Annotated in this window: 93 protein-coding genes, 1 tRNA gene, 1 pseudogene and 1 riboswitch (2 of these 96 cut by a window edge); of the genes and pseudogenes, 49 read left to right on the forward strand and 46 right to left on the reverse strand. The window is 59.4% G+C overall.

Features of this window, described 5'->3' with window-relative positions; genetic code table 11:
- Positions 1–3045 carry the 5' portion of a WD40/YVTN/BNR-like repeat-containing protein gene (locus AC4HNJ_RS12760; RefSeq protein WP_490479962.1) on the reverse strand. The gene continues 78 nt to the left of window position 1, outside the view, so only the first 3045 of its 3123 coding nucleotides appear in the window; the start codon lies at positions 3043–3045; its stop codon lies beyond the left edge, outside the window.
- 184 nt (positions 3046–3229) lie between these two features.
- Between AC4HNJ_RS12760 and AC4HNJ_RS12765 the strand changes: the two genes are divergently transcribed.
- The 9 genes from AC4HNJ_RS12765 (at position 3230) to AC4HNJ_RS12805 (ending at position 18972) form a co-directional block, all read left to right on the forward strand.
- Positions 3230–5437, forward strand: a complete 2208-nt coding sequence (locus tag AC4HNJ_RS12765; protein WP_490479963.1) for a TonB-dependent receptor family protein — start codon at positions 3230–3232, stop codon at positions 5435–5437.
- A gap of 114 nt (positions 5438–5551) precedes the next feature.
- A complete protein-coding gene (locus AC4HNJ_RS12770) occupies positions 5552–8779 on the forward strand; it encodes a WD40/YVTN/BNR-like repeat-containing protein (protein ID WP_490479964.1) in 3228 nt (1075 codons plus the stop codon).
- 269 nt (positions 8780–9048) lie between these two features.
- On the forward strand, positions 9049–10692 hold the full coding sequence (locus tag AC4HNJ_RS12775) for an OFA family MFS transporter (protein ID WP_490479965.1): 1644 nt from the start codon (positions 9049–9051) through the stop codon (positions 10690–10692).
- A gap of 98 nt (positions 10693–10790) precedes the next feature.
- Entirely contained in the window at positions 10791–11291 is a 501-nt protein-coding gene (locus tag AC4HNJ_RS12780) for a formate dehydrogenase subunit gamma (protein WP_490479966.1), read from the forward strand.
- Complete coding sequence (locus AC4HNJ_RS12785) at positions 11288–12862, forward strand: formate dehydrogenase beta subunit (RefSeq protein WP_490479967.1); 1575 nt, start codon at positions 11288–11290, stop codon at positions 12860–12862. Before AC4HNJ_RS12780 ends, AC4HNJ_RS12785 begins: the two co-directional genes overlap by 4 nt.
- 125 nt (positions 12863–12987) lie before the next feature.
- On the forward strand, positions 12988–15867 hold the full coding sequence (gene fdhF / locus AC4HNJ_RS12790) for a formate dehydrogenase subunit alpha (protein ID WP_490479968.1): 2880 nt from the start codon (positions 12988–12990) through the stop codon (positions 15865–15867).
- On the forward strand, positions 15848–16717 hold the full coding sequence (fdhD, locus tag AC4HNJ_RS12795; RefSeq protein ID WP_490479969.1) for a formate dehydrogenase accessory sulfurtransferase FdhD: 870 nt from the start codon (positions 15848–15850) through the stop codon (positions 16715–16717). Before fdhF ends, fdhD begins: the two co-directional genes overlap by 20 nt.
- On the forward strand, positions 16714–16947 hold the full coding sequence (locus AC4HNJ_RS12800; RefSeq protein ID WP_490479970.1) for a formate dehydrogenase subunit delta: 234 nt from the start codon (positions 16714–16716) through the stop codon (positions 16945–16947). The genes fdhD and AC4HNJ_RS12800 overlap by 4 nt, the downstream gene beginning before the upstream one ends.
- Positions 16948–17253: 306 nt before the next feature.
- Positions 17254–18972 (forward strand): serine hydrolase, encoded by a 1719-nt coding sequence (locus AC4HNJ_RS12805; protein ID WP_490479971.1) that lies wholly within the window; start codon positions 17254–17256, stop codon positions 18970–18972.
- Between the two features lie 115 nt (positions 18973–19087).
- Here the strand turns inward: AC4HNJ_RS12805 and AC4HNJ_RS12810 are convergent, their stop codons facing one another.
- From AC4HNJ_RS12810 to yccS, 11 genes are all read right to left on the reverse strand, one after another.
- Positions 19088–20077, reverse strand: coding sequence for an ABC transporter ATP-binding protein (locus AC4HNJ_RS12810; protein WP_490479972.1), 990 nt, complete (start codon positions 20075–20077; stop codon positions 19088–19090).
- Positions 20078–20113: 36 nt separating this feature from the next.
- Positions 20114–20881 carry an ABC transporter permease subunit gene (locus AC4HNJ_RS12815; RefSeq protein ID WP_490479973.1) on the reverse strand — a complete coding sequence of 256 codons (768 nt, stop codon included), beginning with the start codon at positions 20879–20881 and terminating at the stop codon, positions 20114–20116.
- A 49-nt stretch (positions 20882–20930) separates the two neighbouring features.
- Entirely contained in the window at positions 20931–21866 is a 936-nt protein-coding gene (locus AC4HNJ_RS12820; protein WP_490479974.1) for an extracellular solute-binding protein, read from the reverse strand.
- Entirely contained in the window at positions 21863–22219 is a 357-nt protein-coding gene (locus AC4HNJ_RS12825; RefSeq protein WP_490479975.1) for a hypothetical protein, read from the reverse strand. Before AC4HNJ_RS12825 ends, AC4HNJ_RS12820 begins: the two co-directional genes overlap by 4 nt.
- A complete protein-coding gene (gene mobA, locus AC4HNJ_RS12830) occupies positions 22216–22779 on the reverse strand; it encodes a molybdenum cofactor guanylyltransferase (RefSeq protein WP_490479976.1) in 564 nt (187 codons plus the stop codon). Before mobA ends, AC4HNJ_RS12825 begins: the two co-directional genes overlap by 4 nt.
- The gene (locus AC4HNJ_RS12835; protein ID WP_490479977.1) at positions 22769–23281 is read right to left on the reverse strand and encodes a molybdenum cofactor biosynthesis protein MoaE; all 513 of its coding nucleotides are present in this window, start codon (positions 23279–23281) and stop codon (positions 22769–22771) included. Before AC4HNJ_RS12835 ends, mobA begins: the two co-directional genes overlap by 11 nt.
- A gap of 166 nt (positions 23282–23447) precedes the next feature.
- On the reverse strand, positions 23448–23708 hold the full coding sequence (locus AC4HNJ_RS12840; protein ID WP_490479978.1) for a MoaD/ThiS family protein: 261 nt from the start codon (positions 23706–23708) through the stop codon (positions 23448–23450).
- The gene (locus AC4HNJ_RS12845) at positions 23705–24955 is read right to left on the reverse strand and encodes a molybdopterin molybdotransferase MoeA (protein WP_490479979.1); all 1251 of its coding nucleotides are present in this window, start codon (positions 24953–24955) and stop codon (positions 23705–23707) included. Before AC4HNJ_RS12845 ends, AC4HNJ_RS12840 begins: the two co-directional genes overlap by 4 nt.
- On the reverse strand, positions 24952–25953 hold the full coding sequence (gene moaCB, locus AC4HNJ_RS12850; protein ID WP_490479980.1) for a bifunctional molybdenum cofactor biosynthesis protein MoaC/MoaB: 1002 nt from the start codon (positions 25951–25953) through the stop codon (positions 24952–24954). The genes AC4HNJ_RS12845 and moaCB overlap by 4 nt, the downstream gene beginning before the upstream one ends.
- A gap of 3 nt (positions 25954–25956) precedes the next feature.
- A complete protein-coding gene (gene moaA / locus AC4HNJ_RS12855) occupies positions 25957–26940 on the reverse strand; it encodes a GTP 3',8-cyclase MoaA (protein WP_490479981.1) in 984 nt (327 codons plus the stop codon).
- Positions 26932–27071, reverse strand: a riboswitch (molybdenum cofactor riboswitch). Its footprint overlaps the gene before it by 9 nt.
- A 576-nt stretch (positions 27072–27647) precedes the next feature.
- Positions 27648–29813 (reverse strand): YccS family putative transporter, encoded by a 2166-nt coding sequence (gene yccS, locus AC4HNJ_RS12860; RefSeq protein WP_490479982.1) that lies wholly within the window; start codon positions 29811–29813, stop codon positions 27648–27650.
- 122 nt (positions 29814–29935) lie between these two features.
- Here yccS and AC4HNJ_RS12865 point away from each other — a divergent pair, with 122 nt between their 5' ends.
- Both AC4HNJ_RS12865 and AC4HNJ_RS12870 read left to right on the forward strand, forming a co-directional pair.
- Complete coding sequence (locus AC4HNJ_RS12865) at positions 29936–30706, forward strand: ATP-binding cassette domain-containing protein (RefSeq protein WP_490479983.1); 771 nt, start codon at positions 29936–29938, stop codon at positions 30704–30706.
- The gene (locus tag AC4HNJ_RS12870) at positions 30703–32178 is read left to right on the forward strand and encodes an ABC transporter permease/substrate-binding protein (RefSeq protein ID WP_490479984.1); all 1476 of its coding nucleotides are present in this window, start codon (positions 30703–30705) and stop codon (positions 32176–32178) included. Before AC4HNJ_RS12865 ends, AC4HNJ_RS12870 begins: the two co-directional genes overlap by 4 nt.
- A 36-nt stretch (positions 32179–32214) precedes the next feature.
- On the opposite strand, the gene AC4HNJ_RS12875 is transcribed toward AC4HNJ_RS12870, so the two are convergent.
- Positions 32215–32718, reverse strand: a complete 504-nt coding sequence (locus tag AC4HNJ_RS12875; protein WP_490479985.1) for a hypothetical protein — start codon at positions 32716–32718, stop codon at positions 32215–32217.
- Between the two features lie 171 nt (positions 32719–32889).
- Between AC4HNJ_RS12875 and AC4HNJ_RS12880 the strand changes: the two genes are divergently transcribed.
- The 4 genes from AC4HNJ_RS12880 to AC4HNJ_RS12895 all read left to right on the forward strand — a co-directional run bounded on the left by AC4HNJ_RS12880 (position 32890) and on the right by AC4HNJ_RS12895 (position 35214).
- Complete coding sequence (locus AC4HNJ_RS12880) at positions 32890–33426, forward strand: DUF4142 domain-containing protein (RefSeq protein ID WP_490479986.1); 537 nt, start codon at positions 32890–32892, stop codon at positions 33424–33426.
- Between the two features lie 472 nt (positions 33427–33898).
- On the forward strand, positions 33899–34084 hold the full coding sequence (locus AC4HNJ_RS12885; protein WP_490479987.1) for a hypothetical protein: 186 nt from the start codon (positions 33899–33901) through the stop codon (positions 34082–34084).
- 42 nt (positions 34085–34126) lie between these two features.
- On the forward strand, positions 34127–34603 hold the full coding sequence (locus AC4HNJ_RS12890) for a DUF421 domain-containing protein (RefSeq protein ID WP_490479988.1): 477 nt from the start codon (positions 34127–34129) through the stop codon (positions 34601–34603).
- A gap of 71 nt (positions 34604–34674) precedes the next feature.
- Positions 34675–35214 (forward strand): DUF6496 domain-containing protein, encoded by a 540-nt coding sequence (locus AC4HNJ_RS12895; RefSeq protein WP_490479989.1) that lies wholly within the window; start codon positions 34675–34677, stop codon positions 35212–35214.
- 107 nt (positions 35215–35321) lie between these two features.
- Here the strand turns inward: AC4HNJ_RS12895 and AC4HNJ_RS12900 are convergent, their stop codons facing one another.
- The 8 genes from AC4HNJ_RS12900 to AC4HNJ_RS12935 form a co-directional block, all read right to left on the reverse strand.
- Positions 35322–35525, reverse strand: a complete 204-nt coding sequence (locus AC4HNJ_RS12900; protein WP_490479990.1) for a hypothetical protein — start codon at positions 35523–35525, stop codon at positions 35322–35324.
- A 31-nt stretch (positions 35526–35556) separates the two neighbouring features.
- On the reverse strand, positions 35557–38163 hold the full coding sequence (gene ligD / locus AC4HNJ_RS12905; protein ID WP_490479991.1) for a DNA ligase D: 2607 nt from the start codon (positions 38161–38163) through the stop codon (positions 35557–35559).
- Between the two features lie 175 nt (positions 38164–38338).
- On the reverse strand, positions 38339–39217 hold the full coding sequence (locus AC4HNJ_RS12910; RefSeq protein ID WP_490479992.1) for a DUF72 domain-containing protein: 879 nt from the start codon (positions 39215–39217) through the stop codon (positions 38339–38341).
- A gap of 64 nt (positions 39218–39281) precedes the next feature.
- On the reverse strand, positions 39282–40181 hold the full coding sequence (ku, locus tag AC4HNJ_RS12915) for a non-homologous end joining protein Ku (protein ID WP_490479993.1): 900 nt from the start codon (positions 40179–40181) through the stop codon (positions 39282–39284).
- Positions 40182–40260: 79 nt separating this feature from the next.
- On the reverse strand, positions 40261–40668 hold the full coding sequence (locus AC4HNJ_RS12920) for a response regulator (protein WP_490479994.1): 408 nt from the start codon (positions 40666–40668) through the stop codon (positions 40261–40263).
- Between the two features lie 109 nt (positions 40669–40777).
- Complete coding sequence (locus AC4HNJ_RS12925; RefSeq protein ID WP_490479995.1) at positions 40778–42328, reverse strand: DHA2 family efflux MFS transporter permease subunit; 1551 nt, start codon at positions 42326–42328, stop codon at positions 40778–40780.
- Between the two features lie 3 nt (positions 42329–42331).
- Positions 42332–43720, reverse strand: coding sequence for an EmrA/EmrK family multidrug efflux transporter periplasmic adaptor subunit (locus AC4HNJ_RS12930; RefSeq protein WP_490479996.1), 1389 nt, complete (start codon positions 43718–43720; stop codon positions 42332–42334).
- A complete protein-coding gene (locus AC4HNJ_RS12935; protein ID WP_490479997.1) occupies positions 43717–45234 on the reverse strand; it encodes an efflux transporter outer membrane subunit in 1518 nt (505 codons plus the stop codon). The genes AC4HNJ_RS12930 and AC4HNJ_RS12935 overlap by 4 nt, the downstream gene beginning before the upstream one ends.
- Before the next feature lie 498 nt (positions 45235–45732).
- On the opposite strand from AC4HNJ_RS12935, the gene tkt reads away from it, so the two are divergent.
- A complete protein-coding gene (tkt, locus tag AC4HNJ_RS12940; protein WP_490480094.1) occupies positions 45733–47799 on the forward strand; it encodes a transketolase in 2067 nt (688 codons plus the stop codon).
- A gap of 247 nt (positions 47800–48046) precedes the next feature.
- Positions 48047–48286: a hypothetical protein gene (locus AC4HNJ_RS12945; protein WP_490479998.1), complete on the forward strand. Its 240-nt coding sequence runs from the start codon at positions 48047–48049 to the stop codon at positions 48284–48286.
- Here the strand turns inward: AC4HNJ_RS12945 and AC4HNJ_RS12950 are convergent.
- Positions 48280–48465: a hypothetical protein gene (locus tag AC4HNJ_RS12950; protein ID WP_490479999.1), complete on the reverse strand. Its 186-nt coding sequence runs from the start codon at positions 48463–48465 to the stop codon at positions 48280–48282. The genes AC4HNJ_RS12945 and AC4HNJ_RS12950 overlap by 7 nt on opposite strands.
- 518 nt (positions 48466–48983) lie before the next feature.
- Between AC4HNJ_RS12950 and AC4HNJ_RS12955 the strand changes: the two genes are divergently transcribed.
- The 3 genes from AC4HNJ_RS12955 (at position 48984) to AC4HNJ_RS12965 (ending at position 51755) form a co-directional block, all read left to right on the forward strand.
- Positions 48984–49334, forward strand: coding sequence for a response regulator (locus AC4HNJ_RS12955; protein WP_490480000.1), 351 nt, complete (start codon positions 48984–48986; stop codon positions 49332–49334).
- 198 nt (positions 49335–49532) lie between these two features.
- A complete protein-coding gene (locus AC4HNJ_RS12960) occupies positions 49533–51302 on the forward strand; it encodes a CHASE3 domain-containing protein (protein ID WP_490480001.1) in 1770 nt (589 codons plus the stop codon).
- 114 nt (positions 51303–51416) lie between these two features.
- Entirely contained in the window at positions 51417–51755 is a 339-nt protein-coding gene (locus tag AC4HNJ_RS12965; RefSeq protein WP_490480002.1) for a glycine zipper 2TM domain-containing protein, read from the forward strand.
- A 73-nt stretch (positions 51756–51828) separates the two neighbouring features.
- On the opposite strand, the gene AC4HNJ_RS12970 is transcribed toward AC4HNJ_RS12965, so the two are convergent.
- On the reverse strand, positions 51829–52728 hold the full coding sequence (locus tag AC4HNJ_RS12970; protein WP_490480003.1) for an SDR family oxidoreductase: 900 nt from the start codon (positions 52726–52728) through the stop codon (positions 51829–51831).
- Between the two features lie 132 nt (positions 52729–52860).
- On the opposite strand from AC4HNJ_RS12970, the gene AC4HNJ_RS12975 reads away from it, so the two are divergent.
- The 15 genes from AC4HNJ_RS12975 (at position 52861) to AC4HNJ_RS13045 (ending at position 66901) form a co-directional block, all read left to right on the forward strand.
- Positions 52861–53163, forward strand: a complete 303-nt coding sequence (locus tag AC4HNJ_RS12975) for a hypothetical protein (RefSeq protein ID WP_490480004.1) — start codon at positions 52861–52863, stop codon at positions 53161–53163.
- Between the two features lie 215 nt (positions 53164–53378).
- Positions 53379–53873: a hypothetical protein gene (locus tag AC4HNJ_RS12980; RefSeq protein ID WP_490480005.1), complete on the forward strand. Its 495-nt coding sequence runs from the start codon at positions 53379–53381 to the stop codon at positions 53871–53873.
- Positions 53874–54049: 176 nt separating this feature from the next.
- Positions 54050–54697 carry a cytochrome c3 family protein gene (locus AC4HNJ_RS12985; protein WP_490480006.1) on the forward strand — a complete coding sequence of 216 codons (648 nt, stop codon included), beginning with the start codon at positions 54050–54052 and terminating at the stop codon, positions 54695–54697.
- Positions 54685–57636, forward strand: a complete 2952-nt coding sequence (locus tag AC4HNJ_RS12990; RefSeq protein ID WP_490480007.1) for a Fe-S-cluster-containing hydrogenase — start codon at positions 54685–54687, stop codon at positions 57634–57636. Before AC4HNJ_RS12985 ends, AC4HNJ_RS12990 begins: the two co-directional genes overlap by 13 nt.
- Positions 57633–58991: an NrfD/PsrC family molybdoenzyme membrane anchor subunit gene (gene nrfD / locus AC4HNJ_RS12995; RefSeq protein ID WP_490480008.1), complete on the forward strand. Its 1359-nt coding sequence runs from the start codon at positions 57633–57635 to the stop codon at positions 58989–58991. The genes AC4HNJ_RS12990 and nrfD overlap by 4 nt, the downstream gene beginning before the upstream one ends.
- The gene (locus AC4HNJ_RS13000; RefSeq protein WP_490480009.1) at positions 58991–59530 is read left to right on the forward strand and encodes a DUF3341 domain-containing protein; all 540 of its coding nucleotides are present in this window, start codon (positions 58991–58993) and stop codon (positions 59528–59530) included. The genes nrfD and AC4HNJ_RS13000 overlap by 1 nt, the downstream gene beginning before the upstream one ends.
- The gene (locus tag AC4HNJ_RS13005; protein WP_490480010.1) at positions 59527–60195 is read left to right on the forward strand and encodes a c-type cytochrome; all 669 of its coding nucleotides are present in this window, start codon (positions 59527–59529) and stop codon (positions 60193–60195) included. The genes AC4HNJ_RS13000 and AC4HNJ_RS13005 overlap by 4 nt, the downstream gene beginning before the upstream one ends.
- Complete coding sequence (locus AC4HNJ_RS13010; RefSeq protein WP_490480011.1) at positions 60192–61274, forward strand: hypothetical protein; 1083 nt, start codon at positions 60192–60194, stop codon at positions 61272–61274. Before AC4HNJ_RS13005 ends, AC4HNJ_RS13010 begins: the two co-directional genes overlap by 4 nt.
- Positions 61271–61630 carry a hypothetical protein gene (locus AC4HNJ_RS13015; protein WP_490480012.1) on the forward strand — a complete coding sequence of 120 codons (360 nt, stop codon included), beginning with the start codon at positions 61271–61273 and terminating at the stop codon, positions 61628–61630. The genes AC4HNJ_RS13010 and AC4HNJ_RS13015 overlap by 4 nt, the downstream gene beginning before the upstream one ends.
- Positions 61627–62427, forward strand: a complete 801-nt coding sequence (locus tag AC4HNJ_RS13020) for an SCO family protein (protein WP_490480013.1) — start codon at positions 61627–61629, stop codon at positions 62425–62427. The genes AC4HNJ_RS13015 and AC4HNJ_RS13020 overlap by 4 nt, the downstream gene beginning before the upstream one ends.
- A complete protein-coding gene (gene coxB, locus AC4HNJ_RS13025; RefSeq protein ID WP_490480014.1) occupies positions 62424–63380 on the forward strand; it encodes a cytochrome c oxidase subunit II in 957 nt (318 codons plus the stop codon). The genes AC4HNJ_RS13020 and coxB overlap by 4 nt, the downstream gene beginning before the upstream one ends.
- The gene (gene ctaD / locus AC4HNJ_RS13030) at positions 63367–64977 is read left to right on the forward strand and encodes a cytochrome c oxidase subunit I (RefSeq protein WP_490480015.1); all 1611 of its coding nucleotides are present in this window, start codon (positions 63367–63369) and stop codon (positions 64975–64977) included. Before coxB ends, ctaD begins: the two co-directional genes overlap by 14 nt.
- Positions 64977–65630 carry a cytochrome c oxidase subunit 3 gene (locus tag AC4HNJ_RS13035; RefSeq protein ID WP_490480016.1) on the forward strand — a complete coding sequence of 218 codons (654 nt, stop codon included), beginning with the start codon at positions 64977–64979 and terminating at the stop codon, positions 65628–65630. The genes ctaD and AC4HNJ_RS13035 overlap by 1 nt, the downstream gene beginning before the upstream one ends.
- Positions 65630–65926, forward strand: coding sequence for a cytochrome C oxidase subunit IV family protein (locus tag AC4HNJ_RS13040; RefSeq protein ID WP_490480017.1), 297 nt, complete (start codon positions 65630–65632; stop codon positions 65924–65926). The genes AC4HNJ_RS13035 and AC4HNJ_RS13040 overlap by 1 nt, the downstream gene beginning before the upstream one ends.
- Before the next feature lie 213 nt (positions 65927–66139).
- A complete protein-coding gene (locus AC4HNJ_RS13045) occupies positions 66140–66901 on the forward strand; it encodes an SDR family oxidoreductase (protein WP_490480018.1) in 762 nt (253 codons plus the stop codon).
- 120 nt (positions 66902–67021) lie between these two features.
- Here AC4HNJ_RS13045 and AC4HNJ_RS13050 read toward each other — a convergent pair whose 3' ends face one another.
- A complete protein-coding gene (locus AC4HNJ_RS13050; RefSeq protein WP_490480019.1) occupies positions 67022–67273 on the reverse strand; it encodes a hypothetical protein in 252 nt (83 codons plus the stop codon).
- Between the two features lie 220 nt (positions 67274–67493).
- On the opposite strand from AC4HNJ_RS13050, the gene AC4HNJ_RS13055 reads away from it, so the two are divergent.
- Together AC4HNJ_RS13055 and AC4HNJ_RS13060 are read left to right on the forward strand one after the other, a co-directional pair.
- Positions 67494–67649, forward strand: a complete 156-nt coding sequence (locus AC4HNJ_RS13055) for a hypothetical protein (protein WP_490480020.1) — start codon at positions 67494–67496, stop codon at positions 67647–67649.
- 3 nt (positions 67650–67652) lie between these two features.
- Positions 67653–68150: a cupin domain-containing protein gene (locus AC4HNJ_RS13060; protein ID WP_490480021.1), complete on the forward strand. Its 498-nt coding sequence runs from the start codon at positions 67653–67655 to the stop codon at positions 68148–68150.
- 52 nt (positions 68151–68202) lie between these two features.
- On the opposite strand, the gene AC4HNJ_RS13065 is transcribed toward AC4HNJ_RS13060, so the two are convergent.
- The 3 genes from AC4HNJ_RS13065 to AC4HNJ_RS13075 form a co-directional block, all read right to left on the reverse strand.
- Positions 68203–68484, reverse strand: a complete 282-nt coding sequence (locus tag AC4HNJ_RS13065; protein WP_490480022.1) for a hypothetical protein — start codon at positions 68482–68484, stop codon at positions 68203–68205.
- A gap of 383 nt (positions 68485–68867) precedes the next feature.
- A complete protein-coding gene (locus AC4HNJ_RS13070; protein ID WP_490480023.1) occupies positions 68868–69059 on the reverse strand; it encodes a hypothetical protein in 192 nt (63 codons plus the stop codon).
- Positions 69060–69497: 438 nt separating this feature from the next.
- Positions 69498–69824: a hypothetical protein gene (locus AC4HNJ_RS13075; protein WP_490480024.1), complete on the reverse strand. Its 327-nt coding sequence runs from the start codon at positions 69822–69824 to the stop codon at positions 69498–69500.
- Positions 69825–70219: 395 nt separating this feature from the next.
- Here AC4HNJ_RS13075 and AC4HNJ_RS13080 point away from each other — a divergent pair, with 395 nt between their 5' ends.
- Positions 70220–70693 (forward strand): hypothetical protein, encoded by a 474-nt coding sequence (locus AC4HNJ_RS13080; protein ID WP_490480025.1) that lies wholly within the window; start codon positions 70220–70222, stop codon positions 70691–70693.
- 20 nt (positions 70694–70713) lie between these two features.
- On the opposite strand, the gene AC4HNJ_RS13085 is transcribed toward AC4HNJ_RS13080, so the two are convergent.
- Positions 70714–71613, reverse strand: coding sequence for a pepsin/retropepsin-like aspartic protease family protein (locus tag AC4HNJ_RS13085; RefSeq protein ID WP_490480026.1), 900 nt, complete (start codon positions 71611–71613; stop codon positions 70714–70716).
- A gap of 741 nt (positions 71614–72354) precedes the next feature.
- On the opposite strand from AC4HNJ_RS13085, the gene AC4HNJ_RS13090 reads away from it, so the two are divergent.
- The 4 genes from AC4HNJ_RS13090 (at position 72355) to AC4HNJ_RS13105 (ending at position 77035) form a co-directional block, all read left to right on the forward strand.
- The gene (locus AC4HNJ_RS13090) at positions 72355–74307 is read left to right on the forward strand and encodes a M61 family metallopeptidase (RefSeq protein ID WP_490480027.1); all 1953 of its coding nucleotides are present in this window, start codon (positions 72355–72357) and stop codon (positions 74305–74307) included.
- Between the two features lie 297 nt (positions 74308–74604).
- Entirely contained in the window at positions 74605–75699 is a 1095-nt protein-coding gene (gene bla / locus AC4HNJ_RS13095) for a subclass B3 metallo-beta-lactamase (protein ID WP_490480028.1), read from the forward strand.
- Positions 75700–76000: 301 nt separating this feature from the next.
- Positions 76001–76534, forward strand: a complete 534-nt coding sequence (locus AC4HNJ_RS13100) for a dihydrofolate reductase family protein (protein ID WP_490480029.1) — start codon at positions 76001–76003, stop codon at positions 76532–76534.
- A 168-nt stretch (positions 76535–76702) separates the two neighbouring features.
- Entirely contained in the window at positions 76703–77035 is a 333-nt protein-coding gene (locus AC4HNJ_RS13105; RefSeq protein ID WP_490480030.1) for a hypothetical protein, read from the forward strand.
- A gap of 157 nt (positions 77036–77192) precedes the next feature.
- Here the strand turns inward: AC4HNJ_RS13105 and AC4HNJ_RS13110 are convergent, their stop codons facing one another.
- From AC4HNJ_RS13110 to AC4HNJ_RS13125, 4 genes are all read right to left on the reverse strand, one after another.
- The gene (locus AC4HNJ_RS13110; protein WP_490480031.1) at positions 77193–77375 is read right to left on the reverse strand and encodes a hypothetical protein; all 183 of its coding nucleotides are present in this window, start codon (positions 77373–77375) and stop codon (positions 77193–77195) included.
- 190 nt (positions 77376–77565) lie between these two features.
- Positions 77566–78189, reverse strand: a complete 624-nt coding sequence (locus tag AC4HNJ_RS13115) for a DUF416 family protein (protein WP_490480032.1) — start codon at positions 78187–78189, stop codon at positions 77566–77568.
- Complete coding sequence (locus tag AC4HNJ_RS13120) at positions 78168–79157, reverse strand: RHS repeat-associated core domain-containing protein (RefSeq protein WP_490480033.1); 990 nt, start codon at positions 79155–79157, stop codon at positions 78168–78170. Before AC4HNJ_RS13120 ends, AC4HNJ_RS13115 begins: the two co-directional genes overlap by 22 nt.
- 427 nt (positions 79158–79584) lie before the next feature.
- Positions 79585–79659, reverse strand: a tRNA-Val gene (locus tag AC4HNJ_RS13125).
- Between the two features lie 192 nt (positions 79660–79851).
- On the opposite strand from AC4HNJ_RS13125, the gene AC4HNJ_RS13130 reads away from it, so the two are divergent.
- Complete coding sequence (locus AC4HNJ_RS13130; protein ID WP_490480034.1) at positions 79852–80181, forward strand: lipid-A-disaccharide synthase N-terminal domain-containing protein; 330 nt, start codon at positions 79852–79854, stop codon at positions 80179–80181.
- 89 nt (positions 80182–80270) lie between these two features.
- Here the strand turns inward: AC4HNJ_RS13130 and metH are convergent, their stop codons facing one another.
- The 3 genes from metH to AC4HNJ_RS13145 all read right to left on the reverse strand — a co-directional run bounded on the left by metH (position 80271) and on the right by AC4HNJ_RS13145 (position 85105).
- The gene (gene metH / locus AC4HNJ_RS13135) at positions 80271–82970 is read right to left on the reverse strand and encodes a methionine synthase (RefSeq protein WP_490480035.1); all 2700 of its coding nucleotides are present in this window, start codon (positions 82968–82970) and stop codon (positions 80271–80273) included.
- A gap of 109 nt (positions 82971–83079) precedes the next feature.
- A complete protein-coding gene (locus AC4HNJ_RS13140; protein ID WP_490480036.1) occupies positions 83080–84168 on the reverse strand; it encodes a homocysteine S-methyltransferase family protein in 1089 nt (362 codons plus the stop codon).
- A 10-nt stretch (positions 84169–84178) separates the two neighbouring features.
- Positions 84179–85105 carry an ArsR/SmtB family transcription factor gene (locus tag AC4HNJ_RS13145; RefSeq protein WP_490480037.1) on the reverse strand — a complete coding sequence of 309 codons (927 nt, stop codon included), beginning with the start codon at positions 85103–85105 and terminating at the stop codon, positions 84179–84181.
- 275 nt (positions 85106–85380) lie between these two features.
- Here AC4HNJ_RS13145 and AC4HNJ_RS13150 point away from each other — a divergent pair, with 275 nt between their 5' ends.
- On the forward strand, positions 85381–86541 hold the full coding sequence (locus tag AC4HNJ_RS13150) for an acyl-CoA dehydrogenase family protein (protein WP_490480038.1): 1161 nt from the start codon (positions 85381–85383) through the stop codon (positions 86539–86541).
- Between the two features lie 491 nt (positions 86542–87032).
- On the opposite strand, the gene AC4HNJ_RS13155 is transcribed toward AC4HNJ_RS13150, so the two are convergent.
- The 3 genes and pseudogenes from AC4HNJ_RS13155 to AC4HNJ_RS13165 all read right to left on the reverse strand — a co-directional run bounded on the left by AC4HNJ_RS13155 (position 87033) and on the right by AC4HNJ_RS13165 (position 89153).
- Positions 87033–87791: a 4'-phosphopantetheinyl transferase family protein gene (locus AC4HNJ_RS13155; RefSeq protein WP_490480039.1), complete on the reverse strand. Its 759-nt coding sequence runs from the start codon at positions 87789–87791 to the stop codon at positions 87033–87035.
- A gap of 356 nt (positions 87792–88147) precedes the next feature.
- A pseudogene (locus tag AC4HNJ_RS13160) lies at positions 88148–88314 on the reverse strand (IS5/IS1182 family transposase); the annotation flags it as partial.
- A 455-nt stretch (positions 88315–88769) separates the two neighbouring features.
- Positions 88770–89153, reverse strand: a complete 384-nt coding sequence (locus tag AC4HNJ_RS13165) for a hypothetical protein (protein ID WP_490480040.1) — start codon at positions 89151–89153, stop codon at positions 88770–88772.
- A 109-nt stretch (positions 89154–89262) separates the two neighbouring features.
- Here AC4HNJ_RS13165 and AC4HNJ_RS13170 point away from each other — a divergent pair, with 109 nt between their 5' ends.
- Positions 89263–95370, forward strand: a complete 6108-nt coding sequence (locus tag AC4HNJ_RS13170) for a non-ribosomal peptide synthetase (RefSeq protein ID WP_490480041.1) — start codon at positions 89263–89265, stop codon at positions 95368–95370.
- A gap of 268 nt (positions 95371–95638) precedes the next feature.
- Here AC4HNJ_RS13170 and AC4HNJ_RS13175 read toward each other — a convergent pair whose 3' ends face one another.
- The 3 genes from AC4HNJ_RS13175 to AC4HNJ_RS13185 all read right to left on the reverse strand — a co-directional run bounded on the left by AC4HNJ_RS13175 (position 95639) and on the right by AC4HNJ_RS13185 (position 100471).
- On the reverse strand, positions 95639–95947 hold the full coding sequence (locus AC4HNJ_RS13175) for a transposase (protein WP_490480042.1): 309 nt from the start codon (positions 95945–95947) through the stop codon (positions 95639–95641).
- A gap of 88 nt (positions 95948–96035) precedes the next feature.
- Positions 96036–99269 (reverse strand): efflux RND transporter permease subunit, encoded by a 3234-nt coding sequence (locus tag AC4HNJ_RS13180; protein ID WP_490480043.1) that lies wholly within the window; start codon positions 99267–99269, stop codon positions 96036–96038.
- A gap of 11 nt (positions 99270–99280) precedes the next feature.
- Positions 99281–100471, reverse strand: a complete 1191-nt coding sequence (locus tag AC4HNJ_RS13185) for an efflux RND transporter periplasmic adaptor subunit (RefSeq protein ID WP_490480044.1) — start codon at positions 100469–100471, stop codon at positions 99281–99283.
- 470 nt (positions 100472–100941) lie between these two features.
- Here AC4HNJ_RS13185 and AC4HNJ_RS13190 point away from each other — a divergent pair, with 470 nt between their 5' ends.
- From AC4HNJ_RS13190 to AC4HNJ_RS13200, 3 genes are all read left to right on the forward strand, one after another.
- Positions 100942–105861 carry an NAD-glutamate dehydrogenase gene (locus tag AC4HNJ_RS13190; RefSeq protein ID WP_490480045.1) on the forward strand — a complete coding sequence of 1640 codons (4920 nt, stop codon included), beginning with the start codon at positions 100942–100944 and terminating at the stop codon, positions 105859–105861.
- A 219-nt stretch (positions 105862–106080) separates the two neighbouring features.
- Entirely contained in the window at positions 106081–106842 is a 762-nt protein-coding gene (locus tag AC4HNJ_RS13195) for an NAD kinase (protein WP_490480046.1), read from the forward strand.
- 150 nt (positions 106843–106992) lie between these two features.
- Positions 106993–107922 (forward strand): 5'-nucleotidase, encoded by a 930-nt coding sequence (locus AC4HNJ_RS13200; RefSeq protein WP_490480047.1) that lies wholly within the window; start codon positions 106993–106995, stop codon positions 107920–107922.
- 5 nt (positions 107923–107927) lie between these two features.
- Here the strand turns inward: AC4HNJ_RS13200 and AC4HNJ_RS13205 are convergent, their stop codons facing one another.
- The gene (locus AC4HNJ_RS13205; protein ID WP_490480048.1) at positions 107928–108566 is read right to left on the reverse strand and encodes a TetR/AcrR family transcriptional regulator; all 639 of its coding nucleotides are present in this window, start codon (positions 108564–108566) and stop codon (positions 107928–107930) included.
- An 80-nt stretch (positions 108567–108646) separates the two neighbouring features.
- On the opposite strand from AC4HNJ_RS13205, the gene AC4HNJ_RS13210 reads away from it, so the two are divergent.
- Positions 108647–109378: a nitroreductase family protein gene (locus AC4HNJ_RS13210; RefSeq protein WP_490480049.1), complete on the forward strand. Its 732-nt coding sequence runs from the start codon at positions 108647–108649 to the stop codon at positions 109376–109378.
- 56 nt (positions 109379–109434) lie between these two features.
- On the opposite strand, the gene AC4HNJ_RS13215 is transcribed toward AC4HNJ_RS13210, so the two are convergent.
- The 4 genes from AC4HNJ_RS13215 to AC4HNJ_RS13230 all read right to left on the reverse strand — a co-directional run.
- Positions 109435–110322, reverse strand: a complete 888-nt coding sequence (locus tag AC4HNJ_RS13215) for an aldo/keto reductase (RefSeq protein ID WP_490480050.1) — start codon at positions 110320–110322, stop codon at positions 109435–109437.
- An 11-nt stretch (positions 110323–110333) separates the two neighbouring features.
- Positions 110334–111788 carry an efflux transporter outer membrane subunit gene (locus tag AC4HNJ_RS13220; protein WP_490480051.1) on the reverse strand — a complete coding sequence of 485 codons (1455 nt, stop codon included), beginning with the start codon at positions 111786–111788 and terminating at the stop codon, positions 110334–110336.
- On the reverse strand, positions 111785–115093 hold the full coding sequence (locus AC4HNJ_RS13225; protein WP_490480052.1) for an efflux RND transporter permease subunit: 3309 nt from the start codon (positions 115091–115093) through the stop codon (positions 111785–111787). Before AC4HNJ_RS13225 ends, AC4HNJ_RS13220 begins: the two co-directional genes overlap by 4 nt.
- 82 nt (positions 115094–115175) lie before the next feature.
- On the reverse strand, positions 115176–115343 hold the end of the coding sequence (locus AC4HNJ_RS13230) for an efflux RND transporter permease subunit (protein ID WP_490480053.1). The gene runs 2940 nt beyond the window's last position; the window shows 168 of its 3108 coding nt (coding positions 2941–3108); its start codon lies off the right edge, out of view; the stop codon is at positions 115176–115178.

Below are 115343 nucleotides of genomic sequence, written 5' to 3' on the forward strand. Positions count from 1 at the left end.
CCAGCTATTGAGCGTAACGCCCAGGGTCCGCGACAGGGTTGCATAAGACGTTTGCGCATCGACGCTAGGGTCGGCATCCGCGCCGTCCACGGCAGTGAGCAATTTATCGAGGTCCATCGAAAGGGCGGCAAGGCTATCTGTTCGGCGAGGTGGTGCGCCCACGGAGTTGCGTGGATCCGGATGCAAGGGCGCGCCTGAAAGACTGGATACCTGGGTGATCAGCGTACCGATCTGATCATGCAGGTCACCACTTGCATGTGCTTGTTGCTCGTCGAGCGTCTGCAGCAGTTGCTTGGCTTCGCTGCCCGCAGCCGATGCTTGGGCGAGGGCAAACTCTACCTTGCGGGCGAGTTCGAATTCTCGCTGCATGGCTTGGACGGAAACCTTGACGCGTGGATCAGGCTGGATCTCCAGTGGCTGGCGATAGGTTTTGCCGTCGACGGCGAGTTCGACCGTGTACGAGCCCGGGGGTGCCCATACGCCATCTTTCTGGTGACGCCTACCTTCACCTTTGCCCTGTGCGGCATAACGCAGATTCCATACGAAGCGATGCATGCCCGGAGTGGTGTAGAGCGGTGTGGGAATCGGCACCCACTCCGGCGCGTATTCAAGTTTCTTCGGATCCAGCATCGGCGGTGCGTCATTGCTGCTGAAGCCGCGCACGGGATGGTTCTGGCTGTCGAGCACCGTGAGCGTGACCGGACCCTTCACGCCTTGCGGCAGGACGTAATCGATGATGGCGCCGCTGGGCGGATTGGCGGCAGCGGGTTCGTCTTTCGGAAAGGGCGTGCCAGTAAAGGTGGCGCGTCGCACGCGAATGGCAACCGCCGGTTTGAACAGCATGACCGACTGCGTCGTGACGCCAGTCATCTGACGCAAGGCCGTCATGTCATCCATGATCCAGAAGCCGCGGCCATGCGTCGCGATGACCAGATCATCCTGGTGTACGTCGATGTCGCGTATGGACGTGGATGGCAGGTTTTGCTGCAACGGCTGCCATTGCGCACCGTCATCAAACGACACGTACATGCCTTTTTCGGTACCGGCATAGAGCAGGCCCTTGCGTACGGGATCCTCGCGCACGACGTTCACGAAACTGTTGGACGGAATACCGTCATCGATGCGCGTCCAGCTCTTGCCGCCATCCGTGGTGCGGTAGATGTAGGGTGCGTCGTCATCCAACCGGTGGCGGTCGATGGCGAGATAAGCCACATCCGGGCTGAAATGGGACAGTTCGATACCGCCTACTTTCGACCATGGAGTCAGCGCCTTGGGCGTGACGTTTTCCCAGTGCGCGCCTTCGTCGTCCGTGCGCCACACCAGTCCATCATCGGTGCCCACCCACAAGATTTTTGCATTGAGGGGTGACGGAGCGATGGTGTAGATCACACCGCGCCGCTTGTCGACGTGATTGTCGTCGGCAGCGGTCGGTGCATCGAGGTTGGAAGGAACGCCGGCATCCGGGCGCGTGAGGTCAGGACTGATCGGCGTCCAGTGATCGCCACCATCCGAGGTGCGAAACAAGCGCTGGTTCGCGAAATACAACACCTTGGTATTGCGCTTGGAGAAGGCGAGCGGCAGCGTCCATGCCGCACGGTAATGAGCGGCGGGGTAGGCCAGCGTGGGATCAACGTCGCGCACTTGTTCGGTACGCATGTCCAGCTTGTTCACGCGACCGCCGTAGACGATGTCGTGATCGTCCGGATCCGGCGCAATCATGTCGCTTTCGCCGCCCGGCGTGATTTCATGGAACTGCTCCATGGTGATGCCGTCGCCGCTGCCGCTTTGGCTGGGCAGCGCCACCGCGCCGGAGTCTTGCTGCGCGCCATAGACCCAGTAGGGAAAGCGGTTGTCGGTGCTGACGTGATAGATCTGCGCGGTCGGCTGGTTGTACCAACTGCTCCAGGTGGTGCCACCGTTGAGCGTGATCAGTGCGCCTTGGTCCACGCCAAGAATCTGGCGATTGGAGTTGGTGGGGTCAATCCACATCTCGTGGAAGTCGTCGCCGGTGGGGTCGCCCTTCAACGCGATGAATTGTTTGCCGCCATCGTCCGAACGCAACACGATGGTGTTCATCACGTACACGCGATCGGCATTCTTTGGATCGACAGTGAGTCGATTGAAATACCAGCCGCGCTGCCAGATACGCTGGTCACCCGTGACATGGATCCAATGCACGCCACCATCGTCGGAGCGGTAGAGGCCGCCTTCGCCGACCGGTGCGTCAACCAGCGCATAGAGGCGGTTGGGTTGGCTGAGCGCTGCAGCCAGGCCAATACGGCCGGGATGTGCAGGAAAACCATTACCCTGGATCTGGGTCCAGTGCGTGCCGTCATCGTGGGAAACGTAGAGGCCGCTGCCTGGCCCGTTCGAGGGCGGATACACGCTCCATGGTGGACGGCGCGTTTGCCATAGCGCGGCATAGATCGTATGGGGATCACCGGGCTTGAAAGCGAGATCGATCGCACCGGTGTCGTCGTTCTTGAACAGCACCTTGCTCCAGTGCGCGCCGCCATCCATGGAGCGGAATACGCCGCGCTCCGCATTGGGCCCGTAGGCGTGGCCGAGCGCAGCCACGAAGACGACGTCAGGATTGTGCGGATCAACCAGGATGCGCCCGATCTGGCGGCTGTCGTCCAGGCCAATGTGCTGCCAGTGCTTGCCGCCGTCGGTGGATTTGTACATGCCATTGCCATGCGCAATGTCCGAGCGCATGTCGGCTTCGCCGGTGCCGACATAGACCGTGTCGGGCCGTGATGGCGCGACGGCGAGTGCGCCGATCGACCCCACGTGCTCGCTGTCGAAAATAGGTTGCCAGGTGCGGCCAGCGTCATTGGTCTTCCATACGCCACCGTCTACGGCACCGAAATAGAAGTGACGATCATCGCCAGGGATGCCGCTCACCGCCAACACACGGCCGCCGCGGAAGGGACCGATGAGGCGCCAGTGCAAATCCTGGAACAGGGAGGGATTGACAGCTGCGTGCGCAGCCAAAGCAGTGGATAAGCCCAGCAAGAGCAGGGCAAGGCGGTGACGCCATGGCATGTTGGAAACCCCTTGGGGAAGTGGTTCGATGACTGTTTCGCGGCCAGCGCGGATAAAGTCAGACCATATACCGATACGCGGCCGATGGGGGACATCATGTGGCAGGCAACCGGTTGTTGCGGGGTAAACGCATGGCATATGGTCATAAACATGCAATATGCGCGATAACACACGGCTGCCCGCCATGACGGTACGCCGAATGTTGCCAGTACGCCGCGCTGCTCTGCCGCTTGCCCTGATGATATCCCTGGTTTCAATGAGCGCGCTGGCGCAGTCAGCGCCGGCAAGCCAGCAGGACAGTGCCGATCAGTCCCAGCAAAATCCGCATACCACCAATCTGCCCACGGTGAACGTGCACGGCGAGGATTGGCGTAAATATCTCAAGGCCAAGCTGATGTATCAGATGCCTGAGGTGGACGGCCCCAAGATTACCGTCACCAAGAAGACCACCGTGACGCATCTGGAAAACCAGCCCACGGTGATCGGCAATAACCTCAACCAGACACTCGCGCGCACGCCCGGCGTGCTGGTGTCCGAGCAGCCGACGCCCACGCAGTTCAATCTGAGTTATCGCGGCATCGGCAATCCGCAGGAATCGGAATTCGTGCTGGTGATGCAGGATGGTATTCCGATGGAAGGCGACTGGATCGGCTTTCCGACGCTCTACGCATTTCCCATGACGCAAAGCCTTTCGGAAGTGCAGCTCATCCGCGGTGGCTCGAGCCTGTTGTATGGACCGGAGCCTGCACCGGTGATCAATCTTGTGTCGAAGCGTCCCACTCCCGGCACGCCGTTAACGATGACCACTGAAAATGTAGTCGGCGAGCATGGCCTGTTCTCCAGCTACAACTCGATCGAACGCAATCAAGGCGCATGGGCGTTCCGCGCCGATGCGGGTTATGTGCACAGCGATGGCACACGGGCGAACGATGGCTCGCAGGATCGCCAGGCCGATCTGTATCTTGCCTACCGGCCGGACGATCATCAGCAATGGTGGCTGGATTTCCATGCGATCAGCGCGGTGTCCGGCGATCCGGGACGCCTGAGTGATACGCAATGGCAACAGGATCCGCGTACCGTGACCACGCCCTACAACCGTGATTGGGTCAATCGCGATCAGTTGGTGCTAGGGCATAAGCGCGATTTCGGCGATGGATGGTCGCTGGAAGCCAAGCTGTGGTTCACCTACCAGGACCTGGTGAGCCGCGCGGCCAAAGCGCAGTTGCCGGGACAGCCTCCGCCGAGTACCACCACGCTGCAGGACGAAGCCTTCCGCACCATGGGCACCGATATTCGTCTACGCAAGAACTGGGGGCATGGGAATGCCTTCACGATCGGCACGGTGCTGTTCCGCGGCAACGATCCGTTCCGGCAATGGAGCAGCACGGATCTGATGGTGCCGCGCGACGATCACAGCGGCACGCCGGTGCTGAATCAACGCCGGAGTACGCAATACGCCTCGGTGTTCGCGGAAAACGTATTCCGCTTGCCGCATCGCATTCACATCGTGCCATCCGTGCGTCTGGAGCATGAGCGGATTGCGGTGGATGAAACGGTCAAGCCGCCGTTCCTGTCGCGTCCATTTATTCATGAAGCCGATACGCGCCACTTGCCGTTGTTCGGGCTGGGCCTGGGCAATGACTTTGGCCACGGCAACGAAACCTATTTCAACGTGTCGCAGGGCTGGCGTCCGTTGCGTTTCTTCGATATCGCTTCGCCTTTTAGCAATCTGATTCCGGGTCACGCGGCAGCCTTGTCGAAATCCGTGTCGTGGGAGGCGGGTGTGCATGGCGCGCCGGTCACCGGCTTGTATTACGACGTGAGCCTGTTCTGGATCGATTTCCGCAATCGGCTGGAAACCATCTACATCAATCCGATCGACACGATTGAAGTGAATACCGGCAACACGCGCAGTCGTGGCCTGGAAGCTCAGCTCGATTACGACTTTTTTGCGCCGACGCAACTGGCAACGCAAGGCCAGCATCTGGAAACGTTCCTCAATGTCAGTCTCCTCAACGCCAAGTTCACCGGCAGCTCCATCCCCGGGCAGGTTGGCAAAGTGCCTGCGTTTTCGCCGTCCTATTTGCTCAAGACGGGTATCACGTGGCGCAATGAGCGTGTGAAGCTCAGTCTCACCGCTGTATCGTCCGCCGCGCAGTATTGGCAGGATTCGGATGAATCCTACGGCAGTGGCATCACCTACATGCCAGCACGCATTCCGGCTTATACCGTCGTGGACGTGGCTTCGGACTGGCAGATCAACCATTCGCTGCGTTTGCTGGCAGGTATAAGCAATCTCGGCAATCGTCATTATTTCGATCGCGTCTGGCAAAACGGCCTGGAGCCGGCGTTCGGCAGAACCTGGTACACCGGTTTTGCCTTGACCTACTGATGCGCAGAGTTGTTTGCAACGGATCATGATCCAAGACGCGGCCATTGACGGCCGCGTCCCCGCGTCAGGGAGGACAGCTCAAGACTACTTTTCCGACAACAGCGAGAGTCACCCATGCCTTCACGCGCCTTGCTCCGCTCCCTCACCGCTATCGCCGCGGCTTGCCTGCTCGCCAGCGCGACGCCTTTGTATGCGGAGTCATCGCCCACGACCAACCATGTGAGCGATGCTCTCCAATGGCGTCTTGTCGGGCCTTTCCGTGGCGGCTGGGCCACCATCGCCGCCGGCGATCCCACCAGGCCCGATACGTTCTACATCGGTACGGCTGGCGGCGGGGTGTGGAAAACGACAGATGCAGGACGTACCTGGTCGCCGACCTTCGACAAGGTACCCACGGCTTCGATTGGCGCCGTGGCCGTCGCGCCTTCCGATCCCAATGTGATCTATGCGGGCACCGGCCAGGTTGCCGCACGCTACGACGTGGCGGCCGGCAATGGCGTCTATCGTTCGGACGACGGTGGCAAGAGCTGGCAGCACATGGGCCTCACCGAGAGCAAGCATATCGGTGCGATCCTGGTTGATCCGCATGATGCGAATACCTTGCTGGTCGGTGCGTTGGGACATTACTTCGGGCCCAACAAGGAGCGCGGCGTTTATCGCTCGACGGACGGCGGCAAGACCTGGACGCAGACCTTGTTCATCAACGCCGACACCGGCGTCGTGGATCTGGCTGCTGATCCTGTCCATCCGAATATCGTGTACGCGGCTGCATGGCAGGTGCGCAATTACCCGTGGCTGTCGTATTTCGAGCCGAATGCGGGGCCAGGCAGCGGTCTGTATAAATCCATGGATGGCGGCGTCACCTGGAAACGCATCAGCGGGCATGGCTGGCCCACGGGCTCGCTGGCGCGCATAGGCATAGCCACTACCAGCGGTAATCGCGTCTACGCCGTCGTGAACGATGCCAGTTCGCGCAAGGACAGCGGTCTTTATCGTTCCGACGATGGCGGCGCCAGCTGGCAGGCGGTGAGTCATGAGTCGTGGCTGCCGAACGATTATTTCAGCCGGATCACGGTCGACCCGCACGATCGTGACCGTGTCTATTCGGCGGGGCAATCGATTCGCCGTTCGGACGATGGCGGCCGACACTGGACGATATTCAAAGGCGCACCGGGCGGCGACGATTATCACTATCTGTGGATCGATCCGCGCAATACACAACGTATGATCGCGGCCAGTGATCAGGGCGCGGTGGTCACCGTCAACGGCGGACAAACCTGGGGTAGTTGGTATAACCAACCGACGGGACAGTTCTATCACCTCGCTGCCGACAACCAATTTCCGTATTGGATTTATTCCGGCCAGCAGGATTCGGGCACGGTAGGCATCGCCAGTCGCAGCGATTACGGTTCGATTTCCTATCGCGACTGGCGTCCGGTCGGTGGCGACGAGCGTGATTACGACGTTCCGTATCCGGGCGATCCCAATATCGTTTTCGGTTCCGGGCTGGGTGGCCGCGTCTCGCGCTGGAATCGCATCAATGGCGTCGTGCAGAACGTTGCTCCGTGGCCGGTGAGCAGTTATGGACAACGCCCGACGGATTTCAAATATCACTACACCTGGATCACGCCGATCGCATTTTCCGCCAAGCCGCCTTACGCACTGTATCTCGGCGCGCAGGTACTTTTTCGCAGTACGGACCAGGGCCAGCATTGGGACGTGATCAGTCCCGACCTGAGCAGCAAAAAGGCCGGCGCCACAGATTGCAACGGCAATCCCACGGCACAGCAGGCGCATGATTGCGGCTACGGAGTGATCTACAGCATCGCGCCTTCGCCGTTCGGCAACGATGAAATCTGGATCGGCACCGACGATGGTTCGATCCGGCTCACGCGCGATGGCGGCAAGAGCTGGCAGAACGTTACGCCGAAGGGTTTGCCCACCTGGGGTATCGTCAGCTCGCTCGATCTGTCTGCGCTGCATCCCGGCATCGCCTATGCGGCTGTCGATAACCACCGCCAGGACGATTTCCGTCCGCACGTATGGCGCACGAACGATTACGGCAAAACCTGGACGGACATTTCCGCCGGCTTGCCGCAGGACGATTTCGTAAGCGTGGTGCGTGCCGATACACAGCGCGCAGGCTTGCTGTTCGCGGGTACCGATCGGGGTGTGTTCGTGTCGCTGGACGATGGTGCGCATTGGCGATCGCTGCAACGCAATCTGCCGACAGCATGGGTGCGCGACTTGCTCGTGCACGGCAACGATCTGGTTGCCGGTACGCAGGGCCGTGCGATCTGGATTCTCGACGACATCACGCCTTTACGTCAGGCGAACACCGATGCCGCGCGCAAGACCATGCTCTATACGCCAGCCACTGCGATACGCGTACGCGCCAACGAAAATCACGATACGCCGTTGCCGCCCGATGAACCGCTCGGCAAGAATCCGCCGGCTGGCGCGATCATCGATTACCAATTGGCGAGCGCGGCCAAGGGGCCTGTGAGCTTGGATATCGTGGATGGCGAAGGTAAGTTGGTGCGTCATTTCTCAAGTGCCGACAAAGCTGAGGAATGGCCGGCCGAACGTTATTTCCAGAAGGGCTGGCTGGGTTCCCCAGAAACGTTGGGGACTGCTGCAGGCGCGCATCGCTTTGTCTGGGATCTACGTTATCCGCGTCCGCAGGCATTGCTTTATGGCTACAGCATTGCGGCGACCTGGGATACCGATACGCCGCTCACGCCGGAGGGGCCCCTGGTATTGCCCGGCAGGTATCAAGTGGTGTTGACCGTAGATGGCAAGTCGTATCGCGCACCGTTGAATGTCGTGGCGGATCCGCGCGTCAACATTGATCCGAACGCCTTGGCCGAAGGGCTTGCCTTTTCACGTGAGTTGGGCACGGCGCTGCAACAAGTGTGGTTGACAGATGGCCAAGTGGAATCACTTCGTGATCAGCTCGATGAGGCGCAGAAAAAACTCGCTGCCGATACCACCCACACATCGTTGCTGGACGAGTTGAAGGCGATGCGCAAAAAAACCGATCCGCTTGTATCGGGCGACGGCGAGATGTCGACCAATCTTGCCGCGATGAACGATGCATTGACCGCCATCGCAACGGATGTCGAAGGAGCGGATCGCGCGCCTACTGATGGACAACGACAGGCTTTTGCCGAGTACAAGGCGAATCTCGACCGGGCCATGTCACAGTGGCAAACCATTCGTAGCACCGATCTTGTAACGCTCAATCAGCATTTGCAGACAGCGGGCATGAAAACCATCAGCGTACCGACAGCGAATCAGATTCATGTCGATGGCCCCGATGATGCAGACGACGTTCCGTAAAAACATCGCCGACTGACGACGTAACGCGTCAGGGATATTGCACCGCACGACCGCGAAAGCGGTCGTGCGTGTTTTGGGGCGACGCAAATGTCGCCTTCTTACACACGCTTGGAATCACGGTGCCGATGCTGCATTTATCGGCATGTTGCGCAGCAATATAGCTTTCCGATTTGTAATCATTTGTCCCCCGACTTTGCGCTACAGTCGGACGCGTCGCCACACGCGATACGTATGCATGAGTAGTCCCATTGTGACAAAGGGAGACAACGATGACTGTCGTGCCTGATGCTGTAACGGTGTCTGGGGGAGGAACGCCGGGCTGGTTGGCGAGGGAACGTACGATTGCGGGTCCGCGCTTCAATCGCTGGCTAGTGCCGCCAGCAGCGTTGGCCATCCATTTGTGTATTGGCATGGCTTATGGGTTTTCGGTGTTCTGGTTGCCGATGAGCAAGCTGGTACCCGGTGCCGAAAGTTGCCGAAACCTCGGATTTTTTGCCGAGCTTTTTGCAGCATCGTGCAATTGGACCGTACCTTCGGTCACCCACATCTTTGAAACCTTCATTGCCATGCTGGGTATTTCCGCCGCCATTTGGGGCGGATGGCTCGAACATGCCGGTCCGCGCAAGGCGGCTTTCATCGCTGCGCTATGTTGGGGCGGCGGTCTCGTTGTTGGCGGTATCGGTGTTTCCATGCACCAGCTGTGGCTGACTTTCCTGGGCTGCGGCGTGCTCGGTGGTGTCGGACAAGGTCTCGGTTACATCTCGCCGGTATCGACCTTGATCAAATGGTTTCCGGATCGCCGCGGCTTGGCGACCGGCTTCGCCATCATGGGATACGGTGGCGGCGCCATGATCGGCGCTCCTATCGCCGTTGCCTTGATGGCGCATTTCACGCACAACGGCGTCCCTGGCGTGGCCGGTACGCTGATTGTCATGGGCATTCTTTATATCATCGCCATGTCCGCCGGCGCATTCGGATTCCGCGTACCGCCGAACGGTTGGACCCCGCAAGGCTGGACGCCCTCAGCCACGTCGAACAAACTCATTACCACCAAGCACGTGCATCTGAATCGCGCGTGGAAAACGCCGCAGTTCTGGCTGATCTGGTTCGTGCTGTGCCTGAACGTGACAGCCGGCATTGGCGTGATCTCCATGGCCAGCCCGATGTTGCAGGATGTGTTCGGCGGGCGTCTGCTGGGCCTGGATGCGGCAGCTACGCTGACTACCGCACAGAAAGCGGCGATCGCGGCTTCAGCCGCCGGACTCGTCGGGCTGATCAGTTTGTTCAACAGCCTGGGCCGCATCTTCTGGGCTTCCACCTCGGATTTCATTGGCCGTAAAAACACCTATATCGTGTTTTTCGTACTCGGCATCCTCCTGTACTGCAGTCTGCCGACGCTGGGGCACCTGGGGCAGGCCGGCATGTTCGTGATTGCCGTGTGCGTGATCCTGTCGATGTACGGCGGCGGCTTCTCCACCGTTCCGGCTTACCTGGCTGATATTTTCGGTACCCAAATGGTGGGCGCCATCCATGGCCGCCTGCTGACCGCGTGGTCGGCAGCGGGCATCATCGGACCGTTCCTGATCGCCGCCGTGCGTCAGGCGCAGCTTGATGCCGGTGTCGCCAAGAACCTTGTTTATGACCGCACGCTCTACATCCTGGCGGTGCTGTTGTTCATCGGTTTGATCGCCAATTTGCTGGTCAAGCCGGTCAAGGAAGAGCACCATATGAGCGATGAGGAACTGGAGCGAGAACGCTCCCTGCAGCACGAAGCACCTCATGTGGCGGCAAACGCCAGCCAGGCGGCGCGAGGCCGTTTCGGCATCGTAGGTATCGTGGCCTGGGCACTGGTCGGCATCCCGTTCCTGATCGGTGTGTGGATTGCACTCAGCAAGGCTGCTGCACTGTTCTGAGGTTATGGCTTGATGCTCCCGTTCAGCCACCTGCGATTTGCTCCCTTCCCTGCATGCAGCAGGGGAGGGAGCCGTAACCCGGTGAGGATGAAGTTGCTATGAAACCCGCCAAAAGCGTCGCGCCATTGCCGCCGATCGATGACACGATCCGCGACGCCGTGCTCGGCGTGACGCATCGCCTGAAAGACCAGCCTGGCGCCTTGCTTCCTGTTTTGCACGGCATCCAGGCGTCCCTGGGTTATGTGCCCGAGGAAGCCATCGCGCTGATCGCGCGCGAGATGAATATTTCCCGCGCCGAGGTACATGGCGTGGTGTCGTTCTATCACTTCTTCCGCACGCACCCGGTCGGCAAGCGGGTCATTTATCTCTGCCGCGCCGAGTCGTGCCAGGCGATGGGTGCGGCAAAGTTGGAACAGCATGTGAAGCAGCGTCTCGGTGTGGATTTTCATGAAACCACAGCCGACGGCGCATGGACCTTGGAGCCCGTGTATTGCCTTGGCAACTGTGCGTGCTCGCCGGCCATGATGGTCGATGATGAATTGAAGGGTCGGATGACGCCGGCCAGTTTCGATATGTGGTTGCAGTCGGAGTCGACATGAGCGTGACCGTCTATTTACCCGGCGATGCCAGCGCGTTGTCGTTGGGCGCCGATGCTGTCGCCAAGGCGATTGCCGCTGAGGCGAAAACGCGGCAGCTCGACGTGCACATCGTGCGCAACGGTTCACGCGGTCTGTATTGGCTGGAGCCGATGGTCGAGGTCGAAACCGATAAAGGGCGTGTCGCGTACGGGCCGGTGCAGATCACCGACGTTGGCGGCCTGTTCGATGCCGATTTCCTGCACGGTGGCGAGGATGTGCTCGGGCTGGGCGTGACCGAAGAGATTCCCTGGCTGAAGAGCCAGCAGCGACTGACCTTTGCACGCGTGGGTGTGGTTGATCCTCGCAACCTGGACGACTACCTCGCTCATGGCGGCTATCGCGGCCTGGTCAGTGCCTTATCGATGGAACCGGCTGCGATCGTGCAAGCCGTGACCGACTCCGGCCTGCGCGGACGCGGCGGCGCCGCGTTTCCGGCCGGCATCAAATGGAAGACCTGCCTGGATGTTGCGGCAGATCAGAAATACATCGTGTGCAACGCGGACGAAGGCGATTCCGGCACCTTCTCCGATCGCATGATCATGGAAGGCGATCCGTTCGTGCTGATCGAAGGCATGACCATCGCCGGCCTGGCCGTGGGGGCAACGCGCGGGTACATCTATCTGCGCGTCGAGTATCCCCATGCGCAGCGCGCGCTGGAAGCGGCCATCGAGACAGCGAAAGCGCGCGGTTATCTCGGTGACGATGTGTGCGGCAGCGGCAAGGCCTTCCATCTCGACGTACGCATGGCGGCCGGTGCCTACATCTGCGGCGAGGAAACCTCCCTGCTGGAGAGCCTGGAAGGCAAGCGCGGGCAGGTGCGGTTCAAGCCGCCGCTGCCGGCTATCAAGGGATTGTTCGGCAAACCTACGGTCATCAACAACGTGATCACCTTGGCGACGGTGCCGCTCATTCTGGAGCACGGCGCTGCGTACTATCGCGATTACGGTACGGGACGCTCGCGCGGCACGCTGCCGTTGCAACTGGCAGGTAACGTCAAGCGACCGGGATTGGTCGAGCGCGCATTCGGTCTGACCTTGCGTGAGCTGATCGATGATTACGGCGGTGGTACCGCCACCGGCCGTCCCATCCGCGCCGTGCAGGTCGGTGGTCCGCTGGGTGCGTACATTCCCGTGTCGCGACTGGATACGCCGATCGACTACGAAGCATTTGCAGCGATCGGCGGCATGGTCGGACACGGTGGTGTAGTGGTGTTCGACGATACCGTGGACATGGCGGCGCAGGCACGCTTTGCCATGGAATTCTGCGCGATCGAATCTTGCGGTAAATGTACGCCGTGCCGCATCGGCTCCACGCGCGGCGTCGAAGTGATCGATCGCATGGTCGCCGGTGATGTGGTTGAACGCGAACGCAACGAAGCGGTGTTGCGCGATCTTTGCCAGACCATGGTCGCCGGTTCGCTTTGTGCGCTGGGCGGCATGGCGCCGTTTCCGGTACTCAGCGCGCTCGATCATTTCCATGAAGATTTTGAAAACGTTTCGAACCCTCTCCCTGTTGGGGAGAGGGTAGGGTGAGAGGCAAGCTTGTGGTTGCAAAAAATGCTTTTTTTGTTGATATCCACGGCAAGCCTTGGCCCCTCACCTCAGCCTCTCTCTCTAACAGAGAGAGGGGATATGTATTGCTAAGGAGGTAATCCCTCATGTTGTCCATCGTCGAAATCGATCGCGGTACGCCTGCCGTCAAATCCGACAAGCACGTCACGTTGCAGATCGACGGTCGCAGCATCAGCGTGCCGGAAGGCACATCCGTGATGCGCGCCGCCTCCCAGGCCGGGATCTCGATTCCCAAGCTATGTGCTACCGACATGCTCGACGCATTCGGTTCTTGCCGGTTGTGCCTGGTGGAGATCGAGGGGCGCAAGGGTTATCCCGCCTCGTGCACCACGCCTGTCACGGAAGGCATGAAAGTCAGCACGCAGACCTCCAAGTTGGCGGAGATACGGCGTGGCGTGATGGAGCTCTACATCTCCGATCACCCGCTGGATTGCCTGACGTGTCCCGCCAATGGCCACTGCGAACTGCAGGATATGGCCGGCGTGGTGGGCTTGCGTGAAGTGCGTTACGGTTATGACGGAGAAAATCACGTCTTTGCAAAGACCAAGCAGGGTGAGGTCAATCCGCATTTCGTTGCGAAGGACGAATCCAATCCGTACTTCACCTTCGATCCTTCCAAGTGCATCGTCTGCTCGCGCTGCGTGCGCGCCTGCGAGGAAGTGCAGGGCACGTTTGCACTCACTATCCAGGGGCGCGGTTTTGAATCGAAAGTCGCCGCCAGCCAGAACGACCGGTTCCTCGATTCCGAATGCGTATCCTGTGGCGCCTGCGTGCAGGCCTGCCCCACCGCGACGCTTTCGGAGAAATCGCTGATCGACCGCGGCCAGGCCGAACACAGTGTCGTGACCACCTGTGCCTATTGCGGCGTCGGCTGCAGTTTCCGCGCCGAGATGAAGGGCGAGGAAATTGTACGCATGGTGCCGGACAAGGACGGCCATGCGAATCATGGCCACTCGTGCGTGAAAGGGCGTTTTGCCATCGGCTATGCCACGCACCCGGATCGCATCAACACACCGATGATCCGCGAGAAGATCAGCGATCCCTGGCGCATCGTCAGCTGGGACGAAGCGATTGCACACGTCGCCAGCGAGTTCAAGCGCTTGCAGGCGAAATACGGCAAGTTCTCCGTCGGCGGCATTACTTCTTCGCGCTGTACCAATGAAGAAACCTATCTGGTGCAGAAGCTGGTACGTGCGGGGTTCGGCAACAACAACGTCGATACGTGCGCACGTGTGTGTCATTCGCCCACAGGCTACGGTTTGAAGGCGACCATGGGCGAATCAGCGGGTACGCAGGATTTCGATTCGATCGAACAGACCGATGTGGTGCTAGTGATCGGCGCCAATCCCACCGACGCGCATCCGGTGTTCGGCTCGCAGATGAAACGCCGCCTGCGTGCCGGCGCAAAGCTCATTGTCGTCGATCCGCGCCGTATCGACCTGGTGCGCACGCCGCACATCAAGGCCGATTATCACCTCAAGCTCAGGCCCGGCACCAATGTGGCGATGCTGAATGCGCTTGCGCATGTGATCGTTACTGAAGGGCTGGTCAACGAGGCCTTCGTCGCACAACGTTGCGAGCGCGATGCGTTCGAAAAGTGGCGCGCCTTTGCGGCGCAGGCACAGCACAGCCCCGAGGCCATGGAAGCCGAAACCGGCGTACCTGCGTCGCTGGTGCGCGGTGCGGCGCGGCTGTATGCGACCGGCGGCAATGCCGCGATCTACTACGGCCTGGGCGTAACCGAACATGCCCAAGGCTCCACGGCGGTGATGGGGATTGCCAATCTCGCCATGGCGACCGGCAATATCGGGCGCGAGGGCGTCGGCGTGAATCCGCTGCGCGGACAGAACAACGTGCAAGGTTCGTGCGACATGGGCTCGTTTCCGCACGAATTCCCTGGTTATCGCCATGTCAGTGACACCACCGTGCGCGCCTCGTTCGAAGCCGCCTGGGGCGTGCCTTTGCACGATGAGCCGGGCCTGCGCATTCCCAATATGTTCGAAGCCGCCATCGACGGCAGTTTCAAGGGCCTCTACATCGAGGGCGAGGACATCGCCCAATCCGATCCGAATACGCAACACGTCACGGCGGCGCTGGAAGCGATGGAATGCATCGTGGTGCAGGATCTGTTTCTCAATGAAACGGCCAAATTCGCCCACGTGTTCCTGCCCGGCAGCTCGTTCCTGGAAAAGGACGGTACCTTCACCAATGCCGAGCGCCGCATCTCCCGCGTGCGCAAGGTGATGGAACCACGCAGCGGCTACGCCGATTGGGAGATCACCCAGTTGCTGGCGAATGCCGTGGGTTACCCGATGCACTACAAGCATCCGTCCGAGATCATGGACGAGATTGCACGTCTCACGCCGACTTTCCATGGCGTGAGCTTCGACAGGATCGATCAACTCGGTTCGATCCAGTGGCCGTGCAACGAACAGCATCCGCAAGGCACACCGGTGATGCACGTGGACGAATTCGTGCGCGGCAAGGGCCGTTTCATGCTCACTGAATATGTGCCTACCTCGGAGAAGGTCAACGCCAAGCATCCGTTGATTCTCACCACGGGCCGCATCCTGAGTCAGTACAACGTTGGTGCGCAGACACGCCGCACCGCCAACGTGATGTGGCACGACGAAGATCGCCTGGAAATCCATCCGCACGATGCGGAAGAACGCGGCATCCAGGAAGGCGATTGGGTAGGCATCGAGAGTCGTGCCGGCCAAACGGTGCTGCGTGCGCGCATCTCCGAGCGCATGCAACCGGGCGTGGTCTATACCACCTTCCACTTCCCTGGCTCCGGCGCGAACGTCATTACTACCGAGAACTCTGATTGGGCGACCAACTGCCCCGAGTACAAGGTGACGGCCGTGCAGGTGACACGCGTCAGTCAGCCATCCGAGTGGCAGAAGCGCTATCAGGCCTTCTCCAACGAACAGCAGGCGTTGTTGGATGCAGCCGAAACCCCCTGAGGAACCGGCAAGCAGCAAGGGATACGTGATTCGCCGTGTCGATCGTTATCGCCATGGCGAACACGAGCCCTTGAGCGATGCGATCACCGAAGAAATTCCTGTCGCCATGATCTACAACGACGTACCGTTCGCCGTGATGATGGTGTCGCCGTTGGACCTGGAGGATTTCGCGCTCGGCTTCTCGCTGAGTGAGGGATTGATATCGGGTCCGGATGCATTGCAATCCATCGAGCTGCGTCCACGCCTGGAGGGTATTGAGCTGGCGATGCAGGTTGCTTCCGATGCGGTCGAGCAACGCGCGGGTAGCAGCGGAGAGCGTTTGTTGCCCGGGCGCAGCGGCTGTGGGTTATGCGGCGCGCGCATGTTGGAAGACGCTGTGCGTCATCCTGCTCCTGTTGGCAAAGGACCTTGTATTGAGCCGGCTGCGTTGGAGCAGGCGCTTGAATCCTTGCGCGCGGCGCAGCCTGTCAATCGCCAAACCGGCTCGGTGCATGCCGCGGCGTGGGTGTATCCGGACGGCGTTATTGCCTTGGTGCGCGAAGACGTGGGCCGGCACAACGCGCTGGACAAGTTGATCGGCGCGATGGTCAAGGCGCACATCGATCCCGAACAGGGTTTTTTGCTGGTGACCAGCCGCGCGAGCTATGAAATGGTAACCAAGGCAGCCAGTGCGGGTATGACACTCATGGCCGCGATTTCCGCACCCACTGCGCTTGCCATCCACCTGGCTGAAAACACCAACCTCACGCTGATCGGCTTTGCGCGGCCCGGCAGTTACGTGGTCTACACTCATCCCCAACGCCTGCGCCATGGCGCTCACGCAGGCCAGACTGGAGCATCCACGGCATGAATATCGAACGCTTGATTGCCATGGCCAACGACATCAGCCATTACTTCGCCGCGGATCCCGATTCGGCAGCGGGTGCGGCAGGTGTTGCCGATCACCTGAAAAAATTCTGGGAACCCGGCATGCGCAAGCAAATAGAAGCCCATCTGGTGGCGGGTGGCGAAGGGCTTGAGCCGTTAGCCAAGAAGGGCGTTGAAAAATTGGCGCAGCTGGACAGCAAGTTCAGCGCTTGAGTGGTTGCCTAACCATCGGGGGCACGCAACGCCTCTAATGCCAGGGTCCTTTTTGCGGAACGCACACCCGTTGCCGGGAAAAACAGTGCGCGAACGGGCAGCGGCGTCTACGGATGTGCGGCGAGGGATTGCGACAAGGTCGTCAAAAGGGACGCCAGCATTTTGCACAAAGTAGACAAAACCAAGCTTTCCGATGGTGTTCCAGCATGAGCTCATGCTGTTAGATTGCCGCACATCACGCTGGCAAGGCCCCTCATTATTCACGCCGAGCCGCAACATCAGACGCCGATGTGACGGAGAAAATTTATGATGCCCAGAGATCGGGCCACCGCGTTGCCATGCATGACGGCGTTTACGTCATCTAGCCATTCGTCCTTTTTCCGCCGGCGCGTCGTCACTGCGAAGCACCATACCAAGGCGGATGTGTTGCGTCGTGTTGGGCGTCTGCTGGCCATGATGATGTGTCCGGCACTGCTCGCTGCTTGCACCACGGCTCCACCTGCCACGCCTGTCGCATCGCATCCGGCTCCCGCGCCGTCCACCGCCGCTTCGATCTACGACCGGATGGTCAAGGATGCCTATGGCCGTTTTCATCTTGCGGGCCTGGCAGTGGGTGTGATCGATCAAGGCAAGGTGGTTTACACCCGGACCTTGGGCGAGCGAGTCGTTGGCTCTGGCGAAAAGATTGACGCCAATACGTTGTTCAAGATCGCCTCCAACAGCAAGGCAATGACTACCGCCTTGCTCGGCCGCCTGGTAGATCAGGGCAAGTTGCGCTGGGATGACCCGGTCACCAAGTACCTGCCGGACTTTCGCATGTACGACCCTTGGGTGACGCGGCAGATGCGCGTGGGCGACTTGCTCACCCATTCGAGCGGTTTGCGTACCGGCGAGGGCGACCTGATGCTTTGGCCAGACCCCAACCACTTTACCCGTGCGGATGTGATCCACGCGCTGCGCTATTTCAAGCCTGCTTACAGTTTTCGTAGTAAGTACGAGTACGACAACATGCTCTACGTGGTAGCCGGCGCGTTGGCCGAAGCCGCCGGCGGGGCACCCTATGCAACGTTGATGCAGCGTGAGGTGTTTGCGCCACTGGGCCTTGCACGCTGCCAAGTTGGTCGTTGGGATCGCGATGCGGTGGGCAACGTGGCCCAACCACATGGCTGGATCGATGGACGCAACCAGGTGATCCGCGCCGATGGCGCCATTATTCCCGCCTCAGCCTCGGACTCCGCTGGCGGTATTCGCTGCAGCCTTGACGATATGCTCGTGTGGGCCCGCAACTGGCTTGCCCCTACGCCGGCACAGTTAGCCTGGCTCTCGCCCGCGCAACGCGCAGTGCTGCAGGCGCCCCACACCTTGATCCCGGTACCCTACTTGCTCAAGCAGTGGAATCATGCCCATGTGATGGCTTATGGCTATGGCTGGCGCATGGCGGACGCGGATGGCCAGTGGACGGTGTGGCATACCGGCACGCTGGCTGGCATGTATTCCGAACTGATGCTGCTGCCGGATCGGCGCAGCGGCTTTGTGATCCTGATTACCGGTAACGGCGGCGAAGCGCGCACGGTACTTGCCGAGGCGCTGCTCAAGCATTTCACCGATCCCTCTGACGATCGCGGCGTAGCCGGCTATGCGGCGCTATGGGATGCGCTAAGCCGAGCACCAGGCAAAGCACCTGCTGCGCCGGATGACAGTGCTGCACTGCCAGCGGACTCGCACGCGCTGGCGGGTCGCCTGGGTGTCTACCGCGATCCCTGGCTGGGCCAAGCCTCGATCTGCATGCGTGACGGCGTGGTGCGCTTTCAGGTAAAAAAATCGCCTCGTCTTGGCGGAACGGTGATGCAGTTGGGCCGTCGCTATCTGGTGCATTGGGATGACCGGAGCGTGGAACCGGACGCATGGCTCGACTTCCACGACAGTCATCCGTGGCGGTTGACGATGGCCAAGCTCGATCCGCATGGAGACACCAGTTCCGATTACGAGGACCTTGATTTTGTCCGGGAAAGCGGCTGCCAATAAGAACTGTCCATCGGCGCGGGAAGCACGCCTTTCCCACCGGCTGCATCTGGTTTTTACCGGAACGAGGAAACATGGGCATTCGTGCACATGTTTCCGCCCTCGCACTACGTTGCAGCTATTTTTCTGCCCGCCACCAGCGGATAGCCTCGGCCGGCAAGTGCACCATCACTGATGCGGGCACCTGCATGTCGGCAGGTACCCAGGCCCACAAGCGCCCCTGGCCGCGGCGCAGGCCCAGGTAGGCGGTGCGTCCGATGACATGCCGCACCTCTACCGAAGCTGATACGGCATCGGATACGGCGTCACCATCACTCACGAGCCGGATCGCTTCCGGGTGAATCATCCAATCGACTTCCATGTCCGCATCGGCTGATCCGCTGACGGAAAACGCCACGTCACCATCAGGCCACACCAGACGCTGTAAACCGCTTGAGCTTTCGATGCGTCCGCGATGGATGTTGCGATGGCCGAGCAAACGTGCGGCCGAACCGTTCACCGGATTGGCGTGTACTGCCGCCGGCGGTCCGATCTGGATGATGCGGCGGCCATGCATCAGCACCAGTCTGTCCGCGACCGCGGCGAGGTGCGGATCATGGCTTACCGCCAAGGTGGGGATACCGAATTCATGCACTTCACCGATCAGTTCGGCGATGACATCGTCGCGGGTGACAGGGTCGAGCGCGGACGTGGGTTCATCCAGCAACAGCAGCTGCGGCCGGCGTGCCAAGGCACGCGCCAAGGCGACTCGTTGTTGTTGTCCACCTGACAAGGTGGCGGGATAGCGTTCGGCAAAGTCGGCCATGTGCACGCGTTCCAGCAGTTGCATGGCCTGCGCCCGTCGCTGTGCGCCACGCAGGGCGAAGGCCACGTTCTGCCAGGCGTTGAGATGTGGAAACAGGGCATAGCCTTGCGGCAAATAACCGACCGCACGGTGTTGTGCCGGCAAGCCGCCGAACGGTTCGCCGTGCGCGGGAGTCAGTCCGGCGATGGCGCGCAGCAACAGCGATTTGCCTTCACCGCTTGCGCCAAGCAACACAGTGAAGCCGTCGACCTCGAAGGACGCGTGCAGTGCAATGGGATGCTCGAGACGGTAGTCGATATGCATGGAAGGCAGTCTATGTTGATCCCGTCACGCGAAGCCTTAGATCAGCCGCTTGCGGCGTGCCGCCAAACCGAGCGCGAGCGGCAGCGGCATGGCGACCAGGAAGAACACCCACAACAAGGGATACACCGCACTCAAACCGATGTCCTGCAGATTCACCCATAGCTTCACCGGAATGCCTTGCGGGTAATACGCCACGATCAGCACCGCGCCGAACTCCCCCAGCGCGCGCACCCAGGCGAGTGCGACGGCGGCGGCCAGTCCCAGGCGGGCCAGCGGCAGGCTGACGTGCAGAAAGCTACGCCATGGCGAATGACCCAGCGTGAGAGCGATCTGCTCCAATTCACGCGGCACGCTTTCGAAGGCGGCACGCGCGGCGATCACGTAGTAGGGCAGTGCGCTGTAGAACTGCGCCATCACGAACGCGGGCACGGAATTGGTGAGCACCAGGCCCGCGCGTTCCAGCCAGCTGCCTGCCGGCCCATACGGGCCGTACATGGAGGCGAGCAACAAACCCAGGGCCAGCGGTGGTGTCAGCAGCGCCAGCATAAGCAAGGCGTCAATCAGCCATAAACCGCGTATCCGATGACGTGCGAGCCACCATGCCAGTGGCGTGCCCAGCACGATGATCAGTACCAGCGCGAGCAAGCTGTAGCAAAGCGATACGGCAACCGCGCTGCCATCGCCATCTGCAAAGCCGAAGCCATGCCACGGCGTCGCCATGGCGAGGCCGATAAAAGGCGCAGCGACGAGCAGCAACGTCAATACGCTCACGGCCAAAGGCAGGCGTGCCTGATAACCGCTCATGTGCTGTCCCTGGATGGCGGCGCATTATCCATGCGACGTGCGCGCCAGCTCAAAGGCTATTTCCGCGCGCCGGGCTGTAACCGTGCTCGCGGAACAGGGCTTGTCCTTGCGGGCTCTGCAAAAATGCCACGAAGTCGCGGGCGAGTGCGGGCTGCTGCGCATTCGTCAACACGGCGGCGTAGAACACAAGCGGTTGCACGCGCACGGTCTTGCCATTCGCCAAGCTCAGGGACGCGCGGTCATACCAGCTCTTCTGCATGTCCGGATCGCCAAGATTGATTTCATCGGGCAGCGCAATCGTTGGCAGATGATGCGATTGTGCCGCACTGAGATAACCGATGGCAGCATCGATCTGCCCGGCTTCCAGGCGAGACATCAGTGACGGCTCGGTAAAGATCTGCGTCGGATTCTGCGTGGCGCCGGCGATCGTCTTCAGCAGATCGGGGCGATGGTAATACTCCTGCGCCAACTGCAAGGTAAGGAGTATGTTCGCCCCTTGCGGGTCGACGGCAGGGTCCGTGCGGCCCAGGCGCAAGCCACGCTGGCTCAGCACCTCGTACCATTTTTTCTCGCCGCGCGCCGCGGCGGCAAAGTCCGTGGCGAAGCGGCTGCGGGGACTGTAGGTCACCACCATTTGCGTACTTGCAACCGGCACGGCGGATTTCACCAGGCCGGCTTGTTTGAGTACCTGGATCGGCCCCGGCGTGATGGATACGAAAACATCCGCCTGCATTTGATGTGCCGCAAGCAAACGGGCCAGCGCATAGGAACCTTGGCCGATGCCCTGATATGTGGCGTGATGATCGCTGGCAAACATCGGGCCGGCGGCGTTATCCATCACCACGCCCATGGAACCGGCGTAAGCGACGCGGAGCACCGGATGGTTTTGCGCGATGGCTGACGTGCACAGACCGCTCAGGAACAGCGCCACCACCAGCCACGACCATCTGCGCGCCCATCTTGTGCAGCGTGACGACATCCTCATGCGGCACCTCCATCGTTCGATTTATGCATGCGTTTGCGGGTGCTATCGCGTACGTCCACGTCGAACATGACCGGCAGCATCACGCCATCATCGCCCGGCATGTCGAAATGCAGGCCTTCGCGCGAGGGCAGGCGTTCACTGAGCGCACGCACATCGGCTTCGGGTAGATCGATCTGCCAAAGAGCGTCTTCGCGTTTCCAGCCAAGCCGGGAAGCCAGCCGAAGCCGTTGTGTTTCGACCCGTCCATCAGGGAGCCGCGTCCGGTTTTCGGTGATGCCGCCTGCCAGCAGGCGTGCGAGTTCGGCTTCATCGATGCGCAGCCGCAGGCTTTGCCCTTCGAGTTGCACTCTCATGCGATCACCTCGCGCCAGCTTTCTTCCGTATTGCAATCGATCAGTTGTTTGGCTTCGTCAGCATGCAAGGCGAGCTCTTCGACCCCGACACGTTCTTGCAGCGTACGCAGCGAGCGGGAGACCTGGTCGCAACTGAGCAACAATTCGGCCAGTACACGTCGGCAGCGTTGGTCCAGGCGCAGGCGCATCGGCAAGACATGTCCGGCGAAGCGCACGCATCCGGCTTGCCGGGCTGCCTTCACAAGGCGCTGCAGCAGTGGCGCTTGCAAACGAGGCATATCGACCGGAATGATCAGCAATTCCGTGTCGTTGCATGCAGCAGCAATGCCAGCGATGCCACCGACCGGGCCGAGTTCGGGCATTGGATCGGCCACGCCGTGGTAGCTGGGGCGATCGCCACTGACCAGAACATCCTGTACCCCGGCGCCGCGCAGCACTGCCATCTGGTGCTCGATCAACGGCCGCCCTTGCCAAGGCAGCATGGCCTTGTCGCGTCCCATGCGCGAGGAACGACCACCGGCAAGCACCACGCCGATCATGCGAGGCGACTCAGTGGTCATGCCCGTGCTCATGGGCTACGCCGTGCTGTGCGACGGCGCGTTCGGCTTCGCGATGCTCCTCGCACAGTGAGCAGCCTTCGCTCCACGCACTGTCGCCGTCGGTGTAATGCTCCTGCTTCCAGATCGGTGCTTCATGCTTGACGGCTTCAATCGCCAGTCGACAGGCGCGAAACGCTTCGTCACGATGCGGCGTTCCCGCTGCAACAATGACTGCCAGGTCGCCGATGCGAAGATCGCCTTTGGCGTGCGCAATGTACAGCTTCATCGGACCACCGGCTTCCTTGCGCGCACGCTCGGCAATCGCTTCGAAAGTGCGCAAGGCCAAGGGTTCGAACAAGTCGTAGCTGACGCCGGTAACGATGCGTCCCAGATTATGCTCGCGCACTTTGCCGATAAACATGGTGATGCCGCCGAAGCGCGGATCGGAAACGAAATCCAGCGCAGCGGAAGCATTGAGCGAGGCTTCGCGGATATCGACAACGGCGCTATAGAAGTCAGTCATACCCGGCCATTCCATCCACGCCGTAAGTGATCCGTTCCCCTAGGTGCGATAGGGAAGGGAGAGGGTTGGGCGAAGTCCATCGCGCTTGCGGCAAGCTGGGGCAGCCCCAGCCGTGCCGTACTTGCAGGGGAGGGAGTTCCATCGCTGGAATAGATCACGCACATGCTCAGCCTCCGCTCACCGGTGGCAATATCGCGAGCTGGCCGTTTTCCGGCAGCGTGCGATGGTTATGCAGGATTTCGTCTTCGCTGGCAAAAGCCGAGCGCTGAACCAGCCCCGCGCTGATATGCGGTGCATGCTCTTGGAGATATCCGCGCAGCAATTCGCGCACCGTAGTAATCGTGCAAGCTTCAGGCGCTTCCAGTTCGATGAAGCCGCGTGCATCGGCGTCGCGCAGCGCCCCGAACAAAACGATATGGACCTTCATGCCGGAATCTCGCACGGCAGGGGAAATTCGAGATGTCCGGGGCCGTAGACATCGACCAGCGCTCCCGCGGGCAAGGCATCGATGTCAGCAGGCACCACGGCCCACGCATGGGCATCGGACAAGGAGCGAATGCGATAGGACTCCTGACCGCCCAATACTTCCACGGCAAGTCGTCCCTGCGCATCGAGATACAAACGACTCTTGAGATGAAAGCGCAGGCGGGGCTTCTTGCTGTACTCCCCGAGCAGCGGTATCCGGCGCGGCATTTCTTTTGGCAGGCCGAGCATCATGCGCAACGCCGGCTCCACGAAAAAGCGCAAGCCGACAGCCACGGCAATCGGATTGCCGGGCAGGCCGAACAGCAACGCACCATCGGGCAGTTGAGCGAACAGCAAAGGCTTGCCCGGCCGAATCGCTACTTTATGGAACAGCGTTTTCGCACCCAGTCGTTCCAGCGCTTGCGGCACGAAATCGTAGCGCCCCATCGATACTGCGCCGGTGGTGATGATCACCTTGGCGCCGGCATCCAGCGCACGCTGCAAAGCGGCTTCGAAAGCCGCGGCATCGTCGCCGACGGTTTCGATGCGAACGACGTCGGCACCGGCCATTGGCAAGCGTGCCGCGAGGAATGGACCATTGGAATTGCGAATTTGTCCAGGCGCAAGCGATTGTGCGGGATCATCCACCAGTTCGCGGCCGGTGCAGATCACAGCGACGCGTGGGCGATCGCTCACCGTGACCTTTGCTACGCCCAACGCGGCCAAGAGCATCAGGTGTTGTGGCTGCAGCACCGTGCCCGCGGTGAGCACGGTTTCGCCGCGGCTGACGTCTGAGCCGGCCGTGCGTACGTTCTGTCCGTGGACGGCATCGGCCAACAGGCGCACATGCGTGCCCGAGGGCAGCCGTTCGGTTTGCTCGACCGGGATGACGCGCTCCAATCCATCTGGCAGGCGAGCGCCGGTCATGATTTCCCAGGCACCATTGCGGGCATGCGATATACCATCGCCGGCCGCTTGTTCGCCTTCGATCGGTAACGCAGTACCCGCAGGAACGACTCCATCGCCGCGCAAGGCAAAGCCGTCCATCGCGGAGTTGTCGAAGGGCGGCAGGTCGATCGTACTGCTCACCGATGCGGCCAGCACGCGGCCGAAGCTCGCGGCGATCGCGCTATCCCCTGCAGGGAGCGTCTTGCAATGTTCAAGCACGATGCGCAAGGCGTCGTCATAGGCAAGTGTGTGTTCGGTCATGCATGACCTCCACCCGCTGCCATGTTTAGCGCATGCGCCAGAATCGGTGCGAGGATATCCATCCCTTGCGCCACGGCCTTGGCACTGCCGGGCAGCGCGATGACTAGCGTGTTGTCGATCAGCACCGCATCGGCGCGACTCAGCCAGGCCATCGTTGTGTACTGGCTGCTCTCGCTGCGGAACAATTCGCCGATGCCTGCCACATGCCGATCCGCGGCCATCGCCAGCGCTTCCGGCGTGCGATCGCGCGGACCAAGTCCTGTGCCGCCGGTACAAAGAATCAGGCGAACGCCGCTCGACGCCAAGGCACGCAGACGCGCGGCCAGCGGTTCCGGTTCATCCGGCAGCAGCTCGGCATCGGTGATCTCGGCGCCTAGCTCACGCAAACGCTCGACCAGCAAGGGACCGGCCGTATCGGTGTAATCACCCCGGCTGGCGCGGTCGCTCAGGGTTATGACGGCGCTGCGGATGGCATCGAGCGTTGCCGTCGAGCGAGGTTGATAGTGTTCGCGTTCGGCTTCGCTCATGCCGTCGGGATGCAGCCACAATCCTTTTTTGCCGCCCTCTTTAAACAGCAAGCGCACACCGCCAAACGACAGCGCAGGTTCAACCGGCTTGGTCAGGTCATACAAGGTCAGCAGCGCTGCGCTCGCGCCGGCAAGCGCCTCCATTTCGACACCGGTGCGCGCGAACGTGGCCACTTCGCAATAGACACGAATGGCGTGACGTTCGCGCATCGGTTCGCAGCGTACGTCGATGTATTCCAGCGGCAACGGATGGCACAGCGGCATCAGCTGCGAGGCGTTCTTGGCGCCTTGCAGACCTGCGACTTCCGCCATGGTCATCGCGTCACCCTTGGGCAGGCGGCGTTCGACGATCTGAGCGAATGCCGTGGCGCCAGCGCTCAATTCACCAACCGCCACGGCGCGCCGGGCGGTGACACGTTTACGGCGTACATCGGCCATCTGGAAATGGGCGCGTTCCTCGCGCTCGTGCATGGATCAGCCTCCGGTGGATGCGAGATGTGGCGTGATGCCGGTACGGCCATCGTGCAGAAAATGTCCTTGCTCCTTGCGACCGATCTGGCCGCCGACGGCACGAACCAGATCCTCAAGTTGCTCGTCCGCCTGCAACAGGGGACGCAACGGAATGCCGAATTCACCGAACAGGCAAAGCCGCAGATCACCGGTCGCGGTAACCCGCAGGCGGTTGCAGCCGGCGCAGAAATCTTTCGAATAGGGCGCAATGATGCCGATGCGGCCAGCGTAATCCGGGTGGCGGTATTCGCGGGCGGGCCCGGCATCGGCCGCACGCGGCAACGGTTGCCAGCCGGAGGTGAGCAGTTCCGTTTCCAGCTGTTCGGCGCGTACATGGTGATCGCGGAAGAACGCCAGGTTATCGCCGGTCTGCATCAATTCGATGAAGCGCACGCCGACGCGCCGCTCACGCAGATAGTCCAGCCACGCAGGCAACTGGCGGTCATTGACGTCGCGCATCAGCACGGCGTTGAGCTTGACCGACGGCAAGCCTGCTTCCAGCGCCATGTCCACGCCATGCAGGATGTCATCCAGCCGGTCGTGTCCGGTGATACGTGCAAACGATGCGCGGTCGAGGCTGTCGACGCTGACGTTGATGGCATTGAGCCCGGCATCCATCCACTCATGCAGGCGCCGGCTCAACAGCGTGCCGTTGGTGGTCATCGCCAGTTTGGTCATGCCCGGTACCGCTGCTGCAGTACGAAGGATGTCTGTGAGGTCGTGGCGCACGCTCGGTTCGCCGCCGGTGATGCGCAGCTTATGCATGCCCAGCTCGATGAAGCCGCGCAGTAAGCGGGTGATTTCCGCTAGCGAGAGCGGGCCGGCAGCTTTTGAATCGGCGTGGTAGCCGTGCGGTAGGCAGTACGTGCAACGGAAGTTGCATGCCGGAGTGACCGACAGTCGCAAATACGGAAACCGGCGGCCATAGCGATCAGCCAGCGGGGACATGTCTTTGCTCCTTTCCAAGCCGGGAGGCGAATGCGTTTCCGCGTTCACCCTGGTGATCCGGAGATCACGGACGCCAAGCCATATTCCTGTTCGGGAACCGTAGGCCGGGCGCCTCGGAGTTGTGGGTTTCGATTAGTGTAACTATCCGCGGATCGGGGGGATACGTCTATTACGGTTTTGTCAGGTTTGGGTGATGAAGCAGGTGTGGGTGCGGTGAATTGCGCATGCAATATGGTGGATGAGGTATTGCCTAGGTGGGTGTTTTTATGCGGGATTTGATGTTTTTTTGGTGTGTTCCCCGCGTTTGAGTGTTTTGTTGGTGGATGGATTGCCTGCGGCGCTTTCGGTCGTCGAAGGCGATCGAGCCAGGTTCTCTTGCGTGCCCAAGAGAACGTAACTAAAGAGAACGGCACTCCAAAAGGCCCGCCTTCCGAGCGTTCTGCCCTCCAGGTGCGCAGATGGGTTGCGGGGTTTTCCGACTGCACCTCCTGGGCGGGCGGAAAACTGGCCGGCGTCGCGCCGGCCACCCTGCGGGCTTTCCTTCGGAGCCTAAAGGACCCTCTGAGCGCGTCCTCCGTGCCAGCGCTTGGCGCTGGTCAGGCTCGTGCGACGAACCTTTTCGGCAATACATCTTTTAGGGAGAAACGGCGCAGGCAAGAAAGGTCATAACCATGCCGTATCCATTCCTGCGAAGAGCCCGCCCTATCTCACCCGTTCCGAATATCCCTCACTACACTCCCCAACCGATCCCGTTGCGCCAGGATCAATCCAAGCTGGCGCAACACCAATTGCACCGTTTCATCAGCTGGATCTTCAACATGAGGCATGGTGCTGTGTTCGTCTTCATTCTCCGGGGAAGACGCAAAGGTAGATGTATTGGCAAGCAGCGCATCGGCGAGATGTTCAAGTCGCGTCACGGCAAGGTTGCCGGCGAGCGTGACCGTGTCGCGCGCCTCCTTGCTGTCGATCGCCTGCCGATGCGCGCCGAGTGCGGAAATATGTCCCAGCATGGTGTGAGCGAGGGTGAGAAAGCGCAGCAGCTCTTCGTTGCCGCGACGCTGTCGCCCGGGTTCGCGCAGCATGTTGGCGAGCAGGCCGCTCAAGGCGGCATCGGCGTTATGGGCTTCGCGCCGGGCGATGCGATACGGCAGGTCATCGCGTTTGCCGTGCGCGTACTGCGCGATAATTTGCTGCAGATAACGCGCATCGTTGCGTAAGGTATTGGCAAGGATTTGATTGAGCCGGCGCCCCTGCCAATCGGGCAGGACAAGGTAGATGGACAACGCTGCGATAGCGGCGCCGATCAAGGTATCGAGCAAGCGCGGCCAAAGCGCCTGATAACCATTGCCGGCCTGGTTGAAGCACAGCACCACGAACAGCGTGATCGCCGCGGTGGCAACCGCGTAGCGCCGCAAGCGCGCGGCAAAGAACATGACGCCGGACAAGGCAATCAGCGACCATTGCCAGGGGGCCGAGGGAAGCAGGCGCAAGGTCGCCCATCCGATCACGACACCGATGACCGTGCCGAGCACGCGTTCCAGCATGCGCGCCAGTGTTGCGCCGTAACTCGGCTGGCAGATCAACAGCGTGGTCAGCAGGATCCAGTAGCCGTAGCGGAGATGGACGGCGTGCAGCACGCCGTAGCCCACGGTGAGCGCCAGCGCCAGTCGGATGGCGTGGCGAAAGCGCGATGAACGTGGCGTCAGTTGAATACTGATGCGCTCCCACGCTTCGCGTAGGGATTGCGGACCGGGATTTTGCAGCGTGCCGTCCTCACCCTCCGTTGCGACCACCGGCGAGCTTTCATCGTCCAGCAAGGCTTGAATGGCGGAGATATTGCGCAGGAGCGCATCCAGCGATTGCAACAAGGGTTCCTGCGAGGGCGGCGCGTGCGTATGCAGCGCCTGCAGGGCTGCTCGCAAATCGCTTTGCGCGGCATGTACATGGGCGAGCGTGGCGAGTGGTGTATGCAGGCGCATGGCCTCGGCATGCTGGCGGCACTGCTGGGCTTGCAGGCGCAGCATGTGTTCGCAGCGAAACAGCACATCGCTGTGGTAGAACACATCGTCCAGGGCCGCATAGGGATAATGCGAAGAGCTGATGCGTTCGTGGATGTCCTGAGCCTTGAAGTAAAGCTGCAGGCGCGCGGCTGTTGCCCCGCGCGGGCGGCGCATGCCGATGCGGTCGATCAGCACCATGCGGGTATCGTTGAGGGCTTCCACCACGCGTTCGTTCTGCATCGCCAATGCAAGCAACAGCGCGTCGCGGTCAATGCCGTGTATGGGCGTGAAGAGTGCGGCCTTGGTTTCAAAATAGCCGGCCAATGCATCGAACACGCGCGCTAATGCATGTCGTACCGCGAGTTGCGGCGAGAGCATGCTCCATATCAGCGACAGCGCGCCGTACCAGGCAGCGCCAGCCAGCAGTTGTGCCGGTTCGATAAGGAACGAAGACGAACGAGCTGCGTCCGTGCCGATCATCGTATAGACGGCCAGAAGCAGAGTGCCGCCCGCGATCGTTGCATAGCGAGGGCTGATCGAGCCGAGCATGACCAGCACGAACGTAATCAGCGGTAATGCCACGGCGAATAAAGGCGGATGGGGCAATAGCCACTCCACCACGAACGCTACGCCGGCGAAACAGAAGAGCGTGAGCAGCAGTGTGCCGAAACGGCTGCGCCAATGATCTTCGGTTTCAGAGAGTGCACAGGCGATGACGCCGAGCATCGCCGGAATGGTGGCCCTGGCTTGCCCAAGCCACAGGCAGAAGAGAATCACGCCACCGAGTGCCAACCATACCCGCAGGCAATCGGCAAAGCGGTCCGAGCCGCGCACGCGGCGCCAATAATGGAGAAGGGAGGCCGGAGAAGACATCCTGTAAGCATACATGTTGCTGTGCATCAATTTGATGTTTTGCGGTGAATGACGCCACATCCCTACGCACGCACCAGGGTGCATGAGTTAGATTCACGCTTTCGCCACTGCCTTTCCATCGGATGTCCGATTCCAGCAACGCCTCTTCCGAAGCGTTCGAGCTTTGCGGTGTGAGCAAACGCTACGGCGCCATCGTGGCGCTCGACGATGTCACGCTCGCGTTTCGTGCCAGCAGCACCACCGCGCTGATCGGTAGCAGCGGCTCCGGCAAGTCGACCCTGCTGAGGATGCTGCTTGGTCTGGAATGGCCCGATCGCGGGCACATCAAGGTCGATGGCCAGATCCTGGCACCGGCGCACGTGCTGGCGCTGCGTCGGCGGGTTGGCTATGTCATCCAGGAAGGCGGCTTGTTTCCGCATCTCACGGTATTGGGCAACCTGGCGTTGCTTCCACATCATCTCGGATGGAGCAAGGAGCGCATCCGCCAGCGCGCCGAAGAATTGGCCATGCTCACGCATTTGCCGGATAGCGCGCTGGCGCGTTATCCGGCCGAATTGTCGGGCGGGCAGCGCCAGCGCGTGGCGTTGATGCGCGCACTGATGCTCAATCCCGACGCGTTGCTGCTGGATGAGCCCCTGGGCGCGCTCGATCCGATCGTCCGCCATGAATTGCAGGACGAGCTGAAGCCCGTTTTCGAACAATTCGGCAAAACGGTCATCGTGGTGACCCACGACATTGCCGAGGCGGTCTGGTTTGCCGATCGGCTGGTGCTGATGCAGCATGGCAAAGTGGTGCAGGAGGGACGGCTGGACGATTTCCGCCAGCGTCCGGTTGAACCGTTTGTCACGCAGTTCGTCGAGGCGCAACGCACCTTGTCGGGATTGTCGGCGTGAGGCGCGTGTTGCTGGCGTTATTGTGGTTGTTTCCTGTTATCGCGCATGCGGTGCCGGTGCGCATCGGCTCGAAGGTATTCACGGAGTCGGTCATCCTCGGCGAAGTCGCGCGCCTCGAAGCGAAGCAGGCGGGTGTGCAGGCGGTGCATCGGCGTGAACTCGGCGGTACCGCCATTCTGTGGCAGGCGCTATTGCACGGCGATATCGATGCCTATCCGGAGTACACCGGAACCTTGACGCACGAGCTGCTGAAAAACGTGGCGCCGGACGCCGACATTTCCACGCTGCGGGCTGCTTTGCAGCCTCTGGGTATCGGCATCACTGATTCGCTGGGTTTCGACGATAGCTACGCCATCGGCATGCGCGAAGACCGCGCCGCGCAGCTCGGTATTCGACGCTTGTCTGACCTGAAGGCGCATCCCGAGCTACGGTTCGGCCTCTCCAACGAGTTCATGAATCGCAGTGATGGCTGGCCGGGATTGCGTCAGCGCTATGGCTTGCCGCCGATGCAGGTGCGCGGGATGGATCATGCGCTCGCCTATCGCGCGCTGGCGAGCAGGGCTGTCGACGCCATTGATCTTTACAGCACCGATGCCGAGATCCCCTACTACCACCTGCGCACGCTCGCTGATGACAAGCATTATTTCCCGCGCTACGAAGCGGTCTATCTCTACCGCCTTTCGCTCGAGCAAAGTGCACCGGTCTTCGTCGGCGTGCTCAAGAAACTGACGGGTCGTATCGATGTGGAAACGATGCGGCGAATGAATGCCCAGGTGAAGCTGCAAGGGCGGAGCGAAACAGACGTCGCCGCGGAGTTTCTGGGCATCCGTTCCGATGGCAACAATAGTGGCTTGTGGTCACGGTTGTTACAGCGAACGATCGAGCATTTGCGGCTGGTGTTGATTTCGCTGGTTGCGGCATTGTTCGTCGCGGTGCCGCTAGGGGTGTGGTCGTCGCGTTCGAAACGGCTCGGCCATGCCATCATGGCGATGACCGGGGTATTGCAAACCATCCCGTCGCTGGCGATGTTCGTTTTCATGATTCCATTGTTCGGCATCGGCACATGGCCTGCGATCGCGGCGCTGTTTCTCTATAGCTTGCTGCCGATCGTGCGTAACACGCATGCCGGCCTCACTGGCATCCCACCGGATCTGCGCGAATCTGCCGCCGCGCTTGGATTGCCGCGTGGCGTGCGCTTGCGACGAGTGGAATTGCCGATGGCGATACGCGCCATTCTCGCAGGCGTCAAGACAGCAGCCGTCATCAACGTCGGTACCGCAACCCTGGGCGCGTTGATTGGTGCGGGTGGTTACGGGCAGCCGATCGTCACGGGCATTCGTCTCGACGATACCGGCCTGATCCTGGAAGGCGCGATTCCGGCAGCCGTGATGGCGCTGGCGGTGCAAGCACTGTTTGAAGGCGTAGAACGCTGGCTCACGCCGCGCGGTATGCGTCTGGAAGCGCGCCAATGACGCAGACCATGCCAATGCTCGCTCTTCAAGCGGGTATCAACGGCGGTTCTGTGCCTTCAGCGCCGCGCCGCCCCTGGCGGCATCGATACTGCGCTGGATGTCTTCGCGGGATGCCTTGCCGATAGCAGGCCACATGGTGGGTTTTTCGGAGCGCGGCTCTTCCTGATCGCGGGTGTTGACGGAACTCGCACCGGCATCGTCGAGCCATGCGCAGACATCATCCATCGACATCTCACCCTGCAGTCGTACCACCAGCGTGGTATGTCCTATCAGGGTCGGATCCGGTGCCTGCTGAGGCGCGCGCAACGTCGGAAAAATGTCTCTGCGCCTGGGTTCGCCTGTTGCCGTGTCGACATGGCCGGTGTGACTCACATCGGAAATAACGGTCGTCGGCGCGCTGGAACTGGATGGAATGTTCCCGACGCTTTCGTCAAAGGTCAGCACGATCTGTTCTCGCTGAAATCCCAGGGAGATCAGTTTTTCAGCGGCGGCGCTGGCTTGGAATTGAGTATCGAAACATGCAACGACTAGTTCGGCCATGGTCTTGCTCCACTGCGTTGGTGTAATGGCAGTGGCACTGTAGGACTCCGAACCTAACCAGCACATGAGCATCGTTGTGTAGATGTTTTATCACGTATGTGTGGGTTCACCGATACACTGAGGTCACGCCCGCGGTGATAAGACTGGCATGCACCGACGGGAGGTATGACCATGTCCTTGGTGAATAGAGTTGTTGTTGCGATGACGTTTATGTTGATGATGATGCCGTTTGCGTGGGCACAGAGCGGAACATCCAGCACTACTGCGAAGGCAACGGGAACATCGGCGCGTACCGTGCAGGACGTCCGTTTTGTGATGGCTGCGTCGGCAGCGGGAGAAACGGAAATACTCGCCAGCCGCCTGGCACAGAAGCAAGGCCAATCGCAGGCGGTCAAGTCCTTTGCTGCCACCATGCTGCGTGATCATGGCAAAGCTAACGATCAGCTAAAGACCATCGCCCAGAAAGACGGCTATACATTGTCGAGCACCCCCACTCAGGCCGAGGAAGTGGAACTCGCCCGGCTGCGGCCATTGCACGGCAAAAAATTCGATCAGGCCTATGCGGCGATGATGGTGAAGGACCATCGCGAAGCGGTGGCGCTGTTTCAGTCGGAGTCCACGTCTGGCAGCAACGGCGATCTCAAGGCATTCGCCACGCAGACACTGCCGATCCTGCAACATCATCTCGCCCTGGCAACCTCGCTATAAATAAAAGCTGCGCGTTGTGATCGGGCACGCGGGGTGAAACCACCTGAGCGAGGGAATGCGCCGGATCGCACTGCATGCGTGTGAAGAGGCAAATAGCGACCGGTCCATATCGCCTATGGCCGGTGAACCTATTGCCGGTGAATGACGTCGTGCAGCACCTGCAATGACACCGTCCTCGATACATGCCTGGGGCACAGGCGGCGTGCCGACAGGATCGCCAATCGGCGGCGGTGGTGGTTCGGGCTCCGTGAGTGGCGGCCGTTCCGGTGTCGGAAGCGGTGGTTGAGGACCGGGATCGGGCGATGGAGGCGATGGCACGGGAGCGGGCGGTGTTTTGGGTTCGGGATCCGGTACGGGAACATGCATAAGAAGTGGCGTGCCGCGACGGCCCGCGTTGTACGAGGAAAAAAGCATCGGTGCCGCTCCATGTTGCTTAACGCGGCAATGCCTATGGCTGTGAGAGATGCGATGCATGAAGAGCCACATGAGATGGTTGGTGACATGCACTGTGGTCGCGCGCCTGTGCATGGGAAAGGAATTCTTCGTGATGGAACAGGCATGGACTTATTGGTTACGGCAGACGGTGTTCAACAAGTTCATGCCCGCCAGCGTTGTTTCACATACGTTCGACGGATGGATGCGTGACATGGCGGCATAGTGTTTTTGCCGATGATGAAATCGCCGAGAAGGAGCATGAAACATGCATACTGCATTCGAGTTGGCCATGCCGTGGTGGTATTTCGTATGGCGAGGCATGGGGGCCTACCTGGCCGTCCTGGCCATGATGCGTGTTGTCGGCAAGCGTTCGTTCGGCGATATGTCGACGTTCGATGTGATTGTGCTGGTGCTGGTGGGCGGGACACTACGCACGTCGATCGTCGGTCCGGATACTTCCTTTATAGGCGGGCTCATTGCCGTGGCGTCGATTCTCGCTACGGATCGTGTGCTGGCCTGGGCATGCACGCGATCGGCTTATCTGAATCGTCTTATCGAAGGACGCCCTACAATACTTGTGCATGACGGTGAATTAGTCCCCGGTTCGCTTGAACGCGCCAATCTCCCCAGGGCGGCCTTTCGGCGTGCATTGCATTCGGCGGGTCTTGAGGATACGGAGAGCATCAGTATCGCGAGATTGGAGCCGAATGGGCGCATCACGCTTATTCGCAAGTCGTCTTGATGGATGTTGACGGTGCATCGACGTGCGGACGAGTAAAGCTGACCAAGTCCGCTTAGACAGGAGCGATCTCCATGCCCGAAGCTAAGACCCGTAAAGCGGCAGCGCGCGACAAGCGCGAAGGCAAATCAGCCAGCACGCAGGCCGGCGAATATGTTCGCGAGGAAATCGAGCATGTACGCGAAGGTAAGCATGGCGCTCGCTCGCCGCAGCAGGCCATTGCGATTGGCCTGTCGAAAGCACGGCGCGCGGGTGTCGATATACCCGACAAGCGATCCTCTTCACGCAAAACCTCGGCACATAAATCGACACGGAAAAGCGCCAGCGCCGGTAAATCGGCGGCGCATCGCAAGCGTGCAAGTACAGCCAAACGTGCCAGCTCAAAGCGTTCCAGCATCAAGCGTGCGGGCGCCTCGCTGCGTGCGCTGCGAAAAGAAGGCACCGGCTCCACCTCACGCAAAGCCTTGTCGAAGCAAGCCAAGCGCGCAGCTTCCAAACGCAGCGCTAGCTCTCGCTCTGCTGCCGCAAAGAAGGCAGCGCGCACGAAGGGTGCGCGCGGACGTTCAGAGGCAGCCAAGAAGGCTGCGCGAACAAGAGCGAAAAGGGCAGGGTAAGCCCCACCTGTCCGGCAACCCCTGCATGCCCGAGGATGCCAGCGTGGTGATGCGGGCGATACACGTTGCTTTAGGGCTGCACGCCCAAGAGCAGTGTGCGACTGGCCTTATTCGGCGGGCGCATCCGCCGAGGCATGCAGGGCTGAGGCGATGGCGGCATCACCGTTGATCAAATCGGTCCATTTCAATTCGACGCCTTTGCGATGCGCCTTGCGGGTAATCTTGATGCCTTGGGCATCAAGCACCACGGTATAGGCTTGTCCATCGACTTCGATTTCGCGTCGCAAGGGTTTCTCTAGCGCGGTTGTCATGGCGGTTCTCCGTATCAGGTAAGCACAACGATCATGGACGGCTGTTCAGCGTTGCCATTGCCGAGTCGAGCGATTGCTTGACGGTGTCGATGCCCTCCCAGGGATCTTTGCGTAGCCGGGCCAGCCGCTTGGGTAGCGTGCGGAGGGTAAAGGCATCGCCACCTGCTATTTTCGATAGTTCATTCCAGCGCAAGGGCGTGGCGACAGGAGCGCCCTGGCGTGCTCGAAGCGAGTAATTGGCAATGCTGGTCGCGCCCCGGCTATTGCGTAAATAGTCCACGTAGATTTTGCCGCCGCGCACGGCCTTGCTGGCGGTGTCGACGAATTGCTCCGGGTACCTGCTGGCCATGGTGGAGGCCATGGCATGGGCGAAATCTTTTACCTGTGACCAGCGACAGCCAGGTTGAAGCGGTACGACAACATGCAAACCTTTGCCGCCGGTGGTGCGCAGGAAGGATTGCAGCCCGATCCGATCCAGCCACTGATGCAGCAAACGCGCGGCAGCCACGACGCGTGCCCATGCCACGCCAGAGCCCGGGTCCAGATCGAATACGATCCGATCTGCGGTGTCGGGTCGATCCACGGTGGTGCCCCACACGTGAAACTCGAGCGTGCCAAACTGCACCAGTTCCAGCAGCGCATCGGCATCCTTTGCATACATATAGGTGGCCTGCGAACCTTTCTCCTCTTTCAGGCGTACCGTCCCGACATGTTGCAATCCCTTGATGGGATGCTTTTGGAAGAAGCATGTTTTTTCGGCACCTTCCGGACAGCGGATCACCGACAGCGGGCGCTCGCGCAAGCCCGGCAACAACCAAGACATGATCCCCCGGTAATAGTCGGCAACGTCGCCCTTGGTCATTCCCGTATCAGGGAAGACGACGCGATCGGGATGGGTAATGGTTATGGTTATGGTGTGCTTGCCTGTCTTCGGCGCGGTGGCTTTTTGCGTGCGGGACGGTGCCTTCTTCGCCGCACTCCGTGTGGGTGGTGTATCCGGCGCGGCTTCCTGCGTCGAGCGCGGACGGTCGGTGTTCCTCAAGTCGGCTGGGGATTTGTCCATGCGCAGTGCCTTCAGGCTGGGTTGCCGCAGGAGCCCGTTATTGCCAATGCCCCGGTAGTACACCTCGGCCACGAGTGTAGGCGGGACCCAACGGGCATCGTGTACTAGCGGGTCGACGTCTTTCAGGCGTGCGGGCGCTTTTTTTGATGCATGTGTCATCAGCAGCTTCGCGGTTTCGTCGAGCAAGCGATCGGAAAATCCCGTGCCGACGCGTCCGGCAAAGATCCAGCCTCGTTGGCGTTGTGGATCCGGTCGCGCCAGCAGCAGCGATCCAAAGCCGCTTCGGCTTCCCTTGGGAGGGGTATAACCCACGACGGCGAATTCGTCCGCCTGCAGCCGTTTTACTTTCACCCAATCGCCGCTGCGGCCTGCGTGATAACCCGAGTCCACACGCTTGGAAACGATGCCCTCCAGCTGGTGTGCAACGGCTCGCGCCATGGCCTCAGCGCCGTGGCCGCGCGAATGCGTGCTGAGTGCCAGATGCTTTCGGGGTGTCGCGAGCATGCGTTGGAGCAAATCTTTGCGTTCCAGCAAAGGAACGCGGGAAAGATCGTAGCCTTCGAAATAAGGCACATCGAACAGCACGTAGGTCAGCGGATGTTGCGCTTCACCGGATAGCGTTTTTTGCAGTGCGTTGAAATCGCTTCGTCCCTTATCGTCGGTAACCACCAGCTCGCCATCGAGCCGCGCGGAGTCCAGGCCGAGCGATTCAACCGCTTGCATGATGTCGGGAATCCGCGCATCCCAGCGCAGTGCGTTGCGCGACCAGAGCGCGACCTTGCCGCTCGCAATGGTGGTGAGTATGCGATAACCATCCCATTTCACTTCATGGATCCAATCATCGCCATTCGGCGGTTCGCTACGCAGTTGGGTCAGGGCTGGCTTGAAGAAATCGGCGCTGGCGTGCATCGCCCTGGCATGTTTCAGCGTCTTCACATGCTGGAGGAGCGGCCGTTTGCTCAGCGTCGGCGCGGTCGGCGGTCGTCGTAGCTTGGCGGTGGATTTCTTCGCTGCCGCGCGGGCGCTGGCTGATTTGGCAGCTTTACGTGTGCTTTCGCGCATGGTCGCATCCAGCAGATCGTCAGCTTCGATGTGACTAGCGTACGCGTCATCGGCCTTGATCAAAAACCAAGCGGGCTGTCGTTCCTTGCGGCTACTGCGCACGAGGTGCCAGCCGCCCTTGAGCCGCTTGCCAAAAAGCTCGAAGCGAAGATGGCCTTTCCTCAGCTGCGTTGCCGGACTTCCCTCGGTGGACCAGATCCCCCGGTCGAACTGATCCACGTGACCTTTGCCATAACCCTGCGTGATGTCGCCTTCGAAATCTGCATACGCGACCGGATGATCTTCCACTTCGACCGCCAGCCGTTTGACCTTGGGGTCATAGCTCGGCCCTTTGGGAACCGCCCAGCTTTTCAAGGTGTGGCCCACCTGCAGGCGAAAATCGAAGTGGCGTCGTGATGCATGATGCAGCTGCACGACAAACAGCGCGCGCTGGCCGTTCGGAACGGCAGCATCCGGTTTGGGTTCACTTGTGCTTTCGAAGCGACGCTTGCGCTGGTATTCCCGAAGGCTCACGGCTGCTCCGTATTGTCGCGATGACCGATGCGCGTGCGACGGACTGCGATGACTGGCATGCGCAACGTTGAAGTTAACTTGCAACGGTATATGTCAACAGCAAGGCAACCGGATGTGACCAGGATGTTTGCCGGCCATGGCCGGAAAGCGCCGCATCGCCCGAGAGTCGCCTTCTTCAGCGGGACAACAACTTCGCCAATCGGGCTGCATCAAACGGCGCCTTGACCTTGATGTCATTGTCGAAATAGCAGTACACGTCGCGGCTGGCATGTTTGCGCGGCTTTCTATCGCTGCAGCGTGCGGCCTCTTTGGGTTCGGATCCTTTTCGCCATGCATCGACATGCCTGCGCCAACGTTTCAGGGCGCTGGCGCTATATCCGCTGGCGTAAAGCTCTTTGTCGCCATGCAGGCGCAGATACATGAATCCGGCTGTTACGTCTTCCAGAAACGGCCATTTGCCTGCGGTGTCGGCGACCACAAGCGCCACGCGATGGCGCCGGAGTTGGGCGATGAATGCTTCATCCGCAAAGCTCGCATGGCGTACCTCGATAGCGTGGCGGACACGCCGCTTGCGATCGGCTTTGACGAGGACCGATTGCATGCTGCGATCATGACGCCTGGCAATGGCGGCAAGCTTTTCCGTATCGTGTGGAAGCTGGGACAGAAATGTTTCGACGCGTTCTTCGTCATAGCGCAGGCTTGGCGGCAGTTGCCAAAGCAGCGGACCGAGCTTTTCGCGCAGCGCGAGTAGGCCCGAGGCAAAGAAATTGGCCAGTGGCTGTTCCACCTGGTTGAGCCGGCGAACGTGCGTGATGTAGCGCGGGGCTTTCACGGCGAACACGAAACCACGCGGGGTCTGTTCGCGCCAGTGCGTATAATTCGCCGGGTTTTGCAAAGCGTAAAAGCTGCCGTTGATTTCGATGGTGTTGAACTGCCGTGACGCGTAGTGCAGCTCTTCGCGCTGGGCAAGCGCATCGGGATAGAACACGCCACGCCAGGGCGCATAGCGCCAGCCGGAGATACCGATGCGCGTTTTGCCGATGCTGCGTCCCATGGCTAGCTCATTGGCTCGGCGCGCTTGCCGGCACCGCTGCGGAAAAGCGCCGGAGAGATGCCGTTCATGCATTCGCCTTGCGGCGTGAAGCCGATTTCTTGGTCGCCTTGCCTTGCTTGGTCGACCGGCTTGCCGATTTCGAAGAGCCGGCACGCTTGGCCGGCGTCCGCGTCTCGGTATCGATGCTCTTCTTCAGCAGGCTCATGAAGTCGACCACGTTGGTGGCGGTTTCTTCCTCCGGCGCATGTTCGTCGATGCGGGCCAGCGCGCCCTTCGATTTCGTGCGCTTCTCGATCACCTTTCGCAACCGGTCGCGAAATGCGTCCTTGTAGCGGCCGGGCTTCCAATCGGTGCTCATGGATTCGATCAGTTGTTGCGCCATCGACAGCTCCCGCTCCGAGATGCGGTAGTGCTTCAGGTCTTCACCGGGCATGGGAAACTCGTCGACGTCGATGAGCTCCTGCTGGAAACGCATCAATACCAGCAGGAGGGCGCGATCTTTCGGAATGACCGCCGCGAGGTATTCCCGTGTCCGGATAACCACTCTGCCGACCCCGACCTTGCCCGTGCGTTTGAGTGTTTCGCGCAATAGCACATAACCTTTTTCGGCTTTCTTGCCGGGCACGAGGATGTACGGCTTTTCAAAAAACTCGGGGCCAATGCAGCCGGCGTCGACGAAGGTTTCCACGTCGACGGACTCGCGGTTCTCGGTGGCGGCGGAGCGGATGTCTTCCGGTTCGAGCACGACATAATTGCCTTTCTTGTACTCGAATGCCTTGACGATCTCCTTCCAGGGCACTTCCTCGCCCGTCTCGGCATTGATCCGCTCGTATCGGATCGGCGCCTTGTCGCGACTATCGAGCATGCGGAAATGGAGATCGGTGCCGCGTTCGCCCGACATCAGCGCAACAGGCACGTTCAATAATCCAAAGCTCAGGTTGCCGGTCCAGATAGGTCGTGCCATGCACGCCTCCACGCAAGAACAGGAGCGTAGCCCTTTATTCTGGATCGGGCGTGATGCTGGCGAGAAGCCTTGCCTGACATCAGGCCTGCGGCACGAGCGTGCTTCGGGTCGCGCTGGCGCAGCCGTGCTGCCGGTAAGGAACGCCGCCCTGTCCCACGGCACGCAGCAGTTCGGTTTTCCCGTAAGGCTTACGCAGTACGGTCATGTCATCGGGGCAGCGAGGCTCGAGTGCATCCCAGTCGCCGGAGGCGAGCACGTAATGTCGTTTGCGCAAACCGTTGCGCATTTCATGCGCGACGTCCACGGCGGAGAAGCGACGCCCGGGGTGCATGTCGATCAGTACAACGTCGATATCCGGGTATATGTGTGATAACCGCAATGCCTCGGAAACCCGTTCGGCCTGGGAGACGCGGTAGCCGGCATTTTTCAGGGCGTGGTGCAGAAGATCCCTGGTATCCGGATCGTCTTGAATGACGAGCACGTGCATGACCTATCTCCATTGCGCACGGTCCCTGTTTCCCCCATCCGCGACACATCATTCACGGAATCGGTGTCCCGGTTGTGAAGAGTGTGTGTCCGATGCATGTCAGCGAACATCAACCACCTGCCTGAGCGCTTCCTGAAAACGGTGGTTTTGCGAACCAAATCGCGACCATAGCGAAGCCGAAGATCAAGCTGAAGCACCAGAACACATCATTAATGGCCAGGGTGGCGGCTTGTCCATTTACGATCTGGTTAAGTGCGGCATAGCTGGATTTTCCCTCGATACCCAACGATTGCAGGCGGCTCAGCCACTCCGTGGTGGCACGTGCGTCGGTATGCGTGTGCTCGCTGAGCACCGCGTGATGGTAGATGCTGCGATGCGTATAGAGGGTGGTGCTGACCGCGGTGGCGACGCTCATGGCAATGGTCCGGAAGAAGTTGGCCAGGCCCGAGGCGCTGGCGACCTTGTTGGGCGGCAATCCGGAAAGAATGATCTGGTTGACCGGCACGAAGAACAGGGCGATTCCACATCCCATCACCATGCGTGGGAGGGCCAGCTTGAAATAGCTCACCTCGGCGTTGAAATGAGACATCCAGAACGAGCATGACGCGAAGACCGCGAAACCCATGGTGTTGAGCACGCGCAGATCGAACTTGTGCTGAAACCGTCCCACCAGCGGCGACATGAAGATCGCCGGAATGCCGATCGGCGCCACGGCGAATCCAGCCCATGTGGCGGTGTACGACATGACCTGCTGCACCCAGTTGGGCAGCACGACGGTACCTCCGAAGAATGCGAACATGCCCATCCATAGGCACAGCACGCCGACCGCGAAATTACGGCGCTTGAACAGGTAAAGATCGACCACGGGCTGATCGTGCATCAGTTCCCACGCAATCAGGAATGTGAGGCACACCAGTGCGATCAGGGCCAGCGTCAAGATCATGTTCGACGAGAACCAATCGTAGTCGTTGCCGTTGTCGAGCATGAACTGCAAGCAGCCCACGCCGACCGCCAGCAGAAACAACCCCACAGCATCCAGCTTGACGATGGACGTCTTGCTCTCGCGGTTGCGCAGCAGCATGTAAGAGATCAGCACTGCAAAGACGCCAACCGGAACATTGATGAAAAAGATCCACGACCAGCTGTAGTTGTCGGTGATCCAGCCGCCAAGGATGGGCCCGAAGATCGGTGCGACGACCACCATCATCGACCACAGCGCCAGCGCGATGGGGCGTTTGTCGGGCGGGTAGTTGTTGAGCAGCAATGTTTGCGACAGCGGGACCATCGGGCCGGATACCGCGCCCTGGCACAGGCGGAACACGATCAGCATCGGCATGGTTACCGCAAAGCCGCACAGGCACGAAAACACCACGAACAGCAGTACCGACAGGGTGAAGGTTCTTACTTCGCCGAAGCGGCGCGCGATCCAGCCAGTCAGCGGCTGCATGACGGCGCTCGCCATGGAATAGGCGCTGATCGCCATGGTGCCTTCGGTGCGGCTGACGCCGAGATTGCCGGAAATGGTGTACACCGCCACGTTGACGATGGAGATGTCCAGCACTTCCATGAAGGTTGCCAGCGACACGCCCGCGGTCAGCAGGATCAGCATGCCGCCGGTAAACGGGGGCTTGGCGCCTTCGCTGGATTCGTCGCTGGCCATGCGTCAATGCGTGCGGCGTGCTGCCGGACCGGGCTGCCCGTTAATCACGGCTATCGTATTGGCGCGAATGATCTGCTCGGCCTTCTGATCAGCCTGATTCACTTCGCGCTCGTAGACGTCGGTGCTCATCAGCGGCCGGCTTCTGACGCGTGTTTGCAGCATGGTGCCGCTGCGGTTGTGTGTATCCACGTCTACATCGGTCGACAGGCCGACCATGAGCGGATGCTTGCGTAGTTCCTTCGGGTCCAGCGAGATACGCACGGGGAGGCGCTGCACGACTTTGATCCAGTTGCCGGTAGCGTTTTCCGCAGGAAGCAGCGAGAAGGCACTTCCCGTGCCGGCATTGAATCCCACCACTTTGCCGTGATAGGTCACGTGCGAATAGATATCCGTGGTGATCGTGACTGGTTGCCCGATCCGAATATCCTGTAATTGCGTTTCTTTGAAGTTCGCGTCCACCCAAAGATCGGACAGCGGGACGATGGTGAGCAAATCCTGTCCGGGTTGCACGCGCTGGCCGACCTGAACCTGTCGCCGCGACGCAATGCCGTCGATGGGCGACACGATGGCATCGCGGTTGTTGTTGATCCACGCATTGCGAAATTGCGCGCGAGCCCGGATTACAGCGGGAAAGGTGCGTACATCGGTGCCGTCGACCTGGGTATGCGCGGCGGCGGCTTGTCGTTCGGCCTGTTGCAGCGCTGCGTAGGCGGCACGCATGTTCCGCCCTGCGTTGTAGGCTTCTTCCTTGGATACCGCATGCGCCATCACCAGCGGAAAGCGGCGTTCGTATTCATCGCGCTGGGTCTGGTATTGCGCGCGGCGCTGGGCGACCAGCGCATCTGCCCCAGCCGCCTGCTGGATGCTTTGCTGCGCATCACGCACCGCCTGGGCGAGTTGTCCTTCCGCGTTCATCAGCGTGACTTGCGCATCGGCCGGATCAAGGCGTATCAGCACTTGTCCCGCATGGACGCGTTCGGTTTCGTCAACGGCGATTTCCACGACGGTGCCGGGCACCCGTGGGGTGATCGTGACCAAATTACCGTGTACGTAAGCGTCGTTCGTGGTTTCGCGCTGGCTGAAGATGAAGATGTAAAGCAGCAGCCAGATCAACCCTGCGAGCAGGAAGACGCCGGCGATGATGCTGATCACGATGATGCGTTTGCGTTTCTGCTTGCGCTGTTGCCCGGCATCTTTACCTTCTTCCGGCTGCTTGTCCTGCTTGTTTCTATCGTGCTCTTCATCACTGCTCCCGGCCGGAGGCGAGTGGTTCTTTTGTTCGCTTTGTTCACCGCCTTCGTTGCCATATTTGTGCAGGTATTTATAGCGATACCTGTATTCGCGCGGTGCGTCATCGTCGTGCTCGTGCGGGTCGCGTTCTTCTGGACTCATCGCGCGGCATCCTGTGCATGGACATTAACGGGAAGCGCGGGCAGGCCGGTACTGTGGTACCCGCCACCCAGCGCATAGATCAAGGCGAGATTCGTAGCGAGCAACTGGTCGCCGAGCTGTACCTGTGCATCGCGTTGCTGGTCCAGCTGCATTTGCAGATTGAGCCAGTTGCGATCGTCATCCAGGCCTTGTTGACGGCGGCGATCCGCGCGCCGGTTTTGCGAAGCGACATCCGCGACCTGACGATCAGTCTGGATCTGTTCGGCATGCAGTTGCTGCAGCGTTGCAATCTGTTCGGCCACGTCGTGCGCTGCCTGCACGATAGTGTGGTTGTAGGCGGCGACCGCGCTATCCAGCTCGGCCTGGCGGCTTTCCAGCTGAGCCCTCAGGCGGCCACCTGAAAAAATAGGCAGCGAAACCGAAGCACCGACGTTACCGAGCGTGACGTTGGTGCGGGCGCCTGATCCCAGGTTGGGATACATCCTCAAGTAAGCACCCAGGGCCAGGAGGCTGACGTCCGGGTAATAGGCGGCTCTCGCCGAATCGATGCCTTTCATGGATGCTTCGATGTGCCAGCGGTCCGCCACGATGTCTGGTCGACGCGAGATCAGCGCGAGTCCGGCATAGGGTGGTATGTCCGTGTCGGCGGCGGGAAGGGTGCGCGGCTGTAGCGAGCCGAGTTCCTGCGCGGATACCCCAGCCAGGGCGGCGAGTTGCACCAGGTCGAGCGAACGCGATCCTTCAATCGTGCTCTCCGTGCGCAGTGCTTCGGCCCATTGGGCGTCGGCGCGGTCGAGCATTTGTGGATCGTCCAGGCCGGCATGTACACGCATCGCGACAAGCGCGCGATATCGTGCTGCATCGCTGGCGGCGCTTTTCGCGAGCTGCAGGCGTGCTTGCTGTGCTTGCCAGTCGAAGTAGGTTCTGGCGATGTTGTAGTGGAGCGAGTTGGCAGCCATGGCGCGATCGGCGTTGGCTGCGTTGGCCTGGCCGATGGCTTCGGCAACGGCATCTTTTTGCTTTCCCCAGATGTCCAGATCCCAAGTAAACAAGGCGGCGGCCAGTCCGCTATTGCTCCAGCTGTGCTTGGGATTGATCTGGATGTTCTGCAAGCCGCCGAGGCCGGGTTGCGCCTCCACGCCGGTCTTGCTGTAGGCGTGTGCAGCATCGGCATAGCCGCGCACTTGTGGATGGAGCTGGGCTCTTTGTACCTCGACGGCACGCTGCGCGGCGATGTAGCGCGCTTGTGCTTGCTCGAGGTCCGGCGCATTGCGCGTGGCCAGCTTCATCAGCCGATCAAGCTGCGCGTCGTGATAACGGCGCCACCATTGCTGCTGTGGCCATGGCGCCGTGCCGGTCGCTGTTCCTGCCAAGGGTGCCTGCGTTCGCGGCGCAAATTGCGGTGGCCGTATCGGCGGCGCGCACGCCGCGATCAACGAAACACCGAGGAGAATGATCGTTCCTTGTCGTAAGCCGCATCGCCTCCGATGCGGTGTGTGGTTGGCTATCGCCACGAGTCATCCGGCACAAAGATTGAGAGTAGGTTTATGCGGGACTGGCTGTCCGGTAAGCAAAGTAGCATCTGCTGACGTGGTCGCCGTGTGATGGAAAACCTTCACGCGACAGCAACGCGGCAAGCCGCTTACACGTGGTCAGAAGGGTCGATAAAAATCGCGTTTGCGGTATGTCAAAGGCTTGCGTATCGATCGGCAAAGCCGTGCATTCGACACGAAGCCGGCTTCAATTTCACTTTGTCGAAACCGGCGGCATCGCATCGTGCGTATTCATTCGTCCGATACCTTTCTTCCTTCGACAAAGAGGCGAATTGCGCATGGAAATCGATCACAAATGTGCGTACGGATCCTGTCAGTGCAAGGTGGCCGAAGCAGGCCAGTACTGCAGCGATCACTGTCGCCAGGCCGACAAACTGCGAGCGGAAAGCACGCCATGCAGTTGCGGCCATGAAACGTGCACAGCCACGCAGAATGCATGACACACAGGTTAGCGGTGAGATGACGGCGCAGCTCGACCAGATGTGCATCAACACGATCCGGTTTCTCGCGGTCGACATGGTGCAGAAAGCGGATAGCGGTCATCCGGGATTGCCGCTTGGCGCGGCGCCGATGGCTTTCGTGCTGTGGGATCGTTACCTGAAACACAACCCGCACGATCCGCATTGGCCCGATCGCGATCGTTTCGTGCTGTCAGCCGGGCATGGTTCGGCGTTGCTCTATGCGTTGCTGTTTCTGGCGGGCTACGAGCTTACGCTCGATGATCTTCGGCAATTTCGGCAATGGGGCAGCAAAACACCCGGTCATCCCGAACGAGGGCTCACGCCGGGCGTCGAGATGACCACCGGGCCATTGGGGCAGGGCTTTGCCAACGCGGTCGGCATGGCCATCGCCGAAGCGCAGCTTGCCGCGCGTTACAACCGCGATGCTTACCTGGTCGCCGACCATTACACCTACGTCCTGGCGAGCGACGGCGACCTGATGGAAGGCGTTGCTTCCGAAGCAGGATCGCTGGCGGGGCATCTCAAACTGGGCAAGCTGGTCTGTCTTTACGACGACAATAGCGTCACCCTTGCCGGCAGCACCGATGTCACGTTCACGGAAAATCGCATTCAACGGTTTCAGTCGTACGGATGGCATACCACGACGGTGGAAGACGGCAACGATCTGGCTGCCATCGACACGGCATTGAGCCAGGCGCGCAGGGAAGTGGCGCGGCCATCGCTTATTCGGGTGCGGACGCATATTGGTTTTGGCTCTCCATTACAGGACAGCTACAAGGCACACGGTTCGCCGCTCGGCGAAGAGAACGTGCGCAAGACCAAGGAAGCGCTGGGCTGGCCGACCCAACCCTTGTTCCGCGTGCCTGAGGATGTCCTTGCGCATACCCGCAAGGCGGTTGCACAAGGTAGTGAACGGCACCGTGCGTGGGTGCAGCAGATGAATGATTACAAGAGTCTCTATCCCGATCTGTCGCGGGAACTGGAAACACGCCTGCGTGACGAACTGCCGGAGGGATGGGATCGGGAGATTCCCTTCTTCGAGCCGGATGCGAAAGGGCTCGCCACCCGCGAAGCATCTGGCAAGGTGATGAATGCGTTGGCGCCCCGGCTGCCTGCGCTTGCCGGTGGCTCGGCCGATCTCGATCCATCGACCAAGACGGCACTGAGCGAATTCGGCGACTTTCGTCCACCGCGCACCGGCGAAACCGTCGAAAAGGGTGGCGCGGAAGAACACGGCGACTACACCGGACGCAACATTCATTTCGGCGTGCGCGAACATGCGATGGGCGCGATCGTCAACGGGCTGGCTGCGCATGGTGGTTTCATTCCTTATGGAGCCACCTTTCTAACCTTCTCCGATTACATGCGTCCGCCGATCCGGCTTGCTGCCTTGATGGGTCTGCATGTGGTGCATGTATTTACGCACGATAGCCTTGCCCTGGGGGAGGATGGCCCGACCCATCAGCCCATCGAACACTTGGCCAGCCTGCGGGCGATTCCTGAGCTCTTGCTGATTCGTCCGGCGGATGCGAATGAAACCGCGGTGGCGTGGCGCGTTGCGGCGGAAACGCGTGATCGGCCGGTCTTGTTGGTGCTCAGCCGGCAGAAACTTCCCACACTGGATCGCAAGCGTTACAGGTCTGCGGAGGGACTGCGCCAAGGCGGGTACGTTGTGGCCGATACACCAGGCGGCCGTCCATCCCTGGTGCTGATCGCGAGCGGTTCGGAGGTGAACCTGATCGTGCAGGCTGCCGAACAGCTCGCCGTGGAAGGCATCGCGGTTCGCTGTGTCTCCATGCCATGCCAGGAATTATTCGATGCCTTGCCGCAAGCCGTGCGGGATGACGTGCTACCGCCGGCGGCCGGGGCGCGCTTGGCCGTGGAAATGGGGATTTCCCGCGGTTGGGAGCGTTATGTCGGTTCGCAGGGCACCGTATTGGGAGTCAACCGCTTCGGGGCATCCGCGCCGGGCGAGACGGTAGCGCGTGAATACGGATTCACGGTAGAAGAGGTCTGCAAAGCGGCTCGCGCGCTGTTGGAGCGGCGCGCAGAGGGAGTAAGCTGAGACGATGAGGCGTTCAGCTGAAAGCCGTTTTCGCAGGCCGAACGCCTGCTTTTGTCAGCCGGCATTCGGCTTTTCAAACGAAGCGTTGACAATGGCTCTACAAAGCCTTGCATAGAAGTGGATCAGTGTGAGACAGGTAATCGTTGCAGCCAAGTAAGGCTATGGCCTGGCATGGGCGATAAAGCGGTTACTTGGTTCATTCGGTACGACGCGAAAGATCACGTCAGTCACGTCAGGAGAGAAACTCATGAAGCGCACGGCATTCGGCATCGCACTGGTAGGCATTGGCTTGGCCTTGGGGGGGTGCAGCAACCCGAGTAGCAATAGTGGCGGTGGTACATCGGCCCCTGCGTCGGCCCCTGCGCCTGCGTCGCCCGCTACCGCCCCTACGCCTCCGGCGACCCCTGCACCGGCTCAAACGGCCATGACCCCAGCCCAGAACAGCAGCTCGCAGACACCGGCCTCGTCGTCGACAGCGGGTCACTGACCGCCTTTCATCACACCCCGTCCCTCCTCTTGTGTGGAGGGCGGGATTTTGTTGCCTTGAAAAAAAGCAGAAACGAAGCGAGGCAGCGCGACTTCCTTGCGCGCTACCTCCGTCCACGGCTCTATTACCAGCACGGTATCGTTGGGTTCGCGTGACAGCGAACCAACGAGCGACGGCATGGCATGAGCCTGCGCCATAGGATGTAAGCAGCCGGGCTGTGGGAAGTGATGAATGCGATCACGTCGCTAAATCCGCCCAAGCCGCATCGCTGTACCGCAGCGGTTATGCGCGGTATGGGGAAGTGAAGTTTGCGTCAATCATTCAACCCGTCGCCGCCCGCATCAGGGATAGGGCGCGGTACGCGGCGTCGGCGGGCGCGCTTCCTGATGGCGAAGCGCCCGATAAGCGCCTACGAGAATAAATGCAGTCAGGAGCAAGACGAATACGATCCAGCCTATTCGTTTACGCACGGGACAATACGCGTGAAAAGACTACATGGAAGCTAGTCGCATGCGGATCACTTGTACGTGAAAAGTATTATTCGTTTATGTAGTTTTTATTGACCTGCCCTTCACAACGCATATCACCCTTTTGGTTATTGTCCGCCTGCTTGGACCATATTCACCGTTTATTTTGTGATCGCCGAATACTGTTCGAAGGACCGCTGTGTTTTGGCGTTATTCCGAGTGGGGGTGGCATGAAGACTGTTCTTCTCGTCGATGACAACCGAGATGTCCTTGAGGTGACTGCGTTCATGCTCGAGGATGCTGGCTATGAAGTGGTGGCCGCCAATAGTTCCGAGCAAGCCTTGCAAGTTGCGTCGCTGCGCCCCGATATCGGCGTGGTGGTGACCGATCTCAATCTCAGGCAAGGCATGTCAGGTATCGAGATGGGCGTGGCCATGCATGAAGATGGTTTGAAGTGTCCGATGATCGTCATGTCCGGTGATTGCGAGCCGCCGGAAGACGGGCTTCAAGCCTGGATGAAATATTTGCCCAAGCCTTTTGATCGCAAGACCTTGTTGGCAGCCATTACCGAACATGTGTAGCCGGTAGTCCCGTCGGTACGAACCGTTTGTCGCCAGGATCGCCGCGATAACAAAAATAAGGGACGAGTGCGCGCAAGGACATAGCCGCTCCTTCTGGCGTGAGTCTGATCAAGGCCTCTTATGGAACACGAATCGGCGCAGGCACGCCTTAGGCTCGGGCTCATTAGTGGCTTTGCATTGCTTTTGGGCGTCTGTGCGATGGTGGTCGTCGCGACGTTCGCGAGTATTGCCGCGGACGGTCTCGTCGAGCATTCCATGCGGGTGAGGCAAACGGCGGAACAACTTCTAGGAACCCTCCAGGAAGCCGAAACCGGCCAACGCGGCTATCTATTGACCGGCAATGCCAGTTATCTGGAGCCGTTCTACAAAGCGCGGGCGGCTATCCCCACGCTGGAGGCGCAGTTGCGCGAACTCACGCGCGATAGTTCCGCCCATCAAAAGCGGCTGGATAACCTCTATCCGCTCATCACTGCGAAAATGGACGAGCTGTCCAGCACCGTGCAGCAGCGCGAAACAGGTCGCGCCGATGCGGCCATGTGGCTGGTGAAAACCAATCTCGGGCGGGATCTGATGGAGCAAATCCGTGGCCGCTTCGATGACTTTGATCGAGCCGAATACGGGATGTTGAAGGTGCGCACCGCGAAAGCCGCATTCCATCGCACGCTTCTGACCACGGTGACCTTGCTGCTGACCTTACTGGCCGGTGCCTTGGGGTTCATCGTGATGCAGCGGGCACGGCGCTATGCCAGCGACATGCGCGACAAGAACAAGTTGCTGCAGGAGGAAATGACGCAGCGCGAGGCGGCCGAGCAGCAACTCCGGCAAGCACAGAAAATGGAGGCGCTTGGGCAGCTCACGGGCGGGGTGGCGCATGATTTCAACAATATGCTGTCGGTCATCATCGGCAACCTGGAAATGTTGCTGAAGCGGTTGCCGGAGAACGAAGCGAGATGCCATACGTTTGCCGGCAATGCCTTGACCGGGGCACAGCGCGCGGCCGAACTCACCAAGCGTTTGCTGGCTTTTTCACGATTGCAGCCATTGCAGCCCAAGGCGATCGACGTCAATCAGTGCGTGCAGGATGTTTCGGTCATGCTCCGTCGCTCGCTGGGCGAAAATATCCAGATCGAGACGGTGCAGGGCGGCGGCCTTTGGCGGGCGTTCGTGGACCGCGCGCAACTGGAGAGCGCCATTCTCAATCTGGCGGTCAATGCACGCGATGCGATGGATGGCATCGGCAAGCTCACCATCGAAACCGCCAACGTCTTTCTCGATCGCCAGTATGCCGATGCACACAGTGAGGTTGATCCCGGACAGTACGTGATGGTGGCGGTGACGGATACCGGCTGCGGCATGCCTGCGGACGTTATAAACAAAGCGTTCGATCCATTCTTCACGACCAAGGAAGTCGGCCAGGGCACCGGCCTGGGGCTCAGCCAGGTGCATGGCTTTGCCAAACAATCGAATGGACACGTCAAGATTTACAGTGAGGTCGGTGTGGGCACCACGGTGAAGCTTTATCTGCCCAGAGATGTTTCCAAGACGGAAGAGAGCATCGTGCCGGCATCGCTTGAATACACGCCGCCGGCTTCCCGTCGCAGGGTGCTGGTGGTGGAGGACGATTCCGATGTGCGGGAATTTGTCGTATCCGTATTGCAGGAATTGGGTTATGAACCGATCGCCGCCGACAACGCGGATTCAGCCCGGGCATTGTTGGCCGAAGATGGCGAGATCAGCATCATGCTTACCGATGTCGTGATGCCGGGCGACAACGGTCGACAACTGTTCGATCAAGTCAAGGACAGCCGCCCTGATCTGGCCGTGCTGTTCATGACCGGCTATACGCGCAACGCGATTGTCCATAACGGGGTGCTGGACGCAGGCGTGCGTCTTATCAGCAAGCCCTTCACCATCGAGGAGCTGTCGCGCGAGCTGCACGCCGCGGTGATGGCGAGCACCGCATCCTGATAATCCGCATCGTTTTTCGTGTTTAGCTGAACATCCTCACGCGTGCATGACTCGCGGCTCACCATGGCCGCAAAATAATGCGTCCTATCACGGCTACGTAGGTGACGCATGAACATGAAAATGCCAGCAAGCCTGGGCTTGATCGGATTCATCATGGTGGCGAGCGTGAACATCGCCGTGGCACAAAACGGTGGCACGACCACGCATGAGGTATGCCGTCGGGTCAAGGTACAGGACAAGCCGAAAGACAAGCATCAGATCGCAGGGACGCTGGTGGGTGCGGCGGCAGGAGGCCTGCTCGGTAATCAGATCGGTGGCGGCAAGGGCAAGGTGCTGACCACCGCCGGCGGTGTTGTCGCCGGCGGTTATGCAGGGAAGAAGATCCAGGAAAACCACCAGGCCAATCATGCGACGTACCACTACGAAGAGCGCTGCTATCCAAGGCGCGATTGATGCGTGAACGTCCACGCGCGCAGCGGGTGAGTCACCTCGCCGCTTGCGTGGAAGCTGACATTGACGTCGTCATTCAGGGCAGCGGATGCCCACCCGTCACGCCATACACTTCGGCGGTGACGTAGCTGGATTCCTGCGAAGCAAGAAAGACATACACCGGTGCAAGTTCGGCCGGCTGTCCCGGACGTCCGAGCGGAACGCTCTTGCCGAATTCCTTCACTTTTTGCTGCGGCTGTCCACCCGAGGGTTGCAGCGGTGTCCAGATGGGACCGGGTGCCACGGCGTTGACCCGGATGCCGCGGTCGGCCAGTTGTTTGGCCAGCACCTTGGTGAAGCCAACAATGGCCGACTTGGTCGGCGCGTAATCGCCAAGTATGGGTGACTGGTCATAAGCCTGGATGGAGGCGGTATTGATGATCGTCGAGCCGGGCGGGAGATGCGGGATGGCTGCCTTGCAGATCCAGAACAGCGCATAGACGTTCGTCTTGAAGGTTGCGTCGAATTGTTCGGAGCTGATATCCAGGATGCTTTCCTGGTATGCCTGCTTGCCAGCGACATTCACCACGATATCCAGGCCGCTCATTTTCTCTGCGGCTGTATTCACCAGCTCTTTGCAGAAGGTTTCGTCCTTGACGTCGCCGGGCAGCGTATGCGCCTGCACGCCAGTTTGCCGGATGATCTGCAGCACTTCTTGCGCATCCTCTTCTTCCTGCGGCAGGTAATTGAGCGTCAGGTCGGCGCCTTCGCGCGCGAAGGCGATGGCGACCGCGCGTCCGATACCCGAGTCGCCGCCCGTGATCAACGCCTTGCGTCCTTTCAAGCGGCCAAAGCCGACGTAACTGTCTTCGCCATGATCGGGACGCGGCACCATCCTTTTGGCGAGGCCGGGTGCTTCTTGCGGCTGTTCCTCAAAGGGAGGACGCGGGTATTGCGTGGTGGGGTCGCGCATGGAGTATTGATTGGTTGCGCTCATGAGTTGCTCCGGAACAGAAGGTGACTGACCAAGGATCCAGCTCGAGATCTAGCTCGAGCCAGAGATCTAGGGATACGACGAGCGCCGTCTAAAACAAGTCTGCATCGTGGCGATGCCGCGTTGATCGATCGCATGCATTTTCTTCAAGCGGCGCGTGGCACGGTGCCGGTGTACCGACAAACCGAAGAGGTACCGGCCGTGAAACGATTCGCGCCCAAGGGTTCGTTTTCCCTGTTGGTTGCAGGAAGCATGGCATTGCTGAGCGTGCTCGCTATCGCGGGATGCCACGATCGAAACCCTACCGTGCAGCAGCCTTACGGTCCCACCGTGCCGTCCACCTCGCCCACTTCCACCACGCCGCGCCAGCCAGCATCGACGCAAAGCGTCATGAGTCCGTCAACGCCCTCGCCGGCCACATCCGCCTCCAGGCCATGAATGTCACGCGCAACAAATGCGTGGCCGTTGGACAAGAGTGGTGAGCAGCGATCTCGCGTTGTTGGCAACCCTGCATGGCGTTACCGCCGAACACTTTGTCGGCCTCAAGCTGGAGTCATCCTTGAGTGAATTGCTGCACGACGCCGCGCTCATCTGAAGAGCCGGTACGGGTATGGGCGGTATGAGCCCATCGTCTTTGCGACGGGAGACATGCGATGAAAAAGCGAGTGGTATTCAGTGCCATGGACATGGCCGGCGCAAGGGCGGCCATGGAGCGGGCGCGTGATGCCGGTGCTGCCGATGACGATATTTCCCTGATCGTCCGCTCTGACAAATCGGACATGGTGCCGGATGATCGCAAAGTCGTGGAAGGCGATTTTTATCCGGCGGCGGCAAAAGGCGCGGCGGGTGGCGCGGCGATCGGCCTGGTGGCCGGCTTGGTCGCGGTGGCGATTCCGCCGTTGGGTATCACCATTGCCGGTGCACTCGCCATGGCGGTAGGCGGAAGCGTGCTGGGTGCGTGGTCGACGGCGCTCGCCGGGGCGGCGGTGGAAGATCCGGTGCGTCGCCAATTCGAGGATGAAGTCGAAGCCGGGCGCATTCTCGTCGTTATCGATGCCGAGGAAGAAAGCATTCCTGCAGTGAAAACAGCTGTTGCAGCAAGCGGTGCAAGGCCGCTGCCGTTCGAAAGACCGACCGTCATCACGTAGGGCCTGTTTACCCTGCTGGCGTGGCTCGCTGGGAGCTGTTTGCGTGCCAGAAGCTTGTCAACGCGATCGCGTCAAAACCGAGACCGTGCATTCACTTTTCCAGCGATACGGTCAGCCAGAACAAGCGCCGCTTGAGGTAAGCGCGCTGGCGAGGAGGGTGGCACGCATCCGTTGCCATGGGTCAGATTTTTTCACCAAGTTTTGGGCTTTACGCAAAGCTGGCGCTTGTCGGCGTGCTGGTGTTGGTGGCCGGTGCCTGTCTTGCATGGCGCGGCATGGTGACAGCCCCGCATCGTTTGAATGAGCCGGTCAACCAGCCGATACCGTTCAGCCATAAACATCATGTGGGCGACGATGGACTGGATTGCCGTCTTTGCCACGCCAGTGTCGAGACCTCTGCGTTCGCCGGCATGCCTCCGATATCCACCTGCATGACCTGCCATTCCCAGTTGTTTACCGATGCTCCGATGCTCAAGCCATTGATGGATAGTTGGAAGAGCGGCGTGGCCCTGCATTGGAACCGGGTCTATCAGTTGCCGGATTTTGTGTATTTCAATCACAGCATCCACATCGCCAAAGGCATCGGCTGCGTGTCATGCCATGGCCGCATGGATCGCATGCCTTTGACGCGTCGCGTGAACTCGCTATCGATGTCTTGGTGCCTGGCTTGCCACCGCAACCCGCAGAAATACATTCGCCCGCGCGATCAAGTGTTCAATCTTGCCTGGCAGCCGACGGATCAGGCGCGCCTAGGGCCCGAACTGGTACGCGAGTATCACATCGACACCGGACGCATGACGGACTGTTCGCTATGTCACCGATGAAATTCGAACGCGCTGCTGCTTTGGCCCGGCGCCGACTGGGCGATGCCCAAGGGCCGCGTTTCTGGCGTGCCTTGGAGCAGCTGGCCGGCGATGCGGGTTTCAAGCATGAGGTCGAGCAGGCGTTGCCGTCTTTTTCGTCGTTCGCGTTGATGGATCGGCGACGATTCCTGCAATTGCTTGGCGCATCGCTCGCATTCGGCGGACTGGCAGCGTGCAGCGGGCCGCCTGCCGAACAGATCGTGCCGTGGGTGACGGAGCCAACGGACAACACTCCGGATATTCCCAAGTTTTATGCCACCACGCTGGCCTATGCGGGCGATGTGATGGGCGTGCTGGTCGAAAGCCACCTCGGACGGCCCACCAAGATCGAGGGCAATCCGTATCATCCGGCCAGTCTGGGTGCGACGGGTCCACTGCCACAGGCAGCCGTGCTGGAAGTATGGGATCCCGATCGTTCGCAGATTCCGCTGCATCACGGTGCCGCGTCTAGCTGGGAGGCTTTTGCCGCCGACGTTACCGCATGGCCTGCTTCGTTCGCGCACGATGCCAGTGGCTTGCACGTGTTGAGTGACCGTATCGTTTCACCGACGCTGCGCGCGCAGCGTGACCGATGGCTGGCGCGGTTCCCCGGGTCGCGCTGGTACGAATATGCACCGGTCGCGCCGGAGCATGCGGAGCAGGGCGCCGCATTGGCTTTCGGCAAGGCGGTGGCATCGCGTTATCACTTCGATCAGGCCGATGTCATCCTTTCGCTGGAGGCGGAGTTTCTCGATCTCATGCCTGGGCGCGTCGCCTACGCCCACGCGTTTGCGGAGCGTCGCAAGCCGGAACCTTCAGCGGATGGAATGAATCGCCTGTATGTCGTGGAAGCGACACCGTCGCTGACCGGCACGATGGCCGATCATCGTTGGGTGTTGCCAGCGTCGGCCATCGCGCTGTTTGCACTGGAATTGGCGCATGCGCTCGACATCGATACCGGAACGTCCCCCGTCGCTTCCAGCGGTATCTCATCGAAGCGGCTGCAGGCGTTGTGCTCCGACTTGCTCGCCCATCGCGGACGCAGCCTGATCCTGGCGGGTGAATCACAACCGCCGGAAGTGCACGCATGCGTGCATCTGCTCAACGAAAGATTGGGTAACGTCGGCCATACCGTCGATTACCTCGAACTTCCGGACGATCCGGGCAGGCGGCATTCGCTCGGCGAATTGGCTGCAGCAATACGCGCAGGGCAGGTGAAGCAACTGATCGTGCTCGACTGCAATGCCGCGTATTTCGCTCCTGCGGATCTCGATATTCCCGCTCTGCTGCAGCAGGTTCCAAAGCTTGTGCATTGGGGATTGTATGTCGACGAAACCGCGCATCTGGCCGAATGGCATGTGCCGGCGAGCCACGTGTTGGAGAGCTGGTCGGATGCGCAGACACATGCAGGGGTTGCAAGCATCGTGCAGCCACTTATCGAGCCGCTGTATCAAGGCCGCTCGGTGCACGCGTTCCTCGCGCTGTTGATGGGAGACGAGGTACAGGAGGGCCTGGCAATCGTGCAGGCATTCTGGCGCTCACAGCATCCATCCCCATCGTGGCCTGACAGCGTGCGTGCCGGTTTGATTCCGGGCATCCACGCGAATACTGCCGAAGTCACGGCCCGTCCCGATACGCTGAGTGGCTGGTCGCCGGCGCCGCCATCGGCGACTGCCTTGGAGCTGGTGTTCCGACCCGATCCCACGGTATGGGATGGGCGCTATGCGAATAACGGCTGGCTGCAGGAGCTTTCCAAACCGCATTCGCAACTCACCTGGAGCAATGCGGCCTTGGTCAGTCCGCAGCTCGCGCGCGAATATGATCTTTCCAACGGTGATGTGGTGGTGTTGCGCTATGCGGGCGGGCAGGTAGAAGCGCCGGTGTGGATCACGCCAGGGCAAGCGCCGCATACCGTGACCGCGCATCTCGGTTACGGAAGACAGCACGCCGGTCGCGTCGGTGACGATCTGGGGTTCAACGCGTATCTCCTGCGCACGTCAGAGCGGCCATGGTTTGCCGAAGGGCTCAGCCTGCAGAAGACAGGACGTTCGGTAAAGCTGGCCAGCACGCAGGAACATTTCGAGATGGAAGGGCGCGACCTGGTGCGCAGCGTCACGCTGGCCGAACTCGCCGGCGATCCGCACGCGGCGGATGAAGGCGACAAGACCCCCGTCACGCTTTATCCGGCGGCTACGCCCGGCGAATACGCGTGGGGCATGACAGTCGATCTCAATGCATGCATCGGCTGCAAAGGCTGCACCATCGCCTGCCAGGCCGAGAACAACATTCCGGTGGTGGGTGTCGACCAGGTATTGCGCGAGCGCGAAATGCATTGGATACGCGTGGATCGCTACTACACCGGTTCGGCGGAAAACCCGGTCACCTATCATCAACCGGTTCCATGCATGCAATGCGAGCATGCGCCTTGCGAGCTGGTATGCCCGGTCGGTGCCACCGTGCACGACGAAGAGGGGCTGAATCTACAGGTCTATAACCGCTGCATCGGCACGCGCTGGTGTTCGAACAATTGCCCTTACAAAGTGCGGCGCTTCAACTTCCTGCAATTCAGCGACCTCACTACCGAGACGCTCAAGGCGCAGCGCAATCCGGATGTGACGGTGCGCAATCGAGGGGTGATGGAGAAATGCACCTATTGCATCCAGCGCATCGAGACGGCGCATATCGCTGCGGACCGCGAACAGCGGCGCATCAAGGATGGCGAGATCGTTACCGCATGCCAGGCAGCGTGCCCTACGCAGGCGATCACGTTCGGCGATATCAGCGATACGAACAGTGCGGTGAGCCGCGCGAAAGCGTCACCGCGCAACTACCAGCTGCTGGAAGAGCTCAATACGCGTCCGCGCACCAGCTATCTCGCGCATGTGCGTAACCCGCATCCCGGTCTGGAGGACGACACATGACAGAGCATGCGTCGAATGCGGACGAACGGGTGATGACCCGGGCCCACACCTACGCCTCGCTGTCGGAAAAAATCGGTGAACTGGCGCTGCAGCCCAACGGTGCGCTGTGGATGGTGGCTTTTGCGTGTTCGCTGCTGCTTACCTTGTTGTTTGTGGTGGGTGTCGGCGAATTGCTGGCGCGCGGCGTCGGCATCTGGGGTATCGATATTCCGGTGGCCTGGGGTTTCGCACTGATCAATTATGTATGGTGGATCGCGATCGGCATGGCCGGCACCTTCATTTCCGGCGCGTTGTACCTGACGCGGCAGGATTGGCGTTCCTCGCTCAACCGCTACGCCGAAGCAATGACGGTATTCGCGGTGTCGGTGTCCGGCCTGTTCCCGATTTTCCATCTCGGGCGGCCGTGGTTTTTCTACTGGGTGTCGTTCTATCCCAATCGCATGGGGTTGTGGCCGCAATGGCGCAGTTCACTGGTGTGGGATTTTCTCGCCATCATTGCGTATCTGCTGGTGTCGGTCATGTTCTGGTATGTAGGGCTGCTGCCGGATCTGGGCAGCCTGCGCGACCAGGCGCGCACGCGCGGCAAGCGGCTGTTCTACGGGCTGCTTGCGCTCGGGTGGCGGGGTGAAGCGCGGCATTGGAAGCGATTCGAAACCCTGAACGTGCTGCTGGCGGGATTGGCCGTGCCGCTGGTGTTTTCCGTGCACAGCATGGTGGCGCTGGATTTCTCGGAGGGCACGTTGCCGGGCTGGCATTCGACCCTGTTTCCGCCGTTCTTTGTGGCCGGTGCGTTCTTCTCGGGTTTCGGCATGGCGCTGGTACTTGGCATTCCGCTGCGCCACTGGCTCGGCTTGAAAGACATCATCACGCTGAAGCACCTGGATAACCTGGCGAAGATGATGCTCGCCGCAGGGTTGTTCGTGGGCTACAACTACGCCGTTGAATTCTTCATGGCGTTCTACAGCGGCGATCCTTACGAGATCGCCGAGGCTAAGGACAGGCTGGTGGGCTCGTACGCCTGGGTGTTCTGGACGGTTATTTTCTGCAATGTCGTCGTGAACCAGTTGCTATGGTCGCCGCGTATCCGGCGTCGCCCCATCGCGTTGTTCGTGATCGGCTTGCTGGTGCTGATCGGCATGTGGTTCGAACGTTTCATGCTGATCATCAACAGTCTTTTCCGTCCCTACCTGCCATCAAGCTGGGGCATGTTCTATCCCACCGTATGGGATTTGATTTTCCTGTTCGGTTCCGTCGGCTTGTTCCTGTTGATGTTCACGCTGTTCGTGCGATGGCTGCCGGTGGTCGCGACATTCGAAATGCGCAAGCTGGTGCACAAGCTGCAGGAGTCCGGCTGATGGCGCATGAAGCGAAGCGTTACGGCTACATGGCGTTTTTCGAATCGCCGGATACCCTGGTCGGTGCCGTGCGGGCGCTGCGCAAGGGCGGCTATAAAGATCTTGAAGCCTATACGCCGTTCCCGATCGAGGGCCTGGACGAGGCCTTGCAGATCGGTAGCAGCGCCGTGCCGTTGGCGACATTCGCAGGCGGTGCGTTCGGCGGCGTCGGCATGTTGGTGATGCAGTACATCTCGGCGGTCATTCACTACCCCATCCGCGTGGGCGGGCGTCCTTTTGCAAGCTGGCCGGCTTTTATTCCGGCGGCACTGGAAATGACGTTTCTGTTCGCCGCATTGGGGGGTGTGCTGGCCATGTTGATCGGCAACCGCTTGCCGACGTTCTATCACCCCGTGTTCCATGTCGATCGTTTCGAGCGGGCCAGCCAGGATGAGTTCGTGCTGGTCGTGCGTTCGGAAGCGATGGGGCGCGACAAGGATCCGCTGCTGATCTTGCTGCAGAGCCTGCATGCGATGCAGGTGGATGTGGTGCCGCTATGAACGTCGATCGCTGCCTGCAGAGCAGGTGTCTGCGGTGTCCGAAGGGCATCGGGCGCCGCATACGCGCCTGCTTCGTATGGCTTTGCATCGTTTGCCTGCTCAGCAGTTGCGAGCGCGCCATGCACGACATGTATGTGCAGCCGAAATACAAACCGGGTGACCCGAGTCCTTTGTTCTCCAATGACAGCGCGTCGCGGCCACCGCCGGAGGGCAGTATTCCCGCTGCGCAAGGCGAACTTGCCGGGCCATCCAGCGGGCGGCTCGGGCGCACTGCCGCGCCCCTGACGGCTACCCCCTCGGGCGGCAATCCCTATCCGATGACCCTGGCGCTGCTGCAGCGTGGGCGCAATCGGTACGACATTTATTGTGCGGCGTGCCACGGGCTGGCCGGCGCAGGCAATGGCATGGTCGTGCAGCGTGGATTTCCCAAGCCCTTGCCTTACACCCGCGCGCGCTTGCTGCACGCCTCGGATGCGGATCTGGAGCGATCCATCCGAGAAGGGTATGGGGTGATGTATCCGTTTGCGGATCGCGTCAATGAGCACGACAGCTGGGCGATCGTGGCCTACCTTCGTGCGCTTCAACTCAGCCAGCGCGCGCCTGTGGATCAGCTGACGCCGCAAGATCTGAAGGCGCTCGGCGTGGCGGGAGCAAAAACGCCATGATGCGTCGCCGGGGCTCTCCGTTGCTGGGTTCAGCCGTGGCAATCGCGCTGTTGCTGGCAGGTTTTTGCTTCGCCATCGGTCATCTGCATCATGCCTTGTTGGTGTATCTCGCCAGCTGGCTTTTTCTGCTTGGCGTGGTGGTCGGCAGCATGACCCTGCTGCTGATTCACACGCTAACGGGGGGTGACTGGGGATGGCGTCTCGGTCCTGCCCTGAGCGTGGCGACGCGCTTGTTTCCTTATGCCGCCATCGCCGTGCTGCCGCTGCTTGTGGGCATGCACCTACTGTTTCCCTGGCTGCATTCCGGCGCATCGATCGATGATCCGTATCTGCCACAGCAGCGCTGGTATCTCAATGCACCGGGTCTGGTCATTCGTACCGTGGTCGTGTTCGCCATCTGGGCCTGGTATGCCTACCGTCTTGTGCGAGGTATGAATGACAACGCGCAGCCGGTCAGTCAGCGTTTTGCGGCGGGCGGTCTGGTAGTCATGCTGCTTACCGTATCTGTCGCGGCGATTGATTGGGTGATGTCGTTGGTGCCGCGCTGGCATTCGACGGATATCGCATTGCTGCTGTTTACCAGTCAGCTTTTGCTTGCACTCGCGCTGGCGGTGCTCATGTATCTGGCAGGCGATGCTTCGGCGAAGACGGTGCCGGCACGTAGCCTGCGTGATTTCGGCAGCCTCATGTTGGTGCTGGTGCTGGGCTGGGGGTATGTCAGTTTTATCGATTACCTGACCGCCTGGATCGCCGATTTGCCGGCGGAAACCGCCTGGTATGCGCCGCGTCTTCTCACCGGTTGGCGATGGTGGGGCGTGGGTGTCGCGTTTCTTGGACTTGGCATCCCGTTTTTCTCGCTGTTGATGGGCAGGGTGAAGACATCGCGGCGCGCACTCTGCGTGATCGCCGTGATCAGCCTGTTCGCGCAATGGATCGACCTGATCTGGCTGGTATTGCCCAGTGCGGTGGTTCGAGGCGTGAGCCTGAGATGGACCGATCCATTGATCTGCATCGGCCTGCTTGGATTCTGCGCGGTGCGTTACCGCGGGTTGCTGCACCAGACGGAGGGGATGCGATGACCACCGGACACGAGCCTGATCGCATCGATGCACCGGTGCTGCACAAGCTGGGTGTGATCTTCGTGCTGGCACTGGTGTTGATTTTGAGCCTGATGTACTGGCTATGGATGCATGTGCAGGCGCCTACGCTCAGTGCGACGCCGCAACGCATTCCGCCTCCGCCGCAGTTGCAGGTCATCGCCCCTCCCGACCGCATCAGGCAGTACCGCCTGCAGACGCAACGCTTGGAATCGTACGGATGGGTGGATGCTGGCCATCGTGTGGCGCACATTCCTATCGAACGTGCGATGGCGTTGCTGGTATCGAAGGGTGGCGCAGGCCCATCCGACCATCGAGAGAGGAGTGGATCGCCATGAGCGTGCTGCAGCGCGTGCTGCTTTTGTTTCTCGTCTGCACGGCGTGTGCAAGCGCTGCCACTGCGCCGCCACCGCCACGCAACCTCACTTCCCAGGTGGGATTCGATCAGAAGCTTGCCGCTCCGCTGCCGTTGGCTGCGAAGTTCATCGATGCCAGTGGCGAAGTGGCCAGCCTGGGGCATTGGATGGACCAGCGGCCCACGTTATTGATGCTCGGCTATTTTCGTTGCCCGAACCTGTGTGATGTGGCGGAACAAGGTCTGGCGCATGCGGTTGCCTTGTCGGGCCTGCGACCCGGCAAAGACATGAGCGTGATATTCGTCAGCATCGATGCGCGCGACACGCCTGCCGGTGCTGCTGACAAGCAGCGCATGGTGGCGCACATGCAGAAGGGTGCCGACGTGGCGGCGTGGCATTTCCTGGTCGGCAGTCCTGCTTCCATCCATGCGCTCGCGCAGGCGATCGGCTATCGCTATGTCTACGATCCGAAGCTCGATCAGTTTGCGCACCCGGCCGGGCTGGTGATCACCACGGCGGACGGCAAAGTGAATCAGTATCTGATGGGCGTGAACTATGTGCCCAAGACCTTGCAGCTTGCGGTGGTCGCGGCTTCTCACCACAGCCTGGGCAACATCGTCGATCAGCTGGTGCTGTTGTGCTGTGGCTACGATCCGGCAACGGGGCGCTACACGGTGACGATCAATCGCATCATGCAGGGACTTGGCTTCGGTTTCGTCGCCATCTTGCTGTTGCTGTTCGTGTTGCTGAAGCGGCGGCGGCCGGGGGCGGCGCCATGACACCGCTGCATCCGGAAGCGTCGAACTTCGCCGTGCCGATCGACCGCATGTTCGACGCAATGCTCGCGTTATGCGGCGCCGTAGCAGTGGGCGTTTTCGTGGTGATGATCTGGTTCTGTGTGAAGTATCGGCGCGGAAGTCCCGCCAATCGCGAAGGGCGGCAGAGCCAGAACCTTGCGGTGGAGTTGTCCTGGACGATCATTCCGTTTCTGCTCTTTTGCGGCATATTTGGCTGGAGCATCAATCTATGGACGATGCTGCGTACGCCACCAGCAGATGCGGTGCCGATCTATGTCATAGCGAAACAGTGGATGTGGAAAGTGCAGCACACGAATGGACGCAGGGAGATCGACAACCTGCACGTGCCATTGGGGAAGCCGGTGCGCCTGATCATGACCTCGCAGGATGTCATCCACAGCTTTTACGTGCCGGCCTTCCGGGTGAAGCAGGATGTGGTGCCGGGACGCTATACCGCGCTGTGGTTTACCGCCACGCGCCTGGGTGATTATCCGTTGCTGTGTTCGGAGTATTGCGGCACCAACCATGCGGCCATGATCGGCACGGTGGAGGTAGTGACACCCGCCGCCTATCAGAAGTGGTTGAACGCGAGCACGGCCATACCGCCGGCGGAACAGGGGCGGCATCTGTTCGTGCAATTTGGATGCAGCGGTTGCCACGATCCGCATTCGGGTATCCACGCGCCGGACCTGCATGGTCTGTACGGGCGGCAGGTCACGCTTTCCGATGGTTCCACCGTTACCGCCAACGATCGCTATCTGCATGATTCCATCGTGCTGCCGGCGATCCAGGTCGTACAGGGCTACGCGCCGATCATGCCCGTGTATCAGTCGCGCATCGATGAGGAAGACATCCTCTCCCTGATCGCCTACATCAAGTCGTTGCCCCCGCAGTCCGAGGCTTCGCCAACGGGAGGTGCCCATGAACAGCATTAATGCGACGGCCGACGCGATGGACACCGGCTACCTGGTCGAGGGTGGCCGCACACTCAGGTCATGGCTGTTTACGCATGACCACAAGCGCATCGGTTTGCTTTATGCCATCGCCATCACGTTTTTCTTTTTTCTTGGTGCGGTAGGCGCCACGATGATCCGGCTGGAACTGATCTTTCCGGACGGCAGGCTGATGTCCGCCGAAACGTACAACAAGACCTTCACCTTTCATGGCGTGGTGATGGTGTGGTTTTTCCTGATTCCGTCGATTCCCTCCACGCTGGGGAATTTTCTGGTACCGCTGATGATCGGCGCGCGCGATGTGGCGTTTCCGCGCCTGAATCTTTTCAGCTGGTATCTGTATATGGCGGGCGGCCTGTTCACCGTGGCAGCGCTGCTGCTTGGCGGCGTGGATACCGGCTGGACGTTCTATACGCCGTTCTCGACGATGTTTTCCAATTCCAACGTAATCCTGGTGGTAATAGGCGTGTTTGTCGTGGGGTTTTCTTCCATCCTTACCGGGCTCAACATGATCGTGACCGTCCACACCATGCGCGCTCCCGGCATGGAGTGGTATCGGCTGCCGCTGTTTGTGTGGGCGATGTATGCCACCAGCATCGTGATGATGCTGGCGACGCCGGTGCTGGCGATGACCTTGTCGCTGATCGGGCTGGAGCGTGTGGCGGGTGTCGGTATTTTCGATCCGGCGCTGGGCGGCGATCCGATTCTCTTCCAGCATTTTTTCTGGTTTTATTCGCATCCCGCGGTATACATCATGATCCTGCCGGCGATGGGTGTGGTCAGCGAACTGATCTGTTGCGGTGTGCGCAGGAAGATCTTCGGCTACCAGTTCATGGCATGGTCGATGTTCGCCATCACCTTTATCGGCTTTCTGGTGTGGGGCCACCACATGTTCGTGGCCGGGCAATCGATGTATGCAGGCATTGTGTTTTCCATCCTCAGTTTCGTGGTGGCGGTGCCTTCGGCGATCAAGGTGTTCAACTGGCTTGCTACCTTGCATAAGGGCACGATCGATTTTCATGCGCCGATGATTTATGCACTGGGCTTCATCGGCCTGTTCACCCTGGGCGGCTTGACCGGGCTGTTTCTCGCCGCGGTGGCGTTGGATGTCAATCTCACCGATACCTATTTCGTGGTGGCGCATTTCCATTACATCATGGTGGGTGGATCGGTCATGGCCTACCTGGGCGGCATCCATTTCTGGTGGCCGAAAATCACCGGACGTCTTTATTCGGAGCGCATGGCGAAAGCCGCCGCCATCCTGATGTTCGTCGGCTTCAATCTGACCTTCTTCCCGCAATACATATTGGGCTATCTGGGCATGCCGCGGCGTTATCATCAATATCTGCCGCGGTTTCAGGATTTGAACATTCTCTCGTCGGTGGGCGCGGCGATTCTTGCCGTGTCTTACCTCATGCCTTTGTTCTATTTCGCCCGTTCGCTTTATAGCGGCGAAGTGGCCGGGCCGAATCCCTGGCGTGCGACCGGGCTGGAGTGGACCACCTCTTCACCGCCACCGGAACACAATTTCCTGGTGACACCGGTGGTGACCGAAGGGCCTTACGAGTACCGCGACTGATGAATGCCTCCGTGCAACGACAGGCGGTGCAGCTGCAGTTCGACGATGCACCTCAGCAGAAGGAGGCTGCGGTGCTGGGCATGTGGGCCTTCATTGCGACGGAGGTGTTGTTTTTCGGCGTGCTGTTCGCCGCGTACGTGGTCTGCCGCTGGAGTTTTCCGTTGCCTTTCGTCGAAGGAAGCGCGCATATCGATTTTGCGATGGGCACGGCGGAAACGGCTGTTCTGCTGACAAGTAGTTGCCTGGTTGCGCTGGCTTCCCGCGAAATTCAATTGGGACACGCACGCCTCAGCGCCGTCCTGCTTGCTGCAACGGCCGCGTTGGGGTTGGTGTTTCTGGCGCTGCACGGTTCGGAATATCACGACGAATACACGGAAGGGCTGATCCCCGGCATCCGCTATCTTCAGCATGGACCGGATGCGGCACAAATGGAGCTGTTTTTTGCGCTCTACTATGTCATCACCGGTTTTCACAGCCTGCATGTGCTCATCGGCGTGGTGCTGCTGCTGATCATGGCGGTGCGAACCTGGCGAGGCTCGTTTTCGCCGACGTACTACACCCCCATAGAAATAACCGGTTTGTATTGGGGCCTGGTCGATGTCGTGTGGATCTTTGCCTACACGGCGCTTTATCTGGTGGGGAGTGCGGGATGATGAATCAGGACATCCCCTCGTTGCGCAGTCACCTGCTGACGTGGGTGGCCTTGTTGATGTTGCTTGCGGCATCTGCGGGGCTGTCGCGCTTGCCGTTGGGATGGTGGGGCCTGGTCGTCACGGCGATGCTTGCTGTTGCGCAGGCAACGCTGGTGCTCACGCTGTTCATGCGCCTGAAGTACGGAACGCCGGTGCTAAGAATGATTGCTTTGCTGAGCTTCGCCTGGCCGCTACTGATGGTGGTGTTGACGTTGGGCGATTATCTGACGCGCTCGTTGCTGCATGCGCCTTTCTAGGCCCACGATCTATCAAGCCGGTTGCGGAGACGGGAAGAGGGCGCCATGCGTGATCTGATCGGGTTGCGGGAAGCCGGCTCGGCGTGCTCATCCGCATCTTTTAAAATGTCTCGCTCCTATATCATTGCGCGATGACACTCATCGACGATCTTTCTTCCGACCGTGGATGATCAAGTGCATTCGCTGTTTCACTACCTCATGGAGGTTCGCTAAATGGATACCGCTCCTCAAGCGCCGCTCATTCTGATAACAGGGGGAGGCCGGGGCATCGGTGCGGCGACAGCACGCCTTGCCGCGGCACAAGGTTACGACGTGGCGATAAGCTTTGTTTCCAACGAATCGGCTGCGCTTGCGGTGGCAGCGGATGTCGAAGCTGCTGGGCGCCGGGCGTTGCCTGTGCGCGCAGATAGCGCGGATCCAGAACAGGTCGCAGAGCTATTCGCCGCGATCGACCGAACGTTCGGCCGGATCGATGTGTTGGTGAACAACGCGGCGATCATTGCGCAGCAGTCCCGGCTGGAGGATCTTGGGTTTGAGCGAATCCGGCGCATTTTCGCGGTCAATGCGATCGGCCCTATCCTCTGCGCACAGCAAGCGGCGAAGCGGATGTCATATCGTCACAACGGGCGTGGCGGTGTCGTCATCAACATCTCTTCAGCCGCCGCCCGTCTCGGCAGTCCGAATGAATATGTCGACTACGCCGCATCAAAGGGCGCCGTCGAAACATTCACTACCGGCTTTGCCAAAGAAGTCGCGCGGGAGGGGATACGCGTCAACTGCATTCGCGCCGGGCACATCTACACGGACATGCATGCCAGCGGTGGAGAGCCGGGACGGGTGGATCGCGTCAAGGATTCGATTCCCTTGGGCCGGGGCGGTCAGCCGGAAGAGGTTGCGCGGGCGATCCTATGGCTGGCAAGCGCCGAGGCTTCTTTCATCACCGGCACCTTCCTCGATGTCACGGGTGGCAAGTGAGCAGCCGGATCGAGCGGCAGTTTTCGCGCTTGGGCCGGCGCATCGCGGCGGATAATCGGCGCGTGTCGCTGCCACCCTCCGGGCGATCCGCTTGATAAGCCCTGAGCCTGGTTGCTGCCGCTATTCCAATCCCTTGGAAGGAACAAAGATGGAGACCGGATCGCTGGCCGGAAACGTTTCTTCCAGGCCGTGATCGTGGTTGTCGCTCTCGTGTTGTTTGCGGCGTTCGCGCAGCTCCTGGCTTTCCCGCTGCGTGCGCCCTCTATCGGCGGGATGCGGTGAGTCTTTGCGGTCGTGCGATGTCATGCGGATCACCTCGATGATGACGAGGCGATGCTCCCACCCTGCCCGTGATGCGCGAATCGAAACCATGTAAACAATTACCGGTACAGCCCGGACGCTGGGATCGATCGGCGATATTTCTTGAACGAACGTGGTACGTAACGCGCGTGTCGCGGACAGACGGTCGCGGTGTTGGCTGCCAGTCATCAGCATGAGCGAGGCATGAGCGAAAACCCCGCAAATGTTCACGCCAGGCCACGCCGGCGCGGAGCAAAGTGGGGGGCAAGCTTCCGTGCAGGAGGGTCGAACCGTGGAAGAACGCGATATCACTCGTCCGCCTTACAACTCCGGCTATTCCGAGCCGCGTCCGGAGACTGCCAAAAAGCATCAAAAAAAGCCGGATGCGAATTCGCCGCATGAACCGCAGAATGTGCCGGATAAAAAGCCTTATCCCTCGTCGGGTTGAATCATGCAGATCGAAAGTTTCCTGTTCGAACCGAATGGGTGGATACCGAACAATCCACGCTTTCCGGTCGTGCTCTACAGGAACGTGCTTGCCGGTTTGCAACGCATCGGCGCCAGGGACCTGGAGGATCTGTTTCGCAGCCACAACTGGCAACCGCGGTGGCGCGATGGCGTCTACGGTTATCACCACTATCACACCACGGCGCATGAAACGCTGGGCTTTGTCGGTGGCTCCGCGCGGCTGATGCTTGGTGGCCCGCACGGTAAGGAAGTGGACGTGACGGAAGGCGATGTCCTGGTGTTTCCCGCCGGCGTGGGACATTGCAGCATGAGAACCGACAGAAAGTTTCTCGCGATAGGTGCGTATCCACCGGACCAGGAGTGGGATATGTGCAAGACTGCTGCGGACGCGGCAGCGCTCGAACGCATCAAGCATGTGCCGCTGCCGGAGTCGGATCCGGTGGAGGGCAGCGGGGGCATTCTGCTGGATCTCTGGCGTTAGTCGCGCACGTCACGCGAAGGCGTTGCGGAGAGAGTGGGTGGGCGAACAGGCGCTAGGGTTCGAGCTCAATCCATTCCAGGCTGATGCCGAGCTTGCGCGCTTCATCGCTGGCGATGCTTTCCACGCGCTGGGTCGCTGAAGCATCGTCCGGTACATCCAACTGGATGGAGTGCAGATGGGACACCGCTTCGGCGGGTGCATCACTCTCTTCTTCGAGTTGCGGTAGATCCGCCATTTGCTGCAGGTGCTCGACACCTTCCACGTCGCGCAATGCGGTCATCAATGTGTCTGCATCATCCTGATACCCGACCAGGCGCAAGATCAGGCTGGGCATGACGGCTTCCTCCCCTCATGGACGAATCCGGTACCACGTGAATCAAAACGGCAGAGACGCGAAGATGCCGTGAATATGCAGTGATCGGAGGGTGCGCGCGTGAACCTGCTGTGCGGAGAGGCCTCGGTTTGCTTTGCCTACCGTGGCGGCGATTAGCATCGTGCTTCTTTATCGGCCAGATTCATAGCGAAGGCGGCGGATGGAGTTTGTGGGGTGTGCTAGGGAGTTGTCTATGGACAGGCGCATCCTGCGCTGGATAGGCGTGAACAGACCTTTGTTGCGCAGGCCACATCGACGATGCCATGCAGATCACCTCGATGAAGCAGGACGGGGCGGCAACGTGCCGGATGGACGAGCCGTGATGCGAGTGCCTGTGCGGTCGCTTAGCCGTGTTGGGCGTTGTGCTGGGCGTTTGCTTTCCCGACGTTCTTCGGGTGTGGCGCTGCTTTCTTCTTGCTTTTATTGGAAACGCCGCCGCGGCGCTGCAGATCGTAATCCCTGGAAGCTGTGCGCTCTTGTTCCATGAGTTCGCTTTTTCGATTGCGCATGGCGATGGTGGCGTTGCGGATGCTCATGATGCTTCTTCAAAATCTTCAGGTTGATACGGTGCAGGTTCGCAAAGACGGCTTGAAAAGAAAGCGCAGGGCTCGTCAATGGGCTTCTTCACACAAAACCCTTCAGCGAAAAGACGTGCTTGGCCGATGCCCTGGGGCATGCAGCGCAAAGATGGCCGGCCGATGTGTCAAGCCGATGAAAAATACTTTGCACGATGTTTTTCAATTGCCCCGTGATCGGGCACGGCGGAGGTGGGGGCAATGTGCTGCATGACTGTGCCTGCATCAATCACAGACACGTGTTTGACTCGCCACCGGGAAGGCGAAGTCATTCGCGCATGCATTCGCGGCGTGTCAATGCGTCAACGACGGGGCAGCGACTGTTCGCATGGTCCCAGGTGCGACACACCAGCCTCCACGTGGTGTGTCGCGGGCAAGGATCATACGCGCGCGAACGATCTAGCCGATGCCTTCGGCCTTCAGCAGCTCATCGTTCTGCTGGCGAAGTACATGCAGTGCGGCATGCAGCCCTTCCACTTGGGTCGAGTTCAACGGCCATTGATACGCCCCGGCCGGGGCGCCCATCGTTTTCGCTCGGTGGAAGGCTTCGCTGTTGCTCAACAATTTTTGGATAACGTGAATTGCCAAAGCCATTTCAGCGATCTTCGTGAGGCGCGCTTGGCGTTCCGCACGTTCCGGATCCTTGCAGCCTCGTCGAGGCGGAGGGCCAAGCGGCCCGAAGGGTTTTGGCAGGCGTGCGCGTGCCGTATGATCCGTGGTAGCCACGATCAACTCCTTGTCAGTTGGTTTTGGTCAGCGGGTCGTATGGGGCGCAATCCCATGCGATCCGCGCTTTCACTGCATAGCTGCAATGGTCACCCACGTAGCCCAACAAGCGACAGCGTGGGTGACCACCCGAGAGTATCGAAGCGCAATAAATGTGTCTGTAGGGGATTTCTGATTTTTGGGGTTGGGTGCCGTAATCAGGATGTGTCGCACATCAAGGCATTGGCTGATGGCGATACGAACGACGTGAGCAATATCGAATCTGAAACTCGCGCCGAGCATACAAAAGCGCACCAGAACAACGGCGATTTTCAACGCTGGGGCAGGCGCTCCAACCAACCCCTCAAGCCGCCGGAATCAGGGCCTGCTCCGCTGCCACAACAAGGTTCTTAACGATGGATTTGTCCAAAGCAAATGCTCGCCCCCTGTCGCAAATGATCGGCGAGGATACGGAGGAAACTGAACTGTTCAAGCGAGCTGCCGATGAGGCGCTTGCTTACTTGAGGTCGTTCAAGTGGTGCAAAAGCATTCTCGAAACGTACTTCTGTTTTGGTGTGGGGAGCGTGGTCGAGGTTTTTCTATTCCGAATAGACCGCTTAACTTCAGATGGGAAGACTATTGACGAGTGGCTGTGGGTGGTTGTTGGCGATGTTCCATCTGCATATCTCGTTACGGATGATGCGGTGACCCCTGGCGATGCGTTGCAGGCTTACTGCGACGTGATGCGAGAATGGGTGGCTGCTGTACTCTCAAAAGAAGATCTTGGAGATGTATACCCAGTGCCTGTTGATCCTACGGAAGAAAACGCCTCGCATCTTTCAACCCGAATTGATTTCCTCGTTAACGAGGTAATTCCCCTTGTTATCTAGGTTTAACAGCCTCGACCTGCTTACTTTGCCACGAATCCGAACCAGGCTTGCGAAGAAAGATCTAATACAACAATCCCGTGGATGAAGAGCTTGTTTCCAATTACCCCATCATAAGTCGGATCTAGAAGGCCCCTCTCTTTTCCGTCCATGGTAAACACGCCAGCCCTTGGAAATTTCATCTTGCCGATCACAAGCGGCGACTTTGTTTCAGCGCCATCCAGCGTGATCGTCTTCCCCCAGGAGGGAATTCGCAGCTTGTAAGGAGCATGTGATCTGGTACTCAAACCAGTTAGCAATAGCCAGTCAGATGCATCCACAACCATCTCCATTCGACTTGTACCGGTGTCAAATAGCATTCTTTGCGAGGAGAACGTTGCGGAGCTTGCGGGAAGAAGAAACCTTCCTTGGCTGATCGAGCCGTGCACTCCAGGGACGTTATCAAGTATTGATGGAGCACTTTCGGCCGTGAAGATGCATAGCTTCGAAGCCGGGTAGTCGATCACCACAACGTGACCGATAAGCTCATCCAAGCCGAGTGTTCCGACGACTGAGTCAGCACTCATTTCCGGGTTAGCTAAAACACGCGGCTTCGAAAGTGTGATGTTAGCTATGCTCAAACTGGATGGGAAATAGAACCTTTGACCCGGTTTTGCCCATTTTTCTTCGATGGCGAGCTTGCCGTAGGTTTCTGTAGTCTCCGCGCCAGTGTCCAACTGCATCTTTACCGCTTTACCGTTGATACGAGCGGGCAAGATGATGCCCCCGTCTCCAGGACCTCCACCTTCCCAATCGAACGCAGTACATGCAGGACTGCCGGACATGGCGCGATTGACTCCTTTGTAGGAAGGAGAATCTGCTTGTACAAGTGGAGTTGCTGTAAGTAGCGCCAGGAAGGCAAAGGCTGCGGTCAGACGATTCATTGTTACATCCTTGAGGCAATGCTGACCGGGTCAGATTCTAGCTTGATCAATCGCAATCCAAGTATCGAAAGTCACGCTTCGAAGCGAGGCCCGCTTTAGGGCGAGGGTACATGCTGGTATCACAACATGGTTCCGCTTGGCAGCCTGACATCGGTAAAGTAAGCGCGCTGCTATTCGCAAAGTATTATCGTCTGGATCAATAAGCCACCAAGCCTGTAAGCATAAGAATCAGGTCTTGTCATAAGGTGATCCGACCCTGACGTTGATCTGCGGACACCTCAACACCGGCGTCGATCAAGTCGTTACAGACGGCGTGCCTACTCGCTGGCGACCGGGGGTGTGCGCCGTTTGCGTATGGCATCGGCGTGGACCGGCAATTCGCAAAATCGATCGCTTATCTCTCGCGTATCTCATCTGCTTGGTGAGATCGTTTCAGGCCCGACGGGAGGCGTGCCAATCGCTGCAAGCCTGTACGCAGTGTGACTTCCGGCACTCCCGCCTGCGTGCGCTGCGGGGCAGTGTCTGGAGGATCAATGTATGCCGCGATCTCCGGCTCACCCGTCCATCCGCAGGCCGTGTCTTCCTGGTAACGAGACATGTCTTTCCGATGAAGCGTTCCGTCAGGGTTTTCGCGACTGTCTTCGCATTGTTTGCCTTACGTGGAAGCTTTGCACTACGTCGTTGATTCACCTGCGTACCACCGTTTCGCTGCAGCGAAGCAAAAACCCATCTGGAGTCCAAATGAAAACTACTGTGCTTGCGACCGCCCTGCTGGTTGCCTTATCAGGCATGACGCCGTTGATCGCGCATGCCGCCCCTGTTGATACCGCCACGGTTCCGCAAGACCAGTCCCGCAGCGACAATGTGCCGCCGCCGCAGAACATTCCGTATCCGGGCACCATGAAGGTCAATGTCAATGCCACCGACATTGACCATCGGATCTTCAGCGTGCACGAGAGCATTCCGGTCAAGCCTGGCCCGATGTACTTGTTGTATCCGCAGTGGATTCCCGGTGACCACGAACCCAGCGGCCCGATCAGCAAGGTCGCCGGGCTGATGATCCGGGCCAATGGCAAGGCGCTGACGTGGGAACGCGATCAGTACAACGTCTATGCTTTTCGCATCGACGTGCCAGCCGGTGTCAGCAGCATTGATGTCGACTTCCAGCTTCTGACGGCACAGAACCGCAGCGAGGGATCGATCCGGATGACCCCGGAAATGCTGGATCTTGCATGGAGCAAGGTGACGATGTATCCGGCTGGCTACTATGCCCGCCAGATCATGACCGACCCCAGTGTCACGTTGCCTGCAGGCTGGAAGTTTGGCTCGGCGCTGCGGGTGCAGAGCCAGCAGGGCGATACTTATACCTTCAAGCCGATCGCTTACGTGGATCTGGTCGACTCGCCGCTCATCGCCGGCAAGTATTTCGAGCGTCTCAATCTGGATCCTGGCACGAAGTATCCGCCGATCTACATGGACATCATCGCGGATACGCCCAAGGAATTGGTGGTGCCGCCGGATGCGCTCGCGGCCCTGCGCACTATCCCGGCCCAATATCAGCGGTTGTACGGAGCTTTTCACTTCGATCATTACGACTTCCTGTTCTGGTTGTCGGACAAGATGAGCGGGAAGGGGCTTGAACATCATCGTTCCAGTGAAGACGGCACCGGCGCCGATTTCTTCACTAAATGGAATTTGAGTACGCCGCATGACTTGCTGACCCACGAGTTCAACCATTCCTGGGACGGCAAGTACCGCCGCCCAGCCGACTTGTGGACACCCAATTTCAATGTGCCCATGGGCGACAGCCTGCTGTGGGTGTACGAGGGCCAGACCCAGTTCTGGGGTAACGTGATGGCTGTTCGCACCGGCCTGGAGAACACGGAGACGGGCCTGGCCAAGCTCGCCTACGTTGCCGCGACTTACGACATGGATCGACCGGGCTTCCTGAGCTGGCGCAACATTCAGGACACCACCAACGATCCGGTCATCGCCCAGCGTGCGCCGCTGGCGTATCGCAATTACCAGGGCAGCGAGGACTACTATTCCGCTGGCCAGATGATCTGGCTGGCAGTGGATGCCAAGTTGCGTGCGCTCAGCCACGACAAGCGTTCGCTGGACGATTTCGCGAGCGGCTTCTTCGGAGTCCATCCCGGTGCCTGGGACATCAACACTTACACCTTCCAGAATGTGGTCGACGAACTCAATAAGATCGAGCCGTACGATTGGAGCACGTTCCTGCGCACGCGCCTGGACGGTCACCAGAAGGTGACTGACGGCATCGCCGCCGAGGGCTGGAAGCTGGTGTATACCGACAAGGAGTCCGACGTCATCAAGGCGCTGATGGCGGAGTATCACATTAAGGGCTTCGATCTTACTTATTCGGTCGGCTTCAGCACGTCAGGCGATGGCAAGCTGCGCGATGTGCGTTGGGACGGTCCTGCGTTCAAGGCGGGCCTGTCACCGGGGATGACCATCGTTGCGGTCAATGGCAAGGACTTCAATGCCGAAAACATGAAAGAAGCGGTGACGGAAGCCAAGGACAGCACCGCGCCGATCACGCTGCTGGTAAAGAACTTCGACGAGTATAAGACCCTGCAGATTCCTTACCACGGCGGACTGAAGTATCCGCACCTGGTACGTGAAGAAGGGGCGCCTGATTACCTGTCGCAGCTCTACGCCGTGAAGAAGTGATGCCAGGGGGCCAGGTGCGCGATTCGCACCTGGCCTTCTCTTCGTTCTGTTGTGGGTGATGTCGGAAGACGTGCGTCGAGTAACGGCGTAAAAGGGCGAGTTGGGCGTTGACATCGATACGGATGTGCTCCACGTAATCAGCCGGATCAACCCGTTCGGTTTGGAGTCCCTTGCTCTTGCATGGATTCGAGCAAAGCGATGCGCCCGAAGCCATTAGGCTTTCCCTGTATTTGCAAGTCTGAGATCGACGTTGCACGCCATCGCAGGGAAGGTGCTTGAGGAAGCGTCGCGCACCTGATGCGGAAGATCGCGACGCTGCGAGAGCGTATGCAGCAACTGACCACATTGGCGCAAGCCATTCCAAGCTTCGTGGCCGTTATCTGCAAAACGCGAGAGTTGGCCTGCGAAGTGCCATGGATGAGCACGCGACAAGGCCGACTGCGCATCTATCCTGCGCGCTTCCAAGAAAAGGATTTGCCTATGCGCCTGTTGATCGCGGTGATGCTTGTTTCCGGTTTGATCGTGCAACGTGCGTATGCGCTGCCGCCCCCGTCAGGGCAGGCGAACGTTGCGAACTATTCCTCCTGCGCGCACGATCCTTCATGGACGGCTCCGCAGAAGCCGTTTCGAATCTACGGCAATACTTGGTATGTCGGGCCTCGCGGTCTCTCCGTCTTGCTTATTACGGCCCCTACGGGCGATGTCCTGATCGACGGCGGCTTGCCGGGGCACACATCGCTGATCGAAACCCATATCCGGAAACTTGGCATCCCTCTCCGCGACATCAAATGGATTCTCAATTCGCACGCGCATTGCGACCACGCCGGAGGCATCGCGCAACTCGCGCGTGACACAGGGGCGCAGGTCATCGCCGGCGCCGCGGATACAGCTTTGCTGGAACGTGGTGGTCACGACGATCCGGAATATGGCGACAGATTCCTGTTCCCGCCGGTGCATGTAACACGTACGGTGGCTGATGGCGAACGCCTGCAATTGGGGAGCCTGGTGCTGACCGCGCACGCGACACCGGGTCATACCAAAGGCAACACCACGTGGACTTGGACATCATGCGAGAGCAAGCGTTGTCTGCATGTGGTCGACGTCGGTAGCCTGTCAGCCCCCGATTTCAAATTGATCGGCAACCCGCAGTATCCGGGTGTCGTCAAGGATTTCGAACACAGCTTCGCAATGGTCGCGGCATTGCCTTGTGATATTGCACTTGGTCCGCATCCGGAAATGGTGGATTTCTGGGAGCGTGTAGCCAAGCGTCAACAAGGCGATGCGGATGCGTTGATAGATCCGATGGGATGCCGCGCTTACGCGAAAAGTGCACGTGAAAGCTTCGAAGCCCAACTGGCGAAGCAGCGCGCAGATGCGGTTTCGGGAAAGTAGCGGCAACTGTTAGCTTGAGGGCACAAGTGGGCGTCATGTAGGAACCGGATAGGTGCGCGGCGGTTGCTTGACGAGTCGGCATTACCCTGCGCACCTATCCATGCAATGATCTGCAGAGACTGGCTACCTGTAGTTCATGACGTCATCGCTTGTTTGACTGATCATGATCCGCTTTGAAGCTCAACTGTGGTTGTAACGCATCCATGATTAGCGTTTCGCCACTCGTCGTCGTCATGAATAGGCGGGTTCCAAGGCACTCGCACCACGACTATCCTGAGGGCTCTCCAGTGGGGGTTTTTCCATGGCAAAGCTAGTGTTCGGATTGTCACAATCCCTGGATGGCTATGTCGACCATCAGAAATTAGGGCCCCCCGGGCCATTGGTCTCTCGCCACTTCGTCGAGCACGTGCGCAACCTGACGGGCCTGGTGTACGGACGCCGTACGTACGAGATCATGCGTTATTGGGACGAGGATCAGGCTGATTGGGATACGGAGGATCACGCCTTTGCGGCAGTGTGGCGACGCCTGCCGAAGTGGGTCGTGTCGCGCTCGCTGAAATCAGTCGGACCTAACGCCCTCCTTATTGCCGATGACATCGAGGCGGTGATACGTGGACTGAAGGCCGAGCGTGCCGGGGAGATCGATGTCGCCGGCCCGGACTTGGCGCGAAGCCTGACCGACCTTGGTCTTATCGACGAGTATCGACTCTACCTTCGCCCGGTCGTGCTTGGTCACGGCAAGCCATTCTTCACGGGCCCCCGGCCGCCGCTGCGCCTGGTGGCTAGCGATTTAATCGGCGAGGACGTGATCAGGTTGACATACGCGCCTGCTTAATGGAGCAACCCTCGCGCGGCACCGTTGTCATCTGTTGCGCGGGGCAATTCGAATTGATCTATTTCGAATTGCAGTTTCTTCATCATGTCCTGAACAACCTGCTGGTGTTGAGCACATTGCGCAGTTGTGCAGCAGCGCTTACGCTTCGCACGGGGAATCCTTGGAAGCATGATGACCAGAGCCACGCCGCTGCTCTTTTTGCTGCTGATCGCCGGAGTAACCTGGCTGAGCTGGCGCCATTACCAGAATGCCAGGGCATTGCTGCGGGATTGGGCCGACGCCAACGGTTTGCGCATCCTGCACGCCAAATCGAACACCTTCTGGCTGTCCGTCCCACTGTCGATGTGGCTCACCACCTCGAAGTACCAGATGATCTTTCGCATCTCTGTTTACGACGAATCCATCCATCGCATACGCACGGGCCTGGTGCGACTGGGCACGCCCATATGGGGCATCATGAATCGCGATGCGGTCGACGTGTTTTGGGACAACGAAAGCTGAGGATGGCCGGACGGTTTTCTTCTGAGTAAGGTATCCGCATTCGACTCGTGTGGTTCCGATCCGTGGCTCTGGAATTGATTTCGGTTTCATTGAACGGTCTGCCGTGACTTCGCCTCCGGGCGAGATTCTGCACGTCGGCATAGACACGTTCTATGTATCAGTGGAACGGCGCGATGATCCGTCGCCGCGTGGCATGGCGGGAGTGAGGCGGTGTGCGCGGTGAGTTTTCGGCCGCATCGGCCAATGCAGGGCGCATCTCTTGCTGCCCGCCGAATGCGATGCACGGGCTCAAATACTCGCTGCGCTGCGAGCACTGAATATAGGCGTCGAGCTGCCCCATGACTGACCGGCCCTCCGGCAGGCCAGAGCCGCTAGCGCGCTGGTCGCGCACCGTCCTAGCCGACCGCCTATACAACCACGTTGGAAGTTGCGTGGCGAAGGAAAGCCACTACACGCGGAGCGCGCCTATGTGCCTACTCGCCACCACGAGTCAATTTCTGCGACAACTATTGAGGCTAAGCGCACAAAGTTTAAGCAAGCATCTCATGCTCTGTAAGCAGCCGGTTCTTGAACGCCAAAATCTTGAGCTGGAGGACCGTTCCAGGCGTATTAGTCTCTAACGCACGTAGGTCTTCCGCCTGACGACGCAACTCTCGCTGCACAACTTCACTCGATATTACAAGCTCCTCTATATCCGGCGAATCGCGATAGTTATCTAACAGCCGCAACGCTGCCTGATCTGCCGCTTCGTAAGCGAGGCGCGCTGCATAAGCCGCCTCCTGAGGATCATTGGTCAATAGATAGCGAATTGTGTACGTCAACGAGTACAGCGCATTTTCGCCGTATACATGCAGCGGTGCCCAATGGTGCTGCTCTCCTGGGAACAGCGCTTCAAGGATGGCCAGCTGCTCAGCCCAAGGAATTGAATCGGACTCTCCTAAGCCTGCAAGCTTCCAAAGTTCGTCAACAAGATGGAGTGGCACCTCTCGCGCTGCTGGAGCAAACTTCTCTGCGTAAGCTTCGAAAGCACTCATTTGGCGAGTCGCGCAGCACAAGGCAAAGACAACAGCAGAATTCCTCGGAAGTTTAGCCAGCCTTTGCACTAGTGCTGGCTCGTCATATTTGATTACGTTCATTGTAGTGGCGTATGCCATGTCGCGGTTGTTGGGCTGGTGATGGTACCCCCGGACTGCTGAATAGCCTTAGTGCAATCCGAGCAGAACGGCCTTGAAGCTGTGATCGATGACGGGGTAAGTCCATTATTGCTCGCATGCGTAAGCACTGTAATTTCACCATGCTCATTCGGCATTTTAGCCAAAGCCTCCCCGGCTTTTTGCGTGGCGCGCTGTGCTGGGTTTAAATCTCGCCCACCTTGCCCGAGAACCCGTACCCCTTGCGTTGTATCTAAAACAGCAATCGTCCGATGATTCTGAGCAACAGGATCGAGAATGTTTTTCAACTCATCGACGCGGACGGCTGCGGGTTCTAGCGTCGCGGCGGCTTTGGATGCCCCGAACATGAAGTCGGCTAATGCGCTAATCCCGGCTGGAACGGCACTAAGCTCGGGAGCTTCTGCAACTAGCGGTTGCGTCAGCTGATCCGCAACATCCATAAAAGCGTCAGCGTTATTTATCTGCGCCACCTGCACCTGACTAATTATGGCTGGATCATCCGTACCTAATTCGTTCGAAAGCGGTAGGGTCTGTCTACCATTTGGATCGACGTTTACAATCGGATTATTGTTTGCGTAAGCGTACCGGTTGAAATTGGACGAATTACCCGGCACTACACTTACCGGATCGACACTTAGAAAGTGTCCAGTTGCCGGATCGTAATACCGTCCTTGCATATAGACGAGATTCGTCTCGGGGTCGTTAACGTGCCCCGTATAACCCGGCCCATTTGGCGGGGTGCCTAAGGCGGTCGTTCCGTAAGGCGTGTAATCGTATGTCTTCGTGATGTTGCCATTGGCGTCAGCTTCCGCAAGCGGTGTTCCCTGCGGATCGGTGTAGACGTAAGTGACTGTCCCTTGCTGCTGAGCGTGTAACGCGCTGCTTGCGATTAAGACGAGCAGGTAAATAAACAGCTTTATCCAAAGCCCACGGTTTCCGTGACCGGCCATATCCCTTCCCCATTGTCCCCTAACAGCATCAGCAGGTTACCTCAAAGCCTGCTGCCGGTAACCATCCCGCGAGGTAACAATCAGTGCAAAGTCAAGTCCCGGAGCCGCTAGCGCGCTAGTCGAGCGTCGTCCCAGGCGACCGCTTAATACAACCACGTTGGAAGTTGCATGGCGAAGGAAAGTCGCTGCACGTGGAGCGTGCCTACGCGCCTACTTGATGGACGTGATCATGGCTACCCTAACAGGCAAGAGACATTGGCATTTTCTCAGATGTCATGAGCCAGTGTAGTTTGCTCCAAACAGACTGCTACATCAGAATTTTTACACAACAAAAAAACCGTCTCTTTTTACAGAGGCGGTTTTCCGTGCTCTTTCCGCACTCAATGTTTTCGATGGCGCTGAAAACTACTGAAGTACTTGAATTTATTGGTGGGCGGTACAAGGATCGAACTTGTGACACCTGCCGTGTGAAGGCAGTGCTCTACCGCTGAGCTAACCGCCCGCCGGGAGCGCGAAACTATACGGGCTGTGGCGGCTCGGGTCAATACGCCGGGTTGGCTGGTGTCATCGCATTGCAATGTTGGAAAAGGGGCTGAGCCTAGGCTGGCTGCGGTATTCCGGGCCGTGTGGTTTTTCTTCTTGGCGCCAGCTCGGGCGGCTAAAATGGCGCGTTCCCTCGCCGAGCGGCTTCCCCATGCATTTCGATCTGTCGCATATCCTGCAATCGCTGCAGCATTTCCACATTACGCCGTGGAAGGTTATCGGCTATATGGGCACGCTGATGTTTACCGGGCGCTGGTTCGTGCAGTTGTATTACACGCGCAAGTACAAGCGGGTGGTGATGCCGTTGGCGTTCTGGTGGATGTCGGTGACGGGTAGCGCGTTGCTGCTGGCTTACTTTGTGTTTGGCAAGAACGATTCGGTGGGCATCCTTTCCAATTTTTTCCCGGTGTTCGTGTCGGTCTATAACCTGGTGGTGCATATGCGGCAGGGCCGGAATGCCGGTACCGCTGAGCCATCGTGACTTGTGTTGGCATGCACCTTTGCGTGATGCGGAGGTGCTGCGTGAGCGCTACCTCTTGTATAGCGCTACCCGGCGACCGGTCATGTGAGTTATTCCGGATCGTAATCGAGGTTGGGTGCGAGCCAGCGTTCGGCCTCTTCGCGCGTCCAGCCTTTGCGCTTGGCGTAGTCCTCGACTTGTTCGCGTGTTATCCGGCCAACCACAAAATATTGGCTATGGGGATGTGAGAAGTACCAGCCGGATACGGCGGCAGTGGGGTACATGGCAAAGCCGTCGGTCAGTTGGATGCCGGCGTTGTGGGTGGCGTCGAGCAACTGGAACAGCGTGGCTTTCTCGGTGTGATCGGGGCAGGCGGGATAGCCGGGAGCGGGGCGGATGCCGCGGTATTGCTCGTCGATCAGGGCGCTGTTGTCGAGCGTTTCGTCGGGTTGATATCCCCAGAACTCGCGACGTACGCGTTCGTGCATCCGTTCGGCGAAGGCTTCGGCGAGACGGTCGGCGAGGGCCTTGAGCAGGATGGCGGAGTAGTCGTCATGCTCGGCTTCGAATCGGGCGACGTGTTCTTCGATGCCGATACCGGCCGTGACGGCGAAGCCACCGATCCAGTCGCGCTTGTTTGCCTCTTTTGGCGCGATGAAATCGGCGAGGCAGAAGTCCGGGCGTTCGACGGGTTTTTCGGCTTGCTGGCGAAGGTGGTGAAGCGTGGCGCGAGAAGGGCCTTTGCCATCGGAGGGAAGTTCAATCTCGACATCGTCGCCGACGCTGCTGGCAGGCCAGAAACCGATCACCGCGCGTGCCGTGAGCCAGCGCTCGGCGATGAGGCGATCGAGCATGGCTTGAGCGTCGGCGAATAGTTCGGTGGCCTGCTTGCCGACGACGTTGTCGGTGAGAATGGCCGGATAACGGCCGGCCAGTTCCCAGGCCTGGAAGAACGGTGTCCAGTCGATGTACGCGCGCAGTTCGGCGAGATCGTAATCGTTGAAGACGGTGAGGCCGGGTTGATGGGGCTGCGGCGGCGCGTAGTTGGCCCAGTCGCAGGTGAAGTGTTGCTTGCGTGCGTGTTCCAGCGGCACCAGCGGCTTGGCGGACCCGCGTTGTTTGTGGCGCTCGCGAATATCTGCGTATTCGGCACGGATCTTGGCCATGAAGTTGTCGACCAGTTCCTTGCTGACCAACGATTGCGCGACGCCGACGGCGCGTGAGGCATCTTTCACCCACACGGTGGGTGAGGTGTAGTGCGGTTCGATTTTCAGTGCCGTGTGCGCGCGTGAGGTGGTGGCGCCGCCGATCAGCAGTGGAATCTGGAAGTCCTGGCGCTGCATTTCTTTGGCGACCTGGCTCATTTCCTCCAGCGACGGCGTGATGAGGCCGGACAGGCCGATCAGGTCGGCGTTGTGTTCACGTGCGGTGTCGAGGATTTTTTGCGCTGGCACCATCACGCCGAGATCGATCACTTCGAAGTTGTTGCAGCGAAGTACGACACCCACGATGTTCTTGCCGATGTCATGCACATCGCCTTTGACCGTCGCCATGACGATGGTGCCGTTGTTCTTGCCGACGTCGCCGGTGCGCCGTTTTTCCTCTTCGATGTAAGGCAGAAGATAGGCCACGGCCTTCTTCATCACACGCGCGGACTTCACCACTTGCGGCAGAAACATTTTGCCGGCGCCGAACAGATCGCCGACGATATTCATGCCGGCCATCAGCGGGCCTTCGATCACGTCGAGCGGACGGTTGGACTGCTGGCGTGCCTCTTCGGTGTCTTCGTCGACAAACTGATCGATGCCATGTACCAGGGCGTGCGCCAGGCGTTCGTGCACCGGCTTGTCACGCCAGGCGAGGTTTTCCGTGACGGTTTCGCCTTTCTTGGCCTTGTAGCGATCGGCGATTTCAAGCAGTCGCTCGGTGGCATCCGGGCGGCGGTTGAGCACTACGTCTTCCACGCGCTCGCGAAGCTCCTCGGGGACGTCGTCGTAGATCGTCAACGCACCGGCGTTGACGATGCCCATGTCCATGCCGGCCTTGATGGCGTGATAGAGGAAGACGGAATGGATCGCTTCGCGCATGGTGTTGTTGCCGCGGAACGAGAACGACACATTGGAAACACCACCCGACACATGGCTGAGCGGGAAGCGCTTTTTCAGCTCGCGCGTGGCTTCGATGAAGTCGACAGCGTAGTTGTTGTGTTCTTCGATGCCGGTGGCGATGGCGAAGATGTTGGGATCGAAGATGATGTCTTCGGGTGGAAAGTCGAGTTTTTCGGTGAGCAGCTTGTACGCACGCGAACAGATCTCGACCTTGCGTTCGCAGGTATCCGCCTGGCCTTGTTCGTCGAAGGCCATGACCACCACGGCGGCGCCGTATTCGAGCACTTTACGGGCGTGGTCGAGGAAGAGGTCCTCGCCTTCCTTCATGGAGATGGAATTGACCACGCCCTTGCCTTGCAGGCAGCGCAGGCCAGCCTCGATCACGCTCCATTTGGAGGAGTCAACCATCACGGGTACGCGTGCGATGTCGGGCTCGGCGGCGATCAGATTGAGAAAGCGGGTCATGGCCGCTTCGGAATCGATCAGGCCTTCGTCCATGTTGACGTCGATGATCTGCGCGCCATTGGCAACTTGCTGGCGTGCGACGTCGACGGCTTCTTCGTAGCGCTCTTCTTTTATGAGCTTCTTGAATTGCGCCGAGCCGGTGACGTTGGTGCGTTCGCCCACGTTGACGAAGAGCAGGTCGGGTGTGATGACCAGGGGTTCGAGGCCGGAGAGACGGGTGTAGCGGGTGGTATTCATCAGTGAGGCGCGTTTTTTTAGGCTGCTTCTTTATGGGAAGACGGGTGCGATGAGGGCGCAATCCTGAGGGCAGGTTGCGCAATGACGAAGACGGGGGTGAATCCCCCGCTCATGCCGCTGCTTGCGTTTCGGCAGACAACCCACGTGGCGCGTAATGACTTACCGCCTCGGCAATCGCCTTGATGTGCGCGGGAGTCGTACCGCAGCAGCCGCCGACCATGTTGAGCAGGCCATCGCGTGCAAATCCGCCGATTACCGCGGCCATCTGCGCCGGTGTTTCGTCGTATTCGCCGAAGGCATTGGGCAAGCCCGCATTGGGGTGCGTGCTGACGTAGCACTCGGCAATATTGGAAAGCGTTTGCACATGCGGGCGCAGGTCCGCTGCGCCGAGCGCGCAGTTCAAGCCGACGGAAAGCGGGCGGATGTGTTTGACCGAGTAATAGAACGCTTCGGCGGTTTGACCTGAGAGGGTGCGGCCGGAGCGGTCGGTGATGGTGCCGGAGATCATCACCGGCAAGCGGCTGCCGCGTGCGCGGAACAGTTCGCTCAGCGCGAACAGCGCTGCTTTCGCGTTGAGTGTGTCGAAAATGGTTTCCACCATGATGATGTCCGCGCCGCCATCGATCAGGCCGCTGGCCGACTCGCCGTAGTTGGCGGCGAGTTCTTCGAAGGTGACGTTGCGAAAACCTGGATCGTTGACGTCCGGCGAGAGCGAGGCAGTGCGGCTGGTGGGGCCGAGCACGCCGATCACGAAGCGCGGCTTGGCCGGGGTTTTCGCGGTGTAGGCATCGCACGCTGCGCGTGCCAGCCTGGCACCTTCGCGGTTCAATTCGTAGGCGAGATGTTCCAGATGGTAATCCGCCTGGCTGATGCGCGTGGAGTTGAAGGTGTTGGTTTCGACCAGGTCGGCGCCGGCTTCCAGATACGCTTCGTGCACACCGCGGATGATGTCCGGCTTGGTGAGCGTGAGCAGGTCATTGTTGCCCTTCAGGTCGCAGCTGCCTGGATGGTCGTGCGTGTGTGCATGCTGGCTGTCATGGCCGTGGGCGAAACGTTCGCCGCGAAATCCGTCTTCATCCAGGCGATGCCCCTGCAGCATGGTGCCCATGCCGCCGTCGAGAATCAGGATGCGTTCGCGCATGGCGGCTTCCAGCAAAGCCACGCGATCGGGATGACGCCAGGGAAGAAGACTGCTCATGGAAAATTCCTTAGGGCTTGCATGCCAGCATGCTGATGACCTCGAAATGCGGCGCCTTGCGCTCGCGGGTGAGGCGGCTGCAGCTGAGCACGTTGAGGCCGGCCTGGGTGGCCAGGTGAGTGAGATCGTCTTGGGTGAAGCCGAGATTGCGATGGTCGAAGGGTTCCACCACGGCAGGGTGGTCGTGCTTATCCAAGGTCACCGCCAGCACCTTGCCCTTGGGGCGCAGCACGCGCGCCGCCTCGGCCATGGCCTTGGCCGGCTGCTCCGAGTAGGTGAGTGCATGCAACATCAGTACAAGGTCGAAGCGATGATCTTCCAGCGCCAGGGCATGCATGTCGCCTCGACGCACCTGCACGTTGTGGAATGGTGTGAGCCGCTTGGCTGCCGCTTCGACCACGCGTTCGCTGGCATCGATGCAGACGATCGAGCGTGCGTGCGGCGCCAGGAGTTCGGCGGTGACGCCGTCGCCGGAAGCGATATCCAGCACGTCGCCGGTTTCCAGCAATTGCAGCAGCGAGCGGGTGAGCGTTTCCCAAGTGCGGCCCGGCGAGTAATGCCGTTCCATGTCGCCGGCCACCGTGTCGGCCCAGCCTTCTTCGCGGGCGCGTCGCGCCAATACGCCGGAGAGACGCGCAGCGTCTTCCCGCAGCAGGGCATCGTCGATGCTTTCGCGCAGTGAGCGAATCAGCGCATGCCGGCGTTCGTCACCTTCGCTATTGGCGCGGTAATAAGCCGAGACGCCGGCACGCCGGTCGCGCACCAGTTCGGCCTCTTTCAGCTTGGCCAAGTGCGTGGAGACGCGCGGTTGCGCCAGATGCAGGACCGCGGCCAACTCGGCGACGGTCAGTTCCTCCCGTTCCAACAGGGCCAGAAGCCGCACGCGAGTGGGATCGGCCAATAGGCGCAACACGCTGGAGGCAGTCGCCAGATCCATCGTGCATCCTTATATCGCGATATAGAGATGACTAGGTTAGGCGGGGACAGGGAAAGCGTCAAGGGCGGAACGGCAGGGCGGGAAAGCACGGCGTTGACGGCATTCGCTAATGCCATGCGAGAGGCGCTGCGGGTCCATCGAGCCGTGCCCGTTAGCGACGCCACGCGGCCCGATGATCGTGTGGCCGGCCGCCGCTCTGCTGCACTCGCACAAGCTCATATGGGCTATCTCGCTAAAATGGCGGGCTTCCCCAATTATTTTTAGCTGGAGCTCCCATGGATTTCCGTTTCACCGAAGACCAGTTGTCCATTCAGGCCATTGCCCGTGACTTTGCGCAAAAGCGCATCGTACCGGTTGCGGCCGAGCTGGATGCCAAGGGCGAGTTCCCGTTGGAAAACATCCGCGAGATGGGGCAACTGGGGTTGATGGGTATCGAAGTGCCGCACGAGTACGGCGGTGCCGGGCTGGACCCGGTGGGCTATGTGTTGGCGATGATCGAAATCGCGGCGGCGGATGCAGCCACCTCGACCATCATGTCGGTGAACAACTCGCTGTTCTGCAACGGCATCCTGAAGCATGGCACGGAAGCGCAGAAGCAGAAGTACGTGCGCGCGATTGCAGAGGGTGAGGCGATTGGCGCCTATGCGCTGACGGAACCGCAGTCGGGTTCGGACGCATCGGCCATGCACACGCGTGCCTCGAAAAATGCCGATGGCGATTGGGTGATCAACGGTAAGAAGAGCTGGATTACGTCCGGCCCGGTCGCGCGCTACATCGTGTTGTTTGCGATCACTACGCCGGGCATTGGCGCGAAGGGCGTGTCGGCTTTCATCATCGATACGCAGAAGCCCGGTTTCCACGCTGGCAAGACGGAGCCGAAGCTCGGCATCCGTGCATCGGCTACCTGTGAAATCGAATTCAATGATTACGTTTGCGCCAAGGATGATTTGCTGGGCGAGGAAGGCAAGGGCTTTTCGATTGCCATGGGCGTGCTGGATGCGGGCCGCATCGGTATCGCTTCGCAAGCTGTCGGTATTGCGCGTGCTGCCTATGAAGCGACGTTGCAGTGGTCGCGTGACCGCAAGGCGTTCGGCCATCCGATCGGCACCTTCCAGATGACGCAAGCCAAGATTGCCGACATGAAGTGCAAGCTGGACGCGGCAACGCTGCTGACGCTGCGTGCAGCATGGACAAAAGGCCAGGCGGAAAAGAATGGCGGACGTTTCGGTACTGAGGCTTCGGTGGCCAAGCTGGTTGCGTCGGAAGCCGCGATGTGGATTACGCATCAGGCCGTGCAAATCCACGGCGGCATGGGTTACTCGAAGGAGATGCCGCTGGAGCGCTATTTCCGCGATGCGAAGATCACGGAGATCTACGAAGGCACCAGCGAAATTCAGCGCCTGGTGATTGCACGTGCCGAGACGGGCTTGCGCTGAATCAATGGCGTGAGGGCATTCTGGTTCAGTGCCGGGCTGTGAGGAACAGCTGATTTGGAAGTGCGCCGGGCATGGAATCGGAAATGGCCATCGGCTGAATCCGATGGCTGGAACGCCCGGCGCGCCTCTGCCGAGGAGGCGCGTTAAGGATGCTCTGATCAAGTCATTTTCAACACACCACCCGGTCAGCGTGATCGGGCGTCAGCATCAAAGAAGGGTGGCAACGTCCGCTTGCGCTTGCCGGCATAGTCGGCATCGGAGAAGCTCATTTGCGTCATCGCACGGCTCCGGAATCCATGCCGCCATTTCAGCACATCAGGGCTGCCTTGTTCAGAGGTTCCCTAACGGTTGTCTACGAAGTCGCGGGCTGTGGCGGAGGGTACTTGCGCGAGCGTACCGCGCACAATTCACGCCGCTATATGCATGTTTTTTAACCGATGTTTTATAACGAAATTTTTTCGCCAGTTACGTAGTTACGTGTGGCTTGTGTCTTACCACACAAAACTTGTAAGTACCGTTTGCGAGTCGATAACTCTAAAGCAAGCATCGAATACTTGGCCTGGGCGTAATACTGGGGAAAGTGACTCAGCAATTATGAATGTTAATCGCCCTTTTGCTGCGTCGAAGTGGATTAGCCGTAAGGCATGAAACTCAAAGTAACGCCCAACATGCGATGACGTAGCTTTAAAGAAGCTTTCTTTTGCGGAGAAAACGATAGTCAGCAGCATATTCGGGGCAATATGGCAATTTTTTGTGGGGAGTATTGCCCGCTCTTCGTCCGTTAGAACGATATCGCTGACCGCATCGGCAGTACTGGTTTCCATGGTGCGTTCAATATCGATACCAATACCTTTCACCATATCTGACGAGACGGCGATGGCTGCACAAAGAGAGTTCACATGAGTGATGCTTCCGGTGACTCCATTTGGCCATAGCGGCTGCCTCAAGGGGCCTATGTTGAGTTCCGCGCTATGTATGCCTAAACGACACATTGCTTCACGTGCTGCAAGGCGACCCGCGAGGAATTCAGCTTGACGGTTAGTGACAGCGCGTTGGATCTCAAGTGGGTACTTGATTCCAAGGTGCGTAAAGATCGCTGGGTTATATGCGTGCGCGTCAAAAACGATGACGAATGCGAGCGGCAACGGGCGCCCATGGTCAGGTAGCTCTAGCCAGTAAGCATCGGTAGCAAATCTACTCCTGCTGCCTTGTGTTGCAACTTCTCCTAAGCTCGCGATGATCTTGTGCATCAAGGACTATCTTTTTGCGAGTGTCAACGCTGAAAGAGTTGGTATGGCATTGGGAAATAATGATCCTGGATGCAGCCCAGCTTAAAGGCAAAGTGCCGTAATTGGTGAGCGTGGTAGGAACATCAGCCTTACCAGCACCCCGTCATTTGCTGGTGACATATTTTGAGCGAGAACTATAGCTAAGAATGCTCTGAACAAGCTAACGCGAGGCTGCCTCTGACTCTCAACACCCGCAACGTTGTCCTGAAAAATGCGGCTCCTTTCGATTGAGCCGTCCAAACGGCCCTTTTCCCGGTATTTCTTGCCACGGCAGGCCCTTTCAGGCCATCGCAGGCGTACTTATCCTGCGGTGTCTTGATCGGATAGGGATGACGGCCTTTCCCTGCCTTCGGATAGTGCGGCTCGATCAGCATCAACAGCGCATCCCAAGGCACCACCTAGCCACCTCCCACAGGAACACTTCGCGCCGTGTCCGCGTCCGCTTGCCGGCATACCCGGCATCGGAGAAGCTCATTTGCGTCATCGGACGGCTCCGGAATCCATGTCGCCATTTCAGCACATCAGGGCAGACTTGTTCAGAGATTCCCTAAGTCAGTATCAGGACTCACTCTGCGCTTATGAGACAAATCCACATATGATTTTCGCACGTGCATGCTGAATATAAGCATCCCTGACGAAAACATCGAACGCAATCATGCGAAATAAAAGACAGAAAATAATTGATCTGTTTCTATTATTGCGATGAATGTGACGTGAATTATTAATGTTCAATATCGCAAATACATATCCGTGTGCTCATTCATGAGTGATTACTTGCAAATAAAATGGATATCCAAGGATTAATCGGCTTCATGAGCGTCGATTGCTTATCGACTGCATTAGCTGAGGCGCCTACCGCGCCCGCAGTGCAAGTCACCCAACGAACCAATGAAGTCGGTTCGCTGATGCTCGGTATATGGCATCGGAAGATGGTCGCTATCACACCATCGACGCTAGGCTTCTTTCATGCAATGTATCCCCGTACGTCTTTAGAGCTAGCGGCTTGCAAGCACGTATCTTCACGTTGTTGGCTTTGCCAACCCGTGCCCCGGCCGGCATCTCAAAAACAGACTTCGGCAGGACGCTTTTTCGGCCGATGCGCGCGGGGCTCAGCATGCCGCCCACGGATAAGTGTTCCCACGGCAGCGGGCTACTCCGCTTGGCCAGACTCATGATCTCCGCAAAGAAAACCCCGGCCACTGTGTGTTCCAGCTGTCGAACCTGGCTCTCCGGTAAGACAGGGTAGTCCAACGCCACGTCTTCGATAGTCAATCCAGCGAACCGGCGTAACAGTGTGTTGTAGCGCATCTGCTCCTTCGGCATGCGCCCATTCGATTTGCGCTGCCATTTTCGCGCCGTTAGCGGTGCGCAAAAAAAATTAATCAATCTCTTTTTGTTCCGTCTGATGTATACCAAAGAGTGAGAAGAAAAAATGTTAAGAGATACGGATATTCTGCCTCTGAATAAACTATTTGAATATCACGCCAGGCATTCTGGAAGAAACTGTGCTTTGGTGACTGAAAGTGAATCAATTAACTATCATGAACTGAATAAAAGAGCCAATCGACTGGCAAGAGAAATTCGCGATCGCTACCTTCAGGCAAACCGAAAACCCATGCCTGCCGGTACCCTGGTGGCATTATATTTTGATCGCTGCGTGGATATGGTCGTAAGCATGCTGGCTGTCATCAAAGCGGGTGGAGCCTATGTGCCCATTTCGCCTGCTTATCCTGCGGCGAGGACTACATTTATCCTTCAAGACACACAGGCGCCCCTAATTCTGACTAGGGAGAATCATCGCTCGTCATTGTCAGCCATGGGGGATCAAGGCGAGAATCCAGCAGAAATCGTCGCGGTTGACACATTGACTACGGCGCGACATCCCTCCAGTAACCTTTCAGTGAAGATTTCCGGAGCGGATCTGGCATACGTCATTTACACGTCAGGTACTACGGGCCGTCCAAAAGGTGTACTCGTCGAACAGCAAGGTATCGTCTCGATGGTACATAACGTCAGCTACATCGACATATCGCCCAGAGACGTGTTCGTCCATCTGTCAGACCCTAGCTTTGATGCAGCGACCTTTGAACTCTGGGGGGCTTTGACTCAGGGGGCGACGCTGGTCATTCCTTCAAAAGAACACCATTCGCCAGAATCGTTGGCTCAGCTATTTGTGCGGCATAAGGTGTCCATTTTGCTTCTGACACGAGCACTGTTCGATTCTTTTTATGTTCAGAAGCCAGATCTGTTTTCCACACTTCGCTATCTGCTGGTGGGAGGGGAAGCACTGACTGCGGACTTCATCCGTGACCTCATGTCGCGAAAAGATCGGCCTCAACGGGTACTAAATGCATACGGACCGACCGAAGGCACCACTTTTACAACAATCTATGACTGCGCTAAGGCATTTGACGATAGCGTACCTATTGGCAAACCTATTGAAGGACGCCGCGTTTATGTATTGGACGACGGACTGCAGCCCGTTGCCCCAGGAAAGATCGGGGAGCTGTACATTGCCGGCACCGGCGTGGCACGGGGTTATCTCAACCGCCCGGAACTGACAGCGGAGCGGTTCATAAGCAATCCATTTGCAACCGAACAGGATGAAGCATGCGGTTATGCCCGGCTGTACAAAACGGGAGATCTCGTCCATTGCTTGCCAGACGGCAATCTTGCGTTTAATGGCCGCTCGGATTGTCAGGTAAAAATCCGAGGCTATCGCATTGAGCTGGGAGAAATTGAGAGCGCACTGGTAGCCCTTTCCACGATCAGACAAGCAGCGGTCGTTGACAAGGAAAAAGGAGTTGACCGGTACCTCGCAGCTTATGTAGTGCCATCGCCAGGTGCGGTCTCCTCCAGGGCCAGCCTCGTCAAAGAGCTGTCAAGCACGTTACCGGAATACATGATACCGGCCACATTTACTTACCTGGATGCGCTCCCTCTGACTGTCAGTGGCAAACTTGATCGTCGGGCACTGCCAGAACCGGAATGGGTGCGGGAGTCTGAGTATATTGCGCCACGCAATTCGCTAGAAAGCGCGCTGTGCAGAGTCTGGCAAGATGTCCTGAGCATTCCGGTCGTAGGAATTGAAGATAATTTTTTCCATCTTGGCGGAAATTCCATCCTTGCCACAAAGCTGATTTCGGAGATGAAGGGCAGGCTTAACCTTTCAGTGCCGCTCTCGCTGCTTTATCAGCACAACCATATTGCAGGCATTGCGGCACATGTTCGAAAGGAAGAATGCATTCAGATTCCAAGAACTGAAATGTCTGTATGCCCGTTATCTCATGCTCAAGAGAGAATGCTTTTCATAGAGCGGTTTAACCAGGGCACCCATGCCTACCATATTCCATTTCTATTTAAAGCTTGCCGTGACCTGGATCTTCCACGCTTCATCGAGGCGTTCAATCTTCTGATCGAGCGCCACTCGGTGTTGCGAACCGTCTACCAGATAGGTCGTGACAACAACTATTACCAGCATTTTCTGACCGTCCCATTATCGCTACGGTCAATCGGAGATTTCTCCTGTCGGAATGCGCTCGAGCAAGCGATAGAGAAGGAGTCATCACGGCCGTTTAATCTTGGCTGTGAACTGCCGGTTCGCGTGTCGTTATTTACATCGCAAGAGAAAAGCTACCTCTTGCTGAACTTCCATCATATTGCTGTAGACGGATGGTCTGTAGATTTGCTCATGAATGAACTGGCCATTGTCTACGATGCCTTGACCAGAGGAGACGTACCCACACTTCCTCCGCTGACGCTGACCTACGGTGACTATTCAGCATGGCATCGCACGTGGATCAGCACCATTGAAAGAGAGCAAGCAGCGTTCTGGCGTCAGGCGCTGGCAGATGTCGAACCACTTCGGCTGCCTGCCGACAGCCCTCGCCCCGTGGAATTCGACCACCAAGGACAAGATTTCCGCATTGAACTGAGCGCCAGTCTGTCTGAGCAGCTACGTCAGCTAGCAAGGAAAGAGGCAACGACGCTTTACTGCATATTGCTGACGGGCTTTTATATCACCCTGAATCGCTGGACAGGACAATCCGATCTGGTTGTCGGCACGCCGTCGGATAACCGGCATCATTTCCAGTGTGAGTCGATTATCGGCCTCTTGGTCAATACGCTGGTCATGCGGGGCCGCGTCGACAACGACGTTGCCCTCGGCACTTTGATCCGGCAGACACATCAGATGGTTGGCGCAGCGCGAGCGCATCAGGATTTGCCGTTTGACCGGCTGCTCGATCTGCTTCAGATAGATCGCGACAGCAGCCGTCATCCACTTTTCCAGATCATGTTCAGTCTGCAGAATTTTGGCGAAAAGATCGCAAATAACCTGCCACTGGAACCACTCAATGGGTATGGCGTCCCGTCGCCAGCGAAATTTGACCTTAGCCTGTTCCTGTCTGATTGCCATGGCTGTATCCGCGGTAACTTTAACTATGCCACCAGCCTGTTTGAATCCGAAAGCATTGAATGTGTCGCCGGCATCTTCCAACAGGTGCTGATGGCAATGGTGCAATGCACGGATCAACGGATAAAAGACATCGATGTGATATCTGACGCGGAGCGAAAGCGGCTTGCCGAGTGGAGCGGTACGGGTAGCGCCTTTCCTCTAGATAAGACTCTTCACCAGTGCTTTGAAGAGCAGGTCGCGAAAACGCCACGGAAGACCGCACTCATATGTGGTAACGAGAGCCTGACGTACGCGGAACTGGACTTGCGGGCAAATCTACTGGCCCATCATATACGAGACAGATTCCAGCACCATTACCAGCGCACGATGCAGCCAGACACTTTGATTGGATTGTATCTTGATCGCGGGCTGGACATGGTCATCAGTATTCTGGCCGTACTGAAAGCCGGCGGCGCCTATGTGCCTATTTCACCCGACTTTCCGGATGCACGCACAAAGTACATTCTGGACGACACCCACGCCAGCTTGGTGCTCACCAACGCTCATTATCAAAAGAGGTTGGGTGAGCTGGCGAGTTCGTTTTGCCAAGACACCTGCCTGCTGGCCGACAAATTCAAGGCGCCTGCGGCGCCCGCTGGTCCGCTTTCAGTGTCAGCGTTGCCCAGTTCCCTCGCTTACGTGATTTACACCTCGGGGACTACTGGAACACCCAAAGGGGTGGCGATGGAGCATCGTGCCGCAGTTTGCCGTAGCCACGCCATGTCGATTGCAAGCCAGACCGCGGGCAACACTTATCTATTCAAGACTAACTATATCTTTGACGTATCCGTCTCGGATCTCTTCTCGCACCTCATGACCGGTGCGAAGATCGTTATCGCGCGCTCATCGTTTGATATTGACGAAATCAGTGCCCTACAGGAGCTACATCGGATCAATGCCTGCCACCTTGTACCATCGCAGCTACCATTGTTATGCGATTCCGGCGCACTGGGTGGCGATATCCGCCAGCTGTATTTTAGTGGCGAGAACCTAACCGATAACCACCTCGGCGCGATCGATCTACGGCAGATTGCTGTGCTCAATTACTATGGTCCGACGGAAACTGGTGAGACGACCCTCCACCGTCCACATCTGGAAAACGAAGGTAGCATTATTGGCCGTCCGCTTCCCGGCACAAGAGCGTATGTTCTGCAAAGCGGCAGACTGGCCCCAATCGGTACGCCGGGTGAGCTTTTCATTTCAGGTCCTGGGCTTGCTCGAGGCTATCTAAATAATCCTGCCTTGACGGAGGACAGATTTGTTGCCAATCCATTTGAGATCGATTCCGGTGATCCAGCGTATTCACGGATGTACAAGACGGGCGATCTTGTTCGTTGGTTGCCAGAAGGTACCTTGAAATACCTCGGCCGCAATGACAGCCAGGTAAAAATTCGTGGGTACCGGATTGAACTGACTGAAGTGGAAAAGGTGCTCCTAACCTGCGAAGGCGTCAGGCAGGCGATCGTTATTGACAAGGAGCACAACGGTCAATCGTATCTGGCCGCTTACGTGGTTCCGGAGAAGGATGACTGGCGCGATGCTGTGAAGGAGCAGATATCTGCGAAGTTGCCATCCTACATGGTGCCCGCTACGTTCACGGAAATCAGCCATGTGCCTCTGACATTGAATGGCAAGCTCAATCGTCTCGCCTTGCCAGAGCCCACCCGCTTGGCACAGAGCGCGCATTATGCAGCTCCGCAAAATGCTATGCAGCAACAGGTGTGCGAGATCTGGCAGGAGGTATTGGGGATTGACCGGATTGGCGTTGATGATGATTTTTTCCATCTTGGCGGCAATTCAATAATGGCAATCAAGCTCATACACCGGATCAACCAGGAAACAGGAAGCGCATTGCTACTCAAGTCGATCTATAGCCATCGCACGGTTCGCACTCTTGTAGAAGCCGGCAGCGGCCGTGCTGCGCATTCAATACAGCCAGGCAAACTACTCGACCCAATCATGCCCTCGCTTCCAGGTAGCGATGCAGTAAAAGGGGATGGACTTTTAATTACGGGGGCCACAGGATTTGTGGGGCGTTATCTGTTACATGAACTGTTGATGCGCTCCGATAATACTGTTTACTGCCTGCTAAGAGGGCAGAATGAAAATGCTGCTCGTCAACGGCTCAGGCGCTGCTTGATAGACAACCATCTCTGGCACGATCATTTCGAAGACCGGATCAAGATTGTGTCGGGTGACATTGACAAGCCAATGCTTGGCATGAATCAGGCCGACCAAGAACATCTGGCTGATGCTGTCGGCACCATCTATCACTGTGCAACCTACATGAATCATCTTGCCAGCTATCAGGAAATGAAGACTGCAAATGTCGATAGTGTTGAAGAAATCCTGAAACTGGCCAGTGAAAAGCGCCCGAAACGCATCGTTTATCTATCGACGACTGGAATTTTTGGTACGCAGCCAGTGCGCATCGTTGACGAGACCACGGAGATATCCAACGAACGACATACCAGTGATAACGGTTATGTTGCGACCAAATGGATGGCGGAGAATCTGATGCTTCAGGCAAGACAGCGCGGTTTCGACATCTCTGTTGTTCGTTTGGGACTGGTTTCCGGTAGCCAACAGACGGGGCGCGGCGACGACAAGCAATGGTTAACCCGATTGATGCGTACAGTCCGGGCGCTTGGCTGCAGTTTTAAGGAGCCGCTCATTGAAACGTCCGTGCTGCCTGTTGACTATGTCGCCAGGGCAGTCCGGGTACTGTCTCAGGTGCAGAGGATGGAGCCGGTTTATCACTTGTCCAGCGAAGAGTCTCTGAGTTTTCCTGATCTGGTGGCGCGCTATAACGCCGTGAGTGACGATCAGATTAATCTAGTGAATTACAGCGATTTTATTCATCTTCTTCTGGCGCACAAAGACAAAGGTAACTCTATCGATGCGGAATATCTATTTGCCGACGATATCGATGTCCTGCAGCTAAAGGGCTACGTGCCGAAAAAGGTCCATGTAGAAAAAGGAACCGTGATCTCTAGTCGTCAGACGAAGCGAATTCTTGGCGATCTCGGACTGTTCGTGCCAGAAGTCAACGACGAGACTGTATTCAGATATTTTCTGCAATAGCCTGATTGCAGTTATTCTGGCTGATCCGTCAGACTGTCACAGAAGCCTCTGAATTCCTGAGTAGAACTCGGGTATCGGGATCTTGGCTATACGACCCGAGGAGATAATCTCCTCGGGTTTTTCGTGACTGATTCTACGGCGTTAAAAGCATGCATGTGCCCCGGTGCCTTTGGCTTGATTGATGACAGCTCGTCATCGCAAGGTTTGGAGGCGCGTTTTCTTCCTCTACTGCGGCGTAGGGGGGAGATGATGGCGCGTGCTGATCGCGTTACACCAGCGCAGCGGTATCCGAAAGACCCGATGTTGTCGCGCTGCGGATCTGGAATATCGCTGCAGCCGGCCTGTGTGTCAGCGCTTGGTCCTGGATACGCTTGAGCATCCGCAGCTTGAATGGCGTGTCGTAACGGCCGTACTTCTTCTGCAGCCCACTCGCGCCATGCCGACAGCAGCTCTCGACCCAGCGGCGAACCATCGAATAATCCAGCCCATGCTTCCGGGCCGGTTCTCTCGGCCCTACGATGCCTTGCGCACCGTCCCGGGCAATATCCGTCTTAAATCGTTCACTGTACTTCGCCATGAAAAACACCCCAGAGGTTGGATAGGTGTCCAACTTCTGGGGTGCAGTTCATTCGGCGTGGCTTTTTATGACTGCTTCGGCGGTTGCCTCAGCTGTGGTGACCGTTATCCGGATCGGAATCGAACGGTTGCTGGTGGTCGTGGCGGGCCAGCTTGTGCGTTTGCTCGTCGAGCTTGTCGCCGAGCATGCGGCGCACGCTGACGTAGAACACCGGAATCAGCAGCAGGCCGAGGAAGGTGGCGAAGAACATGCCGCCGATTACGCCGGTACCGATTTCGTGACGGGAGTTCGCACCCGCGCCGGTGGAGGTGACCAGCGGCAACACACCAAGGATGAACGCCATCGACGTCATCAGGATGGGGCGCAGTCGCTGACGGGCGGCAGTAAGCACAGCGTTGAACAGCGTTTGTCCTTCGGCCTGTTGCTCGACGGCGAATTCCACGATCAGGATCGCGTTTTTCGCGGCCAGGCCGATCACCGTCACCAAGCCGATCTTGAAGTACATGTCGTTCGGGAAGCCGCGCAACATGGACGCCGTGACCATGCCCAGCAGGCCGAGCGGCACTACCAGCAGCACGGCGACCGGAATCGACCAGCTTTCGTACAGGGCGGACAGGCACAGGAACACGATCACGATCGACAGGATCATCAGCAGCGTGGCCGAGTTACCCGCCAGCACTTCCTGGTAGGACTGGCCGGTCCAGTCCGCACCGAAGCCCTTGGGCAGATCGGTGTCGACGATGTTCTGCAAGGTGCCCATCGCCTGGCCGGTCGAATAACCCTTGTTGGCATCGCCCACGATTTCGATCGCCGGATAGCCGTTGTAGCGGGTAAGCGACGGCGGTGCCATGCTCCAGCTTGTGTGCACGACGCTGGATAGCGGGATCATGTCGTACGGGCCATTGGCCGAGCTGGCAGTCGAACTGGTCGACGTCGTGCCGCTGGTGGACGTGGTGGTCAATGAGCTTGGCGTGTAGATGTGATCCAGCGCATCCGTGCCCATGCGATAGGGCGCATCAGCCTGCACCATCACGCGCTTCACGCGGTCTTCGTAAATGAAGTTGTTGATGTAGACCGGCGCGAGCATCAGCTGGATGGCGTTGTACACGTCACTGACCGAAAGACCTAATGCACCGGCCTGTACGCGATCAACGGTGAGGTTGTACTGCGGCGCATCCGGCAGGATGTTCGGACGGGTGCCGAACAGGGTGGGGCTTTTCGAAGCCTTGCCCAGCAGTATGCCCATGGCTTGCGCAAGCTGGGCGCGCGATTGCCCGTTGCGTGCCTGCAGGTACATATCCAGTCCGCCGAACTGGCTGAGGCCGCGGATGGTCGGCAGGTTCACTACGAAGATCTGCGCATCGCGAATGCTGTGCAGCACGCCATTCGCCTGGCGGATGAATTCGTCCGCGGTGATCGAGCGCTCACTCCAGTCCTTGAGTTTCATGAAGACCATGCCGGCGTTTTCGCTGCGGCCGACGAAGCTGAAACCGCTGATCTGGTACATGCCGACGTAGTCGTTTTTCAGCGGACTCTTGGCAAGCGTCTCGCGGATTTCCTTCATCACCCCTTCGGAGCGTTCCACCGTGGCACCCGGCGGCAAGCTGACGATGGCCAGGGCGAAGCCTTGGTCTTCGCTGGGCACGAAACCGGTGGGCAGCTTGGTATAAAGGAAGCCGGCCAGCATGGCGATCAGCACGAACACGATCATCCAGCGTGGCGCATGACGGATCGCACTGCCGATATGGCCATGATAGGTGTGGGTGATGCGGTCGAAGGCGCCATTGAACCAGCGGTAGACGAAGTTCTTCTTTTCCTCATGCGTGGGCTTGAGGATGGTGGCGCACAGTGCCGGCGTGAACGACAGCGCAAGGAACGCGGAGAAACCCATCGATACCGCAATGGTCAGCGCGAACTGTTTATAGATCACACCGGTGGCGCCCGGCTGCAAGGCCGAAGGCACGAACACGGCCGCCAGTACCACGGTAATGGCTACCACGGCGCCGGTGATCTGCGACATCGCTTTGCGCGTGGCTTCCTTCGGCGGCAGATTTTCCTCCGCCATGATGCGCTCGACGTTCTCGATCACCACGATCGCGTCGTCCACCACGATACCAATGGCCAGCACCATGCCGAACAAGGTCAGCTGGTTGATGGTGAAGCCGAGTGGGGAAAGGCCGATGAAGGTGCCCAGCAAGGCGACCGGAATCACCAGGGTGGGAATGATCGTCGCGCGGATGTTCTGCAGGAAGATCAACATCACGAAGAACACGAGGATGATCGCCTCGATCAGCGTGTGCAGCACTTCCTTGATCGATACCTGCACGAACGGCGTGCTGTCGTATGGCGCAAACCAGGTGACGCCCTGCGGGAAATCCTTGGCCAGCTCGTCCATCTTCGCGCGTACGGCTTCGGCCACGCTCAGTGCGTTGGCGCCGGGCAGCAGCTGTACGCCGAAACCGCCGACCGGTTGGCCGGTCCAGCTCGATGTGAAGCCGTAGGTTTGCGGACCGAGCTCGATGCGCGCGATGTCTTTCAGGCGCACCACGGTACCGTCAGGATCGGCACGCAAGATGATGTTGCCGAACTGCTCGGGCGTCGAGAACAGGCCTTCACCCGAGACCGTAGCGGTGAAGCTCTGCCCGTTGACAGCCGGGTCGGCACCCAGCGAGCCCGCCGCGAACTGCACGTTCTGGGTCGAGATAGCGTTTTCGACCTGAGTGGCGGAAAGGCCGTAGCCCTGCATCTTGTCCGGGTTCAGCCAGACGCGCATGCCGTATTCGGAACCCACCTGGAAGGTGCTGCCGACGCCGGGAATGCGGCCGATCTGGTCGATCACTTGCGAACCGACGATGTCGTTGAGGCGCTTGTAGTCGATCTCCGGATTCTTGGAGATCAGCGCTATGAACATCAGGAAGTCCGGGTTGGCCTTGGCCACCACCACGCCCTGTTGCGTCACGGCAGCCGGCAACTGCGGCTGCGCCAGCGACACCTTGTTCTGCACCTGCACCTGGGCGATGTCGGGATTGGTGCCGGTGGCGAAGCTGAGGGTAATCGTGGCAGTGCCGTTCGAGTTGGACGCCGAACTGAAATACAGCAGGTTATCGATACCGGTGAGCTGCTGTTCGATCACCTTGGTGACCGTGTCTTCCATCGTCTGCGCGCTGGCACCGGGGAAGGTAGCCGTCACCGTCACCTGTGGCGGCGCGATGTTGGGATAAGACTCCACACCCATGCCCAGCACCGAAATGGTGCCGACCAGGGTGATGAGAATGGCGACCACCCAGGCAAAGATGGGGCGATCGATAAAGAAACTCGGCATCAGTGTTCTCCTTACTGCTTGCCGGTGGCTGGGCCTTGAGCGGCAGGCGTCTGATCAGGCTTCCAGGGGGTCGCCTTGGCCGGCGCGCCGGGCTTGACGACCTGGACGCCCGATACGATCACCTGGTCGCCTGCGCTGAGGCCGCTGGAGACAATCCAGTCGTTGCCGCGCATGGTGTCGGCGCTCACGCGCTTCTGGACCACCTTGCCGTCCTGGCCGACCACCAGGGCGTAAGCGCCCGCCGGGTCACGCTGGATGCCGGCCTGCGGTACCAGGAACACCTTATTGAGTTCGCCCATGTCGACCGTAAGGGTGACGTACATGCCTGGCAGCAGGCGGCGATCAGGGTTCGGCACGACGGCGCGCAGGTTGATCGCACCCGTGCTTGGGTTAACGGTGGTGTCAGAGAAGTCCAGCGTGCCGAGATGGTCGTACTTGATGCCGCTCGGCATGGTGATCTGCACGGTGGTCTTGTCCTGGGCTGCCAGCTGCACGTTGCCCTTGGACTGGGCGTGACGCAGCGTGTCCAGATCGGCCGCGCTCAGGGTGAAGTTCACATAGAGCGGGTCGAGCTGATCCACCGTGGTCAGCAAGGTGGCATTGGCGCCGGCATCCGACGTGCTGTTACCGACGATGGCGCCTTCGGTGACCTGTTGCTCACCGGCGCGGCCATCGATGGGGGAGGTGACATTGGTATAGCTCAGATTGACGCGTGCGGTTTCCACATTCGCCTGAGCCTGCTTCACCGCGGCAGCCGAGGAGCGCTCGGTGGCTTCATCGGTATCCAGCTGGGCCTGCGAGATATAGCCCTGCGGCACGAGCTTGCGGTCGCGGTCGGCGATCACATGCGCGTTGGTATAGGTGGCCTGGGCCGAAGCGAGCGATGCCTCGGCATTGGCCAGGGCGGCCTTGTAGGGCGCCGGATCGATCTGGAACAGCAGTTGTCCCTGCTTGACGTCGGTGCCTTCCGTATAGACACGCTTGAGCAGGACGCCCGACACGCGAGCCCGGACATCGGCGCTGCGGTAGGCGGACAAACGGCCGACCAGATCTTTGGTCAGCGGCACGTTTTGCGGCTGGGCTTCTACAACCCCCACCGTCGGCGGTGGCATCTTGGGCGGGCCTTGTTCCTTGCTGCTGCAGGCAACAAGGGCCAGCAGGCTCAGGCACAGCACCGGCGTGCGCATTGGCGTCGACTTCATGAGAACTCCATGACTTGCGTAAACGGGGTAGGGGCAGGCGAAGGCACGAAAAATATCCGGCGATTCCGCCGAAAAACTTTACGCTCGATCGGATAGCCGCCGCATTGTGCCGTGTCTTTGGTTTTGGGACGACGGAGCATTCGGCAAGACTATACCGATCAGTTTACAATTTAATCGCTATGCGAATCCAGCCTTTGCGGACATGACTAGCGACATGGGCGGGTTTGATCGCAGGAGGGATGCAGGTCTGTTGCTCTTTGGTCTTTCAAGGGCCTCAAGCGATAGGAGCATGAGGCTGGCCTCGCATGTGCGCATGCCGATGTGCATGCAACCGACATGCGCGGTTGTGACTGTGAGCTGATGCATACGCACGTGATGCTGCGCCGCCGATGGATCAATTTCAGAGCGAGGCGTATCCTTTTAAGGCTTTCTGCTCCATTCCCAACGTCTCCACTTCGTAAGTAGAAACCATGAATGCGATCCGTGCGGCCAACGACATTCCTCTTTCGTCTGTCGTGCTTGATGAGTTGAAGAAAAGCGGTTTTCCGACCAAGCGCCTTGATGAGGCGCAATTTTTTATCAGCGCCTTTTTCGCGCGCATTGCCGAGAGTGACGTGGGGCTGCATAGCCCTGCTGAATGGGCGGCAATCATCGCCGGCCTGATGGATTTCATGCAGCAGCGCCAGCCCGGGCGCGTAGTTGTGCGAGTTACCGGCGTCGGTCATGCCGCGCGCAGTGCGGTACAGATTGTGACTGACGATATGCCGTTCCTGGTGGATACGGTCAGCATGGTCCTTTCGGATTATTCGCCGATTCATGCCGTACTCCACCCGGTAGTGAAGGTGAGCCGGGACGCTGCCGGTCAAGCGCAGCGGATGGGCGACGAACACGGCGCGCCGGAATCCGTGATGCATTTCGAAGTCGATCATATCGACGACGAAAGCACCACGATGCGGGTCAAGAGCCAGATTGAAGCCGCGCTTGAAGATGTGCGGGCGTCGGTGCGCGATTGGAATGGCATGCGCGAGAAAGCGCTGTCCATCGCCGCCGACCTGCCGAACCGCAAGCTGCCGCTGGATGCCGCATCGGTCCAGGAGGCGAGTGAATTCCTGCGTTGGCTGGCGGACAACAATTTTACCTTCCTCGGCTACCGCGAATACGAAGTAGCGCAAGCCGATGGCGATGAGGTGCTGCGTCCGGTTGAAGGCTCGGGCCTGGGCATCCTGCATAAGAGCGAGCGTTCAGTGGCGCCGCGCTCACTGCGCACCCTGGCAGCCCATGACCTGCCGCAGTCCGGCGCCTACGACGCCATCATCCTGACCAAGACCAATGCGCGTTCGCATGTGCACCGTGCCGGCAATATGGATTATGTCGGCGTGCTGAAGTTCGGCGCAGACGGCAAACCGGTGTCCGAGCAGCGCTTCCTGGGGCTGTTCACCTCCAACGCCTACATGACGCGCCCACAGGAGGTGCCGTTGGTGCGCCAGCGCGTGGAAGCCGTGCTGGTTCGTTCGGGGCTCAAGCGCGATGCCTATTCGGGCAAATCACTGCGTCATATCCTGGAAACGCTTCCGCAGGAAGAGTTGTTCCAGAGCACCGAGGACGAACTCTTCGCCACCGCGATGGGCATCCTCGAATTGCAGCAGCGCGCCCGTACCCGGTTGTTCGTGCGGCGTGACCGCTATGGCCGCTTCTTCACCTGCCTGGTGTTCGTGCCGCGCGATCGCTTCAGCACCACGGTACGCGAACGCATCGAGGCGATGCTGCGCGAGGTATTCCACGGCGAGAGCCTGGATTCCAACGTGCTGATGGGCGAATCGGCGCTGGCACGCCTGCAGGTGACGGTGCGCCCGCATCCCGGCGATCATCCCGCTTTTGATCCACAAGATCTGGAGACGCGCCTGCTGCATATCGTGCGCAACTGGCACGATGGTTTGCGCGATTGCCTGATCGCACAGGCTGGCGAAGCTCAGGGCGTGTCGCTGTTCAATAGATTCGACAGGCTGTTGCCTGCCGGCTACATCGAAGATGTGTCGCCGGAAGTCGCAGCTCACGACGTTATCGCACTGACGACGCTCAAGAGCGACGATTCGATCCATCTCAACCTTTACGAAGATCCGCGCGACCAGAGCCTGCGCTTCAAGGTCATCCATGTCGGTGCGCCAATATCGCTGTCCGAAGCGTTGCCGATGCTGGAGAACATGGGCGTTCGCATGCTTGCCGAGCATGTCTACACCATGCAAAGCGAAGGCCGCGAACTGACCATCCACGATTTCGAACTGAAAGCGAAAACGTCGCTGGTGTTCGAGCTGCCGCATCTGCGTGACCGTTTCGAGCGTAGCTTCGAGGCCTTGTGGCGGCATCAGGCCGAGAGCGATGGCTTCAACAATCTCGTGTTGCTGGCGCAAGCCGATTGGCGACAAGTGGCCGTGCTGCGCGGCTACTGCAAATACCTGCAACAGGTCGGCATTGCGTTCTCGCAGAATTACATGGAAGAGACGCTCAATCGCTATCCGGCCATCGCCGGTCTGTTGATCGAGTTGTTCAATGCCAAATTTGATCCGCGCCGTGAGCACTTGTCCGCAGCGGAACTTCAGCAGGCGCAGGCTGATCTGCGCCGTGAGATGCAGGCGCTGATTTCGGCCGATACCCAGAAAGCCAAGCCCGAACTGATCGACGGCCTCATTTCAGTGCTGGCCAGCACGCGCGAACAGCAGGTGCATGTATTGTGGGAGGCGTTGAAGTCGCTGCTCGATGATGTCGCCAGCCTCGACGACGAGCGCATCCTGCTGAGCTTCATGAACACCATTCGCGCCACCCTGCGCACGAGTTTCTTCCAGACCTGGGAGGGCGTTCACCGTCATTACATCAGCTTCAAGTTCGATTCGAAGCAGGTGCCGGACGCGCCGAAGCCGGTGCCTTATCGAGAAATCTTTGTGTACTCGCCGCGCGTGGAGGGCATTCACTTGCGCTTCGGGCCGGTGGCACGCGGTGGTTTGCGCTGGTCCGACCGGCGCGAGGATTTCCGCACCGAAGTGCTGGGCCTGGTGAAGGCGCAGATGGTGAAGAACACCGTGATCGTGCCTGTCGGCTCGAAGGGCGGCTTCTTCGTCAAGCATCCGCCGGTGGGCGGCGACCGTGATGCCCAACTGGCGGAAGGCATTGCTTGCTATCGCTTGTTCATCAACGGCCTGCTCGACATCACCGACAACCTGGTGGAAGGCAAGGTAGTGCCGCCACACGACGTGGTACGCCACGACGATGACGATCCGTATCTGGTCGTTGCTGCTGACAAGGGCACGGCCACTTTCTCCGATATCGCCAATGCGATTTCCATCGAGCATGGTTTCTGGCTGGGCGATGCATTCGCATCCGGTGGCTCGAATGGCTACGACCATAAAGGCATGGCCATTACCGCGAAGGGTGCATGGGAGTCGGTGAAGCGCCACTTCCGTGCGCTGGGCCGCGATTGCCAGAGCGAGGATTTCACCTGCGCGGGCATCGGCGACATGTCCGGCGACGTGTTCGGCAACGGCATGTTGCTGTCCCGGCATATCCGATTGGTGGCCGCGTTCGATCATCGGCATGTCTTCCTCGATCCGAATCCGGATACGGTGGCGTCATTCGCCGAGCGCGAACGCATGTTCAAGTTGTCGCGCTCAAGTTGGGAGGACTACGACAAATCGTTGATCTCGCCAGGTGGCGGCATATGGCCGCGCAGCGTGAAGTCGATTCCGATTTCGCCGGAAGTACGTGCTGTGTTGGGCTTGAGGGCGGATGTACAGCATCTGTCGCCCACGGATCTGCTCAACGCCATTCTCAAGGCGCCAGTGGATCTGCTCTGGAACGGCGGCATCGGTACCTATGTGAAAGCGAGCAGTGAAACGCACGCTGACGTGGGCGATCGTGCGAATAACGCCTTGCGCATCAATGGTGCGGAATTGCGTTGCAAGGTCGTGGGCGAGGGCGGCAATCTCGGGTTCACCCAGAAAGGCCGTATCGAAGCCGCCCAGCACGGCGTGCTGCTGAATACGGACTTCATCGACAACTCCGCAGGCGTGGATACGTCCGACCACGAGGTCAACATCAAGATTCTGCTTGACGATGCGGTACAACGCAGCGAAATCAACGTCGATGAACGCAACCGTCAGCTGGCTGCGATGACCGACGAGGTCGGCCAGTTGGTGCTTTGGGATAACTATCGCCAGAACCAGGCGATCACGCTGATGGAACATCAGTCGGCGAAGCGCATCGGGTCGATGGCACATTTCATCCGCACCCTGGAAGCGGAAGGACTGCTCGATCGCCAGGTCGAGAACCTTCCGAGCGAGGCCGAACTGACCGAGCGCAAGACACGTGGGCAGGGTATGACGCGTCCGGAGTTGGCGGTGTTGCTGTCGTACGACAAGATTCGCCTCTTTCAGCAGCTGCTTGACTCGGACGTACCGGAAGATCCGTACCTGTCGAAGGAACTGGTGCGTTACTTCCCCGCGCCGCTGCATGAGAAATACGCGGCGCACATGCAGCGCCATCGCCTCAAGCGCGAGATCATCGCGACGGCCGTGACCAACTCCACCATCAACCGCATGGGCGCCACCTTCATGATGCGCATGCAGGAGGACACGGGACAGGGGCCGGCTGCCATCGCGAAGGCCTATACCGCGGCACGCGAGATCCTTGGTGCGCGCGAGTTGTGGGCCGATATCGAAGCGCAGGACAGCAAGGTGGCGGAGAACACGCAGGTCGACGCGATCATGCAGATCTGGTCGTTGCTGCGGCATATCACTCGCTGGTTGCTCAACCGTCCTGGCGGCACGCTGGATATCGCCGCAAACGTGGAGCGTTACCAGGCCGCGGTGGCCGAGCTCGGTGCGACCGTGCCGGATACTTTGACGCCCGCGGGCAAGGCCGATTTCGCCACCAGCCAGGAAAAATGGGAAGGCCTGGGTCTACCTAACGATCTCGCCTTGCGGTTGGCCAAGCTCCCCGAGCTACGTGCCATGCTCGATATGGTGGAAGTCGCGCGTCAGACCGGACAGCCTATCGCCAAGGTTGCCAACGTATTCTTCGAACTGGGGCATGCGCTGGATCTGGAATGGTTGCGCGGCCAGATCGAAGCGCTGCCGGTGGAAGGCCATTGGCATGCCCAAGCCCGCGGTTCGCTGCTGGACGAACTCAATCACCAGCATCGCGCACTCGCCGTGCAAGTGCTTGCGCTCGGTGGCAGCAAGGAGATCCCGCCAGTGCAGGCATGGCTGGATCGCGACAATGCCACGCTCAAGTACACGCGCAACATGTTGGCGGAAATCCTCACGCAGAATGTGGATTACCCGATTGCCTCGGTGGCACTGCGCCGCCTGGCCCAGTTGGCGCAGGTGCCGGTCGCTTGATGTGCTTCAACCCTCTCCCCTTTTGGGGAGAGGGTCCGCTGACAGGCAACCGCCCCTTGGCATGCCTGAGAGCCAGAGGGTCAACGCAAACGCGTTATGCCATTCTTTTGCACGCCTTGCTTTCTTTTCGTGAGGAAGAGGATGTGCAAGGGAGACATGGTCAGCTCACATCCCGTGTCGTAAGCTCGTTCGCCCACAGCATCAGACGGATCTCACGCCATGCGCCTTGCGTTCGTCGCTAGCGAAACCAATGTTGCTCAGCAGGCACGCCGCAAACTCGTGGAACGATATGGCGACGTACCTGTGACGGATGCCGAAGTCATCGTGGCACTGGGTGGCGATGGATTCATGCTGCGCACCTTGCACGCCCATCGCGCCATGGCGGTGCCGGTGTATGGCATGAAGCTGGGGCGGGTCGGCTTCCTGATGAACAAGCACCAGCTTGATGACTTGCCGGAGCGCATCGCGCGCGCGCATGTCGCGGAACTGTTTCCCCTGGAGATGCAGACCACCGACAGCGATGGGCAGACCCGCTGCGCGCTGGCCTTCAATGAAGTATCGCTCCTGCGTCAGACCAATCAGGCAGCGCACATCGAGGTCAAGCTCAACGGCATCGTAAAACTGGCGAACTTGATCTGTGATGGCATTCTGGTTTCCACGCCGGCCGGTTCCACGGCCTACAACCTTTCCGCGCATGGCCCCATCCTTCCTTTGGATGCCAATGTGCTTGCGTTGACACCGATCAGCCCGTTCCGCCCACGCCGCTGGCGAGGCGCCATTCTGCCGCACCGTACCGTGGTCAGCCTGCGAGTGCTCGATCCCGGCAAACGGCCGGTCAGCGCCACCGCTGATTTTCTGGAAGTGCGCAATGTTCGTACTGTCGACATTCACCAGTCCCGCGAGCTAGGTGTGCGACTGCTGTTCGACCCGGAGCACAATCTGGAGCAACGCATCCTGGACGAGCAGTTTGCGGCGGATTGAAGTCCTATCGTCGTAGCCCGCAGCCCGGCACATGCGAAATGGATTGCTCGTTATGTACGCCTGGATACTGCATGCGCCATGCGCCCTCCTGCGCATCCGTTTGCCGCGAATAAGGCGCATGCGGTGCGCTTTTGCGCTAGATTGAGGCGCATGACCCGCACCACCAAAACAGCCCACGACCCTAGTGCTGTCAACGACAACCGACTTGTCGTTGCGATTTCGTCGCGGGCGTTGTTCGACATGGTGGATAGCCACGCATTGTTCGAGCGCGAGGGGCTGGATGCGTATCGCGCGTTTCAGATCGAGCACGAGGATGAAATCCTGCAGCCTGGCGTGGCATTTCCGCTGGTGCAGAAGCTGCTTGGCCTCAACAAGCTTGCCGGCGATGTACCGCCGGTCGAGGTGATTCTGCTGTCGCGCAATTCCGGCGATACCGGCCTGCGCATCTTCAATTCGATCCAGCATTACGGGCTGCAAATCAGCCGTGCGGCGTTTACCAGTGGCGCCCCGACATCCGACTACATCGCGCCGTTCAAGGCCGATCTGTTCCTTTCCGCTAATGCCGAAGATGTTGGTCGTGCGCTGAAAGCGGGTGTGGCGGCGGCGACGATTCTGCCTTCCATCGCGTCCCCCCGCGCCAGCGAACAATTGCGCATTGCCTTCGACGGCGATGCGGTCATTTTCGGAGACGAGGGTGAACGGGTGTCACGCGAGGAAGGATTGGAAGCCTTCCATCGCAACGAATCCGTACTCGCGACCGAACCGTTGTCGGTAGGTCCGTTCCGCGGTTTCCTGACGGCCCTGCATCGCCTGCAGGCGGCGTTTCCCGCGGAAAACTCGCCGATTCGCACCGCGCTGGTCACGGCGCGCTCCGCACCGGCGCATAAGCGTGTGATCCTCACGTTGCGCCGCTGGGGCGTGCGTATCGACGAAGCGTTGTTCTTGGGTGGCCGCGACAAGGGGCCATTCCTGGATGCGTTCGGCGCGGATATCTTCTTCGATGATTCACCGGCGAACGTGGAGTCCGCGCGCAAGCATGTGGCGACGGGGCACGTGCCGCACGGGGTGAGCAACAGATAAGGCGGCTAGTGGGCGGATGTCCGTCGGCGTGGCAGGGGACGACGCAGGTAGAGCTGCATCAGCAAGACGATTTCTTCGACCAGTTCCGGGCGCTGCAGCCATGCTGGTTGACTGTTGGCGGCTTCATGCACAATGGCATGCCCTGCGGCGCGGAAGACGAACACGGCTAGATCCAGGTCGGGCACGTTGCGCACAAAGGGACGCAACAGTTCTTTCAGTTCTGCGTGGACATTCGCCTCGCGCGCCGAGTCCACGCGCCGGGCAGAGCGCGGCAACTCTTCCGCGAAAATGCGATGCAGTGCGGGAGCGACCCGGTGCTCGTCCACGCTGGCCTTGACCAGCGTCGTCAGGAGTGTGTGCAGACTGCCAGAGGCTTTTAGTTGTTCCGCCGCGCCGGACATGTCACGGCTTACCTGCTCGACATGCCGGCGTTGCAACTCGACCACGATCGATTCCTTGTTGGGAAAGTACTGGTAGAGCGAAGCGATGTTGACGCCCGCGCGCTCAGCAACCCGATTGGTGGTGAAATTTTCCCAGCCGTCTTTGACAAGAATGTAAGTAGCGGCTTGCAAAATCGCATCGACAGTGATGCTGGAACGCGCTTGGCGCGGTTGTTTGCGCGGCGCGGTCTTGACCTTTGGCATGGCGCTTCCAATGTAAGTTGGAAAAGTGAGCAAGAGCTTACATTATGTACGGCATGGATATGTCACGCCTTGAAACCAGCATGGATCCCATTGTGCCCTCGACAGACGATTGGGCTGCATTCCGTGCGATCAACGCCCGGCGCCGGGCCGTACGGGATTTTGACGGCAGCGCGATCGACGTTGCGGATGTGCACGCCGTGCTCGCCGAGGCCCAACTCGCGCCGTCCAGCAGCAATCTCCAGCCCTGGCGCTTCCATTACATCAGCGAGCCCCCATTGCGCCGCCTTGTCGCGGCGGCATGCCATCGGCAGCGCGCCGCAGCCAGCGCTTCCGTTCTGGTCGTGCTGAGTGCCAGTAGCGCTTATGCCCGGCAAACACTGGATGGACTGGTCGAATATGTCGAGCACACGTCGGCGCTGGATGAGCAGGCACGGGCTTATTACCGCAAGCACTTGCAGGAATGCCGTTGGTTCGACCGTATAGGAGGTCTGTGGCTGTGGGAGCCCATCATGGACATGGTTTCCCTCATCGAGCCCACGCTCACGCTGTTGCCGCTGGGCGCCGTGCGCGTACGCCATGAGATGGCTCGCAATGCCATGTTTGCCGCGCAGACTTTGATGCTTGCTGCCTCGGCCAGGGGCCTGGATAGCTGCCCGATGGAGGGTTTCAGCCCCAGGAAAGTGGCGAGGCTTTTGAAGTTGCCGCGCGGCACAGTGATACCGTTGGTGATCGCGCTCGGGCGGCGCACACCGGATGCGCGCGTGGAACCGCGCTGGCGTGTGCCGCTAGAGCAGGCAGTGGTCGAGTATTGAGCGTTACCGCTAGCTAACCCTTCTTTCTTTGCGAGAAGGTGTCTAGCGGGTGTGGTTTACGGCACCGAGTGCCCCTTGCTTGCCGTCCAGATCGCATACCAATCTTCGGCATCGAGCTGCACATCCAGTGCAGCGACGGCGTCACGCAAACTTTCGATGCGACCGCTGCCTGTGATCGGATAGGGGCGCGATGGGTGACGTAGCACCCAGGCGAACGCGAGCGTGGTGAGCGAGACGCTGTAGCCTTCCGCAATGGCCGACATTTCGGCGCGGACACGTAACGCCTGCTCGTCCTGGCCTGTAAACAGACATCCGCCGGCGAGAGGCGACCAGATCATGGGCCGCAGGCCCAGATGTTGCGCCTGATCGAGGGTGCCGTCGTCCAGTGCATCCATGTGCATCGGTGACAGTTCGATCTGATTGGTGACCAGCGGATGGCGCTGGTGCAGTAGCGCAAACTGGGTGACGGAGTGATTGGAGACGCCCCAGTGAGCGACCTTTCCTTCGCGGGTGAGCGCAGCAAAAGTGTCCGCCAGCACATCCGCGTCCATCAGATAATCAGGGCGATGGATCAGTACCAGATCCAGCTGATCCGTGTGCAGGTTGCGCAGCGACTGTTCCACTTGTTGCCGGATGTAGGCGGCGCCGGTGTCGTAGTAGGTAAGGCGATAAGGCCGTTGCGACGAACGCAACCGGATGCCGCATTTGGTCACCAATTGCATGCGACCGCGCAAGCTGGGCGATGCTTTCAAGGCTTCGCCGAACAGTGACTCAGCGCGGTAATCACCGTAAATGTCCGCGTGGTCGAACGAGGTGAAGCCAAGCTCCAGCGCTTGTTCGATCCAGCGCACGCGTTGCTGCACGTCAAGCTTCCATTCTGTGATGCGCCACAGACCGGCCACGATAGGAGAGAGTTCGAATGGGGCAGTGATGTCGGTCGGCATAGGTTGGCGTGTCAGCGTTGAGTCATGGAAGGTGGCGGCGCATGGAGTTCGCTGGCTGACCAGCCGCCACCCAGATCGCCGATCAATGAAATCGTATCGAGCAGGCGTTGCTGCCGGATGGCCAATGCATTTTGTTCAGCGCTCAGTTGAGCGGCCTGGGCCGTTGCAGCGGTGGTGTAGTCGACGGTGCCGGCCTGGTATTCATTCAAGGCAATCCGCGCGCCTTGGGTCGCATCGCGTACGGCGGCATCCTCGACATCCGCCTGCTGGGCAAGGATGCGCAAGCCTGACAAGTCGTCTTCAACCCCTTCCAACGCCGTCAACACAGTGCCGCGATAATTGGCGACTGCCGATTCATAGGCGGCCTTGGCAGCTTGCACCTGTCCATGCCGTGCCCCGAAATCGAATACGGTTTCGTTCACATCGGCGCCCAGCGACCAGACATGGTTGGCGATATGCAGCAGGCCGGCCAGCGGCGATTGCGAAAAGCCATCTGCACCGGACAGCGTGATGTCGGGATAGTAAGCCGCTATCGCCACACCGACGGCTGCGTTCTGGGCGGCCATCTCACGCTCGGCGACGGCGATGTCGGGACGGCGTTGCAGCAGTGTTGAAGGCATGCCGGCCGGAACGGAAGGCAATGCAGGCAGCAACGTACTGTGCGGAATCGCGAGCTCTTCTGGCGTTTTGCCCACCAGCACGGCAATGGCGTGCTCTTCTTGCGCGCGTGCAATACCTAGCGCGATCAAGCTGGACTTGGCACTTTCCAGTTGGGTGCGTGCAGTGATCACATCCGAGGGCGCCGCGGTGCCGGCTGCCCCCTGGTTGCTTACCACGCGCAAATACTCGGTGTATGCCTCGACCGTCTTCTGCAGCACATCGATATCGGCGTCACTGATGCGAAGTTCAATCACGGCATCGGCAAGTGCGATTTGCTCCGACAACGTGGCGTTGGCCAGGGTTGCCTGGCTGGCCTGGGCGGAAGCCTTGCTCTCTTCGATGGAGCGCCGGACTTTTCCCCACAGGTCGGGCGCCCAGCTTACATTGCCTTCCAGCGAACCAGACGTGCTCACGGCAGGGCGTAGGGCGGTGCTGGAAAACGTGCTGCTGGTACTGCGTTGCTTGGTGGCCGAACCGGTGACGCCAATCGTGGGAAACAACGCGGCCCGCGCAACCTCTACCTCAGCCACCGCCTGCTGATAGTTGGCATAAGCCTGCTGCACGGTCTGGTTGGAGACCGAAACCATGGGTTCAAGTTTGTTGAGCAGCGGATCGTTGAAGCCCACCCACCAGTTGCCTTTGGGAGCTGCGCCGGCTTCGGGTGTTGCCGCCGTCCAGCCTGGCAGTTCCTTGTATTGCGTCGGCATGGATACCTGCGGGCGGTGATAATCCGGGCCGACCATGCAGCCGCCGAGCAGCAACGTCATTGCAGCGGCTAATGCGGTGTGAAAAGTTTTCGTGTTCATGCGCTTGCGTCCGATCTGTTCCACGGCAGCGTGGCTGACCATCGTGCGAGCCTTGCACGCAGACGATCGAGGAAGAGATAGATCACCGGAGTCGTGTACAGCGTAAAGACCTGGCTGAGAATCAGGCCGCCCATCACCGTGATGCCGAGCGGCTGGCGCAGCGATGAGCCTTGGCCGATGCCGACGGCCAGCGGCACTGCGCCCAATACGGCCGCGGCCGTCGTCATCATGATAGGACGCAGACGCATGACAGCGGCATCGTGAATCGCTTTTTGGGGTGCATAGCCTTCGTCGCGCTGCAGATGGATGGCGACGTCGATCATCATGATCGCGTTTTTCTTGACGATGCCGATCAGTAGGATGATGCCGATCATCGCGATGACCGAGAACGGCGTACCGAAGATCAGCAACGCCAGTGTGGCGCCGATACCGGCCGAAGGCAGCGTGGAAAGAATGGTGATGGGATGCACGGTGTTTTCATAGAGGATGCCGAGCACGATGTAGACGGCTCCCAAGGCCGCCAGGATCAACAGCGGCATGGATGACATCGAACGTGAATAAACCTGTGCCGCGCCGGCCGTAGCGCCGTGGATCGAAGCAGGCATGCCGAGATCCTGCATGGCTTGGTTGATCGCCGCCAAGGCTTTGCTCAGCGAGCCGCCCGGCGGCAGGTTGAACGAGATGGTGCCGGCCACCAGGCCATCCTGGTGATTGACCTGGGTAGCCGTGTGGTTGCTGGTGTAGCTGAGCATGGCCGGGAACGGCACCAGCGTTTCCGCTGCCGTGCTATCGGCGCTGCCGCTGGAAGTGCCGCCTCTGGAATTGGAGATGGCATTGGTGAGCTGGTTGGCCTGTGCGTTTGCGTTGAGCGCGTTGGTGGTGGACTTCGTACCGCTCTGAGTGGTCATCGCGGAGAATGTCTGCACGCCTTGGACGGTGCTGCCCGGCATCTGGGTCTGCTGCGTACCAGTGGGATTGCCGGCTGCCTTGCTGAAGTACATGCGTTCGAGCATTTGCGGGTATTGCCAGTACTTCGGCGCCACTTCCATCACCACGTAATACTGATTGAGCTCGTTGTAGACGGTCGACACGGTACGCTGGCCGAACGCGTCATAGAGCACGCTGTCGATCTGGTTGGGCGCAAAGCCGTAGCGCGCCATCGTGACGCGGTCGAAATGGATGTAAGTCTGCAAACCGTTTTGCTGCAGATCCGAATTGACGTCCTGCAGCTGGTTACGGTACTTGCCCAATGCCGTTACCAGTTTGGGTATCCAGGTATACAAGGCATCGGGATCGTCACTGGTAAGGGTGTACTGGTATTCGGCCGCAGACTGTCTGCCGCCGATATGCAGATCCTGCGCGGCCTGCATGAATAGCTTGGCGCCGGAGACGGCGCTGAGCTTCGGACGCAAACGCTGCACGACCTGGGCGGCCGATACCTTGCGTTCGGCCAGCGGCTTGAGTTCGACGAACACGTTGGCGGTGTTGAGCGCTCGACCACCGGTAAAGCCCGCCACGGACGCCACGGCGGGATCCTTCTGCACGATCGATTGCAACTGCGCGAGTTTTTTCTCCATCGCCTGGAAGGAGATGCTCTGGTCCGCGATGATCTGGCCGAAGAGAATGCCGTTGTCCTGCTCCGGGAAGAAGGTCGAGGGTAGCAACTTGAACAAGAAAACGTTCAGCACGATCAGACCGATCAGTGTCAGGCCGACCAGCAAAGCGTTATCGAGCACGGCAGCGAGCGAGCGTGAGTAAGCGTTCCTGAAGCGGTCGAACTGCCGTTCGTACCACACGGCCCAGCGCGCCTTGGAATGCATGGCGGCACCGGGGCGCAGCACGTGCGCGGCCATGGTGGGGGTGATCGTCAGCGAGATCACCATGGAAAGCAGGATCGCAATCGAAAGCGTGACCGCGAACTCGTGGAACAGCAGGCCGATAATGCCTGGCATCAAGATGATCGGCAGGAACACCGCGATCAACGAAATGCTCATGGAGATGACCGTAAAGCCGACCTCGCGGCTGCCGCGAAGCGCGGCCTCGCGCACGTCCATGCCGGTTTCCACGTGACGGACGATGTTTTCCAGCACCACTACGGCGTCGTCCACCACGAAGCCGGTACCGACGGTGAGCGCCATCAGTGAAAGATTGTCCAGGCTATAGCCCAGCAAATACATCGGCCCGAACGTTCCGATGATCGACAAGGGCAGTGCCACCGAAGGAATGAGGATGGCGCGCGGCGATTGCAGGAAGACGAACACCACGCCCACGACCAGCAGCACGGCGACGAACAGCGAACGTTCCGTATCGCCCACGGCGGCGTTCACCGATTGAGAGCGGTCAAGCGCGACGCCGACATGGATGTTGCTGGGCAGCGTCGCCTCGATGGATGGCAGCACGCGTCGGATCTGGCCTACCGTCTTGACGATGTTGCTGCCGGGCAGCGGATAGACGATTACCAACACCGCGGGCTTGCCATTGTAGAGACCCATATTGCGGATGTTTTCCGCGGAGTCCTCGACGTCGGCTACATCGCGCAGCAGCACCGGTGCACCATTGCGGTAGGCAACGACGAGATCGCGGTAGGGCGCCGCCTTCTTGATCTGATCGTTGGACGTGACTTCATAGCGCAAGCCGTCCTGATCAATGTGGCCCTTGGCGCTGTCAGCGTTGGCGGCACTGATGGCGGCGCGCACATCCTCCAGGCCAATGCCATAGCTGTTCAACTTGTTGGGTTCCAGTTCCACGCGCACCGAGGGGAGAGCGCTGCCGCCGAGTTCGATTTCGCCGACACCATCGACCTGCGACAGCTGCTGCTGGATGACCGAATTGGCCGAGTCGTAAAGTTGCGCGCGGGTCAGTGTCTCGGAGGTGAGCGCCAGCACCATCACCGGCGAATCCGCAGGGTTGTATTCGTGGTAGGTCGGGTTGTTGCGCAAGGTGGTCGGCAAGTCGGCGCGCGCGGCCTGGATGGCGGCCTGCACGTCGCGCGCGGCGCCGTTGATGTCGCGATTCAGATCAAACTGCAATACCACGCGTGTGGAACCGACATAGCTGGTCGAAGTCATCTCGTCGACGCCGGCGATGGCCCCCAGGCGTTTTTCCAGTGGCTCGGCCACCGTGGAAGCCATGATCCCGGGGCTGGCGCCGGCCATGTTCGCCTGTACGACGACGACGGGGTAGGTGACGTTCGGCAACGGCGCGACTGGCAACTGGAAATACGCCAGCACGCCCGAGAGCAGGATGGCGATGGCCAAGAGCGTCGTCGCCACCGGCCGCCTGATGAAGAGGGCGGAGATATTCATGACATCGCTCGTTGTGCAGCGAGGTCATGAAGCCCTGCTCTTGGGGGGAGAGGGGCGACGCGGGCGTCATGGACGCCAAGCTTCATGGCGTGGAATCTCCCGCTACCAGCGATGGCTTGCGATGGAAGCGCTGTGCCAGCCGATCAAAGAAAAGATAGATCACAGGTGTGGTGAACAGCGTCAACAGCTGGCTCAGCATAAGGCCACCGATGATGGCCAGGCCGAGCGGACGGCGCAGTTCAGAACCGGT

The organism is Dyella sp. SYSU CM1112, from assembly GCF_058216415.1.

Coding starts and splice junctions, on each gene's coding strand:
- AC4HNJ_RS12765 (WP_490479963.1), top strand. CDS start 3,230: ATGACGGTACGCCGAATGTTGCCAGTACGCCGCGCTGCTCTGCCGCTT.
- AC4HNJ_RS12770 (WP_490479964.1), top strand. CDS start 5,552: ATGCCTTCACGCGCCTTGCTCCGCTCCCTCACCGCTATCGCCGCGGCT.
- AC4HNJ_RS12775 (WP_490479965.1), top strand. CDS start 9,049: ATGACTGTCGTGCCTGATGCTGTAACGGTGTCTGGGGGAGGAACGCCG.
- AC4HNJ_RS12780 (WP_490479966.1), top strand. CDS start 10,791: ATGAAACCCGCCAAAAGCGTCGCGCCATTGCCGCCGATCGATGACACG.
- AC4HNJ_RS12785 (WP_490479967.1), top strand. CDS start 11,288: ATGAGCGTGACCGTCTATTTACCCGGCGATGCCAGCGCGTTGTCGTTG.
- fdhF (WP_490479968.1), top strand. CDS start 12,988: ATGTTGTCCATCGTCGAAATCGATCGCGGTACGCCTGCCGTCAAATCC.
- fdhD (WP_490479969.1), top strand. CDS start 15,848: ATGCAGCCGAAACCCCCTGAGGAACCGGCAAGCAGCAAGGGATACGTG.
- AC4HNJ_RS12800 (WP_490479970.1), top strand. CDS start 16,714: ATGAATATCGAACGCTTGATTGCCATGGCCAACGACATCAGCCATTAC.
- AC4HNJ_RS12805 (WP_490479971.1), top strand. CDS start 17,254: ATGATGCCCAGAGATCGGGCCACCGCGTTGCCATGCATGACGGCGTTT.
- AC4HNJ_RS12810 (WP_490479972.1), bottom strand. CDS start 20,077: ATGCATATCGACTACCGTCTCGAGCATCCCATTGCACTGCACGCGTCC.
- AC4HNJ_RS12815 (WP_490479973.1), bottom strand. CDS start 20,881: ATGAGCGGTTATCAGGCACGCCTGCCTTTGGCCGTGAGCGTATTGACG.
- AC4HNJ_RS12820 (WP_490479974.1), bottom strand. CDS start 21,866: ATGAGGATGTCGTCACGCTGCACAAGATGGGCGCGCAGATGGTCGTGG.
- AC4HNJ_RS12825 (WP_490479975.1), bottom strand. CDS start 22,219: ATGAGAGTGCAACTCGAAGGGCAAAGCCTGCGGCTGCGCATCGATGAA.
- mobA (WP_490479976.1), bottom strand. CDS start 22,779: ATGACCACTGAGTCGCCTCGCATGATCGGCGTGGTGCTTGCCGGTGGT.
- AC4HNJ_RS12835 (WP_490479977.1), bottom strand. CDS start 23,281: ATGACTGACTTCTATAGCGCCGTTGTCGATATCCGCGAAGCCTCGCTC.
- AC4HNJ_RS12840 (WP_490479978.1), bottom strand. CDS start 23,708: ATGAAGGTCCATATCGTTTTGTTCGGGGCGCTGCGCGACGCCGATGCA.
- AC4HNJ_RS12845 (WP_490479979.1), bottom strand. CDS start 24,955: ATGACCGAACACACACTTGCCTATGACGACGCCTTGCGCATCGTGCTT.
- moaCB (WP_490479980.1), bottom strand. CDS start 25,953: ATGCACGAGCGCGAGGAACGCGCCCATTTCCAGATGGCCGATGTACGC.
- moaA (WP_490479981.1), bottom strand. CDS start 26,940: ATGTCCCCGCTGGCTGATCGCTATGGCCGCCGGTTTCCGTATTTGCGA.
- yccS (WP_490479982.1), bottom strand. CDS start 29,813: ATGTCTTCTCCGGCCTCCCTTCTCCATTATTGGCGCCGCGTGCGCGGC.
- AC4HNJ_RS12865 (WP_490479983.1), top strand. CDS start 29,936: ATGTCCGATTCCAGCAACGCCTCTTCCGAAGCGTTCGAGCTTTGCGGT.
- AC4HNJ_RS12875 (WP_490479985.1), bottom strand. CDS start 32,718: ATGGCCGAACTAGTCGTTGCATGTTTCGATACTCAATTCCAAGCCAGC.
- AC4HNJ_RS12880 (WP_490479986.1), top strand. CDS start 32,890: ATGTCCTTGGTGAATAGAGTTGTTGTTGCGATGACGTTTATGTTGATG.
- AC4HNJ_RS12885 (WP_490479987.1), top strand. CDS start 33,899: ATGAAGAGCCACATGAGATGGTTGGTGACATGCACTGTGGTCGCGCGC.
- AC4HNJ_RS12890 (WP_490479988.1), top strand. CDS start 34,127: ATGCATACTGCATTCGAGTTGGCCATGCCGTGGTGGTATTTCGTATGG.
- AC4HNJ_RS12895 (WP_490479989.1), top strand. CDS start 34,675: ATGCCCGAAGCTAAGACCCGTAAAGCGGCAGCGCGCGACAAGCGCGAA.
- AC4HNJ_RS12900 (WP_490479990.1), bottom strand. CDS start 35,525: ATGACAACCGCGCTAGAGAAACCCTTGCGACGCGAAATCGAAGTCGAT.
- AC4HNJ_RS12910 (WP_490479992.1), bottom strand. CDS start 39,217: ATGGGACGCAGCATCGGCAAAACGCGCATCGGTATCTCCGGCTGGCGC.
- ku (WP_490479993.1), bottom strand. CDS start 40,181: ATGGCACGACCTATCTGGACCGGCAACCTGAGCTTTGGATTATTGAAC.
- AC4HNJ_RS12920 (WP_490479994.1), bottom strand. CDS start 40,668: ATGCACGTGCTCGTCATTCAAGACGATCCGGATACCAGGGATCTTCTG.
- AC4HNJ_RS12925 (WP_490479995.1), bottom strand. CDS start 42,328: ATGGCCAGCGACGAATCCAGCGAAGGCGCCAAGCCCCCGTTTACCGGC.
- AC4HNJ_RS12930 (WP_490479996.1), bottom strand. CDS start 43,720: ATGAGTCCAGAAGAACGCGACCCGCACGAGCACGACGATGACGCACCG.
- tkt (WP_490480094.1), top strand. CDS start 45,733: ATGACGGCGCAGCTCGACCAGATGTGCATCAACACGATCCGGTTTCTC.
- AC4HNJ_RS12945 (WP_490479998.1), top strand. CDS start 48,047: ATGAAGCGCACGGCATTCGGCATCGCACTGGTAGGCATTGGCTTGGCC.
- AC4HNJ_RS12950 (WP_490479999.1), bottom strand. CDS start 48,465: ATGCCGTCGCTCGTTGGTTCGCTGTCACGCGAACCCAACGATACCGTG.
- AC4HNJ_RS12955 (WP_490480000.1), top strand. CDS start 48,984: ATGAAGACTGTTCTTCTCGTCGATGACAACCGAGATGTCCTTGAGGTG.
- AC4HNJ_RS12960 (WP_490480001.1), top strand. CDS start 49,533: ATGGTGGTCGTCGCGACGTTCGCGAGTATTGCCGCGGACGGTCTCGTC.
- AC4HNJ_RS12965 (WP_490480002.1), top strand. CDS start 51,417: ATGAAAATGCCAGCAAGCCTGGGCTTGATCGGATTCATCATGGTGGCG.
- AC4HNJ_RS12970 (WP_490480003.1), bottom strand. CDS start 52,728: ATGAGCGCAACCAATCAATACTCCATGCGCGACCCCACCACGCAATAC.
- AC4HNJ_RS12975 (WP_490480004.1), top strand. CDS start 52,861: ATGCATTTTCTTCAAGCGGCGCGTGGCACGGTGCCGGTGTACCGACAA.
- AC4HNJ_RS12980 (WP_490480005.1), top strand. CDS start 53,379: ATGAAAAAGCGAGTGGTATTCAGTGCCATGGACATGGCCGGCGCAAGG.
- AC4HNJ_RS12985 (WP_490480006.1), top strand. CDS start 54,050: ATGGGTCAGATTTTTTCACCAAGTTTTGGGCTTTACGCAAAGCTGGCG.
- AC4HNJ_RS12990 (WP_490480007.1), top strand. CDS start 54,685: ATGTCACCGATGAAATTCGAACGCGCTGCTGCTTTGGCCCGGCGCCGA.
- nrfD (WP_490480008.1), top strand. CDS start 57,633: ATGACAGAGCATGCGTCGAATGCGGACGAACGGGTGATGACCCGGGCC.
- AC4HNJ_RS13000 (WP_490480009.1), top strand. CDS start 58,991: ATGGCGCATGAAGCGAAGCGTTACGGCTACATGGCGTTTTTCGAATCG.
- AC4HNJ_RS13005 (WP_490480010.1), top strand. CDS start 59,527: ATGAACGTCGATCGCTGCCTGCAGAGCAGGTGTCTGCGGTGTCCGAAG.
- AC4HNJ_RS13010 (WP_490480011.1), top strand. CDS start 60,192: ATGATGCGTCGCCGGGGCTCTCCGTTGCTGGGTTCAGCCGTGGCAATC.
- AC4HNJ_RS13015 (WP_490480012.1), top strand. CDS start 61,271: ATGACCACCGGACACGAGCCTGATCGCATCGATGCACCGGTGCTGCAC.
- AC4HNJ_RS13020 (WP_490480013.1), top strand. CDS start 61,627: ATGAGCGTGCTGCAGCGCGTGCTGCTTTTGTTTCTCGTCTGCACGGCG.
- coxB (WP_490480014.1), top strand. CDS start 62,424: ATGACACCGCTGCATCCGGAAGCGTCGAACTTCGCCGTGCCGATCGAC.
- ctaD (WP_490480015.1), top strand. CDS start 63,367: ATGAACAGCATTAATGCGACGGCCGACGCGATGGACACCGGCTACCTG.
- AC4HNJ_RS13035 (WP_490480016.1), top strand. CDS start 64,977: ATGAATGCCTCCGTGCAACGACAGGCGGTGCAGCTGCAGTTCGACGAT.
- AC4HNJ_RS13040 (WP_490480017.1), top strand. CDS start 65,630: ATGAATCAGGACATCCCCTCGTTGCGCAGTCACCTGCTGACGTGGGTG.
- AC4HNJ_RS13045 (WP_490480018.1), top strand. CDS start 66,140: ATGGATACCGCTCCTCAAGCGCCGCTCATTCTGATAACAGGGGGAGGC.
- AC4HNJ_RS13050 (WP_490480019.1), bottom strand. CDS start 67,273: ATGGTTTCGATTCGCGCATCACGGGCAGGGTGGGAGCATCGCCTCGTC.
- AC4HNJ_RS13060 (WP_490480021.1), top strand. CDS start 67,653: ATGCAGATCGAAAGTTTCCTGTTCGAACCGAATGGGTGGATACCGAAC.
- AC4HNJ_RS13065 (WP_490480022.1), bottom strand. CDS start 68,484: ATGCCCAGCCTGATCTTGCGCCTGGTCGGGTATCAGGATGATGCAGAC.
- AC4HNJ_RS13070 (WP_490480023.1), bottom strand. CDS start 69,059: ATGAGCATCCGCAACGCCACCATCGCCATGCGCAATCGAAAAAGCGAA.
- AC4HNJ_RS13080 (WP_490480025.1), top strand. CDS start 70,220: ATGGATTTGTCCAAAGCAAATGCTCGCCCCCTGTCGCAAATGATCGGC.
- AC4HNJ_RS13085 (WP_490480026.1), bottom strand. CDS start 71,613: ATGAATCGTCTGACCGCAGCCTTTGCCTTCCTGGCGCTACTTACAGCA.
- AC4HNJ_RS13090 (WP_490480027.1), top strand. CDS start 72,355: ATGAAAACTACTGTGCTTGCGACCGCCCTGCTGGTTGCCTTATCAGGC.
- bla (WP_490480028.1), top strand. CDS start 74,605: ATGCGGAAGATCGCGACGCTGCGAGAGCGTATGCAGCAACTGACCACA.
- AC4HNJ_RS13100 (WP_490480029.1), top strand. CDS start 76,001: ATGGCAAAGCTAGTGTTCGGATTGTCACAATCCCTGGATGGCTATGTC.
- AC4HNJ_RS13105 (WP_490480030.1), top strand. CDS start 76,703: ATGATGACCAGAGCCACGCCGCTGCTCTTTTTGCTGCTGATCGCCGGA.
- AC4HNJ_RS13110 (WP_490480031.1), bottom strand. CDS start 77,375: ATGGGGCAGCTCGACGCCTATATTCAGTGCTCGCAGCGCAGCGAGTAT.
- AC4HNJ_RS13115 (WP_490480032.1), bottom strand. CDS start 78,189: ATGGCATACGCCACTACAATGAACGTAATCAAATATGACGAGCCAGCA.
- AC4HNJ_RS13120 (WP_490480033.1), bottom strand. CDS start 79,157: ATGGCCGGTCACGGAAACCGTGGGCTTTGGATAAAGCTGTTTATTTAC.
- AC4HNJ_RS13130 (WP_490480034.1), top strand. CDS start 79,852: ATGCATTTCGATCTGTCGCATATCCTGCAATCGCTGCAGCATTTCCAC.
- metH (WP_490480035.1), bottom strand. CDS start 82,970: ATGAATACCACCCGCTACACCCGTCTCTCCGGCCTCGAACCCCTGGTC.
- AC4HNJ_RS13140 (WP_490480036.1), bottom strand. CDS start 84,168: ATGAGCAGTCTTCTTCCCTGGCGTCATCCCGATCGCGTGGCTTTGCTG.
- AC4HNJ_RS13145 (WP_490480037.1), bottom strand. CDS start 85,105: ATGGATCTGGCGACTGCCTCCAGCGTGTTGCGCCTATTGGCCGATCCC.
- AC4HNJ_RS13150 (WP_490480038.1), top strand. CDS start 85,381: ATGGATTTCCGTTTCACCGAAGACCAGTTGTCCATTCAGGCCATTGCC.
- AC4HNJ_RS13155 (WP_490480039.1), bottom strand. CDS start 87,791: ATGCACAAGATCATCGCGAGCTTAGGAGAAGTTGCAACACAAGGCAGC.
- AC4HNJ_RS13165 (WP_490480040.1), bottom strand. CDS start 89,153: ATGCCGAAGGAGCAGATGCGCTACAACACACTGTTACGCCGGTTCGCT.
- AC4HNJ_RS13170 (WP_490480041.1), top strand. CDS start 89,263: ATGTTAAGAGATACGGATATTCTGCCTCTGAATAAACTATTTGAATAT.
- AC4HNJ_RS13175 (WP_490480042.1), bottom strand. CDS start 95,947: ATGGCGAAGTACAGTGAACGATTTAAGACGGATATTGCCCGGGACGGT.
- AC4HNJ_RS13180 (WP_490480043.1), bottom strand. CDS start 99,269: ATGCCGAGTTTCTTTATCGATCGCCCCATCTTTGCCTGGGTGGTCGCC.
- AC4HNJ_RS13185 (WP_490480044.1), bottom strand. CDS start 100,471: ATGAAGTCGACGCCAATGCGCACGCCGGTGCTGTGCCTGAGCCTGCTG.
- AC4HNJ_RS13190 (WP_490480045.1), top strand. CDS start 100,942: ATGAATGCGATCCGTGCGGCCAACGACATTCCTCTTTCGTCTGTCGTG.
- AC4HNJ_RS13195 (WP_490480046.1), top strand. CDS start 106,081: ATGCGCCTTGCGTTCGTCGCTAGCGAAACCAATGTTGCTCAGCAGGCA.
- AC4HNJ_RS13200 (WP_490480047.1), top strand. CDS start 106,993: ATGACCCGCACCACCAAAACAGCCCACGACCCTAGTGCTGTCAACGAC.
- AC4HNJ_RS13205 (WP_490480048.1), bottom strand. CDS start 108,566: ATGCCAAAGGTCAAGACCGCGCCGCGCAAACAACCGCGCCAAGCGCGT.
- AC4HNJ_RS13210 (WP_490480049.1), top strand. CDS start 108,647: ATGGATCCCATTGTGCCCTCGACAGACGATTGGGCTGCATTCCGTGCG.
- AC4HNJ_RS13215 (WP_490480050.1), bottom strand. CDS start 110,322: ATGCCGACCGACATCACTGCCCCATTCGAACTCTCTCCTATCGTGGCC.
- AC4HNJ_RS13220 (WP_490480051.1), bottom strand. CDS start 111,788: ATGAACACGAAAACTTTTCACACCGCATTAGCCGCTGCAATGACGTTG.
- AC4HNJ_RS13225 (WP_490480052.1), bottom strand. CDS start 115,093: ATGAATATCTCCGCCCTCTTCATCAGGCGGCCGGTGGCGACGACGCTC.